This window comes from Pseudomonas sp. F-14 TE3482 (assembly GCF_053629455.1).
Genome location: NZ_JBRJII010000001.1, coordinates 3,523,372 through 3,635,656 on the forward strand (window position 1 = coordinate 3,523,372; position 112,285 = coordinate 3,635,656).

At 59.5% G+C, this 112,285-nt stretch carries 106 protein-coding genes (1 of these 106 cut by a window edge); 52 read left to right on the plus strand and 54 right to left on the minus strand.

Features of this window, described 5'->3' with window-relative positions:
• Positions 1 to 39: 39 nt before the first annotated feature.
• The 4 genes from glcF to AB7M26_RS15895 are packed head-to-tail and all read right to left on the minus strand — an operon-like array spanning position 40 to position 4,793.
• Entirely contained in the window at positions 40 to 1,257 is a 1,218-nt protein-coding gene (gene glcF / locus AB7M26_RS15880; RefSeq protein ID WP_429385152.1) for a glycolate oxidase subunit GlcF, read from the minus strand.
• Positions 1,258 to 1,265: 8 nt separating this feature from the next.
• On the minus strand, positions 1,266 to 2,315 hold the full coding sequence (gene glcE / locus AB7M26_RS15885; protein ID WP_429385154.1) for a glycolate oxidase subunit GlcE: 1,050 nt from the start codon (positions 2,313 to 2,315) through the stop codon (positions 1,266 to 1,268).
• Complete coding sequence (gene glcD / locus AB7M26_RS15890) at positions 2,315 to 3,814, minus strand: glycolate oxidase subunit GlcD (protein WP_429385156.1); 1,500 nt, start codon at positions 3,812 to 3,814, stop codon at positions 2,315 to 2,317. The genes glcE and glcD overlap by 1 nt, the downstream gene beginning before the upstream one ends.
• Positions 3,815 to 3,866: 52 nt before the next feature.
• Complete coding sequence (locus tag AB7M26_RS15895; RefSeq protein ID WP_123499695.1) at positions 3,867 to 4,793, minus strand: alpha/beta fold hydrolase; 927 nt, start codon at positions 4,791 to 4,793, stop codon at positions 3,867 to 3,869.
• 313 nt (positions 4,794 to 5,106) lie between these two features.
• Between AB7M26_RS15895 and AB7M26_RS15900 the strand changes: the two genes are divergently transcribed.
• Positions 5,107 to 6,180: a diguanylate cyclase gene (locus AB7M26_RS15900; RefSeq protein WP_123499693.1), complete on the plus strand. Its 1,074-nt coding sequence runs from the start codon at positions 5,107 to 5,109 to the stop codon at positions 6,178 to 6,180.
• A 287-nt stretch (positions 6,181 to 6,467) separates the two neighbouring features.
• On the plus strand, positions 6,468 to 7,709 hold the full coding sequence (locus AB7M26_RS15905; protein WP_429385159.1) for a M20/M25/M40 family metallo-hydrolase: 1,242 nt from the start codon (positions 6,468 to 6,470) through the stop codon (positions 7,707 to 7,709).
• Between the two features lie 224 nt (positions 7,710 to 7,933).
• Here AB7M26_RS15905 and AB7M26_RS15910 read toward each other — a convergent pair whose 3' ends face one another.
• From AB7M26_RS15910 to AB7M26_RS15945, 8 genes are all read right to left on the minus strand, one after another.
• Entirely contained in the window at positions 7,934 to 8,803 is an 870-nt protein-coding gene (locus AB7M26_RS15910; protein WP_123499689.1) for an isocitrate lyase/PEP mutase family protein, read from the minus strand.
• Between the two features lie 226 nt (positions 8,804 to 9,029).
• A complete protein-coding gene (gene astA, locus AB7M26_RS15915) occupies positions 9,030 to 10,064 on the minus strand; it encodes an arginine N-succinyltransferase (RefSeq protein ID WP_218396700.1) in 1,035 nt (344 codons plus the stop codon).
• A gap of 61 nt (positions 10,065 to 10,125) precedes the next feature.
• Complete coding sequence (locus AB7M26_RS15920) at positions 10,126 to 11,142, minus strand: arginine N-succinyltransferase (RefSeq protein WP_429385161.1); 1,017 nt, start codon at positions 11,140 to 11,142, stop codon at positions 10,126 to 10,128.
• A gap of 119 nt (positions 11,143 to 11,261) precedes the next feature.
• Entirely contained in the window at positions 11,262 to 12,623 is a 1,362-nt protein-coding gene (locus AB7M26_RS15925; RefSeq protein WP_429385163.1) for an APC family permease, read from the minus strand.
• 57 nt (positions 12,624 to 12,680) lie between these two features.
• Positions 12,681 to 13,433, minus strand: a complete 753-nt coding sequence (locus AB7M26_RS15930; RefSeq protein ID WP_429385165.1) for an N-formylglutamate amidohydrolase — start codon at positions 13,431 to 13,433, stop codon at positions 12,681 to 12,683.
• The gene (locus tag AB7M26_RS15935; RefSeq protein WP_429385166.1) at positions 13,417 to 14,748 is read right to left on the minus strand and encodes a type I glutamate--ammonia ligase; all 1,332 of its coding nucleotides are present in this window, start codon (positions 14,746 to 14,748) and stop codon (positions 13,417 to 13,419) included. Before AB7M26_RS15935 ends, AB7M26_RS15930 begins: the two co-directional genes overlap by 17 nt.
• Positions 14,745 to 15,389 (minus strand): isochorismatase family cysteine hydrolase, encoded by a 645-nt coding sequence (locus AB7M26_RS15940; RefSeq protein ID WP_429385167.1) that lies wholly within the window; start codon positions 15,387 to 15,389, stop codon positions 14,745 to 14,747. Before AB7M26_RS15940 ends, AB7M26_RS15935 begins: the two co-directional genes overlap by 4 nt.
• A gap of 2 nt (positions 15,390 to 15,391) precedes the next feature.
• Positions 15,392 to 16,246 carry a MurR/RpiR family transcriptional regulator gene (locus tag AB7M26_RS15945; RefSeq protein ID WP_429385169.1) on the minus strand — a complete coding sequence of 285 codons (855 nt, stop codon included), beginning with the start codon at positions 16,244 to 16,246 and terminating at the stop codon, positions 15,392 to 15,394.
• A 356-nt stretch (positions 16,247 to 16,602) separates the two neighbouring features.
• On the opposite strand from AB7M26_RS15945, the gene AB7M26_RS15950 reads away from it, so the two are divergent.
• Both AB7M26_RS15950 and cobF read left to right on the plus strand, forming a co-directional pair.
• Positions 16,603 to 17,175: a histidine phosphatase family protein gene (locus tag AB7M26_RS15950; protein ID WP_429385171.1), complete on the plus strand. Its 573-nt coding sequence runs from the start codon at positions 16,603 to 16,605 to the stop codon at positions 17,173 to 17,175.
• Positions 17,175 to 17,930, plus strand: a complete 756-nt coding sequence (gene cobF, locus AB7M26_RS15955; RefSeq protein WP_429385173.1) for a precorrin-6A synthase (deacetylating) — start codon at positions 17,175 to 17,177, stop codon at positions 17,928 to 17,930. The genes AB7M26_RS15950 and cobF overlap by 1 nt, the downstream gene beginning before the upstream one ends.
• Before the next feature lie 133 nt (positions 17,931 to 18,063).
• On the opposite strand, the gene ftrA is transcribed toward cobF, so the two are convergent.
• Positions 18,064 to 19,038, minus strand: a complete 975-nt coding sequence (ftrA, locus tag AB7M26_RS15960; protein ID WP_429385175.1) for a transcriptional regulator FtrA — start codon at positions 19,036 to 19,038, stop codon at positions 18,064 to 18,066.
• A 101-nt stretch (positions 19,039 to 19,139) separates the two neighbouring features.
• Between ftrA and AB7M26_RS15965 the strand changes: the two genes are divergently transcribed.
• A complete protein-coding gene (locus AB7M26_RS15965) occupies positions 19,140 to 19,574 on the plus strand; it encodes a rhodanese-like domain-containing protein (RefSeq protein WP_123499670.1) in 435 nt (144 codons plus the stop codon).
• Between the two features lie 190 nt (positions 19,575 to 19,764).
• On the opposite strand, the gene AB7M26_RS15970 is transcribed toward AB7M26_RS15965, so the two are convergent.
• Entirely contained in the window at positions 19,765 to 20,409 is a 645-nt protein-coding gene (locus AB7M26_RS15970) for a type 1 glutamine amidotransferase (RefSeq protein WP_429385177.1), read from the minus strand.
• Between the two features lie 308 nt (positions 20,410 to 20,717).
• Here AB7M26_RS15970 and AB7M26_RS15975 point away from each other — a divergent pair, with 308 nt between their 5' ends.
• Positions 20,718 to 21,497: an ABC transporter substrate-binding protein gene (locus AB7M26_RS15975; RefSeq protein ID WP_123499664.1), complete on the plus strand. Its 780-nt coding sequence runs from the start codon at positions 20,718 to 20,720 to the stop codon at positions 21,495 to 21,497.
• Positions 21,498 to 21,744: 247 nt separating this feature from the next.
• Complete coding sequence (locus tag AB7M26_RS15980) at positions 21,745 to 22,461, plus strand: alpha/beta hydrolase (RefSeq protein ID WP_123499663.1); 717 nt, start codon at positions 21,745 to 21,747, stop codon at positions 22,459 to 22,461.
• Positions 22,462 to 22,472: 11 nt separating this feature from the next.
• Here AB7M26_RS15980 and AB7M26_RS15985 read toward each other — a convergent pair whose 3' ends face one another.
• On the minus strand, positions 22,473 to 23,060 hold the full coding sequence (locus AB7M26_RS15985) for a DcrB/PsbP domain-containing protein (RefSeq protein ID WP_123499661.1): 588 nt from the start codon (positions 23,058 to 23,060) through the stop codon (positions 22,473 to 22,475).
• Positions 23,061 to 23,432: 372 nt separating this feature from the next.
• Here AB7M26_RS15985 and AB7M26_RS15990 point away from each other — a divergent pair, with 372 nt between their 5' ends.
• A complete protein-coding gene (locus AB7M26_RS15990; protein WP_123499659.1) occupies positions 23,433 to 23,690 on the plus strand; it encodes a hypothetical protein in 258 nt (85 codons plus the stop codon).
• A 90-nt stretch (positions 23,691 to 23,780) separates the two neighbouring features.
• Here AB7M26_RS15990 and AB7M26_RS15995 read toward each other — a convergent pair whose 3' ends face one another.
• Both AB7M26_RS15995 and AB7M26_RS16000 read right to left on the minus strand, forming a co-directional pair.
• Entirely contained in the window at positions 23,781 to 24,578 is a 798-nt protein-coding gene (locus AB7M26_RS15995) for a hypothetical protein (RefSeq protein WP_429385179.1), read from the minus strand.
• A gap of 105 nt (positions 24,579 to 24,683) precedes the next feature.
• A complete protein-coding gene (locus AB7M26_RS16000) occupies positions 24,684 to 25,580 on the minus strand; it encodes a LysR family transcriptional regulator (RefSeq protein ID WP_123499655.1) in 897 nt (298 codons plus the stop codon).
• Positions 25,581 to 25,690: 110 nt separating this feature from the next.
• Here AB7M26_RS16000 and AB7M26_RS16005 point away from each other — a divergent pair, with 110 nt between their 5' ends.
• The gene (locus AB7M26_RS16005; protein WP_007896017.1) at positions 25,691 to 26,293 is read left to right on the plus strand and encodes an NADPH-dependent F420 reductase; all 603 of its coding nucleotides are present in this window, start codon (positions 25,691 to 25,693) and stop codon (positions 26,291 to 26,293) included.
• Between the two features lie 160 nt (positions 26,294 to 26,453).
• Here AB7M26_RS16005 and AB7M26_RS16010 read toward each other — a convergent pair whose 3' ends face one another.
• The 3 genes from AB7M26_RS16010 to AB7M26_RS16020 are packed head-to-tail and all read right to left on the minus strand — an operon-like array spanning position 26,454 to position 29,047.
• The gene (locus AB7M26_RS16010; protein ID WP_123499653.1) at positions 26,454 to 27,635 is read right to left on the minus strand and encodes an acetyl-CoA C-acetyltransferase; all 1,182 of its coding nucleotides are present in this window, start codon (positions 27,633 to 27,635) and stop codon (positions 26,454 to 26,456) included.
• A gap of 11 nt (positions 27,636 to 27,646) precedes the next feature.
• Entirely contained in the window at positions 27,647 to 28,312 is a 666-nt protein-coding gene (locus AB7M26_RS16015; RefSeq protein ID WP_123499651.1) for a CoA transferase subunit B, read from the minus strand.
• 36 nt (positions 28,313 to 28,348) lie between these two features.
• Entirely contained in the window at positions 28,349 to 29,047 is a 699-nt protein-coding gene (locus AB7M26_RS16020) for a CoA transferase subunit A (RefSeq protein ID WP_007896014.1), read from the minus strand.
• Positions 29,048 to 29,227: 180 nt separating this feature from the next.
• On the opposite strand from AB7M26_RS16020, the gene AB7M26_RS16025 reads away from it, so the two are divergent.
• Positions 29,228 to 30,124, plus strand: coding sequence for a LysR family transcriptional regulator (locus AB7M26_RS16025; protein ID WP_123499649.1), 897 nt, complete (start codon positions 29,228 to 29,230; stop codon positions 30,122 to 30,124).
• A gap of 129 nt (positions 30,125 to 30,253) precedes the next feature.
• On the opposite strand, the gene AB7M26_RS16030 is transcribed toward AB7M26_RS16025, so the two are convergent.
• Positions 30,254 to 31,300 (minus strand): class I SAM-dependent methyltransferase, encoded by a 1,047-nt coding sequence (locus tag AB7M26_RS16030; protein ID WP_123499723.1) that lies wholly within the window; start codon positions 31,298 to 31,300, stop codon positions 30,254 to 30,256.
• Between the two features lie 297 nt (positions 31,301 to 31,597).
• Between AB7M26_RS16030 and AB7M26_RS16035 the strand changes: the two genes are divergently transcribed.
• Positions 31,598 to 32,437 (plus strand): HvfB family MNIO-type RiPP peptide maturase, encoded by an 840-nt coding sequence (locus tag AB7M26_RS16035; RefSeq protein ID WP_123499647.1) that lies wholly within the window; start codon positions 31,598 to 31,600, stop codon positions 32,435 to 32,437.
• Complete coding sequence (locus AB7M26_RS16040) at positions 32,430 to 33,182, plus strand: HvfC family RiPP maturation protein (protein WP_123499645.1); 753 nt, start codon at positions 32,430 to 32,432, stop codon at positions 33,180 to 33,182. The genes AB7M26_RS16035 and AB7M26_RS16040 overlap by 8 nt, the downstream gene beginning before the upstream one ends.
• 136 nt (positions 33,183 to 33,318) lie before the next feature.
• Here AB7M26_RS16040 and AB7M26_RS16045 read toward each other — a convergent pair whose 3' ends face one another.
• Positions 33,319 to 34,629 (minus strand): ATP-binding protein, encoded by a 1,311-nt coding sequence (locus AB7M26_RS16045; protein WP_429385182.1) that lies wholly within the window; start codon positions 34,627 to 34,629, stop codon positions 33,319 to 33,321.
• Positions 34,626 to 35,366, minus strand: a complete 741-nt coding sequence (locus tag AB7M26_RS16050) for a response regulator (protein ID WP_007896007.1) — start codon at positions 35,364 to 35,366, stop codon at positions 34,626 to 34,628. The genes AB7M26_RS16045 and AB7M26_RS16050 overlap by 4 nt, the downstream gene beginning before the upstream one ends.
• A 470-nt stretch (positions 35,367 to 35,836) precedes the next feature.
• On the opposite strand from AB7M26_RS16050, the gene AB7M26_RS16055 reads away from it, so the two are divergent.
• The 4 genes from AB7M26_RS16055 (at position 35,837) to AB7M26_RS16070 (ending at position 38,762) form a co-directional block, all read left to right on the plus strand.
• Entirely contained in the window at positions 35,837 to 36,100 is a 264-nt protein-coding gene (locus AB7M26_RS16055; protein ID WP_123499641.1) for a DUF2790 domain-containing protein, read from the plus strand.
• 140 nt (positions 36,101 to 36,240) lie between these two features.
• The gene (locus tag AB7M26_RS16060; RefSeq protein ID WP_429385184.1) at positions 36,241 to 37,452 is read left to right on the plus strand and encodes a cytochrome c biogenesis protein DipZ; all 1,212 of its coding nucleotides are present in this window, start codon (positions 36,241 to 36,243) and stop codon (positions 37,450 to 37,452) included.
• Between the two features lie 188 nt (positions 37,453 to 37,640).
• Positions 37,641 to 37,913, plus strand: coding sequence for a DUF4242 domain-containing protein (locus tag AB7M26_RS16065; RefSeq protein ID WP_123499640.1), 273 nt, complete (start codon positions 37,641 to 37,643; stop codon positions 37,911 to 37,913).
• Positions 37,914 to 37,949: 36 nt separating this feature from the next.
• Positions 37,950 to 38,762, plus strand: a complete 813-nt coding sequence (locus AB7M26_RS16070; RefSeq protein WP_429379578.1) for a class I SAM-dependent methyltransferase — start codon at positions 37,950 to 37,952, stop codon at positions 38,760 to 38,762.
• 117 nt (positions 38,763 to 38,879) lie between these two features.
• Here the strand turns inward: AB7M26_RS16070 and AB7M26_RS16075 are convergent, their stop codons facing one another.
• The 3 genes from AB7M26_RS16075 to pcsA all read right to left on the minus strand — a co-directional run bounded on the left by AB7M26_RS16075 (position 38,880) and on the right by pcsA (position 41,216).
• On the minus strand, positions 38,880 to 39,806 hold the full coding sequence (locus AB7M26_RS16075; RefSeq protein WP_008073210.1) for a universal stress protein: 927 nt from the start codon (positions 39,804 to 39,806) through the stop codon (positions 38,880 to 38,882).
• A 289-nt stretch (positions 39,807 to 40,095) separates the two neighbouring features.
• Positions 40,096 to 40,482: a DUF488 domain-containing protein gene (locus AB7M26_RS16080; RefSeq protein WP_429385187.1), complete on the minus strand. Its 387-nt coding sequence runs from the start codon at positions 40,480 to 40,482 to the stop codon at positions 40,096 to 40,098.
• Positions 40,483 to 40,493: 11 nt separating this feature from the next.
• The gene (pcsA, locus tag AB7M26_RS16085) at positions 40,494 to 41,216 is read right to left on the minus strand and encodes a phosphatidylcholine synthase (RefSeq protein ID WP_429385189.1); all 723 of its coding nucleotides are present in this window, start codon (positions 41,214 to 41,216) and stop codon (positions 40,494 to 40,496) included.
• A 618-nt stretch (positions 41,217 to 41,834) separates the two neighbouring features.
• On the opposite strand from pcsA, the gene AB7M26_RS16090 reads away from it, so the two are divergent.
• The 4 genes from AB7M26_RS16090 to ligD are packed head-to-tail and all read left to right on the plus strand — an operon-like array spanning position 41,835 to position 48,005.
• Positions 41,835 to 43,220 (plus strand): iron-containing redox enzyme family protein, encoded by a 1,386-nt coding sequence (locus tag AB7M26_RS16090; protein ID WP_429385191.1) that lies wholly within the window; start codon positions 41,835 to 41,837, stop codon positions 43,218 to 43,220.
• A gap of 27 nt (positions 43,221 to 43,247) precedes the next feature.
• Positions 43,248 to 44,249 carry a methyltransferase gene (locus AB7M26_RS16095; RefSeq protein WP_429385193.1) on the plus strand — a complete coding sequence of 334 codons (1,002 nt, stop codon included), beginning with the start codon at positions 43,248 to 43,250 and terminating at the stop codon, positions 44,247 to 44,249.
• A complete protein-coding gene (locus tag AB7M26_RS16100) occupies positions 44,221 to 45,387 on the plus strand; it encodes a carboxylate-amine ligase (RefSeq protein ID WP_429385195.1) in 1,167 nt (388 codons plus the stop codon). Before AB7M26_RS16095 ends, AB7M26_RS16100 begins: the two co-directional genes overlap by 29 nt.
• The gene (gene ligD / locus AB7M26_RS16105; RefSeq protein ID WP_429385197.1) at positions 45,384 to 48,005 is read left to right on the plus strand and encodes a DNA ligase D; all 2,622 of its coding nucleotides are present in this window, start codon (positions 45,384 to 45,386) and stop codon (positions 48,003 to 48,005) included. Before AB7M26_RS16100 ends, ligD begins: the two co-directional genes overlap by 4 nt.
• A gap of 159 nt (positions 48,006 to 48,164) precedes the next feature.
• Here the strand turns inward: ligD and AB7M26_RS16110 are convergent, their stop codons facing one another.
• Together AB7M26_RS16110 and AB7M26_RS16115 are read right to left on the minus strand one after the other, a co-directional pair.
• Positions 48,165 to 48,446 (minus strand): DUF3303 domain-containing protein, encoded by a 282-nt coding sequence (locus AB7M26_RS16110; RefSeq protein ID WP_429379591.1) that lies wholly within the window; start codon positions 48,444 to 48,446, stop codon positions 48,165 to 48,167.
• Between the two features lie 213 nt (positions 48,447 to 48,659).
• A complete protein-coding gene (locus AB7M26_RS16115; RefSeq protein ID WP_008073195.1) occupies positions 48,660 to 49,061 on the minus strand; it encodes a hypothetical protein in 402 nt (133 codons plus the stop codon).
• A gap of 313 nt (positions 49,062 to 49,374) precedes the next feature.
• Here AB7M26_RS16115 and AB7M26_RS16120 point away from each other — a divergent pair, with 313 nt between their 5' ends.
• Positions 49,375 to 50,247, plus strand: coding sequence for a DNA/RNA non-specific endonuclease (locus AB7M26_RS16120; protein WP_123499614.1), 873 nt, complete (start codon positions 49,375 to 49,377; stop codon positions 50,245 to 50,247).
• Positions 50,248 to 50,393: 146 nt separating this feature from the next.
• Here AB7M26_RS16120 and AB7M26_RS16125 read toward each other — a convergent pair whose 3' ends face one another.
• The 6 genes from AB7M26_RS16125 to AB7M26_RS16150 all read right to left on the minus strand — a co-directional run bounded on the left by AB7M26_RS16125 (position 50,394) and on the right by AB7M26_RS16150 (position 56,033).
• On the minus strand, positions 50,394 to 51,755 hold the full coding sequence (locus AB7M26_RS16125) for a hypothetical protein (protein WP_123499613.1): 1,362 nt from the start codon (positions 51,753 to 51,755) through the stop codon (positions 50,394 to 50,396).
• A 576-nt stretch (positions 51,756 to 52,331) separates the two neighbouring features.
• Entirely contained in the window at positions 52,332 to 53,099 is a 768-nt protein-coding gene (phnE, locus tag AB7M26_RS16130; RefSeq protein WP_123499611.1) for a phosphonate ABC transporter, permease protein PhnE, read from the minus strand.
• Positions 53,096 to 53,923: a PhnE/PtxC family ABC transporter permease gene (locus AB7M26_RS16135; protein WP_123499609.1), complete on the minus strand. Its 828-nt coding sequence runs from the start codon at positions 53,921 to 53,923 to the stop codon at positions 53,096 to 53,098. Before AB7M26_RS16135 ends, phnE begins: the two co-directional genes overlap by 4 nt.
• Positions 53,917 to 54,714, minus strand: a complete 798-nt coding sequence (locus tag AB7M26_RS16140) for a phosphonate ABC transporter ATP-binding protein (protein ID WP_123499607.1) — start codon at positions 54,712 to 54,714, stop codon at positions 53,917 to 53,919. The genes AB7M26_RS16135 and AB7M26_RS16140 overlap by 7 nt, the downstream gene beginning before the upstream one ends.
• On the minus strand, positions 54,711 to 55,562 hold the full coding sequence (locus tag AB7M26_RS16145) for a putative selenate ABC transporter substrate-binding protein (RefSeq protein WP_123499604.1): 852 nt from the start codon (positions 55,560 to 55,562) through the stop codon (positions 54,711 to 54,713). Before AB7M26_RS16145 ends, AB7M26_RS16140 begins: the two co-directional genes overlap by 4 nt.
• 237 nt (positions 55,563 to 55,799) lie before the next feature.
• The gene (locus AB7M26_RS16150) at positions 55,800 to 56,033 is read right to left on the minus strand and encodes a hypothetical protein (RefSeq protein WP_429379602.1); all 234 of its coding nucleotides are present in this window, start codon (positions 56,031 to 56,033) and stop codon (positions 55,800 to 55,802) included.
• Positions 56,034 to 56,358: 325 nt separating this feature from the next.
• Between AB7M26_RS16150 and AB7M26_RS16155 the strand changes: the two genes are divergently transcribed.
• Complete coding sequence (locus AB7M26_RS16155) at positions 56,359 to 57,372, plus strand: GlxA family transcriptional regulator (RefSeq protein ID WP_185022212.1); 1,014 nt, start codon at positions 56,359 to 56,361, stop codon at positions 57,370 to 57,372.
• Between the two features lie 112 nt (positions 57,373 to 57,484).
• Here the strand turns inward: AB7M26_RS16155 and AB7M26_RS16160 are convergent, their stop codons facing one another.
• From AB7M26_RS16160 to AB7M26_RS16170, 3 genes are all read right to left on the minus strand, one after another.
• A complete protein-coding gene (locus AB7M26_RS16160) occupies positions 57,485 to 57,865 on the minus strand; it encodes a RidA family protein (RefSeq protein WP_123499598.1) in 381 nt (126 codons plus the stop codon).
• 146 nt (positions 57,866 to 58,011) lie between these two features.
• Entirely contained in the window at positions 58,012 to 59,052 is a 1,041-nt protein-coding gene (locus tag AB7M26_RS16165) for an AraC family transcriptional regulator (protein ID WP_123499597.1), read from the minus strand.
• A gap of 9 nt (positions 59,053 to 59,061) precedes the next feature.
• Positions 59,062 to 59,976, minus strand: a complete 915-nt coding sequence (locus AB7M26_RS16170; RefSeq protein ID WP_123499595.1) for a GGDEF domain-containing protein — start codon at positions 59,974 to 59,976, stop codon at positions 59,062 to 59,064.
• Positions 59,977 to 60,414: 438 nt separating this feature from the next.
• Between AB7M26_RS16170 and AB7M26_RS16175 the strand changes: the two genes are divergently transcribed.
• From AB7M26_RS16175 to AB7M26_RS16215, 9 genes are all read left to right on the plus strand, one after another.
• The gene (locus tag AB7M26_RS16175; protein WP_123499593.1) at positions 60,415 to 62,943 is read left to right on the plus strand and encodes a TonB-dependent receptor; all 2,529 of its coding nucleotides are present in this window, start codon (positions 60,415 to 60,417) and stop codon (positions 62,941 to 62,943) included.
• A gap of 63 nt (positions 62,944 to 63,006) precedes the next feature.
• Positions 63,007 to 64,920, plus strand: coding sequence for a phytase (locus AB7M26_RS16180; protein ID WP_123499591.1), 1,914 nt, complete (start codon positions 63,007 to 63,009; stop codon positions 64,918 to 64,920).
• Between the two features lie 96 nt (positions 64,921 to 65,016).
• Positions 65,017 to 65,727, plus strand: coding sequence for a protein TolQ (gene tolQ / locus AB7M26_RS16185; protein ID WP_123499589.1), 711 nt, complete (start codon positions 65,017 to 65,019; stop codon positions 65,725 to 65,727).
• A gap of 13 nt (positions 65,728 to 65,740) precedes the next feature.
• On the plus strand, positions 65,741 to 66,187 hold the full coding sequence (tolR, locus tag AB7M26_RS16190; RefSeq protein WP_123499587.1) for a protein TolR: 447 nt from the start codon (positions 65,741 to 65,743) through the stop codon (positions 66,185 to 66,187).
• Entirely contained in the window at positions 66,184 to 66,987 is an 804-nt protein-coding gene (locus AB7M26_RS16195) for an energy transducer TonB (protein WP_123499585.1), read from the plus strand. Before tolR ends, AB7M26_RS16195 begins: the two co-directional genes overlap by 4 nt.
• A gap of 96 nt (positions 66,988 to 67,083) precedes the next feature.
• Positions 67,084 to 68,304: a helix-turn-helix domain-containing protein gene (locus AB7M26_RS16200; protein WP_429385204.1), complete on the plus strand. Its 1,221-nt coding sequence runs from the start codon at positions 67,084 to 67,086 to the stop codon at positions 68,302 to 68,304.
• 37 nt (positions 68,305 to 68,341) lie between these two features.
• A complete protein-coding gene (locus AB7M26_RS16205) occupies positions 68,342 to 68,971 on the plus strand; it encodes a Vgb family protein (RefSeq protein ID WP_123499581.1) in 630 nt (209 codons plus the stop codon).
• 103 nt (positions 68,972 to 69,074) lie between these two features.
• On the plus strand, positions 69,075 to 69,797 hold the full coding sequence (locus AB7M26_RS16210; protein WP_454238986.1) for a DUF2238 domain-containing protein: 723 nt from the start codon (positions 69,075 to 69,077) through the stop codon (positions 69,795 to 69,797).
• A 176-nt stretch (positions 69,798 to 69,973) separates the two neighbouring features.
• Entirely contained in the window at positions 69,974 to 73,174 is a 3,201-nt protein-coding gene (locus tag AB7M26_RS16215; protein WP_185022210.1) for a glycogen debranching N-terminal domain-containing protein, read from the plus strand.
• A 19-nt stretch (positions 73,175 to 73,193) separates the two neighbouring features.
• On the opposite strand, the gene AB7M26_RS16220 is transcribed toward AB7M26_RS16215, so the two are convergent.
• Positions 73,194 to 73,463: a hypothetical protein gene (locus AB7M26_RS16220; protein WP_123499575.1), complete on the minus strand. Its 270-nt coding sequence runs from the start codon at positions 73,461 to 73,463 to the stop codon at positions 73,194 to 73,196.
• Positions 73,464 to 73,930: 467 nt separating this feature from the next.
• On the opposite strand from AB7M26_RS16220, the gene AB7M26_RS16225 reads away from it, so the two are divergent.
• Positions 73,931 to 75,004 carry a hypothetical protein gene (locus AB7M26_RS16225; protein ID WP_123499573.1) on the plus strand — a complete coding sequence of 358 codons (1,074 nt, stop codon included), beginning with the start codon at positions 73,931 to 73,933 and terminating at the stop codon, positions 75,002 to 75,004.
• A 16-nt stretch (positions 75,005 to 75,020) separates the two neighbouring features.
• On the plus strand, positions 75,021 to 75,374 hold the full coding sequence (locus AB7M26_RS16230) for a DUF1428 domain-containing protein (RefSeq protein WP_123499571.1): 354 nt from the start codon (positions 75,021 to 75,023) through the stop codon (positions 75,372 to 75,374).
• Positions 75,375 to 75,388: 14 nt separating this feature from the next.
• On the opposite strand, the gene AB7M26_RS16235 is transcribed toward AB7M26_RS16230, so the two are convergent.
• Positions 75,389 to 75,583, minus strand: a complete 195-nt coding sequence (locus AB7M26_RS16235) for a hypothetical protein (RefSeq protein WP_123499569.1) — start codon at positions 75,581 to 75,583, stop codon at positions 75,389 to 75,391.
• Between the two features lie 126 nt (positions 75,584 to 75,709).
• On the opposite strand from AB7M26_RS16235, the gene thpR reads away from it, so the two are divergent.
• Positions 75,710 to 76,249 (plus strand): RNA 2',3'-cyclic phosphodiesterase, encoded by a 540-nt coding sequence (gene thpR, locus AB7M26_RS16240; RefSeq protein ID WP_429385209.1) that lies wholly within the window; start codon positions 75,710 to 75,712, stop codon positions 76,247 to 76,249.
• Positions 76,250 to 76,471: 222 nt separating this feature from the next.
• Here thpR and AB7M26_RS16245 read toward each other — a convergent pair whose 3' ends face one another.
• The 5 genes from AB7M26_RS16245 to AB7M26_RS16265 form a co-directional block, all read right to left on the minus strand.
• Complete coding sequence (locus AB7M26_RS16245; protein ID WP_123499565.1) at positions 76,472 to 77,569, minus strand: polyamine ABC transporter substrate-binding protein; 1,098 nt, start codon at positions 77,567 to 77,569, stop codon at positions 76,472 to 76,474.
• Positions 77,570 to 77,816: 247 nt separating this feature from the next.
• On the minus strand, positions 77,817 to 78,701 hold the full coding sequence (locus tag AB7M26_RS16250; protein WP_123499563.1) for an ABC transporter permease subunit: 885 nt from the start codon (positions 78,699 to 78,701) through the stop codon (positions 77,817 to 77,819).
• The gene (locus AB7M26_RS16255) at positions 78,698 to 79,579 is read right to left on the minus strand and encodes an ABC transporter permease subunit (RefSeq protein ID WP_176466902.1); all 882 of its coding nucleotides are present in this window, start codon (positions 79,577 to 79,579) and stop codon (positions 78,698 to 78,700) included. The genes AB7M26_RS16250 and AB7M26_RS16255 overlap by 4 nt, the downstream gene beginning before the upstream one ends.
• A 29-nt stretch (positions 79,580 to 79,608) precedes the next feature.
• Positions 79,609 to 80,751 carry a polyamine ABC transporter ATP-binding protein gene (gene potA / locus AB7M26_RS16260; protein ID WP_123499561.1) on the minus strand — a complete coding sequence of 381 codons (1,143 nt, stop codon included), beginning with the start codon at positions 80,749 to 80,751 and terminating at the stop codon, positions 79,609 to 79,611.
• Positions 80,752 to 81,080: 329 nt separating this feature from the next.
• Entirely contained in the window at positions 81,081 to 81,842 is a 762-nt protein-coding gene (locus AB7M26_RS16265) for a gamma-glutamyl-gamma-aminobutyrate hydrolase family protein (protein WP_123499560.1), read from the minus strand.
• A gap of 280 nt (positions 81,843 to 82,122) precedes the next feature.
• Here AB7M26_RS16265 and AB7M26_RS16270 point away from each other — a divergent pair, with 280 nt between their 5' ends.
• From AB7M26_RS16270 to AB7M26_RS16285, 4 genes are all read left to right on the plus strand, one after another.
• On the plus strand, positions 82,123 to 83,499 hold the full coding sequence (locus tag AB7M26_RS16270) for a glutamine synthetase family protein (protein WP_123499558.1): 1,377 nt from the start codon (positions 82,123 to 82,125) through the stop codon (positions 83,497 to 83,499).
• Between the two features lie 234 nt (positions 83,500 to 83,733).
• Positions 83,734 to 85,224: an aldehyde dehydrogenase gene (locus AB7M26_RS16275; RefSeq protein ID WP_123499556.1), complete on the plus strand. Its 1,491-nt coding sequence runs from the start codon at positions 83,734 to 83,736 to the stop codon at positions 85,222 to 85,224.
• A gap of 52 nt (positions 85,225 to 85,276) precedes the next feature.
• Entirely contained in the window at positions 85,277 to 86,575 is a 1,299-nt protein-coding gene (locus AB7M26_RS16280; protein WP_123499553.1) for an NAD(P)/FAD-dependent oxidoreductase, read from the plus strand.
• Positions 86,576 to 87,016: 441 nt separating this feature from the next.
• A complete protein-coding gene (locus tag AB7M26_RS16285; RefSeq protein WP_008068184.1) occupies positions 87,017 to 87,565 on the plus strand; it encodes a cupin domain-containing protein in 549 nt (182 codons plus the stop codon).
• 100 nt (positions 87,566 to 87,665) lie between these two features.
• Here AB7M26_RS16285 and AB7M26_RS16290 read toward each other — a convergent pair whose 3' ends face one another.
• On the minus strand, positions 87,666 to 89,489 hold the full coding sequence (locus AB7M26_RS16290) for a di-heme-cytochrome C peroxidase (protein ID WP_123495379.1): 1,824 nt from the start codon (positions 89,487 to 89,489) through the stop codon (positions 87,666 to 87,668).
• A gap of 270 nt (positions 89,490 to 89,759) precedes the next feature.
• Here AB7M26_RS16290 and AB7M26_RS16295 point away from each other — a divergent pair, with 270 nt between their 5' ends.
• The 3 genes from AB7M26_RS16295 to AB7M26_RS16305 are packed head-to-tail and all read left to right on the plus strand — an operon-like array spanning position 89,760 to position 93,259.
• On the plus strand, positions 89,760 to 90,755 hold the full coding sequence (locus tag AB7M26_RS16295) for an isocyanide synthase family protein (protein WP_123495377.1): 996 nt from the start codon (positions 89,760 to 89,762) through the stop codon (positions 90,753 to 90,755).
• Positions 90,755 to 91,471, plus strand: coding sequence for an HAD family hydrolase (locus AB7M26_RS16300; RefSeq protein WP_123495427.1), 717 nt, complete (start codon positions 90,755 to 90,757; stop codon positions 91,469 to 91,471). The genes AB7M26_RS16295 and AB7M26_RS16300 overlap by 1 nt, the downstream gene beginning before the upstream one ends.
• A 27-nt stretch (positions 91,472 to 91,498) precedes the next feature.
• Positions 91,499 to 93,259: an isocyanide synthase family protein gene (locus tag AB7M26_RS16305; protein ID WP_123495375.1), complete on the plus strand. Its 1,761-nt coding sequence runs from the start codon at positions 91,499 to 91,501 to the stop codon at positions 93,257 to 93,259.
• A gap of 279 nt (positions 93,260 to 93,538) precedes the next feature.
• Here the strand turns inward: AB7M26_RS16305 and AB7M26_RS16310 are convergent, their stop codons facing one another.
• The 4 genes from AB7M26_RS16310 to AB7M26_RS16325 all read right to left on the minus strand — a co-directional run bounded on the left by AB7M26_RS16310 (position 93,539) and on the right by AB7M26_RS16325 (position 97,667).
• Positions 93,539 to 93,832 carry a fructose-bisphosphate aldolase gene (locus tag AB7M26_RS16310; RefSeq protein WP_123495373.1) on the minus strand — a complete coding sequence of 98 codons (294 nt, stop codon included), beginning with the start codon at positions 93,830 to 93,832 and terminating at the stop codon, positions 93,539 to 93,541.
• A gap of 656 nt (positions 93,833 to 94,488) precedes the next feature.
• Positions 94,489 to 95,190, minus strand: a complete 702-nt coding sequence (locus tag AB7M26_RS16315; protein WP_123495371.1) for a hypothetical protein — start codon at positions 95,188 to 95,190, stop codon at positions 94,489 to 94,491.
• A 77-nt stretch (positions 95,191 to 95,267) separates the two neighbouring features.
• Positions 95,268 to 96,101, minus strand: coding sequence for a suppressor of fused domain protein (locus tag AB7M26_RS16320; protein WP_123495369.1), 834 nt, complete (start codon positions 96,099 to 96,101; stop codon positions 95,268 to 95,270).
• Positions 96,102 to 96,194: 93 nt separating this feature from the next.
• Entirely contained in the window at positions 96,195 to 97,667 is a 1,473-nt protein-coding gene (locus tag AB7M26_RS16325; RefSeq protein ID WP_429375995.1) for a hypothetical protein, read from the minus strand.
• A gap of 158 nt (positions 97,668 to 97,825) precedes the next feature.
• Between AB7M26_RS16325 and AB7M26_RS16330 the strand changes: the two genes are divergently transcribed.
• Positions 97,826 to 98,248 (plus strand): hypothetical protein, encoded by a 423-nt coding sequence (locus tag AB7M26_RS16330; RefSeq protein ID WP_123495365.1) that lies wholly within the window; start codon positions 97,826 to 97,828, stop codon positions 98,246 to 98,248.
• 53 nt (positions 98,249 to 98,301) lie between these two features.
• Here the strand turns inward: AB7M26_RS16330 and AB7M26_RS16335 are convergent, their stop codons facing one another.
• Positions 98,302 to 98,595 carry a fructose-bisphosphate aldolase gene (locus AB7M26_RS16335; protein ID WP_123495364.1) on the minus strand — a complete coding sequence of 98 codons (294 nt, stop codon included), beginning with the start codon at positions 98,593 to 98,595 and terminating at the stop codon, positions 98,302 to 98,304.
• Positions 98,596 to 99,185: 590 nt separating this feature from the next.
• Here AB7M26_RS16335 and AB7M26_RS16340 point away from each other — a divergent pair.
• Positions 99,186 to 99,575, plus strand: coding sequence for a hypothetical protein (locus tag AB7M26_RS16340; RefSeq protein ID WP_429385217.1), 390 nt, complete (start codon positions 99,186 to 99,188; stop codon positions 99,573 to 99,575).
• 15 nt (positions 99,576 to 99,590) lie between these two features.
• Complete coding sequence (locus AB7M26_RS16345) at positions 99,591 to 100,013, plus strand: HD domain-containing protein (RefSeq protein ID WP_429385219.1); 423 nt, start codon at positions 99,591 to 99,593, stop codon at positions 100,011 to 100,013.
• 213 nt (positions 100,014 to 100,226) lie between these two features.
• Here AB7M26_RS16345 and AB7M26_RS16350 read toward each other — a convergent pair whose 3' ends face one another.
• Both AB7M26_RS16350 and AB7M26_RS16355 read right to left on the minus strand, forming a co-directional pair.
• Entirely contained in the window at positions 100,227 to 100,748 is a 522-nt protein-coding gene (locus tag AB7M26_RS16350; RefSeq protein ID WP_429375998.1) for a hypothetical protein, read from the minus strand.
• Positions 100,749 to 101,355: 607 nt separating this feature from the next.
• Positions 101,356 to 102,189 (minus strand): NAD(P)H-dependent oxidoreductase, encoded by an 834-nt coding sequence (locus tag AB7M26_RS16355; RefSeq protein ID WP_429385221.1) that lies wholly within the window; start codon positions 102,187 to 102,189, stop codon positions 101,356 to 101,358.
• Between the two features lie 85 nt (positions 102,190 to 102,274).
• Here AB7M26_RS16355 and AB7M26_RS16360 point away from each other — a divergent pair, with 85 nt between their 5' ends.
• The 5 genes from AB7M26_RS16360 to AB7M26_RS16380 all read left to right on the plus strand — a co-directional run bounded on the left by AB7M26_RS16360 (position 102,275) and on the right by AB7M26_RS16380 (position 105,299).
• A complete protein-coding gene (locus AB7M26_RS16360) occupies positions 102,275 to 103,168 on the plus strand; it encodes a LysR family transcriptional regulator (protein ID WP_429376000.1) in 894 nt (297 codons plus the stop codon).
• A gap of 211 nt (positions 103,169 to 103,379) precedes the next feature.
• Positions 103,380 to 104,168 (plus strand): DeoR/GlpR family DNA-binding transcription regulator, encoded by a 789-nt coding sequence (locus AB7M26_RS16365; protein WP_429385223.1) that lies wholly within the window; start codon positions 103,380 to 103,382, stop codon positions 104,166 to 104,168.
• Between the two features lie 61 nt (positions 104,169 to 104,229).
• Entirely contained in the window at positions 104,230 to 104,466 is a 237-nt protein-coding gene (locus AB7M26_RS16370) for a hypothetical protein (protein WP_063343332.1), read from the plus strand.
• 128 nt (positions 104,467 to 104,594) lie between these two features.
• Positions 104,595 to 104,831: a hypothetical protein gene (locus tag AB7M26_RS16375; protein ID WP_429385225.1), complete on the plus strand. Its 237-nt coding sequence runs from the start codon at positions 104,595 to 104,597 to the stop codon at positions 104,829 to 104,831.
• Between the two features lie 69 nt (positions 104,832 to 104,900).
• Positions 104,901 to 105,299 (plus strand): YfeK family protein, encoded by a 399-nt coding sequence (locus AB7M26_RS16380; protein ID WP_429385227.1) that lies wholly within the window; start codon positions 104,901 to 104,903, stop codon positions 105,297 to 105,299.
• 14 nt (positions 105,300 to 105,313) lie between these two features.
• Here AB7M26_RS16380 and chrA read toward each other — a convergent pair whose 3' ends face one another.
• Together chrA and AB7M26_RS16390 are read right to left on the minus strand one after the other, a co-directional pair.
• A complete protein-coding gene (gene chrA, locus AB7M26_RS16385; RefSeq protein WP_429376003.1) occupies positions 105,314 to 106,672 on the minus strand; it encodes a chromate efflux transporter in 1,359 nt (452 codons plus the stop codon).
• Between the two features lie 35 nt (positions 106,673 to 106,707).
• Positions 106,708 to 107,559: a CAP domain-containing protein gene (locus tag AB7M26_RS16390; RefSeq protein WP_429385229.1), complete on the minus strand. Its 852-nt coding sequence runs from the start codon at positions 107,557 to 107,559 to the stop codon at positions 106,708 to 106,710.
• A gap of 190 nt (positions 107,560 to 107,749) precedes the next feature.
• Between AB7M26_RS16390 and AB7M26_RS16395 the strand changes: the two genes are divergently transcribed.
• From AB7M26_RS16395 to AB7M26_RS16405, 3 genes are all read left to right on the plus strand, one after another.
• Positions 107,750 to 108,370: a cell wall hydrolase gene (locus tag AB7M26_RS16395; RefSeq protein WP_123495344.1), complete on the plus strand. Its 621-nt coding sequence runs from the start codon at positions 107,750 to 107,752 to the stop codon at positions 108,368 to 108,370.
• Positions 108,371 to 108,534: 164 nt separating this feature from the next.
• The gene (locus AB7M26_RS16400) at positions 108,535 to 110,424 is read left to right on the plus strand and encodes a potassium transporter Kup (RefSeq protein WP_429388863.1); all 1,890 of its coding nucleotides are present in this window, start codon (positions 108,535 to 108,537) and stop codon (positions 110,422 to 110,424) included.
• A gap of 403 nt (positions 110,425 to 110,827) precedes the next feature.
• Positions 110,828 to 112,285, plus strand: the 5' portion of a protein-coding gene (locus AB7M26_RS16405) for an amidase (protein WP_429385231.1). The gene runs 258 nt beyond the window's last position; only the first 1,458 of its 1,716 coding nucleotides appear in the window; its start codon is at positions 110,828 to 110,830; its stop codon lies beyond the right edge, outside the window.

Here is a 112,285-nt window from a genome sequence, read left to right on the forward strand (position 1 = left end):
TTCTGCCAAGGACTGTTCTTGCATCGCAGGAGTGTTCGGTTATCGCAGCGCTTGATCCACCAATTCGATCCAGTGCCTGACCGGCGTTCGTCCGGCGCTGTTGAGGTGGCTCTGACAGCCGATGTTGGCGGTGGCAATGACCTCGGGGTGGCCGCTTTCCAGAGCGTTGAGTTTATTGTCGCGCAGTTGCCGCGCCAGTTCCGGTTGGGTGATCGAGTAGGTGCCGGCCGAGCCGCAACACAAATGACTGTCGGGCACCGCTGTGAGATTGAAACCCAATCGGGTCAGCACGGCTTCTACCGCACCGCCGAGTTTTTGGGCGTGCTGCAAGGTGCAGGGGCAGTGGAAGGCGATCCGCTGGTCAGTAGCAGCGCAGACCCGTTCCAACGGTTCCTCGGCCAGCACTTGCACCAGGTCCAGCGCCAGTTCGCTGACCCGCTGGGCTTTGGCTGCATAGACCGGGTCGCGCTCCAGCAGATGCCCGTAATCCTTGATGAAGGCGCCGCAGCCGCTGGCGGTTTGCACGATGGCTTCGGCGCCGTTTTCCAGGTGCGGCCACCAGGCGTCGATGTTGCGTCGGGCGCGGTCCAGGCCCATGGCTTGGGCGTCGAGGTGATAGTCCAGCGCACCGCAGCACCCAGCTTCGGGCGCCGGGATCACGCTGATCCCCAGCCGGTCCAGTACCCGCGCGGTCGCGGCATTGGTGTTCGGCGACAGACCAGGTTGCACGCAGCCTTCGAGCATCAGCACTCGGCGAGCATACCGAGGGGCAGGGCGCTCGCCTGCGGCGGGGAGGTCGTGGGGCAGCTTCGCCTCGATGCCCCGTGGCAGCAATGGCCGGAATGTGGCGCCGATCTGCAGCAAGGTCTTGAACAGATTCGGATTCGGCGCCAGCGCCCGCAACCCCTGACGCAACAACCGCTGACTGGCCGGGCGCGGCACCGCTTGATCGATCACGGCGCGGCCGATGTCCAGCAGGTTGTGATAATCCACCCCGGACGGGCAGGTGGTTTCGCAGTTGCGGCAGGTCAGGCAGCGATCCAGGTGCAACTGGGCTTTGGCCGTGGCGGGGGCGCCTTCGAGCACTTGCTTGATCAGGTAGATGCGCCCGCGCGGCCCGTCCAGTTCGTCGCCCAGCAGTTGATACGTCGGGCACGTGGCGTTGCAGAAGCCGCAATGCACACAGGTGCGCAGAATCTTGTCCGCTTCTTCGGCGCGGGGCAGTAGTTTGGACTGTTCGCTGAGGTTGGTTTGCATAACGCCCCCTAGAGCTCCGCGTACATCCGCCCAGGGTTGAACAGCCCTTGCGGGTCCAGCTGCGCCTTTAGTTGCCGGTGATAGCGCAGCAGCGCCGGGGCCAGCGGCTGGAAAGGCGTTTCGCTGACGCCATGGCTGAAACAGGTGGCATGGCCGCCGAGTTCGTGGGCTCGCGACTGAATGTTGTCGGCTGCGGATTTCAACCAGCGTTGCGCGCCGCCCCAGTCGATCAGTTGCTCACCGGGCAAGTCCAGAGGCCCGAGGTTGTTGGGCAATGACAAGCGCCACAGCGGCAGGCCCTCATTGAAAAAGTCTAGTCGTTGTTCGTTCAGGTCAGCCCAATAACCGGAGTCCAAGGGGTCGCCGCCGAGTCGTTGATGGGCGGCCGTCACCGAACCTTCGCCGCCTTCGAGCCGCAGATACAGACGCTGACCGTCGTGGCAGGCGGCGCTGATGGGCAGTGGTTGCTGGCCCCATTGCGCCAGATTGGCCAAGGCGCGGGCGCAGTCGATGTCCAGGCTGATGCTCAAGCATTGCCGGGGTTTGGGCAGCACTTTGAGCGAGACTTCGGTCAGCACGCCGAGGCAGCCATAACTGCCCACCATCAGGCGCGAGAGGTCGTAGCCGGCGACGTTTTTCATCACTTCGCCGCCGAAGCGCAGGTGGGTGCCGAGGCCGCTGATCACCCTCGTACCGAGGACAAAATCCCGCACCGAACCGGACCACGGGCGCCGCGGCCCGGACAGCCCTGCCGCGATCATCCCGCCAACAGTGGCGCCTTCGCCGAACGATGGTGGCTCGCAGGGCAGCATTTGCCCCTTTGCACCCAGTGCGGCAAACAGTTCGCTGAGCGGCGTGCCGGCGCGAACGCTGATCACCAACTCCGTCGGGTCGTAACCGACGATGCCGCAATGGGCGCGGATGTCGAGTATTTCTCCGGCCACTTCACGGCCGAGAAACGCCTTGGTGTTACCGCCCTGAATGCGCAGCGGCGTGGCGTTCTCCCGCGCCTGTTTGACCTGCTCCAGCAGGGCTTCACTGGCATCGAAGTCCGGCATCAGAAACGCTCCAGCTCAGGGAACGGCAGTTGCCCGGCGTGGATGTGCATCGCGCCGAATTCCGCGCAGCGGTGCAGGGTCGGGATGTTCTTGCCGGGATTGAGCAGGCCCTTTGGGTCGAACGCGGCTTTCACGGCGTGAAACAGGGTCAATTCATCACTGTTGAACTGCGCGCACATCTGATTGATTTTCTCCCGACCGACGCCATGTTCGCCGGTGATGCTGCCGCCGACTTTCACACAGAGTTCGAGGATCTTGCCGCCGAGGGCTTCGGCCCGCTCCAGCTCGCCGGGCTGGTTGGCGTCGAACAGGATCAGCGGGTGCATATTGCCGTCACCGGCATGGAAAACGTTGGCCACGCGCAAACCGTACTCTTGCGCCAGGCTGGCGATGCCCTTGAGTACACCGGGCAATTCGCGGCGGGGGATGGTGCCGTCCATGCAGTAGTAATCCGGCGAGAGACGGCCGATCGCCGGGAAGGCGTTTTTGCGTCCGGCCCAGAACCGCACACGTTCGGCTTCGTCCCGAGCCTGGCGCACGTCGCTGGCACCGGCCTGTTGCAGCACCTCTCGGACCCGCTCGCAATCGTCATGGACATCGGCTTCGACGCCGTCCAGTTCGCAGAGCAGGATTGCTTCGGCGTCCACTGGATAACCGGCGTGGATGAAATCCTCGGCGGCACGGATCGCCAGGTTGTCCATCATCTCCAGGCCTCCGGGGATGATCCCGGCGGCGATGATCTCGGCCACCGCGTGGCCGGCCTTTTCCACGGAATCGAAACTGGCCAGCAGGACTTTGGCGACCTGGGGTTTGGGCAGCAGTTTGACCGTGACTTCGGTGATGATCCCCAGCAAGCCTTCGGAGCCGGTGAACAGGGCCAGCAAGTCGAAGCCCGGCGCGTCCAGCGAATCGGCGCCGAGGGTCAGGTGTTCGCCTTCGAGGGTGAGCACTTCGAGTTTCAGCAGATTGTGTACGGTCAGGCCATATTTGAGGCAATGCACGCCACCGGCGTTTTCTGCGACGTTACCGCCGATGGAGCAGGCGATTTGCGAAGACGGGTCCGGCGCGTAATACAAACCGAAGGGCGCCGCTGCCTGGGATATCGCCAGGTTACGCACTCCCGGCTGGACTCGTGCAGTGCGGGCGGCAGGGTCGATGTGCAGAATGTTGTTGAACCGTACCATCACCAGCAGCACGCCTTTGTCCAACGGCAGCGCACCGCCGGACAACCCGGTGCCGGCTCCGCGCGCCACCACCGGCACGTTGCGGGCATGACAGAGCCTGAGCAGCGCTTGCACCTGTTCCAGCTGCCGGGGCAGGGCGACCAGCATCGGTGTGGTGCGATAGGCCGAGAGGCCGTCGCATTCGTAGGGTTTGAGTTCTTCTTCGCGCCAGAGAATGTCCAGGTCCGGCACCTCCTGCTGCAAGGCCTTGAGTAACGTAGCCTTGTCGACATTGGGCAGAACACCGTCGATGCGTTCGTCGTAAAGAATGTTCATCGTTCACCACCCAGAGCAAAGGGGCTTGCCCCCTTTGTCGCAAGGGATCTCATCAGGTTTTCCTTCCCAAAAACTCCCGATACAGCCGCGCTGTCTTGGCCGGTTGCTCAACCATCGGCATATGCCCGACACCGTCCCAGATCTCCACCTGCAAATCGGCGATGCCCTTGCTCCAGACCGGTACGCTGCTGACGTCGATCAAGCGGTCCTTGCGCCCCCACAGAAGCAGCGCCGGGCATTTGATGTCGGGCAGTTTTGGCTCCATCGGCGGGCTGGCGTGGAAGTCCCTGAAGATTTCTTCCAGCTCGTCGCGCTGCTGTTCATAACGCTGGGCGACAGCGTCCAGCACGATTCCCGGCACCCATGGCGGCGAGACCATGGTCATGGCATAAAAATGCTGGAACTCTTCACGGGAATGAATCAAAAACGGGTTATGCCCGCGAGCCAGGTGTCGCTCCATATCGCTGGGCTCCGGGGCGGTGACGCCTGCCGGGTCGAGCAGCGCCAGCGAGATAATGCGCTCCGGGTAGTTGGCCGCCAGCCATGCCGCGATGTAGCCGCCCATGGAGTTGCCGATCACGTGTACCTTTTCGACCCCACAGATATCGAGCAACTGGATCAACCGTTTGGCCTGGACCGGAATGTCATAGCCACCGCCGGCCTTGAAGCCGGTTTCGCCGTGCCCCGCGAGGTCAGGAATAATCACCCGGTAGTCGTCGACAAAATGCCGGGCGAAGCGCAGCCAGATGTTCTTGTCGGCACTGTAGCCATGCAGCATCAGCACACTGCTGGCGGCTTCGTAAGGGCCGCCTTGCCAGGTCGAAACGGTCATTTCGGGGATTGGCACGACGATCTTGTGCAACCGGTACAGCCGGGCCTCCAGCGCCATGTTCAAGTCATAGAGCCAGTAACCGATGGCCGGATAGCTCAACCAGCTCCAGGCCACGAAGACGGCGATAGTGACAACCAACAAAAGCATCAGGCTATTCCTTTGCAGTGATCAGGACAGCGTGTGGTCGGCGGGTTTGAGCGCTCGGGTCAATGGGTGATAACTGAAACTGAAATCCAGAAACCCCAATCAAGCCATTTCCGCTGCTACAAAGGCGTCCTCTTTATCGTTGTTATCGATCCCTCCCTTCATGTATAGACCAAACATTGGGTATTCAGCTCATGGGAGGTGATGCTATTCAGACCGCCAACCGGTGATGGCTATTTGCCGTTCCCCTGATAGACTTCAAACACACTTTCAACCCGTGTGTTGTCAGGCTCCGTTCAGCGGTACAGAGGCCTCTATGGAAAAAAAGGGAGGAAAGGGACTTTCACTGGCCAGGAGGCTTTATGGGTCGCGAATCCTGGGGCTGGCCCTGGGATTATTGTGCGTCGGCGCAGGGATGTACCCACTCGACCCGGCGCCATGGGTCTGGGGGGTAATGCTGTTCAACGGGCTGCTCTGGCCGCATGTGGCCTATCAATGGGCGCGCCGGGCGGAAATTCCTTTTCGTGCCGAACACCGCAATATCCTGGTGGACGCGTTTCTCGGCGGTTTCTGGGTGGCCGCCATGCAGTTCAATCCGCTGCCCAGCGCGGCGACCCTTTCGATGATGGCGATGCACAACGTGGCCATCGGCGGTTTGCGTTTTCTGTTGATGGGCACCGTCGCGCAGGTGCTTGGGATAGGCCTCGGGCTGCTGGTGTTCATGCCGGCTTTTGTCCCGCAAACCAGTCCGTTTCAGCTGTACGCCTGCTTGCCTTTGCTGTCGATTTATCCGCTGTCCTTTGGCTGGATCTGCTTCCGTCAGGCCGACACCCTCGGCCGGCACAAGCGCGAACTGCTGGCCCTGAGCCGCACCGACAGCCTGACCGGCCTGCTGAATCATGGTGCCTGGAAAGATCAGCTGGAAATCGAGTTTCAGCGTTGCCAACGCCAGCAGCAGGGCGGGGCGATTGCGCTGATCGACATCGACCATTTCAAAACCATCAACGATACCTACGGCCATGTCGCCGGGGACATCGTCCTGCGTCAGCTGAGCAAAATGCTCAAGCAGAACCTGCGCGCAGCGGATGTCGCCGGGCGTTATGGCGGCGACGAATTCTGTGTGCTGCTACCGGACCTGCCGCTGGACCGCGCTGCCGTGGCGATGGATGCGCTGCGTGATCGTTTCGCCACGTTGGGTTACGAGCAGAACCCGGCATTGAAAGTCAGTTTGAGCATCGGCCTGGCAGCCTTCAACCCGGCCCACGACGACGCGACCCTGTGGCTCAACGACGCCGACCAGGCGCTCTACGAAGCCAAGACCACCGGCCGCAACCGCGTCATTTGCCACAGTGATGGTAAACCGCATAAGGCGATGCTCAATTCGGTGTAAGCCAATCACCACAAATCCCTGTGTGCGAGCTTATGTGGCGAGGGGGCTTGCCCCCGTTGGGGAGCGAAGCCCCCCTAAAACCAGTCACCGCGATCTTGAATTAGACAGCGGTGACTGGTTTTACGACTGCTTCGCAGTCGAACGGGGGCAAGCCCCCTCGCCACATAAGTCCGCTCCCACAGGGGATGTGTGGTCATTCAGGTTTGTAGGTGTCGCATCCGGTGTAGAGCCTTGCGTCGTAGTCAGGTAGGGTATTTTCGACCCCGACACGAAACAAGGATCGATTCATGACGTTCAAACGCTCTCGCTCCCTCCTGGCCACCAGCCTTGGCCTGACCCTCGCCCTCGGCGCCTTCACCCCTACAGCCTTCGCCGAACCCCACAAACAAGTCCTCGCCAATGCCGAACAGTACAAAGGTGAAGCCCTGAAATTGCTGGAGCAGTTGGTGAACATCGACTCCGGCTCCGGTTATGAGCCGGGCCTGACCCAGGTGAGCGATATCGCCATCGAAGAGTTGAAGAAACTCGGTGCCACTATCGAACTCGTGCCCAACACTCCGGACAAGAGCAACCATGTGCTGGCCACGCTCAAAGGCACCGGCACGGCGAAAATCCTGCTGATGGCGCACATGGACACCGTGTTCAAGGAAGGCTCCGCCGCCGCGCGCCCGTTCCACATCAAGGACGGCCGCGCCTACGGGCCGGGCGTGATGGACGACAAGGGCGGCATCGTCGCCGGGATCTATGCACTGAAGGTCCTGAAAAACCTTGATTTCAAGGATTACGCGCAGATCACCTTCCTGCTCGACGCCAGCGAAGAAACCGGCTCGGACGTCGCCACCGATCTGATCAAGAAAACCGCCAAGGCCCACGACGTAACACTCAACCTCGAACCGGGCCGCCCGGCGGATGGTTTGGTGGTATGGCGCAAAGGCAGCGCCACCGCCGTGGTCGAGGTCAAGGGCAAGGCATCTCACGCTGGCGTCGCGCCGGAACTGGGGCGTAACGCGGCCATGGAAGCCGCGCACCAGATCCTGCAACTCGGCAAACTGGGCGATGCGCAGAAGAAAACCACCATCAACTTTACCGTGCTCAATGCTGGCGATCGCACCAACGTGATTCCGGATCAGGCCACCGCCAAGGCTGACGTGCGGGCAGCGGTGCCGGAAGAGTTCGACCGGATCGAGAAGGACCTGGCGCGAGTCTCCAAGGACAAACTGATTCCCGAGACTGAAGTGACCACTACCCTTAAACGCGGCTTGCCACCGATGCCGCAAACGGCGGAGTCTGATCGCTTGATGGCCATGGCCCAGGGGATTTACGGCGAAATTGGCCGCAAGCTGACGGAAGAAGGCAGCGGCGGGGCGGCGGATGCCAGCCTCTCGGCCGGAGTGGGTACGCCGACGCTGGACGGGTTCGGGATTGTCGGCGGCAATATCCATACCCCCGAGGAATACGCCGAGGTCGAGAGCGTGGCGCCACGGATTTATCTGCTGTCGCGGATGATTATGGAATTGACCAAGAAGTAATCGGCCAGATCATTCCTTGATGTGGGGCAGGTTCTGTTGTGAGGGGGAGTTGGCCCTGAGGAGGGTTGCGATTTAGTGGTGTCTCATCTGGCCCCTTCGCGAGCAAGCCCGCTCCCACATTTGATTGCGGGTGTGCACAAATAATGTGTCCACAGAAAATCCAGTGTGGGAGCGGGCTTGCTCGCGAAGGGGCCAGATGTCACACCATCATTTCCGCCGAACCCTCACTCCTTGACGCTCATATATTCCTTCGCCCAAACGATGTATTCCTCAGGCTGCGTGTACGTATGCGTCAGTTCAGTCGCGCTCAGATCCGATGCCTGGGTGAAGATCTGGCGTTGTTCGCGCAGGCTGTCATAAGTCGCCTTGATCGCCGCGAAGTACGCACCATGCCCGTCGATGGTGACGCGCACACCCAGTTCGGCCAGGCGATCGTCGTCGCGCAGCAACGGGTTGCCATAGGTGACCAGCATCAGCGGTACGCTCAGGTGCTCGGCGATTTGTTCAAGGTGGTCGAAGTCCCGCACGCCCACCATGCAAATCCCGTCCGCCCCGGCCTGTTGGTATTGCTTGGTGCGGCTGATGATCTCCTGAACCGGCAGGATCCCGGCATTGGTCCGCGCAATGATCGCCATTTCCGAGTCGACTCGGGCTTCCAGAGCCGCGCGAATCTTGCCGACGCCTTCCGCGACCCCGATCAGGTCAGTGGACTTGCGGCCGAATTGCGCCGGCAACAGGGTGTCTTCAATGGTTAGCGCGGCCACGCCGGCGCGTTCGAGTTCGACGATGGTGCGCATGACGTTGAGCGCGTTGCCATAGCCGTGGTCGGCGTCGGCGATCACCGGCAATTGGGCCACGCGGCCGATGCGGGTAGCCTGCTCGGCGAACTCGCTCAGGGTGATCAAGGCAAAGTCGGGGGCGCCCAGCACCTGCAACGACGCGACTGAACCGCCGAGAATCCCCACTTCAAAACCCAGGTCAGCGGCAATGCGTGCCGACATCGGGTCGAAGACCGACGCGGTGTGATAGCAGGCGTTGGAAGCGAACAGTTGGCGGAAATTACGGCGCAAATCTTGATGAGACAGCCTGGACATATGAGTTCCACCATACAAAGGAATGGAAGGGCTTGAGCAAAAGTGTCAACGCCGAAGGAACAAAAGGCTATCACGGGGGAGGGTGAAGAATGATGACGAATTTGCCGGCCAAGGGATGCAAGATCAAAAGATCGCAGCCTGCGGCAGCTCCTACAGGATGTTCAACGATTGATGCAGACGGGTAAAGAATGATGTAGGAGCTGTCGAAGGCTGAGATCTTTTCCGATCACGCCGCCACCGCCTGCTGCTGTTGATTGCGCAGCGGCACGGCACGCACCGAGTTGCCGGGTTGCAGTTGCAGGCGTTTGGCAGTGAGTCGGTCGACGATCAGGCTGTTGCCGACCAGCCGCGCCTGGGCAGTGGTGATGCGGCAGTTTTCCAGGCGGCGGTTGTGGATCAGCCATATTGGCGCCTGGTCGTCGGGCGTGCCGATGGCCAGCTCCAGGCGTTGGCTGTCACGCACCGTGCGGATTCTCGATACCGGGGCTTCGATCACCGGGCCGGCGTCGAAGATGTCGATGTAACCCTTATGAGCAAATCCCTCGGCGGTGAGGAGCTTCAGTGCAGGTTCGGTGTTCGGGTGCGGCTTGCCGATCACCGCCTGCGCCTGTTCGGTGAGCAGGCAGGTGTAGAGCGGCTGGCGCGGCATCAGTTCGGCGATGAATGCTTTGCTGCCAAGCCCCGACAAGTGATCGGCATGGCTGAAATCCATCTTGAAAAAGTGCCGACCCAGGCTGTCCCAGAACGGTGAGCAGCCTTGTTCGTCGGCACTGCCGCGCAGTTCGGCGATAAGCTTGTCGCCGAACAGATGGGGGAACTCGGCAACGAACAGCAGGCGCCCCAGCGACAGCAGTCGACCATTATTGCCATGACGTTGATCGTGTCGCAGAAACAGCGAACAGATTTCCGATTGGCCGGTCATTTCGTTGTTCAGGAACAACGTGGGGATCTGGCGCGCAATACCCAGGTCCGGCGAGGAGCTGACCGTGAGCCCCACCCGGTAGTTGTACCAGGGCTCCCGCAGGCCGACGGCTCCTGTCAGGGCGCTAACGCCGACCACTTGTTGATCGTCGTCTTCAAGCACGAACAGGTAATCGGCGTCCGCACGCTCGACCTGTTCGGCAAAGGTGCGCTGGGCCCAGCGTACACGGTGGGTCAGGCGCTCTTCACTGGCCGGCAGGGTGGTGAACCCGGGGCCGGCCCGTTGCACCAGATCAAGTAAGGCGGGCAGGTCGGTGACTTGAACCGGACGGACAATCATGATGCAGCTCCTTCTTCGCGCTTGTTCGGGCGCTGTCGTTGGGCACGGGGCCGGTGGCGGCTCACAGGGCGATCAACCGGATTGTGCTGGCGTCGGTCACATTCAGAGCCGCGCGCATCTCGGCGCTCAAGGCCACGGGTTGCCCGGCGTGGTAGTCCAGTTCGGCAACGATGGCGCGGTAACCCTTCAACGAATCGTTGCTCACCAAGTAACTGCCGCGGGCATCGATGGCCGGGCCTGGATGCACCGTGCCGGTCTGGCTCTGGGCGATGGAGCGAATGTTCGAGGTGCGTGCGTACAGCGTCGGGCCAGCGTCGAACAGGTCGATGTAGCTGTTGGTCTCGAAGCCTTCGCGTTCAAGAATGTCGAAGGCCTCTTGACCGTCAGGATGAATCCGGCCGATACAGGCCTGTGCCGCCGGCGGCAGCATCGGCACGTAAATCGGGTATTGCGGCATCAGTTCGGCGAGAAACGTCCGGCTCTGCAGACCGCAAAGCCGCTCGGCCTCAACGTACGGCAGGTCGAAGAAATGCTTGCCCAGCGCATCCCAGAACGGTGACTGGCCCTGTTCGTCGCTGTAGCCAACGATTTCGGTGATCACCGCTTCGGCAAAGCGCGCCGTGTGTGCGGCGATGAACAGCAGTCGCGCCCGGGACAGCAATTCGGAAAACCGCGTACGTTCCAGCGCTGCGTCGATATGGAAGCCGCGCAGCAACGTATGACCACTGAGGTCGTGGCACACCGATAGCGCCGGCACTCCGTGCTCGATGTTCAGCTCCCGTGAGGCGCTGGTGAAATGGCGGTTGCGCAAACTGTAGAACGGCTCGTTGAACCCTGCGGTGGCGAGGATTTCCGAGCAGCCGACCAGACGTCGAGTCGTGAGATTTTCCAGCACGAAGAAATAATTCTCCGGGCCAGGACCCTGCACGGCTTTTTCGAACGAAGCGCAGGAGGCGAGAATCTTCTCGCGCAGGCGTTCGGTGTCGTCCGGCAAGGACGTGACCCCCACCAGACTGTCGCGCGCCAGTTGCTGCAACTGGGGCAGGTCGGTTAACTCCACCGGGCGTAAGACCAGCATGGATGTACTCCTGTATCAAAGGGTTCGGCGATTTGCACCGAACCTGACTATCACTGTCGGTTTCCACGCTTGAAATCAGCAGTCGCCTGAATTCATGTCAGACGCTGCCCTTTTTCTTGTCAGCCATTGCTTGGGTCGGTGCTCGGATCAGGCAGCGCCGTGCTGGCACCCAGTTTGTTGAGGAAGAATAGATAGACCAGCCCCAGGGCAATCCAGATCAGGCCGAGTTTCTGTGCATCGACGCCCATGTTGTACATGATGGCCGCGACGATGATGAAGCCGATGACCGGGCAGATCAGGTGACGGATCACCTGGCCGGACTTCTGCCGACGCCAGTAATAGTTGATGACGGTCAGGTGCAGCAACATGAAGCCGCTCAGGGCGCCGAAGTTCACCAGGGAGGTGAGGGTGTCCACCGAGTTGATGAACAGGTAGCAGATCACCAGCGACAGCACCGCCACCAGATAGATGCTCAAGTACGGCGTGTTGTGTTTCGGGTGCACCTTGGCCAGCACTTTCGGCAGTTTGCCGTCCCGGGCCATGCCGAACAGCAGGCGCGAAACCGCCGCTTGCGAGGTAATCGCGACGGCGACGCCCCAAGCCAGGGCGGTGGCCACGGCGGTCAAGGTTGCCAGCCAGCTGCCGGCGGCGATTTCGGCAATTTCATAGAACGCAGTGTCGGCGCTCTTGAAGCCCAGGCCGGCGGCCAGATCCGTGGCAATCCAGGTCTGCACGACGAAGATCACGCCCATCACCAGCAATGTGATCAGCGCAGCCTTGCCGACGCTACGGCCCGGATCGCCCTTGATCTCTTCGGCGAGGGTGGAAATCGCATCGAAACCGAGGAACGACAGCACGGCAATCGACACCGCTTGCATCAGCAGGGCGAAGTTGAAGGTCTCGGGGTTGTACAGCGGCGCCAGGGTCAGTTGACCATTACCGCCGCCGCTGTGCAGGGCATTCCAGGCGTAGAACAGGAAGACCCCCAGCACCACCAGTTGCGCCAGTAGAAAGACGATGTTCATCCGCGCGGTGAAGGTGATACCCCGCAGGTTGACAAAGGTGGCGCTGACCAGAAAGGCCAGGATGAAGCCGACTTTCGGGATATCCGGGTACAAATGATTCAGCGCCATCGCCGCGTAGACGTAGAGCAGCGGCGGAATCAGCAAATAATCGAGCAGCATCAGCCAACCGGCGATAAACCCGACATGCGGGTTGAGGCCGCGTTGTGCGTAGGAATACACCGAGCCCGCAATCGGAAAGGCCCGGGCCATGCTGCCGTAACTGAGGGCGGTGAACAGCATCGCCACCATGCCGATGATGTAGGCCAGCGGCACCATCCCCGGGGCTTCGGCGTTGACGTAACCATAGACGCCGAACGGGGCGATGGGGATCATGAAGATCATCCCGTACACCACCAGGTCCGTCAGCGACAGGCTACGTTTCAACTCTTGCTTGTAGCCGAATTCTTCTATTTCCATGAAGCCCTTCTCCTTGATTTGAAAGCAGCTGAATGCTGCGAGTGTGAAGCTATTGCTCTACAGCAGTGGCGCCAGATAGTCGGTCCAGCGACCGATGTCCTCGGGCGTACGCAGCAGATCGTTGCGCACCTCGATCAACACCGACTCCAGCCCTCGTGCATCGCCGTGAACCGGCACGGTCATGTCGCACAGCGGATCGATTTTGTAAGGCTGATTGCCGGCGACTTTCAAGGGATGCCGACTCAACCCGTCGATCACTCGCTGGGCATACTCCTCGGCCTGTCCATACAACACGCCGACTTCCAGCACGCGTGGCTGACCGTGATATATCGGCGTGAAACTGTGAATCCCCACCACGCGAACCGGTCGACCTTGCGCCACTCGGGCGTCGATCAAGGTTCGCAGGCGTGCATGAAATGGCTTGAACAGGCAGTGCCGGCGATAGTCGCGGGTGATCTCGTCCAGATCCCGATTGCCCGGCACCTGATAAATTTCGCTCTGCACAGGAATGCTGTCCGGCGCATGACGTGGACGGTTGAGGTCGATTAGCAGCCGTGAATAGTTGGCTGCCAACAGGGTCGCGCCCAGTGCTTCGGACAAGCCCTCGGCCAGCGTCAGGGCGCCGATGTCCCAGGCGATGTGTTCGCGGGCGGCTTCATGGCTCAAGCCCAGGTCATTCAACCCGGCCGGGATAAAACGACTGGCGTGTTCACACACCAGAATCAGCGGGTGCCCGGAGGCTTCCCGGCTCAGGGTGTACGCAGGCTGGGTATAGAGCCCCAGCTCGGCAGACTCAGTACAGGCGCGCATAGTGCTGACACAGATCGGCGGGCGAGAGCTGTTCCGTCAGCTTCAGTTCCTCGGTTTTAAGGGCGAACCAGGTGTCCAGCAAGGCGCTCGGCAGGGCTTCGATCAGCGCCTCGCTGTTGCGCAGGCATTCCAGGGCCTGGGACAGGGTCGCGGGCAGGGCGACGATGCCGCGGGCCAGGCGTTGCTCTTCGTTCAGGGAATCGGGGACCTCATCGGTGATCGCGTTCAAGGCCAGGCGCTGCTCGATGCCCAGGCGCCCGGCGATCAGCAACGCGGCCATGGCCAGATGCGGCGAGGCGGTGGCGTCCATGGCGCGAAATTCCAGGTTGTACTGCGCCGCCACGGCTTTGCCGCCCAGGCTCACGGTCGGGCAAATCCGCAACGCCGCTTCGCGGTTGCGTTGGCCGAGGCAGGCGTAGGAAGCGCTCCAGTGATGAGGCTGCAAGCGTTCGTAGGAAACCGGTGTCGGCGCGGTAAAGGCGCAGAGCGCCGGTAGATAATGCAGAACGCCGGCGGCCCAATGCTGGCCGAGGGTCGACAGACAGTTGGTGGTGCCGGCGTCGTACATCACCGGGTGGCTGGCCAGATCCTGCAGGCTCACGTGCAAATGCACGCCATTGCACACCGCCTGCTCGGAGGTCTTGGGCGCGAAACTCAGGTCCAGGCCCATTTGCCGGGCGATCTCACGGGTGATCTCACGCACGTTCACCGCGCGGTCGGCGGCGGCGACGCCGAGGGCGGGGCGGCAGGTGATTTCGTATTGGTGCTTGCCGTATTCCGGCAGGAACATCTCCGGCTCCACACCGCCGGCACGCAGTGCACTGAGCAACCAACCGCCGAACTCGGCGCCCTGGCGCTGAGCCTCAAGAGAGAACGCCAGATGCTCAGCCGCGCCGCTGCCGAGGTTGAATTCATGTTCGAACGCGGCGTTGATCTGCAATCCCAATTCGCTGCGATAACGCTCCACCTCGTTGTGCAACAGCGTGCGCGGGCAGGCGCCCCACGGGCGGCCGTCGGTTTCGCGAATGTCGCCGTGAATGAAGTCCAGCGCCGGGGCATTGGCGTCCGGGCCATTGTTGACGGTCACGCGGCTGCTCATGTCGGGGATCAGCCGCAAGTCGCCATAAGCACCCCATGGATTGCTGGAGGCAATGATGTCTTGCGGGGTCAGGGCACTGTTGGCCGGCACCCAGCCGCAGCCCGTCACTTGATAGGCCTCGAGCTCGTCGGTGGGAAAGGAACGGCCGCGCGTCACGCCGATCAGGTCGGTGGTGACGATGGTGGTCATGGGTAATGGCGACAGGCGTTCGCTCATGGCTGCATCTCCTGCAACCGGCCGAGTACGGTCCGGGTGTCGGTGATCCAGCAGTAGCCCTTGATGGCATTCAGGCAGGCGTGATGCCGTTGTTCGGTGTAGGTGGCGCAGGCATCTTCGACCAGCGTCACCAGGTAACCGCGGTCGGCGGCGTCACGCACGGCCATGTCGACACACTGGTCGGTGACGATGCCGGCGATGATCAGGTGTCGGGTTTCCAGGTTGCGCAGCACGTAATCGATGTTGGTGGAGTTGAAGACCCCGGAAGAGGTCTTGGGCAGCACGATTTCGTTTTCGATCGGCGTCAGGTCATCGATGATTCGCGCTTGAGGGCTGCCCTTGGGCAGGTGCATGTCCGAGAGTTTGTGGTCCAGCGAACGATCGCGACCATCGGCGGTGAGGCTTTCGATGAGCGTGTGCAGCACGTTTTGTCGTGCATGACGAAAGGCACTGAGCAGCCGGCGTTGATTGGGCACCACTTGCATGTGGGCGCGGGTCAGAAAGTATTCGGCATCCGGCCCGTTGAGGTGCGCGTCGAACTGCGGCTCGAGCCAGGCACGCTGCATGTCCACCAGCAACAGTGCGGTGTGGTCGGTGGCAAACGGCAAATCCCGGGGCGAGTGGTGGGGGAGCGTGAACATCCTTATTTTTCCTCCAGCAGGTGAGTGTCGAAGTCATTCCGCAGGGCATCGATGCCTTCCAGGCGATCGGCCAGATCCGGGCTGCGCAGTGACAGGCAGGCTACCAGTGCTTCAACCTGAGCCAGCGCCGGAACCATCGAGTCGAAGGCCGACGCCGATTCCACCGGTGCGCTGATGATCAGGTCGGCCATTTCTCGCAGCGGTGATGCGTAGATGTCGGTGAACAGCACGACCCGCGCATGTCGGCTCTTCGCCGCATTGGCGACCCGCAGGGCCTGGGACTGGTAGCGGCGATAGTCGAACACCAGCACCACGTCCTGACGCTGCACGTCGAACAGCCGGTCCGGCAATTGCGCGTTGTCTTCCAGGGCAAAACAGCCGGGCCGCAGCAGGTGCAGATGGTTGAGCAAATAGTTGGCGAGGAAGCTGCTGAAGCGCCCGCCGAAGCAATGGACCTGATGGCGGGTGTCGAGCAGCCATTCGATGAGAATTCGTACATCTTCGGGTTGGGTCAGCGCCTGGGTGTCGACCAATGCCCGATGGCTGTTCGCCAGATAATGGCCCCAAGGGTCATCTTTAGTGAGATGGGCGCGGGGTTGCAACAGGGTACTGGGAGAGCGCAAGCGGTCATCCATGTCGCTGAGCAAGGCTTCCTGAAAGTCGGCATAACCGCTGAAACCAAGCTTCTTTACCAGCCGCACGATGGTCGGATCGCTGACACCGGCATGTTCGGCCAGACGTGACATCGGGCCCAGCCCGGTACGCGGGTATTGATCCAGCAACGCACGTATGACTTTGCGTTCCGACGGCGTAAGTTCCAGGCCGGGATCGGTGATCAGGTCTCTGAGAGAGGGCATCCGGGCTCCTGCTGGATGATTGTGTCTGTTTTGTTTCATAGATTGCTAAAACAGTATTTGTGTAACGTGTGCTACATGTCTAGTGAATTTTTCCGAGGATTTTCCAAGCCCCGGAATGGAGCGAAACTCCCGTGCGTCGGGGGCTACGCGGATGTCGACTGAGTTTGTAGGACATCGCTCATGGTTGTGTGAGACATCGCCATTTTCTTGGGGGAATTGGAGACAGGGCCGATCGCAGCCACGCGAGTTCGGCAGCTGCTACGAGGAATGCGTTCAGAGTGTGCTTCTTGGGGCACAATGACGCGATTGTTCGCGGCGTCGTGCCGTTTTCCATCCTATCGACAGAGTGATCTTCCGTGCAGGCGACCCGCTTGACCCTGATGTGCCACGCTCGAACCGTCGCACAAAAATTGGCGCGTTTTCCTGCGAATGAGCCGTTGGAAATGGATTGGCAATCGGCGAAGGGGTCGCGTTGCCGTCAATTCAAGGGCGCCCCCCGTTTGCTCTGTGGCCCGGAACTGCGGACTTGGCAAACCGCTGAGCTGTTTGGCGATGATGTGGAGATTGTCACGGCACTGGCAGATTGCGATTTCGGACGCTGGAAAGGCACGTCGATCGACGACCTGCAAACCTCCGAACCCGAGACGCTCCAGGCCTGGCTCAATGACCCGACCTCGGCACCCCACGGTGGAGAATCGGTGGCGCAACTCGGTGAGCGGGTGGCTGCGTGGTTGAATAGCCTTGAGGCGACGCCGGGGCATATCGTTGCCATCACCCATCCTTTTGTCATCCGCGCCGCATTGATGCAGGTGTTGCAGGGCGCGGCGTTCAACCAGATTGACGTCGAACCGTTATCGGCCATCGAATTGCGGTTCAACGGTCGCTGGCGACTACGCTTGATGGGCACGGACCCTGAGGGAACACATTGATGAAAAAACTTCTGGTCATCGGTGTCGGCGCCGGCAACCCCGACTACATCACGATGCAGGCGGTGAAGGCGCTGAACCGCGTGGATGTATTTTTCCTCATGGACAAGGGCCAGAGCAAAGACCAACTGATCGACCTGCGCCGCGAGCTCTGTGAGCGCTACATCACCGATCACGACTACCGCTTCGTTGAAGCCCACAGCCCTGAGCGGCAGCGCGGGGATGTGGACTACAAGGCCAGCGTCGAAGATCTGAACCGCGTCAAGCAGCAGACCTTCGAGCGGCTGATCAACGAGGAAATGACCGGCGATCAGTGCGGCGGTTTTCTGGTGTGGGGCGATCCCGCGTTGTACGACAGCACCATTCGGATCCTGCAGGCGATTCTGGCGTCAGGCCGGTGTGTGTTCGAGTTCGAAGTCATCCCCGGGATTACCAGCGTGCAGGCGCTGGCGGCGCAACATAAGGTGCCGCTGAATCGCATCGGGCGCTCGATTGAAATCACCACCGGCCGGCGATTGGCGGCGGGGCAGGTGAGTGACGCCGACAGCCTGGTGGTGATGCTGGATGCGCAAGATGCCTACCATCAGGTGGCCGATCAGGAGACGGAGATTTACTGGGGGGCTTACCTGGGGACGCCGGATGAAATTTTGATCAGCGGCAAACTCAAGGATGTCGCGGATGAGATTGAACGAGTGCGCAAGGCGGCGCGGCTGGCGCATGGGTGGATTATGGATACTTATCTGTTGCGCAAGTCTTGAGATAATGGGTGTACGGGGTGACGCTTCGCGGGCAAGCCCGCTCCCACAGTGGATCTCTATTGAGCACAAAACTTGTGTACGACGCAGATTTTGTGGGAGCGGGCTTGCCCGCGATGAGGCCCTCAAACACACCTCAAAAAATCGCCTTTACCTCACGCCCAAACCGCTCCCGATACACCGACGGCGGCACGCCGACCACACTGCGAAACGCCACCCGGAAACTCTCCACCGAACGATAACCGCAGTGCTGGGCAATCTGCTCGGTGTTCTGGCGGGTGCTCTCCAACAATTCGCGGGCTCGGGCCAGGCGCTCATGCTGCAACCATGCCTTGGGCGGCAAGCCGCTGGCTTCGGTGAACCGCCGCAGGAACGTGCGTTCACTCATGGCCGCTTCGCTGGCCAGGTCGCGAACTTCCAGCGGTTCGTGCAGACGTTCCCGCGCCCACTGCATGACCCGCGACAGATCGCTGCGTGGCGTGGGGCTGACCGGTGACGGAATGAACTGCGCCTGACCGCCGGTGCGTTGCGGTGACATCACCAAGCGCCGCGCCACCGAGTTGGCCACCTGAGTGCCGAAATCCCGCGCGACCAGGTGCAGGCAGGCATCAATGCCGGCGGCACTGCCGGCCGAGGTTATCAACAGGCCCGAATCGACATACAGCACGTCCGGGTCCACCTGAATCTCCGGAAAACGCTCGGCCAGTTCAGCGGTGTAGCGCCAATGCGTCGTGGCGCCGTGACCGTCCAGCAATCCGGTGGCCGCCAGTACAAATACCCCGGAACAGATCGACAGCAATCGCGCGCCCCGGGCATGGGCCTGGCGCAGGGCGGCGAGCAAGGGTTCAGGCACCGCCGCGCTGCGGTCGCGCCAGCCGGGGATGATGATAGTCCGCGCCTCTTCCAGCAGTTCCATCCCGCCGTCGGCCAGCACCTGAATGCCGCCCATGGCACGCATCGGCCCTTGGTCGACGGCAACGATTCGATGCTCATACCAAGGGAAATCGAACTCCGGTCGCGCCAGGCCGAAGACCTCCACGGCAATACCGAATTCGAAAGTGCAGAGGCCGTCATAGGCCAGAATCGCGACCAATCCAGGGGTGGGCTGCATTTGGCGGAAAATTCCCGGTGAGTGTCTTGTGCGCCACTGTAGCGACAAGCGTAGGGCAGATAAAGTCTTCCCACACCCACCGAGACTTTGGAGTACAGCCCATGCCCAGCCTGGTTCGCGAAATTCCCGCCGCCCCATCTGCCATCGCCCTGATGCATTTCAGCAACCGTCTGACCTTCGAGACCGATTGTTCCGACGTCTACGGCAGCCAACAGGCTGGCGAGGTGGATTTTGTCCTGGTCGACGTGCGCGGACCGTTGGCGTTCGAACGCGGACATGTGCCAGGCTCGATCAACATCCCGGGGCGGCTGATCACGGCTGACGGCTTGGCGGGTTACTCGACATCCACGCTGTTCGTGGTTTATTGCGCAGGGCCCCACTGCAACGGCGCCAACAAGGCCGCGGTGAAGCTGGCGGCGCTGGGTTACCCGGTCAAGGAGATGATCGGCGGGGTGACCGGGTGGCTGGATGAAGGGTTTGAATTGAGTGTTTCGGTTGCACGCACCGCAACGGCGGTCATTGGTTGCGAATGCTGACATTCAGGCACAGGTGTTCAACTGTGGCGAGGGGGCTTGCCCCCGTTGGGTTGCGAAGCGGCCCCAAACCCTGCCACCTCATTTTGTCGGGCACACCGCATTAACCGGTTTACGACTGCTTCGCAGCCGAACGGGGCGATGCGGCGTTCCGACAAGCCCCCTCGCCACAAAAGCTCATCAATTCTCAGATTCAGCGATTAGCTGATGAAGCCGCCCACCACTCATCCAGCGTCGCCTGCAACCACCCAAACACGGCTGCATAGGCAGCACTGTCCTGTGACTCCCGAGGCAGCGGCGATTCCTCGGCAAAATGCTCATTGAGGGTCGCCACCGATTCAGCATTCCACTCCGGATGGAACTGCAACCCCACCCGAGTCGCCCCGACGCGGTACATCTGCTGCTCACACACGTCACTGCTGGCCAGCAATTGCGCATCCGCTGGCAGATCGATCGCGTCTTCGTGCCATTCCAGCACCTTCAGCGTCTGGCCATCCGCAAAGGTCACGGTCGTCCAGCCAGTTTCGGTGCGAGCCATGCGCCGCACATTCCCACCCAGGCTCAACGCCAGCAATTGGGCGCCCAGACAAATCGCAAACACCGCCGCGCCCTGAGCCAGACTCCCCGCCAGCCACTGACGCTCCGCTTCCAGCCACGTCGGCCCGGCGTTGGATTCATAAGGCCCGCCCAACAGGATCGCGGGTGCCGCGCTCACCGGCGGCAACTGGCTGAGGTCGGCGCGAAACACGTTCAGCGTAATGCCACGGGCCCGAGCCCATTCGGCAATGGCGCCAGGACCTTCGGCAGGATGGTGCTGGATCAGGTTCAATGCGGGCATCACGCTTCTCTTCCGGGGATGGGGTGGCGGGATCAATGTGCCGCAAAAAAAGCTTCATCACCAGCGCGACTGTTCAATCGGATCACGCCCGAAACCTTGTAGGTTTTGTCTGAAACAAAGGATTGTCCTACAGCCCTTGCACCACCTTGGCGCACGCTTCAAGTGCCTTGAATTCCGTGGCTGTTTTTCTATAAGTATTTGTCGCTTAAACACAATTTGCCCTCCTGAAGCCGCTCTAGACTGCCGGCCACTTCGGTCTTCACTAACCGAAAGCTGCCAATAAAAGCCTCCGCACACAGGAGTTATAAATGAAGAAGCGAGTGATGTTCGGTGCCCTGGCACTGTCGATGTTGTCCCTGACCGCCATGGCCGATGACGCCAAGCCGATTCGCCTCGGTATCGAAGCCGGCTACCCGCCATTCTCGATGAAAACCCCGGACGGCAAACTCACCGGTTTCGATGTGGACATCGGCGATGCGTTGTGTGAGCAGATGAAAGTGAAGTGCACCTGGGTCGAACAAGAGTTCGATGGTTTGATCCCGGCCCTGAAGGTCAAGAAAATCGACGCGATCCTGTCGTCCATGACCATCACTGACGACCGCAAGAAGAACGTCGATTTCACCATCAAGTACTACCACACCCCGGCGCGCTTCGTGATGAAGGAAGGCACCGACGTCAAGGATCCGCTGACCGAGCTCAAAGGCAAGAAAGTCGGTGTGTTGCGCGCCAGCACCCACGACCGTTTCGCCACGGAAGTGCTGGTGCCGGCCGGCATCAACCTGGTGCGTTACGGTTCCCAGCAGGAAGCCAACCTGGACATGGTCGCCGGTCGCCTCGACGCGATGCTGGCTGACTCGGTCAACCTGGACGAAGGTTTCCTGAAAACCGACGCCGGTAAAGGCTTTGCCTTCGTAGGCCCGACCTATGAAGACGCCAAGTACTTCGGCGGCGGTGCCGGCATCGCCGTGCGCAAGGGTGATAAAGAGCTGGCGGACAAATTCAACACTGCCATCACCGAAATCCGCGCCAACGGCAAGTACAAGCAAGTGCAGGACAAGTACTTCAACTTTGACGTTTACGGCCATTAATACGCCGTAGAAAAAAGTGGCCACTGTTGACGCGGTGGCCACTTTTTTTATTACCCTGAGAAACACATTTCCCGTAGGAGCTGCCGCAGGCTGCGATCTTTTGATCTTGTTTCTAAAAGCAAAATCAAAAGATCGCAGCCTTCGGCAGCTCCTACCTGGGGGAACGGTGCATCGGAGGGAGACAGTGCATCGGCGGGAAGAGGTGTTAGGCTTTGCCCCGAATCCTGCGCGCTGTGAAGGAAGGTTTATGTTGAAGTTGCTCGCTCTGCTCACGCTCCTGGCGTCCACCGCCGTCCACGCTCAAACCCCACTGCACACCGATCTGCCGCTCAAGTACCTGGAGCAGGCCGACTCTGAATCCCGCAACCAACCCTTGGTGATTTTCCTGCACGGTTACGGCAGTAACGAGCTGGATCTGTTCGACATCAAGGATCAATTGCCGCCCCAGTACAACTACCTGTCGGTGCGGGCGCCGATGACGTTGGAGGAGGGCAGTTACCAGTGGTTTCGCCAGAAGGGCGAGGGCGCCTACGACGGTGAGACGGCCGACCTGAAGGCCAGCGGCCAGGTGTTGAGGGATTTTGTCGCACAAGCGGCGAAGAAATATCACACCGAAGCGGACAAGGTATTCCTGGTGGGTTTCAGCCAGGGCGCGATGATTTCCTACGAGGTCGCGTTGCGTCATCCCGACGCAGTGGGTGGAATTGCGGCACTGAGCGGGCGAATTCTGCCGGTACTCAAGTCCGAGCTCAAACCGGATGAAAAACGCCAGCAACTGGCAATTTTCATTGGTCATGGCACCGCCGACACACTCCTGCCCTACAACGACGGTACAGAGGCCGACAGCCTGTTGCAGCGCCTGTCACTCAAGCCCGAGTTTCATGCCTATCCGGGTGTCGGTCACAGCATCAGCGCCGTCGAGGTGAAGGATTTGAGCGCCTGGTTGCAGCGGCTCAATCCCTGAGTCGGTCGGGTTTATTTGCCGCTGACGATTTGTTTCACCAGCGTTTCGTGACCGGTTTTGTCGTTGGGGCGGGAAATGATCTGAACGATGGCCATGCGCGTGCCGGAAGCAGCCATCAACGTGCTGTCCAGCGTCATGCCGCCGCCCTGGGTGGCGGTGCTGTCGATCTGCCGAAGGCCCAGGCCCGTGCCTTTCTGGGTCAGGCTTTTTTCGCTGGTTTTGTTGAAATCCGGCAAGGCGTTGCGTTGCTCGGTGGCGAACGCGGACACGGTGGTGTCGAGGAATTCACCGTCGTTGTCCTTGACGTTGACGCCGCCGGGGATGGTGTTTTCAGCGGCGATCACCACGGTTTTGGTGGTCTGGTTGGTGTACATCGTACCCGTCGCCCCAGCAGTGCCGGTGGTCGCATCGCCAGCTGGCAGCGGGTTGGCGATGAAACCCTTGGGCAGGGTGAAGGTGAACTTGCCGCCGAGCATCGAGACCTTCTGGGCCGGCGCTTTGTCGCCGGCAGTGGCCTTGGCCGCCTGCGCATTCAAGGCACCCAGGCTGGTAGCCGCCATGAGCAGCAGAACAACGGCTTTTTTACTCAACAATGACATTCAAACTCTCCAGTGGATGATCCGCGCTTTGACGGCGATCATCCCATGGATTGCGATCTGTAGCAGCTGCCGCAACCCGCGTTTGTCGTAGCAGCTGTCGAGCCTGCGAGGCTGCGTTCGGCTGCGCAGCAGTCGCTAAACCTGTGCACACGATATTCCTTAAAGACCGCAGTGCCGGGTTTCACGACTGCTGCGCAGCCGAACGCAGGCTTCGCCAGCTGCTACACAGTGTGTGATCACACTGTGGCGAAATGCGGCGATCATCGTCGCCGTTCGTCGAAACTGTTATTTCTAACAGGTGTGCAACGCTTTGAGGCAGAGAAGAATGGGCTTGAAACTTATCGGTTGTCGATAAGTCAGGGAGTGATAGATATGAGCGCCAGTTTCCAAGAAAGGATTGCTGCCATACAGTTTAAAGGGACTGAAGACGGAAAGGGTAGTGCCACGCTTGTCGTCTGTTACAAAGAGGACGGCAAGTGGGTGGAGCTTGCTAGGGTGGAGTCCGATCGATATGAGATCCGGCCGCCTTATCCATTTAAAGGTTTGCTGCTCAATCCGCCGAAAGCGATTTTGAGTGACCTAGAGAAGATCGAGGTACATCACGCGGATCAGTACCCACCCCAGAGCTAAACCAGTTCTAACTCAAAGTTTCTGCACATTTGCCCGGAAGCCATTTCTGGGCAACCTTTTCATTAAAAATCCCGGACGGACAGCCAGGGCTTAGCCATCCATTCTCTGCAACTTTCGTGATCGTTCCTCATCGTTTTTTGATCGCAAGAGCAAGCGCTTCGTAATCATCAACATCCCCAGCGAAACCCCGACCCCCAACACAAAGCCCATCCAGCCAAATCTCGGCAACGCCAAAGCCAACACCAGACAAAACGCCGCAAACGAATACATCCCCGTCGCCGTCGCCCTGAGCAACACCGCAGTAAAAGCAGGCCCGCGAGTCTGCTGGGAAAACACCGCCATCACACTGCCCAGCACCGGGAATACCGCGAGCAGCCCGCTCCAGCGTTCGCCGACGGTGCTGGCCAGCAACGTCACAGCCAATGTGAGCAGGGCGCCGGCCATCATGCGCAGCAACAGTTTGTCGGACTTCGGCGTCGGGCCTGAAACGATAGGTTGCACCGAGGGAAACAGGTACGGCGCGGCCAGTAATGCGGTGGCGGCCGCGATTACCGAGAACACCAGAGACGGCGGAATCAGCGACAGCACAATAGCCGCCAAGGCCCAGACCAACAGCGAAATCGTCAGTGCCCACGGCCAGCTCAAGCGTTGTGCAACCTGAGCGTAGGTCACGCAGAAGGCAATCATGGCGAACATTGCCGACAGCGCCGCCGTCGCCGCCTGAGCAGCGAACAGCTGGCCCTGCTCAATGGCGAGGAAGAACAGAATCGGCCCCACCACCACCGGCAACCCCGACAGCCAACCGGCCACACTTGGGCCCCAGCGTTTACCGGCCAGGGAAATCAGCAAGAGAAACCCCGGAATCACCAGCAGTTTGAGCATCAGCACGCACCCGTCTCCATTCGGTGTGAGCCGGCCACGTTAGCATTGTGGAGGCGCGATGAGTGGAGCCAATAGCTGGATCCTGCAACTTATGGTGCGATCTTTTGATTTTCACCCCCGCCCAAACGCCTCGACCAGATAATCGATAAACACCCGGGTCTTGGCCGGCATCAACGTGCGGCTCGGGTAATACAACGAGATCGGCCCCGCGTCGGCATGCCAGCCCGGCAACAAGCGCACCAGTTCACCTCGCTCAATATTGACGGCGACATCGGGCAACACCAGCAGCGTTACTCCGAGGCCGAGCAGGGCCGCTTCACGCATGGCGGCCGGGTCATTGAGCACGATGTTTTCACTGAGCTCGGCACTTGCTTCATTGCCCGCGCCATCCTGCATGACCCAGTGACGCACTCGCCCGGTGCGCACGCCGCGCATCACAATCCCGTTGTATCGCGCCAGATCCGTCGGGTTGTCGGGCGGCGTGCGTCCGGCCATGTACGCCGGTGAAGCCACTGCCACCACATGCGCCGCCGCCAACGTCCGCGAGACGACCCCGGGCGTCAGTTCGAAACCACCACCGATGGCCGCGTCATAGCCTTCGGCGATCAGGTCCACCTGGCGGTTTTCGAAGTGCCACTCAGGGCGAATCAGCGGATAGCGCGCCAGAAATTCCGGCAACAATGGCAATACATGGCCGATGCCAAAAGTCGGCGCCAGGCTGACCTTGAGCACGCCCGCCGGCTCCCCGCGATCACTGGACACCGCACTGATCGCCGCCTGCAACGCGTGCAGATTGCCGCTGATACTCGCCAGAAAACGCTCCCCGGCTTCGGTCAGTGACAACTTGCGGGTCGAGCGCTGGAATAGCCGCACACCGATGTTGCGTTCGAGCATCGCCACGTTGCGGCTGACAGCGGCGGGTGTCAGTGCGAGCAACCGCGCGGCGGCGGAGAAGCTGCCGGTTTCGGCGCTGCGCACGAAAGATTCAAGGTTGGCGAGGGTTTCCATCTCAGACACCTGATAGTAATGCTTGAAGATAATTCAAGTCATTACCGTCTAATCAAGTCGTAATGGCAAGTGCAGTATTCACTCCATCAACCCACCACGGAGTGAACACCATGAGCACAATCGGAATCATCGGCGCTGGCGCCATCGGCACAGCCTTCGCCAAAGCACTGTCCCGTCAGGGTATCGAAGTCGTCATCGCCAACAGCCGTGGCCCGCAAACCCTGGCCTCACTGGTAGCAGAACTCGGGCCGACAGCGCGGGCCGGCACCCGTGAAGAAGCGGCTGCACAGCCGATTGTTTTGGTGGCGGTGAATTGGTCGAAGTTACCGACGGCACTGGCCGGGCTGCCAGATTTCGGCGGGCGGATTGTGATCGATGCGAACAATTCGATTGAAGCGCCATCGTTCAAAGCGGTGGATTTGCAGGGACGTCCGTCCAGCGAAGTGTTTGCTGAATGGGTGCCCGGTGCGCGGGTCGTCAAAGCGTTCAATCACCTACAGGCGCATCTGCTTGAGAGCGATCCGAAAGCGGAGGGCGGTCGGCGGGTGCTGTTTCTCTCTGGTGACGATGCCGAGGCCAAGGCACAGGTGGCAGCGCTGATTGAGCGGTTGGGGTTCTTTGGAATCGATCTGGGCGAACTGAGTGTCGGGGCGCGGCTGGTGCAGTTTCCGGGCGGACCTTTGCCAGTCTTGAACCTTGTGAAATTTGCCTGAGGGCCAGACAAAAAAAACGATTTGTGGCGAGGGAGCTTGCTCCCGCTTGAGTGCGTAGCACTCACAAAGTCTCCGCTTGTACGCAGAGTTTTGGGGCCGCTACGCAGCCCAGCGGGAGCAAGCTCCCTCGCCACAGGGTATTGGGTGTAGCTAAAAAGGATTACGCCCGTTCGATCGCCAATGCCACGCCCTGACCACCACCGATGCACAGGGTGGCGAGGCCTTTCTTGGCATCCTGCTTGATCATTTCATGCAACAACGTCACCAGCACCCGGCAACCTGACGCACCGATCGGGTGGCCCAAGGCAATCGCGCCGCCGTTGACGTTGACCTTGTTCAGATCCCATTCCAGGTCCTTGGCCACGGCCAGGGATTGCGCGGCGAAGGCTTCGTTGGCTTCGATCAGGTCCAGTTGACCGATGGACCAACCTGCCTTGTCCAGGCAACGGCGAGTGGCCGACACCGGGCCGATGCCCATGATCGCCGGGTCGACGCCCGCGTTGGCATAAGCGGCGATCTTCGCCAGCACTGGCAGCCCCAGCGCTTTGGCTTTCTCCGCACTCATCAAGATCACTGCCGCAGCACCGTCGTTCAGCGAAGAAGCGTTGCCGGCAGTCACCGAACCGTCCTTCTTGAAGGCCGCTTTCAGTTTGCCCAGTGAGTCGGCGGTGGTGCCGGCCCGAGGCTGTTCATCGGTGGCGAAGGACAGCGGATCGCCCTTGCGCTGGGGGATCAGGATCGGCGTGATCTCATCGGCAAACCGCCCGGCTTCGATGGCAGCCACGGCTTTTTGCTGGGAGGCGGCAGCGAAGGCGTCCTGCTGCTCACGGGTCAGGCTGTATTTCTCGGCCAGATTCTCGGCGGTGATGCCCATGTGGTAATCGTTGAACGCATCCCACAAACCGTCGCTGATCATCGTGTCGACGATCTGCGCGTGACCCATGCGCAAACCGGTGCGGGCGCCCGGCATGACGTAATTGGCCAGGCTCATGTTTTCCTGGCCACCGGCGATGATCACTTCGGCATCGCCGCAGCGAATCGCCTGAGCCGCCAGATGCAGCGCTTTCAGGCCCGAGCCGCAGACTTTGTTCAGGGTCATGGCCGGCACGGTGAAGGGCAGGCCGGCCTTGATCGCGGCCTGACGCGCAGGGTTCTGGCCGGCACCGGCAGTCAATACCTGGCCCATGATCACTTCATCGACCTGCGCCGGGTCCAGCCCGGTCTGCGCCAGCAACTGGCGGATCACCGCAGCACCAAGGTCAACGGCGGACACATTGGCCAGCGCCCCCTGGAAGCTGCCGATGGCAGTGCGAGTGGCGGCAACAATTACGACTTCTTGCATGGAAGGATTCCTCACTGGGCAGTGAACTGCATTTCCGGGACATGATCAGGCACGATCAGTTTACCAGCGGTCTTGGCGACGATTTCTTCGACGCTGACGCCCGGTGCGCGCTCTTTGAGAATGAACGCACCGTCCTTGATTTCCAGGTAAGCCAGGTCGGTGAGCACGCGTTTGATGCAACCGGCGCCGGTCAGCGGCAGGCTGCAACGCGACAGCAGTTTCGACTCGCCGTCTTTGGAGGCGTGGGTCATGGTGACAATGATGTTGTCCGCACCGGCCACCAGGTCCATCGCGCCGCCCATGCCCTTGACCAGTTTGCCGGGGATCATCCAGGAGGCGATGTTGCCTTCGACGTCCACTTCAAACGCGCCCAACACGGTCAGGTCGATGTGGCCGCCGCGGATCATCGCGAACGATTCGGCGGACGAGAAAATCGATGCGCCAATACGCGCGGTCACGGTTTGCTTGCCGGCGTTGATCATGTCGGCGTCGACTTCGGCGTCGGTCGGAAACGCGCCCATGCCGAGCAGGCCGTTTTCCGATTGCAGCATGACTTCCATGCCTTCAGGGATGTAGTTGGCGACCAGGGTCGGGATGCCGATGCCGAGGTTCACGTAGTAGCCGTCCTGCATTTCGCGGGCGACGCGTTGAGCCATTTGTTCGCGGGAAAGTGCCATTGTTGTTATTCCTTCATTCGGTCCGGGGGCAGGGGATCACTTACGCACAGTGCGCTGTTCGATGCGCTTCTCGAACGTGCCGCAAATGACCCGGTCGACGTAGATGCCAGGGGTATGGATCTGCGACGGGTCCAGCTCGCCGGGTTCTACGATTTCTTCGACTTCGACCACGGTGATCTTGCCGGCGGTGGCGGCCAGCGGGTTGAAGTTCTGGGCGGTATGGCGATAGACCACGTTACCGAAATGGTCGGCTTTCCAGCCTTTGACGATGGCGAAGTCACCGGTGATGGATTCTTCCATCAGGTACTGGCGGCCCTTGAATTCGCGGACTTCCTTGCCGTCGGCCACCGGAGTGCCGACGCCAGTGGCGGTGAAGAACGCCGGGATGCCGGCACCCCCTGCGCGCATTTTCTCGGCGAGGGTGCCTTGAGGGGTCAGGACCACTTCGATTTCGCCGCTCAGCAGTTGCTTTTCGAACAGCGCGTTTTCGCCGACGTAGGAGGCCACCACCTTGCGGATCTGCCGGTCCACCAGCAGCACACCGAGGCCGAAACCGTCGACGCCGCAGTTGTTGGAGACCACGGTGAGATCACGTGTGCCGCGGTGCTGGATCTCGGCGATGAGGTTTTCCGGAATCCCGCACAGGCCGAAGCCGCCGGAGATCACGGTCATGCCGTCTTCAAGACCTGCCATCGCTTCCTCGTAGGAATACACGCGCTTGTCGAACCCTGCCATATGCACCTCTTTTATTCTTTGTGGGCGGCTGGCTAGCCGGATGGGGAGGGAGTGTCTCGCCGGAGGATTTATTTGTTAAGTTGATTTTTAAGGTTGATTGATAGATAAAACTCACTAATGCGTAGGATCAGCCTTCGGCAGCTCCTACATTGGATGTGCTTACCGTTGGAGACCGTGGTCATGACCGTCAAACAGATCCGCGCCTTCCTGGCCGTGGCCCAGAGTTTGAGCTTTGCCGTGGCGTGCGAGCGAATGCACCTGTCCCAGTCGGCGTTGAGCCTGACCATCAAGGCGCTGGAGGAGGGTTTGGGCGGGCGCCTGTTCACGCGCAATACCCGTAACGTCGCACTGACCGCCGAAGGCGAATCGCTGCTGCCACTGGCCCGTCGATTGATCGCGGACTGGGACAATGCCGAGGATGAACTGCGCCAACGCTTCACCCTCCAGCGCGGCCGCGTGACCCTGGCGGCGATGCCGTCGTTTGCCGGCAACTTGCTGCCGCCGATCCTCAAGACCTTTCGCGCGCGTTACCCCAAGGTCAACGTCACGGTGAACGACGTGATCAACGAGCAGGTGCTGGAAATGGTTCGCGACCGTCAGGTGGAATTGGGCGTGGCGTTTGAACCGACCCAGAGCTCGTCGCTGGAATTTACCCCGTTGTACGTCGACCGGTTTGTGGCGGTGGTGCCCCTCGATTCACCGCTGGCGGAGCTGGCCGACATCGATTGGCAGACCTTGCTCAAGGAGCCGTTCATTACCTTGCAGCGACCATCGACGGTGCGGGTGATGCTCGAAGAACATTTACAGACGCGCGGCATGAAGTTGCCGGTGGAATTTGAAAGCCATCAGTTGGCAACGGTCGGGCGGATGGTCGCCAGCGGATTGGGCGTCAGTGCGGTGCCGGCCTTGTGCGCCGGGCAGATGCGCGAGCTTGGCGCGCGTTGCATTACTCTGCGCGACCCGGTGGTGGAACGGGCGATCGGGGTGCTGACGACAGGGCATGAACTGTCGGCGGCGGCGCAGGCGTTGTTCGATATTCTCAAGGCCGAAAACCTTGGTGAACGCCTCTCCCTCTGAAATCCAACACGGTCCCGTAGGAGCTGCCGAAGGCTGCGATCTTTTGATCTTCAGCGATTCCAACATCGCCAAATCAAGATCAAAAGATCGCAGCCTTCGGCAGCTCCTACGATCAGCAGTCAGCGGTGTTTATTTACGCGCCTCCAGTATCAGGTTGAACGGCGTTTCCGTGGCTCGCCGGAACTGGGTGAACCCCGCCTCGGTGAAGACCTTGCGCAACCGTGCCTCACCCGCCTGGGCGCCGAGCCCGAGGCCGACCTCCTGGGACAGTGAGTTGGGTGTGCAGACAAAGGTCGAGGCGGCGTAGAACAGTCGTCCCACCGGAGTGGTGTTGGCGTCGAGCGTGTCGTTGGCGAAAGGCTCTACCAGTAGCACCGAGCCGTCGGGTTTGAGCGATTCATAGGCGTGCTTTGCAGCGCCGACCGGGTCACCCATATCGTGCAGGCAGTCGAAATAGCAGACCAGGTCATAGTCGTCGCCCGGATAGCTTTTGGCGGTGCCCTGAAAGAACCGCGCCCGGCCGGACACGCCACCTTCTTCGGCGCGCTGGGTGGCGACGGTGACCGAAGGCGCGTGGTAATCGAAACCGACGAACCGTGAATTCGGAAACGCCTGGGCCATGATTACGGTCGAGGCGCCGTGGCCGCAGCCGATGTCCGCTACCTTGGCGCCGGCCTCCAGTTTGGCGACCACTCCATCCAGGGCCGGCAGCCATTCGCTGACCAAATGCGCTTTGTACCCAGGGCGGAAGAACCGTTCGGTGCCGCTGAACATGCACGGATGGTGATCGCCCCAAGGCAGGGCGCCGTTGCCGCGCATGGCATTGACCAGTTTGTCCTTGTCATGGAAAAACGATGCAACCACGCCGACACCGCCGGCCACATAGACCGGTGAATCTTCGATTGCCAGCGCCAGGGCTTGCTCTTCAGGCAGGCGGAACTGGCCGTCGTGGTGTTCCATGTAACCGGAAGCGGCGTGGGCGCTGAGCCATTCACGCAGCAGGCGGGTGTTGCAGCCGGTCTTTTCGGCGAGTGCTTCTGGGGTGACTGGCTGACTGTCGGCCATGGCCCGGTACAGGCCGAGCTCTTCGCCGAGGATGACGTTGGCGAGCATCGCCGCGCCACCCATGTCGTTCACCAGTTTGCCCATGAAATCATTGAGTCTGGCCTCGTCCATCATGTGTGCTCCTTCAGCAGGATCAGGGTCCAGAGGCATTGTTTGTCGAGGCATGCACCTTTGGGCGGTGATCGTGGGAATGAACAGGACGATAACGGCGTCCTGGCCCCCTGCGGGGGTAATCAATAAGTCTAGTTCGTGTATCCCACTGTATCTGACTGCCTGTCCGATACAGTGGCCTGAGAAGAGCGGCGTTGGTGAACACAGACCCGACACATTGCGGCGCTTGACTGGGCCTGCCGGCCGGCACTGAGTTTTCAGACGCTGGAGACCGGATCCCAGGATGAGATCGACACCATGCACACTCCCCTCACATCAGCGAAGACGAGCGTCGGGCTAGGCTTGCGCCGCGGTTTGATGAAGGACCTTCAAGCGGCCCCGGTGGGCGCTTTCGACTTTCTGGAAGTCGCGCCGGAAAACTGGATCGGCATCGGCGGCGCTCATGGCGCGACATTTCGCGCCTTGGCCGAGCGCTATCCGTTGTCCTGTCACGGCTTGTCCTTGTCGTTGGGCGGGCCGGCACCGTTGGACGTCGGGTTTCTGCAGGAGGTGCGGGTTTTCCTCGATCACCACAAAGTGCCGCTGTACAGCGAACACCTGAGCTACTGCAGCGATGACGGGCATCTTTACGATCTGCTGCCGTTGCCGTTTACCGAAGAAGCGGTGCACTACGTTGCCGCCCGAATTCGCCAGGCACAGGACATTCTCGGTCGGCGCCTGGCGGTGGAAAACGTCTCCTACTACGCCGCGCCGCAGCAAGACATGGATGAACTGACCTTCACCAATGCGGTGTTGCTTGAAGCCGATTGCGACCTGTTGCTGGACGTCAACAATGTCTACGTCAACTCGGTCAATCACGGCTTCGATCCGCAGGCGTTTCTGGCCGGCATCGACGCGGGGAGGGTGGTCGCCATGCATGTGGCGGGGCACTTTGATGAGTCCGACACGCTGAAGATCGACACCCATGGCGCCTCGGTCAAATCGGTGGTCTGGTCGCTGCTGGCCGAGGCGTATGCGCAGTTCGGTGTGCAACCGACGCTGCTGGAACGGGATTTCAACTTTCCGGCGTTCTCTGAGTTGGTGACTGAATTGCAGATCATTCGCCGCCTGCAAGGTGAGGGGGTGAACCGTGGATAAGCCGACGCTGTATCAGCAGCAAGACACATTGACCCGCTACCTGCGCGACCCCGACCACTGTGCACCGCCCGCCGGGATGGACGTGGCACGGGCGCAGGTTTATCGCGATCTGGTGTTTTCGAATCTGTCGTCGTTGCTCAGCGGCACTTTTCCGGTGCTGGTGAAGACATTGGGTGACGGTGAGTGGCGTTCTCTGGTGCGGATCTTCTTGCGGGACTACCGCGCGCGCACGCCAAAATTCGGCGAGATTGCCCAGGAGTTTGTCGAGTTTCTGGCCTCTGAGCCGCTGGCGCTGAGCGATGGACCGTGGCCGCCATTCATGGTTGAGCTGGCGCATTACGAGTGGGTCGAGATGGCACTGCAACAATCCGAAGCCGAGCCATTGCCGGCCAGCGAGTTGCTGCTGGATCGACCGTTGCAGGTTTCGCCGCTGGCCTGGCCGTTGGCGTATGCCTGGCCGGTGCAATTAGTGGGGCCGGATTACCGGCCTGACTCGCCGCCGGCTCAGCCGACGTTGCTGTTGGTTTGTCGGGATGAGGGCTGGAATGTGCGGTTTTCCGAACTGAACCCGTTGGCGTGGCGGTTGTTGCAGCGGATCGGGGAATTTCCTCAGCTCGATGGCCGGGCGCAGCTGGAAGGGTTGGCGGTGGAGGCGGGGATGGTTGGATCGCCGGAGTTTATCGACAACGGGTTGGCGTTATTGCAGCAGATGCACGGGGAAGGGGTGATCGGCATTGTCGCCTGACCGCACGCAATCCCCAAACACCCACGACCCCTGTGGGAGCGGGCTTGCCCGCGATGGCGGAGTGTCAGCCAACATCAATGTTGGATGTGCTGGCCTCATCGCGGGCAAGTCCGCTCCCACATTGGATTTGTGGTGTTTATTGGGTGGCTGGCAACCTGAGCTCCGCACACAACCCACCACCCTCGCGATTGCTCAATTTCAATGACCCGCCAATCGCGATGGCCAACTGCTGGGCAATCGCCAACCCCAACCCGGTTCCTCCCGTACTGCGATTACGCGAGTTCTCCACGCGGTAGAACGGTTCCATCACCTGTGCCAATTGCTCTTCGGCGATCCCCGGCCCACGGTCCATCACTTTCACCGACAAGCTGCCATCAGCCTGCGTTTCCACCGACAGCTCTGCGGTGCCGGCGAATTTCAGCGCGTTGTCTATCAGGTTCACCAGCACCCGTCGCAAGGCATGCGGCCGGGTGTTGATCACGGCTGCGCTTTTGCCGTCGAGCTGCACGTCTTTGCCCATGTCCTGATAGTCGAACACCAGGCTGTCGAGGAACGAATCCAGATCAGTGCGGCGACTTTCCTCGGTGGCCCCATGAACGCTGCGGGCATAGGCCACGCCTTCGCGCACCAGGTGTTCCATCTCGCCGAGGTCGTTCCACAGTTTGTCTTTCTCGCTGGAGTCATCCATGAACTCGGCGCGCAGTTTCATGCGGGTGATCGGGGTTTGCAGGTCGTGGGAAATCGCCGCCAACAACTGCATGCGTTCCTTGAGATAGGCCGCAATACGCGCCTGCATCGCATTGAAGGCCCGCGCAGCGTAGGCGACTTCGGTCGGGCCTTTTTCATCCAGGTGTACGGCGTGGGTGTTGGGGTCGAGGGTTTCCACCGCTTGGGCGAGGCGGGTGAGCGGGCGAATGGCGATTCTCACGGCCAGCCAGGTGCAGATAATCATCAGCGCCAGTTGCCCCAGCAACACCGCCGGCAACCACGGCGACAACGGCACCATCGACGGTCGCACGTCGATAGTGACGGGGCTGCCGTCCTTCAGTTTCAGGTGGGCCTGGAAGTGTTTTTTCGGACCGGGGATGTCGGTAAAGGTCAGCGGGTAATCATGACCGATGGCGTCCTGAATCGAGGTCACTGCAATCGACACATCGCGAGCCGCCATCGGCGTGCCCGGCGAGCCTTCATTCAACAGATAGTTGTAGTTGGCGCGTTCCAGACGCGGTAGCCAGTTCGGGCGTTCGTCGGCGGGCAAACGGTCGAGGATGGCCAGGGAGGTCGAAACGTCGGTTTCCAGGTTGCCCAACATGGTGTTTTTCGCACTTTCGTAACGCTCGTAGTACTGAGCTCCAAAGGACAGCACTTGGGCGAGGATCAGGCCGACCAGGAAAATCAGCGACAGCCGCGAAGCCAGCGTGCGGGGCCAGTGCAGCGCAAGGTTCATGACGGCGCACCGAGCACTTCCACCGGCAGGGAGAACACATAACCTTCACTGCGTACGGTCTTGATGTAAGCCGGCTCCCGGGCATCGTCCAGCAGACGCTGACGCAAGCGGCTCACCAGCAAATCGATGGAACGGTCGAACAGGTCGGCATCGCGGCCCTGGGTCAGGTTAAGCAACTGGTCGCGATTGAGCACCCGCTGAGGGTGATCGAGGAACACCCGCAGCAAACGATATTCCGCACCGCTGAGAGCGACCATGGTGCCGTCCTCATCCAGCAGATGCCGGGCCGAGGTGTCCAGGCGCCAGCGGCCGAATGCCAGCAGGCGCCCGCTTTCGGTGATCACCAGGTTCGGCGGCAGCATCCGCGTGCGTCGTAGCACGGCGTTGATGCGGGCGAGCAATTCACGGGCGGCGAACGGTTTGACCAGGTAATCGTCGGCGCCCATTTCCAGGCCGATGATGCGGTCGGTTTCATCGTTGCGAGCGGTGAGCATCAGCACCGGCGTGGCCTTGTGTTTACCGGCGCGAAGTTCGCGGCAGAGGACCAGGCCATCGTCCCCCGGCATCATGATGTCGAGCACGATCAAATCCACTGGCGTGGACTCCAGAAACGAGCGCATCTGCCGTCCATCCGCCACCACGGTGGTGCGCAGGCCGTTCTTTTTCAGGTAATTGCCTACCAGTTCCCGGATCTCGCGGTCATCGTCCACGATGAGAATGTGATCGACGTGTTCCATGGTGACCAAGCCTCTTGAATGGGAGTTGTCGTGCAGTCTATCGAGCCTTGGCCCGCTCGCCTGCCGTCGATTGTATTGCAGTGTATCTGGCGTATCAGCAGATACACAGGGACGCAAAAACAGCCGATTTCAGGGCAATGCTGTTCACTTAAGCGCGAGCTTGCTCGCGTCGGGCTGCGCAGCGGCCCCAAAAAATCTGACAACCCTTGCCGATTATTGTGAGTGCTACGCACTCAAGCGGGAGCAAGCTCCCTCGCCACAGGTTTCTCACGGACTCAAGACAGCATTGCGATTTCAGGGGTTTTGTATCGCTGTGTATCGCAGGCCTGCGCTGATACGTAGTGATTTACCCGCGCCTGTTCTCGACACAGACGGGATACCTCACGGGTTTCAAATAGGTTCCATCGAGGCAAACCCAACCGCCTCGGCTCAATCAACGATTGACCTATTGAAGCCTTGAGGAAATCACCATGAACACCAAAGCCGTGTACGCCGCCTGCCTGTTTGCTGCCCTGAACATCTGCACCTTGTCGGCCCGGGCCGAAGCCGATGTAACCCCTCAAACCTACACCTACGGCACGCACCTGGACATCCAGAAAGTGCTGTCGATGAAACAGGACGCCACCCCCGCCTGCGGGATTGTGAATGCCCGGATGACCTACCTGGATTCCCAAGGCAAAACCCGGGTACTGGATTACAGCAAATTCGCGGATGGCTGCAACGAAGGCAATTGAGGTCTGTAGAACCTCCACCGTTCTCATGTGGGAGCGAGCCTGCTCACGATGACGGCAGCACTTCAACATCCATGTGACTGCCAGAGCGCAATCGCGAGCAGGCTCGCTCCCACATGGAACTCGCATTTCAAGGTGATTCAATGTTCCTCATCGCATTCCTGGGCGGCATTTTGACCGTCCTCAGCCCCTGCATCCTCCCGGTCGTGCCGTTTCTGTTTGCCGGGGTTAAACGCACGCGTTCTTCGATCCTGCTCACCCTCGGCGGCATGGCCCTGACCTTCGCCCTGATCTCCAGCCTGGCTGTGATTAGCAGCGATTGGGTGATACAAGCCAACAACACCGGCCGCCATGTGGCGCTGATCGTGATGGTGCTGTTTGCCCTGTCGCTGATCTCCGCCCGCATCGGTGGCTGGCTGGCGCGCCCGTTCGTGCTGCTGGGCAATCGCCTTGATCCCAACACCCGCAAAATGTCTGGCCCGTTAGGCTCGGTGATGATCGGCATCGCCACCGGTCTGCTCTGGGCGCCGTGTGCCGGGCCGATCCTCGGGGTGATCCTCACCGGCGCCATGCTGCAAGGCGCCAACGCTCAGACCAGTCTGTTGCTGGTGGCGTACGGCCTGGGCAGCGCGTTGTCCCTGGGCACTTTGATCTTCGCTGGTCGCGGCCTGGTCAATCGCTTGAAACCGTCGATTCCGCTCACCGGTTGGCTGCGTCGCGGCACGGGGGCTGCGGTGTTGGTTGCCGCAGCGGTTATCTCCACGGGTGCCGACAACAAATTGCTCGCCAGCACCTCGTCCGAAGGCGTCACCACGGTTGAACAGCGCGTGCTGGAAACCGTACCGAAAGTGGTCGATTACTTCGTCAGCAAGGTCAAGGCCGACTCGACCCAGGACGCGGCCAAAGGCGCGATGCCGTCACTCTCTGGCGCGGTCGAATGGCTCAACTCGCCAGCGCTGAGCAACGATTCACTGCGCGGCAAAGTGGTGCTGGTGGACTTCTGGACGTACGACTGCATCAACTGCCAGCACACCTTGCCCTACGTGAAGGACTGGGCGAAGAAATATGAGAAAGATGGCTTGGTGGTGATAGGCGTACACACCCCGGAATACGGTTACGAACGCATCATCGACAACGTCCGCGAGCAGGTGAAAAAACTCGGCATTACCTACCCGGTGGCGATCGACAACAACTACACGATCTGGCGCGCCTTCAATAACCAGTACTGGCCCGCTCACTACCTGATCGATGCCAAGGGCCAAGTGCGTTACACCCACTTTGGCGAGGGCCGATATGAGACTCAGGAGCAGATGATTCGGCAACTGCTGGAAGAGGCCAAAACGCCTGCTGCATAACCCGTTTTCGGCGACGCAAGCCGATCTGTTAATGCGGCGTTACAGATAGGCGACCATGTATCGGAGAATGCCATATTTCGTGGGTTCTCCGGACGATCGGCAGGACGCCGGCGTATCCGGGAGCGATAGTTTGTGGACGACGGGATCATTGCCGACCCTGTCATCACCCTCAAGAAAAGGACGTTGCCATGCCTAAATACATTATTGAACGCGAGCTTCCGGGCGCCGGCGCACTGCCGCAACAGGAACTCAAAGCGATCTCGCAAAAATCCTGCGATGTGTTGCGCGAGATGGGACCAGAGGTGCAGTGGCTGGAGAGTTACATCACTGGCGACAAGATTTACTGCGTGTACATCGCGCCGAATGAGGGACTGATCAGGGAGCACGCCCAAAAAGGTGAATTTCCCATCAACAGCGTTTCCCGGGTCATGAACATCATCGATCCCACCACGGCGGAGTGAGCCGGACGAGTTCCAACCCGCAACGGAGCAGATTTCATGAGTACTCCCATTGACCTCACTGCCCTGAAAAACCGTCAAATGGCCTCGTGGGCCAGCGGCGACTACGCCGTGATCGGCACCACCTTACAGATCGTCGGCGAACAACTGGCCGAAGCCTGTGACTTGCTTTGTGATGAGCAGGTGCTGGACGTCGCCGCCGGCAACGGTAATGCAACGCTCGCCGCCGCGCGCCGGGGCTGCAAGGTCACGTCCACCGATTACGTGGCCAAGTTGCTTGAACGCGGCGAAGACCGCGCACGGGCGGAACACCTGGACGTGACCTTTCAGGTGGCCGATGCCGAGGACTTGCCGTTCGAGGACGCCAGTTTCGATGCCGTGCTTTCGACCTTTGGTGTGATGTTTACGCCGGATCAGCCCAAGGCCGCAGCGGAACTGGCGCGGGTGTGCCGTCATGGAGGGCGGATCGGCCTTGCCAACTGGACGCCTGAAGGCTTCATCGGCCAGATGTTCAAGACCCTGGGCCGCCACATGCCGCCACCGCCAGGCGCGCAACCACCTTCGAACTGGGGCACCGAAGCCTGGTTGCACTCGCAGTTCGATCAGCGCGACTTTCAGCTTCAGGTGACACGGCGGCTGTTCAACTTCCGCTATCGCTCGGCCGCACACTGGATCGACATCTTCCGTACCTGGTATGGACCGGTTCACAAGGCCTTTGCGACCCTGCCACCCGAAGAGGGCGCGGCCCTGGAAAACGACATGACTGAACTGCTGAATCGCCTGAACCGGGCGGGGGAGCGGTCGCTGGTGGTGCCCAGTGAATACCTGGAGGTGGTGATTACACGGCGTTGAGCCTTTGAGGAGGGCAATGTAGGAGCTGCCGAAGGCTGCGATCTTTTGATTTTGGTCTTGAAGATCCAAAAGATCGCAGCCTTCGGCAGCTCCTACAGGGGACCGCGTGCGGCGCAATTACTCATCCAGCCGCTCGGTGTACACCACCCACACACTGCACGGCATTTTGTACAGCAGATGTTCCACGGTGCTGCCAATCAACCGGCCCATGCCGCGATGGCCGACCCGGCCCATGACAATCACGTCGACGTCATAGGTATCGGCGTAGCGAGTCAGCACCTTGGTCGGGCTGCCCATGATCATGTGCCGTTGCTCCGGCGCGATGCCGTTGCGCGCGGCCAATTCGTTAAAGGCATCCTCCTGGAAGTCGAACAGGGTCTTGGCCTTGTCCGAGGCGAAAAAAGCCGAACCGTTTTCGAAGCTGAACTCGTCCGAGCTGATCGACGAAAGGTCATAGGCGTAGACCACGTCGAGCTCGGCATTGCAGGCACTCGCCAGTTTTGACGCTTCGTGCAGAATCCGGTCATTGAAGCTTTTGTAGTGGTCATCACGATGGAAGGGGTCCACCGCTGCAACGATCTTGCGCGGCAACGCATGCTTGGCATGGCTGACGAAGTGCAGCGGCACCGGGCATTCGCGCAGCAAATGCACGTCGAGAGGGGTAAAAACCAGCCGCGACAGCCGTGATTGGTGCTCCAGCGCCTTGATCAGCACGTCCATCGGCTGCTCTTTGAGGTGCGTCAGGATTTCCTCCAGCGGATTTTCGACCCAAGTCACCTCCGTGGTGACGTGCACTCCGATCTTGCGCAAAGGGCGAGCCTGTTCCTCAAGCCACTGGCGGTGGCGCTCGACATAGCCCAGACGCATCTGCTCCAGAGCCTTTTCGTTGACCAAGCCGGCGGTCGCCAGACCCTCCAGATAGTCGAAGGCCACGATATGCAGGGCCGCATCTTCGGCCTTGGCCAGCGCTGCGGCCCGGTCGAAGGCAGGGCTGTGTTCCATCAGGGGCGAGGCGACCAGCATGAAACGAGCTTGACCAGACATGACAAACCTCCCGTGGGTAAACGAGCAGACGACGGGCCCCCTGGATTGCGATGGGGAAGCGCCTGTGCGCCCGACGTGTGGTCATTCGATAGCCATTCAATCCTCTAAGTATTGACCATGATCAAAATCTCGTCCGCAAGCGGGCGATTAGCGTTGAGGTAGCGGTTGACTCGGTAAAAAGTGTGGGAGCGATCCTGCTCGCGATGGCGGAGTATCAGTCGACATCTACATTGACTGGAATGCAGTCATCGCGAGCAGGCTCCCACAAGGGAGATGGGGTTCGTGCGACCTATATAACCTTCGCGCCCCGTGCCTCCAGCAACTCCCGTAACACGGAACGGTGGCAGTGGGCCTCGTCTTCGCAATAACACCCTACCGCCAGCGACGTTTGATGGGAGAGGGCGGCCAGCAGGTCGAGCAGTTGACTGGGCGCGGGATGGTTCATCTCGGCCTTGAATTTGCGCTTGAAGGCTCCCCAGGCTTTGGCATCTTCCGCCGCTTTGGCTTCGGTCACCAATTCGGGGCTGGGGGACAGCAGCGGTTGCCACACGTCGTAAAAATCCCGGCTGGCAAATTCGGCCTTCGGTACACCACGGGGCGGGCGGCGTACCGTGCCCAGGCGCAGGCCTTCATTCGCGGTGCGGGGGGAGCCGAGTTGGACGATGTGGATGGGCATGATCGCAGTGCCTATTTGAGCCGCGAGCTGTCGAACCACTCCAGCGCCGTGCGCCAGAAGCAGATCCCCAGGAAGTACGCCGACATCAGCAGCCACAAACCCATCACCAGCGGATTGACGACCGGGTGGTTGACCACCAGCGACAAGCTGCACAGCAGCCAGATGGCCGTCACGGCAATGTTGATCGGCATGAACCGGCGCACGCGGAAGGGGTGCAGGAATTTCATTCGGGTCACGGTCAACAGCGCCAGGCCGATGACGGTGAGCAGAGTGATCCACGGCGATGGATCGATGATGTACAGGCACAGCGCAACCACGTTCCACGCGGCGGGGAAGCCCTGGAAGTAGTTGTCTTTGCTCTTCATGTTGACGTTGCAGAAGCAAAACAGCGACGACACCAGAATCAGCGACACGGTCAGCAGCAGGGTGTAGTCCGGCAACGGGATGTAACGGTAGATGAACAGGGCCGGGATAAATACATACGTCAGATAGTCGATCACCAGGTCCAGGATTGAACCGTCGAAACTTGGCAGCACCGACTGCACATTGACCTTGCGTGCCAGCGCGCCGTCCAGACCGTCGACGATCAGCGCCACGCCCAGCCACAGCAGGCAATTGGTCGGCTGGTTCTCCAGCAAGGCGAGGGTCGCGAGGAAGGCTGTGACCACGCCAGTGGCGGTAAAACCATGGGCGCCCCATGCTTTGAGCCTGGCAATGTGTACAGTGGATATCACGGGGGCGTTCTCCAGAAAGTGAAGCAAGCCAATGATCACCCTCTTGTTTAGGGCATCGGCAAACCGGGTCGGGTTGCAGGTATCGACCGGATTTGCAGGGATAAGGTTCACCACCCTTGAATCTTAGTCGCCGCGCAAAAAAATACCCCGGAAATATCCGGGGCAAGAATTAATGCGTTGTCCGCCTGTGCGCTCCATTCAAGGTGGGCGCAGCATAAAAGATGGCAGTGTCATTTCTGTCAGGAGTGGGAAGGGCAAGGGCGGCGCGGCATCCACCTGTAGGAGCTGGCGAAGCCTGCGATCTTTGATCTTCAGCGGTTTTGAAAATGGCCAGGATCAAAAGATCGCGGCCTGCGCCAGCTCCTACACAAATTGTGTACATCCCGGGATGCGGCCGGTGATTTCGGCAGCAGAAACGTAAGGCCGCAATTCTCGGCTGTCACCAGAGGCGTGAATCCCCCTGCGCTGAACTGCGCCGCGAGCCAGTGCCACGGCGCTGGCCCGTCTGTCCGGCCAATTTCAACGCCAATGGAATTTTTTTCAGGCACCGCTGCTCTGCTGATAGAGACGTGCTGATCCAGCGTCCTGCCACTGGCCGCAGAGCGAGAAAACCATTCCATGACTGCCCTGACACGACTTGAATCCCGGCCTGCCCACGAGCACGCGATAACTGTCGCTGGCGGCTTAAAGTCGCTCTATGAACAGTTGTTGCTGAACGACGATGGTGCGCAAAAACACGCGCTCGCCCGGGGCTTCCTGCAAGCACAATTGCAGCAAGCGGCGCAGCTGCCTGATGAGCTGCCACGGGACCTCTCGGCCCTGCAAAACTGGGTCGAACAGCACAGCGTCGATGTGGCCCGGCAATACGCCGATTACCTTCAGCAGCGCAAGGCGGGTGGGGCGCGACAGTTCTTCAGCAATAAAGCCCATGCGCTGTTTTTCCTGCAGGCAGTGGCCCCGACCAAACTGGTGGATGGTGCCTGGCTTTATGGGCTGTTGCCGCACTGGCAGGACCCGCGCTTTGACGGCCTGTTGTGCACCTATCTGGAGGAGTTGGGCGAGGGCAATCCGGCGCAGAATCATGTAGTGATCTACCGCAAACTGCTCGCCGAACATGGCTTGCCAGACACTGCCGCGATTACCGATGAGCGCTACCTGCAAGGCGCGATTCAACTGGCGCTCGGCTATTGCGCCGACGAGTATTTACCGCAAGTGATCGGCTACAACCTCGGCTATGAACAGCTGCCGCTGCACTTGTTGATCAGCGCTTATGAACTCAGCGAACTGGGCATCGATCCGCTTTATTTCACGCTCCACGTGACCATCGACAACGCCAGCATCGGCCATGCTCACAAGGCGGTGCAGTCGGTACTGCAATTGCTCCCGGTGGAGGGCGATCGCGATGACTTTTTGCGTCGGGTGGCGCTGGGTTATCGGCTCAACGACCTGGGGCAGGGCAGCCGGGCGATCATCGAGTCGTTCGACCTCGACAGTGAAGTCCTGAGCATGCTGGAACGCAAACGCCCGTTCGGCCAGCACATGCATTCCGACTACAGCCGCTTTGAAGGCAAGACCGTTAATCAGTGGCTGTCTTCACCGGAGCAATTGCCAGGATTGCTGGCGGCCATGGAAAACAGAGGCTGGATCAAGCGCCATCAGGACCCGCAGGCCAGTCGTTTCTGGCAATTGATCGATGGCGCCGGCGCGGCGATGTTCGGCGTATTCAGCCCTTACGAAAAACAATTGCTGCATGACTGGATTGCTGGCGACTGGAGCCCTGAACATCCGGCGGTTGCCGTACGACGTGGCAGCAGTGTGACGGCAGAAATGCCGGTGCCTGACAGCGATCCGGATATCCAGCGCCTGCACGCCGCGCTGAACGGTCTGAGCGGGCATGAGCAGATGCCGGTGTTGATGCCGTGGCTTTCGCCTCATCGGCATGCACATCCCGCGGGTCTGTTGGCAACGCGCCGGTTTGTCGAACTCAAATCCAGCCTTCTCTAGAACGCGTTTTATCAACGGGAGCGGTTTATGAGTCAGGAAGAACAGCTGTCTGTCGCCGACCTGGCGCTGGTGCGACTGGGACGGCGCCTGCAGGCTGACGGCTATCGCTTCATCACGCCGACGCCGCTGACCCATCAGCGCGTCAATAGCCGCGCCGAAGGCCGACGGGCCGAGACCCTGCGCGATGTTTTTGGCTGGTCGCGACCGTTCGAGCCAGGGCTATTGTCGGCGGATGAACAACGCCAGTTACAACAGGCGCAGGTGCTGGAGCCGTGCAACGGGCGGCTGAAAAGCAGGGTGCGCTGGTCCAGTCTCGATGACTTGCTGTTCGTGCATTCGGCCTTTCCGACGGAGGCCGCTGATTCGGTGTTCTTCGGGCCTGACACTTATCGGTTCGCCCAACTGATTCACGCCCATTTGCAGCAGAATTTCGCCCCGATCAGGCGCGCTGTGGACGTGGGTTGCGGTGCCGGTGTCGGTGCCATTCTGATTGCCCGCGCCCGTCGCGAAGCCGAGGTGTTGGCGCTGGACATCAACCCCGAGGCGCTGCGCATGACAGCCATCAACGCCGCGCTTGCCGAAGTGGCTAACGTCAGGGTCGAAGCCAGCGATCTGTTGCAGGATGTCGACGGATACTTTGACCTGATCGTCGCCAACCCACCCTACATGGCCGACCCGGCCGAGCGTGCTTACCGGCATGGCGGTGGCGCGTTGGGTGCGGAGTTGTCACTGCGGATTGTCGAGCAGGCACTCGGTCGATTGGCGCCCGGCGGCTCGTTGCTGCTGTACACCGGCGCGGCGATGGTCGATGGGCGCGATCCATTGCTGGAGGCCCTCACTCCGCGTCTGGAGGCTCCGGGGTTCGGCTGGACGTATCGCGAACTCGATCCCGATGTGTTCGGTGAGGAGTTGTCGACCCCCGGTTACAAACGGGTGGAACGGATTGCCGTCGTCGCGCTGACCGTGATGCGTCTCGGCCCAGGCATTGGGGAAAACGTTGATGAACAGGCGCCTGAACTTCGGCATTGAAGAAGAATACTTCCTCACCGACCTCGCTTCCCGGCGCATGCCGGGGCAGCCATCGGTCCAAGCGATCGAGGCGTGCAGGGCGGCGCTGGGCCAGTCGTTCGCCTATGAAATGTTCCAGGGGCAAATTGAAGTCGCCTCACCGGTATTCAGCAGTGTGCCGGAGGCTGCCGATTACCTGGCCACCACCCGCAGTGCCTTGCGACGTGCTCTGGAGCCGTTCGGCCTGGGCCTGCTCAGCGCCGGCAGCCACCCCTTGGCGGATTGGCGAATTCAGCAACCGACGGATCAGGTGCATTTCCATCAGTTGTTCGATGACTACCAGCGAGTGGCCCGGCGCAGCCTGTTGTCCGGGCTGCACGTGCACGTCGAAGTGCCCGGTCATCTGGATCGTATCCGCGTCATGAACGAAATCTTGCCGTGGGTGCCGCTGTTGTTGGCGCTCAGCACCTCGTCCCCGTTTTGGGAGGGCGTGGACAGCGGTTTCATGAGCTATCGCCAAGTCGCCTGCGACGAGTGGCCGCGCATGGGCATTCCGGAGTTCTTCGAGGATCAGGATGCGTTCGATGACTACGTCGCGCTGATGACCCGGACCGGCTCGATCCGCCAGCCCAGTGACTGTTGGTGGAGCGTGCGCCCGGCCGCACGGTTTCCCACGCTGGAGCTGCGCATCACCGACGCTTGCCCACGGTTGGACGATGCGCTGTGCATCGCTTCGCTGTTTCGCCTGATGGTCGCTGACGCCGTCGCGCAGCCGCTGCCCGGGGCGAACTTCAGCCGCGCGGCTTACTGGATCCTCAAGGAAAATCGCTGGCGTGCCAAGCGTTACGGCATTCACGGCACCTTCATCCGCCAGGACCACGAACCGACAATCTCGATCGAGCAATGGCTGGCCCTGGCGCAAGTGACATTTGCCGAGACCGCGCAGCAACTGGGTGTGCAAGACGTCTTCAAACAGGCCCGGCGCATGCTGATTGAGGGGACCAGCGCGGATCGGCAACGGTACGCGGTGGAACAGGCCTTGTGCGACGGACGTTCGATGCCCGAGGCGTTGGCGCAAGCTGTCGATCAACTGCTGATGGAAACCGGCGAACAACCTTGCGCCAGCCCGGCCTCGCAACGAGCGGTAGGTGAGCCATGAACAAGAACCTGGACGATTACAACCGCATGCGCGATTTCTCGGCGACCTCGGAACCGGCCGCCGTCAAACGCTCGGGCAAAAAAACAGCGAAGGATCATGCGTTGCAATTCTGCATTCAGAAACATGATGCCTCGCACCTGCACTATGACTTTCGCCTGGAACTCGACGGCGCGCTGAAAAGTTGGGCCGTGCCCAAAGGGCCGTCGCTGGACCCCAAGGTCAAGCGCCTGGCCATCCATGTCGAAGACCATCCGCTGGAATACGCTACGTTCGAGGGCACCATTCCCGAAGGGCATTACGGCGCCGGCGATGTGATCGTCTGGGACCGTGGGGTGTGGATTCCCCAGGACGATCCGGCCAAGGCGTACACCAAGGGCCGGCTGAAATTCGAGCTGCAGGGGGAAAAGCTTGGTGGTCTGTGGAACCTCGTGCGCACGCACATGCCGGGCAAGCAGGAACAATGGTTTCTGATCAAGCATCAAGACAGCGCCGCCAGACCCGACAGCGAATACGACGTGGTCGCTGCCGAGCCGGACAGCGTGCTCAGCGACCGCACCATTCTGGAAAAAAAGCACGGTACTGAAAAACCCAAACCGGTCAAAAAAGCCCCGGCCAAGGCGCGTAAGGAAAAGTCGGCACAACTGACGGGCGCGCGCAAAGCCAAACTGCCGGAGCTGCTCAAACCTGAACTGGCGACACTGGTCGAATCTGCGCCAGGCGGCGAATGGAGCTATGAGATCAAATTCGACGGCTACCGGGTCATGGCGCGCATCGACCACGACGAGGTCAAACTCTTCACCCGCAACGGTCACGACTGGACCCACAAATTGCCCCTGCAAGCCGAGGCACTGGCGGCGCTGGGGCTGGAGTCGGCCTGGCTCGACGGCGAAATGGTGGTGGCCAACGAGCAGGGCGTTCCGGATTTCCAGGCGCTGCAAAATGCGTTCGATTCCGGCCGAAGTGGCAGCATCGTTTACTACCTGTTCGACTTGCCCTATCTCAACGGCGTGGACCTGCGCGAAGTGCCTGTCGAGGAGCGCAGGGCGGCGCTGGCGACCGTGCTCAAGCCTAATGAAAATCCGCTGTTGCGATTCTCCGACGACTTTGGCGAATCCCCGGAGGCCTTGCTCAACAGTGCCTGCGAAATGAAGATGGAAGGGCTGATCGGCAAGCGCCTGGGCTCGCCTTACGTGTCTCGGCGCACCCGTGACTGGATCAAACTCAAGTGCAAGCATCGGCAGGAATTCGTCGTCGTCGGCTTCACTGACCCCAAAGGCGCACGCAGTGCTTTTGGCGCATTGTTGCTGGGATTGCACGACCGCGACAGCGGTGAATTGCGTTATGCCGGCAAGGTTGGCACCGGGTTCAACGAGGCGACTCTCAAGCGTATTTACGAACAATTGAAACCGCTGCAGACGAAAAAGCCGTCGGTGGTCAATCCGCCCAGCGGCTTCGAAGCCAAAGGTGTGCATTGGCTCAAGCCCACACTGCTGGCAGAAGTGGCCTTCGCCGAAATGACCAAGGACGGCTCGGTGCGCCACGCCGTGTTCCATGGTTTGCGTGATGACAAGCCTGCCAAAGAAATCACCGAGGAATTGCCGAAAACCGTGAACACTTCAGCCTCGAAAACATCAGCCTCGAAAACCGCCGCAGCAAAATCCACAGCGAAGAGGAAATCCTCCGCCGACCCAAAAACCGCCCAGTCGACTGTCGTGCCGTCGCAGATTGGCCTGGCCAGCGGCAAGGTGCGCATCACGCACCCGGACCGGGTGATCGATGCCAGCACTGGCACCACCAAGATGCAACTGGCGGAGTACTACGCCAGTGTCGCCGAATGGATTTTGCCGCAACTCAAGGACCGGCCGGTGGCGCTGGTGCGCGCGCCGGACGGCATCGCCGGCGAACTGTTCTTTCAGAAGAACGCCGAACGCCTGGCCATTCCGGGGATTGTTGCCCTGGACAAAGAACTGACGGGCCAACCGGTGATGATCATCAACAACGCCAAAGCGCTGATCGGCGCAGTGCAGATGAGCACGGTGGAACTGCACACGTGGAATGCCACGTCAGTCGATCTGGATAAACCCGATCGCTTTGTCCTCGATCTCGACCCGGATCCGGCGTTGCCCTGGAAAAGCATGATCGAAGCGACTCAGCTAACCCTCACGGTGCTGGATGAACTGGGGCTCAAGGCGTTTCTCAAAACCAGCGGCGGCAAGGGGATTCACCTGGTCGTACCGCTGACCCGCAAACACGGCTGGGACGAGGTCAAGGACTTCAGCCACGCGATCGTCAGCCACATGGCCAAATTACTGCCGGACCGCTTTTCTGCGGTGTCCGGACCGAAAAACCGCGTCGGGCGTATCTTCATCGACTACCTGCGCAACGGTCTGGGCGCCACCACTATTTGCGCGTATGCCGTGCGCACCCGCGAAGGGCTGCCGGTGTCGGTGCCGATCTTTCGCGAGGAGGTGGCCGAGCTCAAGGGTGGCAATCAATGGAACGTACATAACGTGCATGAGCGCCTGGCCGACATCGGTGACGAACCCTGGGCCGACCTGAAGAAAACCCGACAGACGATAACTGCCGACATGCGGCGGCGGGTGGGGATGAAAAAATAGTGAATCAGAAGGAAAGTGGCGAGGGGGCTTGTCGGAACGCCGCATCGCCCCGTTTGAGTGCGTAGCACTCACAAGATCTTTGGCACATCAGAGATTTTGGGGCCGCTTCGCAGCCCAACGGGGGCAAGCCCCCTCGCCACAGGCTCGCCGCCTCGACGCCTATTGCTTGCCGACTGCGGCAGCCAGCAGCGGCGCCACCTGTTCATCGGTCAGTGCGGCGTGGACTTCCATGCTCATGAGGTCGCTCCATTCCAGCACCCACTTCTGAATCGACACCGGATCACTGGCTTCTGCAATGCCAAAACCACTCGAGCCACCGACGGCATGCCAGCGCCCCAGCATCTTGACGTCTGCGGGTGGCGCGCCACCGGTCTTGAGAAAACGTTCGATTGCGCTATTACGCTGTTGCGGACTGATGGACCAACGGACCATGAATAACATCTGCCACCTCCTGCTACGGATTGGCACCTTTTATCTTCGCGCACATGGCTGGCGCCGGGGCCACGGCCACGCTTGTGTTTCCAGTTCCATCCTGGCTGGCCTGATACCCTTTCTCCCATCAGAAGGCATAGCAGCGGCCCGCGTTTCGCGTACGACCGCTGATCCTCTTTCAGGACATTTGAAACGAACATATCGAGATAACAGCGAGAACAATCAGGCATCACGCAACAAGTCGTTGGCATTGAGCAGCTCGTAGGCAATCTCCGGGCGCTTCTCCAGCCCTCGACGAATCGCCGCCGGAATCGACTGACGGGTTTTGCGGCACAGGCCCGGCAGTTCGCCGAGGGTGATGTTGATGCCGCGCATGGTGCGCACTTCATTGAAGCCCGGGACGATCTCGACGCGCAGACCCAATTGCTCGTACATCCGGCGTTGCAGCCGCTCCAGATCGCCGAGGCTCTGGAGATTCTCCAGGCGCTCGACCAAGCGCTTTTCCTCCGATCGGGTCAGGCTCAGGATGCGCAGATCCGCGCCGGGGGTTTCCAGCAACGGCTCACGCTCGCAGATGCAGGCTCCGGGCGGGCAGGGTTGGCGGATTGGAAGAGAGGTCGTCATGGGGTTCAATCATAGAGCGCTATGATCGGGTTTGCCCATGGGGTTGTTGTGCCGTTGAGCGCGATGTCTACATTCCTCTGCCGATCGCTTCTTCGAAGAGCATCGACGAGTCGAATGTAAACGCTGCTCAGCACTAAAGTGACTTGTGATGGTCAATAAATCCCGCGCGAACCGACCGGATCCGCATCGACATTTTGATCAAGGACAGTGAAAGCATGCTCGCCGCAATATAATCAGCAACCGCCTCCACCAGGTTCCGTGAATCGGGACTCGCCGTACGTTTACCCCTCAATCCAATTCGAAGATTTAAAGCATGCACCTACGCAAAATTGCAGTTGGGCTGTCGGCCCTTGTTTTGCTCTCGACCGGGGCAGAAGCCCGTAGTCTGCTGGATCTCATCAAGCCGCCCACCCAGCATCAGGAGCAAGTATCCCGCTCGGGCTCGATCAGCCAGAACGCGGCCCTGGGCCTCTATTCGAACAAACAGAAACAGGCATCGTTTGACGGCTGCGCAGAGCTGTTCCCGGCTGCGCAACCGATCAACACGGCCACTGTGCCTGCAACCATGAAACCCCTGGCCCTGTGTTCCGACAACTTTGCGGTGCTGTACTCGCAAACCAGCAAGACGCCATTGGTCGTGGTCGAACGCCTTAATGCCGCGCAGCTGCAGGATGCCAAAGGCGAGGAGCGCACCAACCAGTTCTACCCGGACCCACGCATCCCCAAGAGTGGGCGGGCAGAGTTGAGCGACTACCGTAGCCAACATCCGGCCGTGGACCGCGGCCATCAAGCCCCGGCAGCCGATGCTCCGAATCCCAATGCAATGGCTCAATCCTTTGCACTGTCGAACATGGTGCCGCAGGACCCAACCAATAATCGGAAGATCTGGAGTAAGGTCGAGTCCGATGTCAGAAAGTTTGCCAAGCGAGCCGATGGCAATGTTTTTGTCTTTACCGGCCCGCTCTTTGATTCAGGCCACACCACTATCGGCGACAACAAGGTCTGGGTGCCGACCCGTCTGTTCAAGCTGGTTTACGACGCATCGTCCAAGCGTGCCTGGGCCTACGTACTGCCCAACGCTGAAACTCGTATCGAGAGACCGATGGACTATGACGCTTTCGTGAAGAGTACCGGGCTCAAATTGCTGGGGAATCTACCGGTCACAGGTTCCGTAGGGCGCTCTTGATGGCTTGATGAATTGCACCCCAAAGGCTGGAGGCAACCGATGGGGTGTTTCATTCACGGATAAATAGCGGCGGTTCAAAAGTTGCTGCGATTTTCGGTTCGCACTCTTTGGCGTTGGCTGCGGAGTTTGCTTCATTGCCCTTTCGTTCATTCATCCATTGCTCTTTCTTGCGCTGCCTCTACCTTGTTTTGAGGTTGATAGAGTCGCGGTATGGTTGTGTACCCGGTACGTGAAGCGGCATTGCCAGTCGCCCCCTGTAACCTTGCTTTTTCCTCTTTCAACCATTCGTCCATTGCTCTTTCTTGCTCTTCCGATACCTTGATTTGAGGTTGATAGAGTCGTGGTATGGTTGTGTGCCCGGGAGGTGAAGTGGCATCGCGATTCGCTCCCTGTAACTTTGCGTTTTCCTCCTTGATCCATGCATCCATTGCTTTTTCTTGCTCCGCCGATACCTCGTTTTGAGGTTGATAGTGCCCCGGCGTGGCTATATATCCACTGCCGTCATAACTGGGCTCGTCGTTTTTAACGGTGCCATCCTTCAAACGCTCCGATGAACCAGCAATGCCTCCTAAACTTCTATCGTCCTTTTTAGTTTCAGTCGCAACCTGGCTTGAGTTTTGATTGGCAGAGTTTTCACTCGATTTAGCGGTGTTTGCGGTGGGTATATCACTAGCTGTGTTAGATTTCAGGGTGGGGGCAGCGGGAGCAGAGACGGTCTCTACTCTAACTTTTGATTTGTTTTTATTCGCCAATTTATTTCTGCTTTTTTGAACTTTCTTAGTCGTTGAAAAAGCGGAGTTCAGTTCTTTTTTGTTCTTTTGAATAAGATTGTCAATTGGAACGTAGCTAATAATTTGGTTGGATTTTCTTTTTATGTTCGAGTTGTAAAATTTCACTTGCTTCTGTGTTAGCTGAATATCAGCAATGGGCGGCAACCGAATGAGACCAATAATCGCCTCGCGAGCAATGGCGTATGTAAGTTGATCAAAGCTGTAAATAACACTATTACTTGGTTTTGGTAGGGTGGGGGAGAGTGTCATTACTTCAATGGCGCTATCATGCTTGGAGAGTGTTTTTCCTGCCACTAAATCTTTATATGTGTAAACAACGTTGCACTTCGTTCGGACTCCACCCCAAGTGTTGCTTACAGATACTGAAGATACTTCTGTGCTTATTTCAATGCGCCCACTGTAATGTCCAAATTCGATAAAGCGATCACTGTTATGAATTTCTTTCTGGGTCGCATTCTTGATAGCACTCCCCCAGTTTGAAATCTGTAATTCACCTGAAAAGCTATTGTCAATATTTACATTTTCTTTGTTTTTTATTTCTGCAGGAAGCACAATAACATCTACATTGTATGCAAAGTCATAATAGTCAATATCAGAAACAATGCTCTTGTCTCTTTCGCTTGAGATTTCTGAATAGTTTCTTATGTTGGCACAACTTGTAACTCCGAAAAAGCTAAAAGCCAGCAGGAGTAAAGCCGTTCTTTTTTTTATCGACATGTTACTCTCCTGGCTTTGTCGCTAACGTATAACAGTGATTAGGCCGGATTCGGCGATAACGAAATAATAGAAGTCTCTAGATAACTCTGCGCTACCGATTCCGACTTTTTTTAAAAGTCCCTGTAAATCATAGGCCTATATTTCACGCCCAACACCTCAGCACCACTAGCCGATGACAGACCGCGATCAATAGGTGGTCGGGGAAACTGAGTGCATCCCTTGGTTTTGGGAGGCCGCGTTTGGCCCAGGCTGTCGTGACTGGCCGAAATCCCCCGGGCTGACGTTCAGGGAAAACGAATCCGTTGTCCTTTTCCCCGGCGTCAAACCAAGGTTTCGGTGAGAGCGGGGCCTATGTGTGTTCCGAATGGAATTGCGCGCAAAGGTGCAGTATTTTGTATTTGTAGCACCCTCGTGTCGCAGTCCTGTCCAGGTTGAGAGGTGGCCTTCATGAACAACATCATCTACATCGTCGGGGCCGTTGTGATCGTCGTGGTTATCCTGTCGTTCCTCGGGTTTTCATAGCTTCGAAGACTCACTGAACGATTGCCGTGCGCCTTGCAGATGCATCTGAAGCAGTCAAGCCTTGACCCACCGTTGACGGCTCCAGCTGCTCAATGTATCGACCGCGAATACCAGTAACAGCATGGCCAGAATCACCGTGCTGGCTTGCGCTTCCTGGAACAGACTGAGGCTGACATAGAGCATTTGCCCCAAACCACCGGCGCCGACGAAGCCGAGCACGCTGGCCATGCGGATATTGTTTTCCCAGCGGTACAAGACGTAGGCCAGTAGCTGTGGCAACAGGTTGGGCAGGGTGCCGTAAAAGAAAGCCCACACGGCATTGCCGCCCTGCAAGCGGATGGCTTCGGCCGGTTCCGGCGGGGTGTTTTCCAGCGCTTCGGCGAACAGTCGGCCGAGCACGCCGGTGGTGTGCAGGGCTAGCGCCAGGGTGCCGGCATTCGGACCGAGGCCGGCGGCAAGGACCATCAGCGCGGCCCACACCAGTTCCGGAACCGCGCGCAAGGCGTTGAGCACCAGGCGCGATGCGCTCTGCAATGGCCAGCCGAAGCGCCCGGCCGCAGGCAATGCCAATAGCAGACCGAATACCACCGCGAGCAGGGTGCCCAGGGCAGACATGGCAATGGTTTCCAGGGCGCCGTGGCCGATGGCTTGCAGATGGCCGGAGCTCAGGTCCGGGCTGAGAAAACGCTGCGCATAAGCACCCATCTGCTTCAGGTTGCCGGTGCCGCCCAGCTCGCCGAGGTCGATGCCCAGGTAGATGAACGAGGCGATCACCGCTGCGCCGATGCAGAGCAGCAGTGCCAGATTGATCAGGCGATTCATGCCAGCCTCCAGCGCAGCAGGCGGCTGAGTTGATCGGCGAGCAGCACCAGCACGAGGAACGTCAGTAACAAACTGGCCACTTCACCGCCGGCGAACATGCGCAACGACAGATCTATTTGCTGGCCCAGACCGCCGGCACCGACAAAGCCCATCACCACCGAGGCGCGGATGGCGCATTCCCAGCGGTAAACCGTGTACGACAGCAGCTCCGCAGCGACATTGGGCAGGATCCCGTAGCAGAAGGCTGTGAGCCGACCGCTGCCCGATTGCAGTAGCGCGTGGGCCGGGCGCTGGTCGACCGACTCGAAAATTTCCGCATAGACCTTGCCCAACATGCCGCTGTAGGTAATGGCAATGGCCAGTACCCCGGCCGTCGGGCCGAGGCCGACGGCGCGCACGAACAGCAGGGCCCAGACGATTTCCGGCACGCTGCGCAGGAATATCAGCAAACCGCGTACCGGCCAACGCAGCAGTTGGCCCCAATAGCTCGGGTGGCCGGCACGGGAGGCCGCAGACAGCGACAGAGCGCGGCTGGCCAACAGGCTGGCGGGGACTGCCAACAGCAACGCCAGGGCCATGCCGGCCGTGGCGATGGCCAGGGTCTGCAGGGTGGCTTGCAACAACAGCTCAATGAACGCTTCGCCATGGGCCGGTGGCCAGAAGGCGGACACAAACCGGCCCATCTCGCTCTGACTGTCACTCGCCACCAGTACGCTGAGGTCCAATTCGCTGAAGTGGATGCCCGGCCACAGCAGGGCAAGGGCCAGTAATGTGAACAGCAGGCGGGACCGGGTGGCCGGATCTCGGGTATCACGGGTCAGCATCGGGGAATCTGCACACTCAAGGGCGCCGGAGCAATCGGTGGGGATAGCAGTTGTTCGTTGGCGTACAGCTTGTCGAGCAACTCACGGTCGACTTCGCTGGCCTGAAGGTCGAACAGGATCTGGCCATCACGCAAGCCGATGATGCGCGAAAAGTGCGCCAGGGCCAGCTCCACCGCATGCAGGCTGGCGACCAGGGTGACGTTGTGCTGCCGGGCATGGCTGCAGAGCACCGAAAGCGTGTGATGGGCCAACACGGGGTCCATGGCCGAAACCGGCTCATCGGCCAGCAACACCTCGGGCGCCTGGTATAACACGCGGGCAATGCCCACACGTTGCAGCTGTCCACCGGACAGTTGCTGGCATTGCGCGAACAACTTGTCACTCAGGTCCAGCCGGGCCAATGCCGCGCGTGCGCCCGGAATATCCAGTGGGTGCAGCAGGTTCAGCAGGCTCTTGCCCAGACCCCACTGACCCAGCTTACCGGCCAGAACCGCGGTGATCACACGCTGGCGCGGTGGCAGGGGAGGCGACTGATGGATCAGGCCGATGCGCGCGCGCAGACGCTGACGCTGACGGGCAGAAAGCTGCCAGGCTCGCTCGCCGAGCACCTGCAGCTCGCCATTGCCCGGCCGCAGGGCGGTGGCCAGTAGGTTGAGCAGGCTGGACTTGCCCGCGCCAGACGGGCCGATGATGGCGACCTGTTCGCTGGCACCGATGTGCAGGTCCACGCCACGCAGCGCCTGGACACCATTGGCGTGGGTAAGGCTGACTTGGGTTAGACGCAATGTCATTTGAGCAGGTCGGCGGCGCGTGCGGCTTCCTCGATGCCCTTATAGTTCTCGGGCTTGGTTTCGATGAATCGGCTGGCGGCCTGCAGATCCAGAATCTCCTTGTCCGCAGGCTTCGCCGGATCGAGGGCCAGGAAGGCAGCCTTAATCTTGGCCGTCAGCGCTGGATCGAGAGTCCCGCGCACCGTCCAGTTGTAGTCGAAGTAGGCCGGAGTAGTCGCAAACACTTTGACCTTGGTGGTGTCGACCTTGCCGGCGGCGACCAGTTTTTCCCACACGCTGGCGTTCAGTACCCCGGCGTCGACCTTGCCGGCCTGGACCCAGGCGGCAGTGGCATCATGAGCACCGGAGTAGCCGACGCGACTGAAGTAGGTTTCAGGCTTGATGCCGTCCTTGAGCATAAAGTAGCGCGGCATAAGACTGCCCGATGTGGAGGACACCGAGCCGAATGCAAAGGTCTTGCCCTTGAGATCGGCGAGGGACTTGACGGCAGGGTCGGCGGTGATGAATTTGCTGGTGAATTGGGCGTCCTGTTCGCGCTGTACCAGCGGAATGGCATTGCCGGTTTTCAGGCGTGCCTGCACGAACGTGAAGCCGCCCAGCCAGGCCAGATCGATGCGGTCGGTCGCCAGCGCCTCGACCACGGCCGGGTAGTCACTCACCGGCACGAACTCGACCTTCATGCCCAATTGTTGTTCCAGATAGGCGCCAAGCGGCTTGAACTTTCGCAGCAGTTCGGTCGGGGCTTCATCGGGAATCGCGCTGACTTTCAGCGTATCGGCGGCCTGCGCCAACAGGGTGCAAAAAGGCAGGATCAAGCTGACGGCCAATGCCAGGGTACGCTTGAACATGAAAAATCTCCGGTGTATTAACAAAAGAATGTCGAGGCGCCAAGCATGCCTGGCGCTTTGTGAGGGTAGACGAAAGGGAGCGATATTGACCGGTTTTGGCCCAATTGCAATCTGTTGCATCGGCGGGTTGAATCCAAAACGCAAAGCGGTCAATTTCCGGAACGCATAATACCGTTTGGGAGATCACCCCCCCACCAACGTCTGCATCATGATTTCTCTCGTTCCAGCGGCACCCTGCTAGTTACCGTCCGCCACCTTGCGTTCTATCTCCGCTATTTTTCGCCTGAGCTCTTCAGCCTCCAGCTCCCGGGCATGGGTTTGATTTATACCTTCGTTGTCGTTGTCGTTGTCGTTGTCGCTGTCCTCAAGCTCTGTTTCAACCACATCGTCGGGATTGCCAGAGGTATCGGCAGGCGGGATGTTCGAGGTCGTTTCTGATTCGTCGTCATTAACACGGTCATCATTGTTCATGTCGCTCACCTCCATTGGCCTATAAATTGGAGTCATCGGTGTGGAGGGAGTTCGGGTTTTTCAGCCTTTATGACGCGGTTCAATGCTTACTGTTTTCAATAACGCCTCTCCCTTGCCTCAATGGCATGTCGCAAACGCTCTCTCGCGTGTCGTCCCCGGCCACAACACCATTTTCGTCGATGATAAAGACCCGCTTCGTCACGGCTTTCAACTGGCCTGATCGGTCGCATAATTGCGCTAGGGCTTTTTGAGCTTCTGCAGGTAGCATTAGCTTTATTAGCGCACCTAATGACAGGTTGGTTAACGTAACCGAGTGGGTCGAACATTGATCGAACGACGTCAATTCAGCGGAGGCATGAAGGGGAAAAACCTCCGCTATCTAAATGAGAACCCTGGCGAGCCTGCTCGAATGACTCGGGCAGGCTTTTTGCTGCTCGAGCATTTCTCGCTGCCCGCGTTCACGCAAGCACTGGACACGATTGTTACGGCGAATCTTCTGCGCCCCGGCTTGTTCTCTTCCCGAACATTCGGCTTGAATGAGGGGGAGGTTGTCAGCGACCTGGGCCTGGTCATCCGGCCGGATGCACGTATCGATTCTTCAGCCATTCACAACCTGGACCTGCTGGTCATTTGCGGTGGCTACAGGACAGAACTGAAGGCGACTGATGAGTTCATCAGCCTGTTGCGAGCGGCGGCAGATCAGGGCGTCATTCTGGCCGGGTTGTGGAACGGTGCATGGTTCCTGGGCAGCGCAGGCTTGCTCGATGGATACCGTTGCGCCATTCACCCCGAACATCGCCCCGCACTCGCGGAAATCTCCAAGGCGACGCATGTCACCAGTGAACCCTATGTGATTGATCGAGACCGGCTCACCGCGTCCAGTCCCTCTGGGGCATTTCATATGGCGTTGGACTGGATCAAGGAACTGCACGATAAAGCCCTGGTCGAGGGTATCGAGGACATTCTTGCTTTCGAGGAGTCTCGCTACCGGCGCATCAAACCGGCTGAAAATATCTGTGTGAGCGCGCCGCTGCGAGAGGTGGTCAAGCTGATGGATGCCAACCTCGAAGAGCCTCTGGAGCTGGAGCAGCTGGCAGTCTACGCGGGCCGTTCCCGGCGACAACTCGAACGCTTGTTCAAGGAGCAGCTCGGGACCACACCGCAGCGGTATTACATGGAGCTGCGCATCACCGAAGCGCGTCGATTGCTTCAGCACACAGAACTGTCACAGGTAGACGTATTGGTTGCCTGTGGCTTTGTGTCGCCCAGTCATTTCAGCAAGTGCTATAGCTCGTACTTTGGCTACAGGCCTTCCAAGGAAAAACGGCTGGTCAAATAGCCGCTTTTTTTGAGTGCATCACTCATTCCCGACGGCGCAAACCTGCCGTTGGGAATGAGTGATGCCGTGGCGGCCGCTCGCTGGAGCAGGTGCACCGGACAAGTCCGCAGACTTAGCCCTTGGCCGCCATCGCGGTGACTTCCACGCGCATACCTTCGACCGCCAGGGACGCCACGCCAACGGCGGCGCGAACCGGCCAGGGCTTGGCGAAGAAGCGCCTGTAGACTTCGTTGAAAGCGGCGCGGTCGGCCATGTCAGTGAGGTAGATGGTCAGATGCAGCACCCGGTCCATCGAACTGCCGGCTAGCTCCAACGCTACCTTGAGCGCTTGCAGAGTGCATTCACTCTGCTCGGCGATGCCACCCAGCTCCAGACTGCCGTCGGCACGGGTGGGGATTTGAGTGGAGACCAACAGGCCGCCGAAACCGGCGACATCGGAGGAGATGGATTCCGGGTCCGGGTCGGGGAGAAAGGTGATGTCGCGATTTGCCATGAGGGTTCTCTTGCTTGAGGGGCGATGATGTATGGGGCAGCTGCTACGGGCGAATGCAGCTTTCTCATTACGACTTAACGTACGGCGGTCAGTTTATAGCATGAGACCATCTGCCAGCTTCATGGCCTGTTGAGTCGCGGCCGCGCCTACAGGCCGGCATTAAACAACTGACGGATCAAATTGGGTGTACTGCCGGTCCAGCGCTTGAACGAGCGGCGGAAGTTTGCTGCATCGTTGAAGCTCAGGTACTCGGCCACAGCTTCATTGCTGAACCCCTTGATCTGGTACAGGTACAGGGCCACGTGCTTGCGCACCAAATCTACCTGCTGCTGGAAACCGGTGTCGTGTTTTTGCAGTTTGCGCTTGAGGGTCGCGGGGCTCATGGCGAAGGTCTGGGCGGCTTGTTCCAGGCTTGGGGTGTGGCGCACGTGGCGCTGCAAATAGCGGTACAGGCAGTCGAGAAAGCTCGACGTGCAGCCCAACTGCTCCAGTTGCCCCTGAGCTTCCTGACGGGCGACCTGGCCAGCAGTGGCCGACGCATCGGGCCATCGCTGGGCGAGAAATTCCCGGGGGATGCGCATCAGGTCCAGAGGCCGGTTGAACTGAGTGTGCTCGCCCAAATGCACCCAATATTGCTCGACATAACGGGGCTCGGCATGGCTGAAACTGCATTCCCACGGCAGACGCTGGCCGCTCAGCGCGCGACTCATGGCCACCAGCGAGGTCATGCTTGCTTCCAGCAGAAAGCGCCATTGCTCGCCGGCCCCGCAACTGTCCAGCCAATAGAGATAGGCGTGTTTTTCATCCAGCACCAATCGCGGCGTCATTAACGGGCTGAGCAGCGCCTGTTGCTGCACCAGGGTGTTGAGTGCCTGGTGCAGGTTTTGGGCATGGCGCAGGGCGTGGCTGGCGGCGCCGTAGTGTCCGGGCAGCAGGCGCTGACCGAACAGAAAACTGCTGTCATCGGCATCCAGCAGACGTCGGCTATTACCGATCAGTGCGAAAAACTGCTGGGGGCTGAGGCGGGTCTGGCCAGCCAGAATGTCTTCATGAAACAGCCCGGTGCCGCGCAGCAGACGATGGCTGTCGATGTCCCGGGACAGCGCCAGATCAATCAGGGTTGCCGGCTGATAATGCCCGGGAATGAAGCGGCTATCGGTTTCGTACCACGTGGTTTTCAGGGTCATGGCCGGGCCTCAGGCCGTTCTTGCCAGAGGCTGCTTGGCCCGGGCCAGCGCCAGGTTAAGGCGCTTGAGCAGGGCGTCCGGCGACTCGTTCAGCGCCATCACCACCGCCGTGCTCGCCGACAGTTGCAAGCGTTCGCCATGCAGCCGGGTTTTGTGTGCCAGGCCCTGCACCGCTTGTTGCAGTTCCAGCGCCAGCAACCTTGCCTGGCTCTCGCCGGTATTGGGCAGCAGCACCACGAAACGGTCGCCGGCCAGTCGGCAGAGCAAGTCCTGGCGCCGCAGGTTGAGCAGCAGCAAATGACTGACCGCTTGCAACACGGCGTCGCCTTCAGCATGCCCGAAGGCCTGATTGATGGCCGAGAAGTTGTCCAGGTCCAGCGCCAACAACGACAGCGGCTGTTGTTGGCCGTGACTTTCCTCAAGGCTGCCGGCCAGTTGACGCTTGAGGTAATCGGCGCCGCCCAACGGCGTGAGTTTGTCGAATAACCGATGCTCGCGGAACAGCCGCTCGCGTTTCTCCATCTGCGCGCTGATCGCCAGTTGTTCGCGGTGCCAGTGATAGATGCCGATGGTCAGCAGGATCATGCCGACCGGCATCGGCCCGGACTCGAGCCAGTGATCCCAGGTGATGCTGTCAGGCAGGCGGATAAACTCGTCGAGACTGTCGATCCACCAGGAAAAAAAGATCCCGCTCAAACCCAGCACCAGGTAATGGGTGACGCGCCCGGCTGGCCGACTCTTGAGTACCAACCCCAACCAGACCAACGCCAGCAGCGCCGAACCGCCTTCACCGACGATGTCCAGCCAGACCCATTCGCTGACCGGTTTCAACTCGCCGCAGGCCAGATGCAGGAGCAACCCCAGGTTGGCGGCCAACAGCAGCAGGGCGAGTTTCCAACGGTGGGGTTTGAGCACTGAGAACATGGCCGCGATCCTTTGGCGAAGAAGCAATGCGCGCCAGCACAGCAGATGTTTGTGACAGTCGGGTGACTGGGGTGTGAGCCAGGCTGGAGGTCGAATCAGCTCACGGTCCTGCGAGATTTTCTGGCGAGTGAAGACCTGTGGCGAGGGAGCTTGCTCCCGCTGGAGTGCGCAGCGCTCCCCAACTTCAGTGGGTCAGGTAAAACTCATGCGGCCGCTGCGCGACCGAGCGGGAGCAAGCTCCCTCGCCACAGAGTCGGTGTCGATCGGATGCAAACAAGTCATTTCAGCTCACTTCCCGCCCCGAAACCCGGCAAAACCCCGGTTTACCGCACCTTCCGCCACCCCCTGTCACAGAACCGTCATCCCCCGTCCCTAGCGTGCCCTCCCAGTTGCCGGGCCTCTTGCCTGGCGTTAACGGACTCTTGGGGGAGGACATTCATGTACAAGCGCAGCAGCACCGCAGGAGTGGTCGGTTTCACGCTCACCGCCCTGGCCATGGCGATCGCCAGTGAACGCCTGTGCGCCGCCGAAACCGTGGCGAACACCGAACACGTCGAAGTGGTGGGCCAGGCGGCGAGCATCGATCAGGCGCTCAAGGAGCAGCGCAGTTCCGACAGCATCAAGAGCGTGGTGCATGCCGACGGCGTGGCGCAGTTGCCGGACGAAAACGTCGCCGAAGCGGTGCAGCGCCTGCCGGGCGTTAGCGTCGAGCGCGACCAGGGCGAAGGGCGGTTTGTCAGCGTGCGTGGCCTCGGACCGGATCTGAACAGCGTGACCATCAACGGCACGCTGGTGCCCTCGCCGGAAAGCGAACGCCGGGCCGTGGCCCTCGATGTGCTGCCCTCGGAATTGGTGCAGTCCTTGTCGGTGATCAAAACCCTGACCCCGGACATGGACGCCAACTCCCTGGGTGGCACCGTGGATGTGAAAAGCCTCTCGGCCTTCGATCACAAAGGGCTGTTCTACACCGGCAGCAGCGAAGCCAGTTATGACAAAAACACTCACCAGACCAGCCCGAAATTTTCCGGTGCCATCAGTGATCGCTTCAGCCTTGGCGACGGCATCGACAACTTCGGTGTTGCCGCCGCGCTGAGCTGGCAGAAGCGCGACTTCGGCTCGGACAACGTCGAAACCGGCGGCGCCTGGGACTTCGAGCAAGGCGCCAGATTGCAGGAGTTCGAGCAACGCGATTACGACATCAGCCGTGAACGCGCCGGTGGCGGCCTGAACTTCGATTACAAACCCGACGACGTCAGCAGCTATTACCTGCGTACCCTGTACAGCCGCTACAAGGACAGCGAGACGCGCAACTCCACCAACCTCGAATTCGGCGACCCGCTGGCGGCGGGGGAGTTGGGCGACGCCGAAGGCTCACGCAAACTCAAGCAGCGGGAAGAGACCCAGGAAATCCAGTCCTACGTATTGGGCGGTGAGCGCATGTTCGGCCTCTGGACCCTGAGCGGCCAGGCCGGCTACAGCCGCTCCAGCGAAGACAGCCCGGGCCACATCGCCAACGCCGCGTTCAACGGCACCGACGATTTCGCCGACAGCGGTTTCCACGACAACGACAAGCCGCGGCCTATCATCGGTCAGGGCTTCTACAATCCGGACAACTTCAGCCTCGACAAGGTCGATTGGGAAAAACAGAAAACCACCGACACCGAGAAAAACCTGCGCCTGGACCTGGCCCGCGACTACGACCTCAGCGGCTATGCGTCCCAGGTCAAATTCGGCGGCAAGGTCAGCCGCCGCAACAAAGACAACAACCTCGACGCCTGGGTCTATGAAGATTTCGACGATCTGGGTTTCAGCGATGAACAGCTCAACCTCAGCCGATTCAAGAAGGGTACCGTGGATTATCGTCTCGGCCAGTTCGGCCCGGGCATCAGCGGCAGCGCCATCAAGCAGTTGATCGGTGGCCTGAATCAGGCGGACTTCTACGACGAGACCGAATCGCGGGTCAACGACTTCAAGATCAGCGAAGACATCAACGCCGGCTACCTGATGAACACCATCGATATCGATGACTGGCGTTTCATTGCCGGCCTGCGCTACGAAGGCACCGAGTTCGAAGCCAAGGGCACCGGCGCCACCGACGGCGAGTTCCAGTCCACCGAGACCAAACGCCGCTATCACCACTGGTTACCGGGCCTGCATGCGCGTTATCAACTGGACAAGAACACTCAGGTGCGCGCGGCCTGGACCAAGTCCGTGGTGCGCCCGACGTTCGGCCAACTGGCGCCGGGTTTTGTCATCGATGATGACGAGGCGACCTTCGGCAACCCGGACCTCAAGCCGCTGGAATCCAGTAACCTCGACCTCGGCATCGAGCACTACATGGGCCATGCCGGCACGGTCTCGGCGTTCGTGTTCTACAAAGACATCAAGAACTTCGTCTACAACACTGACCTCGCCGGCACCGGCGCCTGGGCCGATTTCTCCGAGGCTCACACGTTTGCCAACGGCGACAGCGCCAAACTCTATGGCCTGGAACTGGCCTACTCGCAGAAATTCGACTGGCTGCCCGCACCCTGGAACGGCCTGCTGCTCGGCGCCAACACCACCTTCAGCCGCTCCGATGCAGAGATCGAAGGCTTCGACGCCGCCAGTGGTATCAACCGCAAGCGCAGCATCGATTTGCCCAATCAATCGGACACCGTCGGCAACCTGATGCTCGGTTGGGAAGACGACAAGTTGAGCCTGCGTCTGTCGGCCAACTACAAGTCCGATTACCTCTTTGAGTTGGCCTCGATCAACGACAAAGCCCATGACCTGCACGTCGATGCCCAGACCTTCGTCGATTTCAGCGCGCGCTATTCGCTGACCAAAAACCTGCAAGTCAGCTTCGAGGCACAGAACCTCACCGACGAGCCGTACTTCGTCTACACCGGCAACCGCTCCTACAACGGCCAATACGAAGAATACGGCCCGACCTACAAGCTCGGCCTGACCTTCACCCACTTCTAAGCCCCGGGGCGGCAGCCCGGTGCTGCCGCCGTGATGGATGCACGACAAGGACTTTGCCTGTTCATGAGTATTTCGTGGTTACCCAAACACGGTCTGCTGGCCACACTGATCAGCTTGACCATCGGTCAGGCCCTGGCGGCCGCGCCGAACCTGAGCCTCACACCCTGGGCGCCGAACCTGGCGGTCGACGCAGTGGCGCTTTTGCCCGCCGACCTCGGCCCCGAACGCCTGGCCGCCAGCGAGCGTGATGGCTTGCTGCTGCTCGACGCGCAGGGCAAAGAGCTGGCGCGCCTGAAAGGTTCGTTCAGTAGCCTGGACAGCCGCGCCGCCGGCCAACACGTCTTGGTGGCCAGCCTCGACAACGCCCGTCAACAAGCGGTGCTGGTCAGCCTCGATCCGGCCAAGCGCGACTGGGGGCAACCGGTGTACCTGCCGACGCGGAATTACCCGGTGAACGGTTTGTGCCTGTACCGCGACGAAGCCAGCAACCTGTTCCTGTTTCTGGTGGGCGAGGAGGGTAAGGGTGAGCAATGGCTGGTGGGCAACGGCGCCACTTTGAACCCGCAACCGCAACGGGTGCGCGGTCTGCCGCTGCCGCCGTCGGCACAGTTTTGCCAGGTCGACGATGCGGCCAATCAGTTGGTGGTCAATGAGGAGAATGTCGGCTGGTGGGCCTACCCGGCGCATGCCGAAGCCGATGTGACGCGCTCACCGGTGGCCATGCGCGAACCGTTCGGCGAGATCAAACAGGCCGCTGGCGTTATGGCCCTGGTGCCGGGTGGCATCGTTGCACTCGACCCGAAAGCCGCGCAGCTGCATCTCTATCAGCAGCAGGGCGAACGCTGGACGGCTCAGGCCACACTGGCGCTGCCAGGCTTGAAGGAACCGGAAAATTTCGCCCTGCGCCCGACGGCCAAAGGCTTGCAAGTACTGCTGCGCGACGATGACGACGGCCGTCTGTATCAGGGCGAACTCGACTGGCAAGCCACGCCGGTGCCCTTGGCGCCGGTGCTGGCGAACGTAAAAGCAATCAGCCAAAGCGACCCGGTGGGGCGCCAGGGCGATGCCGCGGATGATCCGGCGATCTGGGTTCATCCGCAGCAACCCGCCCTGAGTCGGGTGCTGGGCACCAATAAAAAGCAGGGGCTGATGGCGTACGACCTGCAAGGCAAGTTGCTGCAGGAATTGCCGGTGGGGCGGCTGAACAACGTCGATATACGGCCGAATTTCAAGCTCGGTCAGCAGACCGTCGACCTCGCGGTGGCGAGCAATCGCGATCACAACAGCCTCAGCCTGTTCAGCATCGACCGCACCAGCGGTGAGTTGCGCGAAGCCGGCGAGATTCCCACGCCGCTCAAGGACATCTACGGCATCTGCCTGTTTCAACCGGCCAGCGGCGAAATCTACGCGATCGTCAACGGCAAGGACGGCACCTTCCTGCAATACCGCCTGAGCGCGCCGAACGGCCGCGTACAGGGCGAGTTGGTGCGCCAGTTCAAGGTCGATAGCCAGCCCGAAGGCTGTGTTGCCGACGACCAGCGCCAGCGCCTGTTTCTCGGTGAAGAGGACGTCGGCGTCTGGGCGGTGGACGCCCGCGCCGATCAGCCGGCGACGCTCAGCAGCGTGATCAAAGTCGGTGCGCAGTTGCAGGCGGATGTGGAAGGGCTGGCGCTCTATCAAAGCGCGGCGCAGGACTATCTGGTGATCTCCAGCCAGGGCAACGACAGCTATGTGGTGCTCGATGCCGAACCGCCGTTCGCGTCTCGCGGCGCATTTCGCGTCGGGCTGAACGCGGCGGCGGGGATCGACGGCGCTTCGGAAACCGATGGCCTGGAAGTCACTTCGGCCAACCTCGGCGGGCCCTGGAGCCACGGCATGCTGGTGGTGCAGGACGGACGAAAACGCATGCCCGAGCAAACCCAGAACTTCAAATTCGTGCCCTGGGCCGAGGTCACCAAAGCGTTGAAATTGCCCTGACCCAGCCAGTCATCAACCTGTCATCACTATTTCATCGAATAGCTCAACGGCCATCGCGCATCGACGGCCCGGGAGTGCCAGACAAGGAGTTTCACCATGCAAGCGACACTGGAACACATGACCATCTGGGGCCTGATCAGTGACGCCAGCCTGCTGGTCAAAGCCGTCATGCTCATTCTGTTGCTGGCGTCGGTGCTCAGCTGGTACCTGATCATCCAGCGCAGCGGCGTGCTGCAACGTCGCGAGCGGCAGTTGAACGGCTTCATGCAGCGCTTTCGCAGCACGGCGGACCTGTTGCCGCTGTACCGCGAAACCGCGCAGAGCACTGACAGCGAAGCCGGTGTCGAGCCGATTTTTCACGCCGGGTTTCAGGAGTTCAGCCACCTCAAGCAGCACGCGGGCAACGCGGCCGATGTGGTGCTCGAAGGCGTTGAACGGGCGTTGTACGTGGCCATCAGCGAGCAAGAAGTTCGCCTGGAGAAGGGCTTGCAGTTCCTAGCCACGGTCGGTTCCGTCAGCCCTTATATCGGCCTGTTCGGCACGGTGTGGGGGATCATGAACTCCTTCCTCGGCCTGTCCCAGGTGCAGCAGGCGACGCTGTCCACCGTCGCCCCGGGCATTGCCGAAGCGCTGATCGCCACGGCCATCGGCCTGTTTGCCGCCATCCCGGCAGTGATCGCCTACAACCGCTTTTCGGCGCGCAGCCAAACCCTGCTGACTCGCTACTACGCCTTCGGCAATGAATTGCAGGTGCGCTTGCATCGCACCTTGCATGGCACGCCGATGAACCTGGCCGTCGCAGCCTGAGAGGAGAATGCAGATGCTCGTCAGACCGCAACGCAAGCACGGGCCCAAGGCCGAAATGAACGTGGTGCCCTACATCGACGTGATGCTGGTGCTGCTGGTGATTTTCATGGTCACCGCGCCGATGCTGACCCAGGGCGTAAAGATCGAACTGCCCAAGGTCGCCAGTGAAGCGTTGGCCACCGATACCCGCCAGCAAATCCTTACCCTGTCGGTGAAGGCCGAGGGTGGTTATTACTGGAACCTGGGCGGTGAACTGGATACGCAGCACCAGACCGACAGTGCAGTGGCGCTCGACGAGATGCGCGCCAAGGTCGCGCAGATTGTTGCCGAACGCCGTGACACTCAGGTTTACATTCGCGCCGACAAGAACGCCGGTTACGGCAGCGTGGTCGCGGCCATGGCGGCACTGCAGCAGGGTGGTGTGAGCAACCTCGGGCTGGTGACCGAGGCCCCGCAATGACGGCGATGATCATGCCCAGTCCATCCATGACGCTGCGGGACGCTGCTCGCAGCGGTTTCTGGAAAAACAGTCTGGCGGCGAGCCTGGCGGTAGGGCTGCATGCCATTGTGCTGGCATTGTTGGTGCACGGCTGGTCGCTGGAGAAACCACCGGTCGAACAGCCTGCGGTGTTGAGGACGCAACTGGTGATGCTGCCACCGGCGCCGCAGCCTCAGGCGCCCGAACCGGTAGCGACGCCGACGCCGGAGCCGGTTGTCGAGGCGCCCATCCAACCCGTCAAACCTGCTGTCGATCCACAGATCCAGGCGCAAAAACTTGAACAGGCCGTTCTTGCGCGCAAACGCGTCGAAGACAAAAAACGCGAGCTCCAGGCCGAGCAACAACGCCAGCGTCAGGAGACAGAAAAGCGCACTCATGACCTCGAGCAGCAACGCCAAGCCCAAGAGCAGGCGCAACAGGCACATCGCGCCGAACAATCGCGCCTGGCCGCCGACCGCGCGCGTCAGCAGGCCGCCCAAGTCGCTGCCGACAGCCGCCAATACCTGCCCCTGAGCAAGGAAGCGCCGGACTATCCGCAACGGGCGCTGGATAAAAACATCGAAGGCGATTGCACCGTGGAATACACCGTCAATCCCCAAGGCAACATCGAGAACCCCAAGGTGCTGGACGGCTGCCATCCGTTGTTCATGCGTCCGTCGCTGGCCGCCGCCAACACCTTCCGTTACCAGCCGAGAATCGTCGACGGCCACGCGGTTGCGGTGCCGGCCGTGCGCAATACCTTTCACTACCGGATCAAGTAAGCGGCTCCCATAGCGGATCGGCATGCGGCCGGGCGGTCGTGAGATAGACTGATCAGCGGGCATCGGACGGTGGGGGTGACAGGTGGCGCGCTTCAGATGGATTCGCTGATCACGGCGGCAGCGCGTGCGCTCGCGGCGGGTGATCCCCTCGGCGCGCTGAACCGCATCGCCTTGCGCGACGATGCGCCTGCGCTCGCGCTTCGCGGCATCGCGATGGCACAGCTGGGCGACCTTGTGCGCGCGAAGGCGCTGGTGCGCAGCGCCGCACGTGCTTTCGGGCCGAAAGAGGCGTTGCCCCGCGCGCGATGTGTCGTCGCCGAGGCCGAGATCGCGCTCGCCTCGCGGAACCTGAACTGGCCAACCAAGGCACTCGACGCCGCGCGGGCAACGCTTCAGGCGCACGGCGACTGGGTCAACGCCGCCCATGCGCGGTACCTCGAGATCCGCCGCTTGCTGCTGATCGGGCACCTCGACGAGGCCGAACATCGGCTCACAGAACTCGATCCAACACCGTTACCCCCCGCATCGAGGGCAGCCTACGAACTGGTCGTGGCAGGCGTTGCGATGCGTCGCCTGCAAACAAAAGCGGCGCGCGCTGCACTTGAACGGGCCGAGCGTGCCGCACAACATGCCGCAATCCCCGCGTTGACGGCCGAGGTCGAAAGCGCCGCCCGCATCCTCGATACACCGGCGGCGCGGCTGATTGTCGGCGGCCAGGAACAGCCGCTGCTGCTCGATGAGATTGAAGCGTTATTGGCATCCCCTAAGCTGGTCGTGGACGCCTGCCGGTATGTCGTGCGCGATGCAGGCTCGGCGGTTTCACTCGCCCGGCGGCCGGTGCTCTTCGCGCTCGCCCGGGCGTTGGGCGAAGCGTGGCCCGCCGACGTGCCGAGGGAGACGCTGATTGCGCAAGCTTTTCGTATGAAAGTCGCGGATGACTCCCATCGCGCGCGGTTGCGCGTCGAGCTCGGGCGCCTGCGCGCGGCGCTGCACCTGATCGCCGATGTCGTCGCGACCCCGCGCGGGTTTGCGTTGGTGCCGCACGTTGCGCGTGACGTCGTGGTGCTGGCGCGGCCTGTCGAAGAGCAGCATGCGACGTTGCTCGCCTTCCTCGCTGACGGCGAATCTTGGTCGAGTTCGGCCCTGGCGTTGGTGCTTGGCGCCAGTCAGCGCACCGTGCAACGAGCCCTCGACACGTTGGCGGCGGCCGGCAAGGTGCAGTCGTTCGGTCATGGCCGGGCCCGTCGCTGGATGACCCCGCCGGTTCCAGGATTCGCGACGGTATTGTTACTCACAGGGTTGCTGCCCAATGACTAGCATCCACTTCACCAGCCCAGTGAACGAGGAGCAAGGCATGAAACATTCAACAGCCGAAATCATCCGCGAATACGGCCCTTTTCCAGGTGTCGAAAGCGTGCACGGCGTCACCCATGACGGCCAGCAGGTCTGGTTTGCCTCCGGCGACAAACTCAACGCCCTCGATCCTGCGAGTGGCAAGACGCTGCGCTCGATCGATGTCGCCGCCCATGCCGGTACAGCCTTCGACGGTCAGCATCTGTTTCAGATCGCCGAGGATCGTATCCAGAAAATCGACCCACAGACCGGGCGTGTGCTCTCCACCATCCCCGCGCCCGGCGGCGGTGGCGACTCGGGGCTCGCCTGGGCCGAAGGGACGCTTTGGGTGGGTGAATATCGCGAGCGCAAGATTCATCAGCTCGACCCCCAGACCGGGGCAGTGCTGCGCACGCTCGAATCCAACCGCTTCGTCACCGGGGTGACCTGGGTCGAGGGCGACCTGTGGCACGGCACCTGGGAGGGTGACGAGAGTGAGCTGCGGCGAGTCGACCCGGCCACGGGCGAGGTGTTGGAGAGTGTCCAGATGCCAGCTGGCGTCGGGGTCTCGGGACTTGAGTTCGATGGTCACGACCGGTTTTTCTGTGGCGGCGGCAGCAGCGGGAAGGTGAGGGCGGTGCGCCGGCCTTGATAAACGTTGGGGGCGGGTATCGGGCCGCAATACCCGCCCAGAAAAAACGAACTTGCGAAGCGGCCGCGTCTCGAATTTAAAAGACTCGAGAAGAAGGCGCCCAATGAGCAAGTCGATAGGCGCAAAAGACCTGAGTAGTCACAGCAGACCTCTGCCGGTCATGATGCCCAAGGAGCACCCGCGATACGACCTGGCGCTGTTGATTGCATTTCTTCTCATCGTCGCAGCGCTGGGTGTTTCACCCCATAGCCGAGTGGATTGGGTCCTGGAAAACCTGCTGGCCCTGTTGCTGGTGATGGTCCTGGTGGGCGTCTCCCGACGGTTCCGTCTGTCTGCCATTTCCATCAGTCTGGTGTTCGTTTTTCTCTGTATCCATGAGCTGGGTTCGCACTACACCTACGCGCTGGTGCCCTACGACCGCTGGTGCTCAGCCTTGACCGGGATCAGCCTGAATAAAACCCTTGGGTTTGAACGCAATCATTACGATCGGCTGGTCCATCTGACCTATGGCCTCTTGATGGTGTATCCGATTCGGGAAGTGCTGGTGCGAATCACGCCGCTGCGCGGTTTCTGGGTTGGGTTTATCGCGTTGAACATCGTGCTGTCGACTTCGGCTGTCTATGAAATCGTCGAATGGATAGGGGGGCAGTACCTGGGAAAAGACACGGCGAAGGCGTTTGTCGCTGCACAAAATGACCCATGGGACTCTCAAGCCGACATGGCGCTGGCCGTGGCAGGTGCGTTCTTCACGCTATGGGTCGTGTGGTTACGGCGACGGTTGTTTCATCGAAATGCTCAATTAAATGCTTTCGAAGAGAATTCATAATATTTATTGAGTGTTCCACGAGGAGGCGACCGCTGAGGCCCCGGGGCGTATTACCGGATGGAACTGTTGAAGCAGGCGTACCGTCAATCGAGGACAGGGGCCACCAGACCTGATGATGTGAGAAGTAGAGGCACTGGAGGCCTTAATTCTTCGACCGAATGACGGAGGGCCTCTCCATGAGGATCGCTCAGATCGCGCCGCTCACCGAACGTTGTCCGCCCCGTTTGTACGGTGGCACTGAGCGGATTGTGTCTTACCTGACCGAAGAACTGGTGCGACAGGGACACGATGTCACGCTCTTCGCCAGCGGCGATTCGCAAACCTCGGCACGCCTGGAAGCGGGCGCGCACCAAGCCCTGCGGTTCGATCCACGCATCAAGGACGGGGCGCCTCATCACATTCTGATGCTCGATCAAGTCCTGCGGCAGGCGGATCAATTCGACGTGATGCATTTTCATGTCGATATCTTCCATTTTCCATTGATTCGACACCTGGCCGGGCGCAGCGTGACCACGCTTCACGGGCGTCTGGACATTGCGGATTACCAATCCTTTTACCCTCACTTTCCCGAGGTGCCGCTGGTCTCGGTATCCAAGGCGCAACGCAGTCCGGTGAAGGGCGACGTCAATTGGGTGGGCAACGTCTATCACGGCATTCCGGGTGATCTGCTGACCTTCAACCCTGAACCGAGCGGCGACTATCTGGTGTTTCTGGGGCGTATCTCTCCCGAAAAGCGCCCGGACCGCGCCATCGAGATTGCCTCGAAGGCCGGGCTGCCATTGAAAATCGCCGCCAAGGTCGACAAGGCCGATCTGGTGTATTGGGAAGAAATCATCGCACCGATGATCGCCACCCATCCGAATGTCGAATTTCTCGGCGAGATCGATGAATCGCAAAAGGCAGATTTGCTGGGCAATGCCCGCGCCTTGATCTTTCCCATCGACTGGCCTGAGCCGTTCGGCCTGGTCATGATCGAAGCCATGGCGTGCGGCACGCCGGTGATTGCGTTTGGTCAGGGCTCGGTGCCGGAAGTGATCGATGAGGGGGTATCCGGTTACATCGTCGATGGTGTCGCAGGAGCGGTAGCGGCGGTGCAGCGGTTGGGAGAGCTGGATCGGCGCAAGGTGAGGGCCAGGTTCGAGGAGCGGTTCACGGTCGAGCGCATGACCAATCACTATCTGGAGTTGTACCGCCATCTGACGGCGGGCAACACCTATGGCCATCCCTCCACGCCCTTCGATATTCCCGCCACCGCGTCGTTGCAAGAGCTGCGTTTGCGCAACCTGAAAAACAACGACACCTTCGCGGTGTTCGATCCCAATGGCGATGTGCTGTTTGCGGACGACAGCCCGCAAGGGATTTTCCATACCGATACCCGCCACCTTTCCGGGCTCTACCTGACGCTTAACGGCGCGCGGCCGCTGTTGCTCAGTTCGACGCTGCGTGACGATAACGCGATGCTCACGTGCGACCTGACCAACCCGGATCTGTTCGACAGCCATGGCGAAAAAATCCTGCACCACGATTTGATCCATCTGCGCCGTTCACGGTTCTTGTGGAACGGCTCCTGCTATGAACGCCTGACCCTGCGCAATTTCGATGATTCGCCCCAGCATCTGCAATTGAGAATTCAGTTCGCAGCCGACTTCAAAGACCTGTTCGAAGTTCGCGGCGCCCGGCGTCCGCAACGCGGCGAAGGGCACCGGGCAGAGATTACCGATGAAGAGGTGGTGCTTTCTTACACCGGTCTGGATCACAAACGGCGCATGACCCGCCTGCGTTTCGCCCCGGTGCCGGCCAGCCTGACCTGCGATTCGGCGTTGTTCGAGGTTCGGCTGGCCCCTGGGGAAAGCCAGTCGCTGTTCATGGACATCAACTGCGGCGTACAAAACCCGCCGTTTACGGTGCGCCACGGGTTCTTTATTTCATTGCGCGATTCCCGGCGCGAGTTACGCACATTCTCTTCGCGGGCGGCCTCGGTGGTGAGCTCCCACGATGTGTTCAACGAGGCGGTCAGCCGCAGCGTTTCCGACCTTTACATGCTCATGACCAAAACCCGCGAGGGGCTCTATCCCTATGCCGGCATTCCATGGTTCAGCACCGTTTTCGGACGAGATGCGCTGATCACGGCATGGGAGATGCTGTGGTTTGATCCCGGTATTGCCAAAGGCGTGCTCGGGCATCTGGCCGCCAACCAGGCAACCATCGTTGACCCCCATGCCGATTCCGAGCCCGGTAAAATCCTGCACGAGATAAGGCTGGGGGAAATGGCCGAATTGGGCGAGGTGCCGTTCCGGCGTTACTACGGCAGCATCGATTCCACGCCGCTGTTCGTCATGCTGGCCGCCGCGTATCTGGAGCGCACCAATGACCTGGGCACACTGCGTCAGCTTTGGCCGAATATCGAAGCAGCGCTGAGCTGGATCGAGGAGTACGGCGACCGTGATGGTGACGGTTTTGTCGAGTATGGCCGGCAGTCCGCCGAGGGGCTGATTAACCAGGGTTGGAAAGACAGTCACGATTCGGTTTTCCATGCCGATGGGCAACTGGCCGTGGGTCCGATTGCGATTGTCGAAGTTCAGGCCTACGTGTATGGCGCCTGGACTGGTGCCGCTAAAATCGCTCGTCGGCTGGGTAATCCAGACCGGGCTCAACGCCTCAAATACAAGGCTCAACGCTTGCGCGAAGAATTCGATAACCGCTTCTTCGACGAAGAGCTGGGCACCTATGTATTAGCTTTGGACGGCAACAAGAAACCCTGTCGAATCCGTACCTCCAATGCCGGCCATGCCCTGTTCGCCGGCATCGCTTACCCGGAACGCGCGGCATCGGTCGTCAGCGTCCTGATGGACCGCTCATCCTTTTCCGGCTGGGGCGTGCGCACCGTCGCGTCTTCCCAGACTCGCTATAACCCGATGAGTTATCACAACGGCTCCGTCTGGCCCCACGACAATGCGCTGATCGCGGCCGGCTTCGCCCGCTACGGTTACCGTCGGGACGCGGCGCGGATTTTCGAAGGTCTGTTCGCCGCGTCGACCTACATCGATCTGAGGCGCCTGCCCGAGCTGTTCTGCGGCTTTGCCCGGCAACGCACCCAAGGGCCGACGTTCTATCCAGTCGCCTGCATGCCCCAGGCCTGGGCCGCTGCTGCGCCGTTATCGATGATTCAGTCGTGCCTGGGGCTGAGCTTCAGGCCGAGGAAGCTCAATATCCTGTTCGACGAACCGGTGCTCCCGGCATTTCTGGACACCATCGCCTTGCGGCGTTTGGCAGTGGGTGCTGAATGTGTGGACTTGATGCTCCGGCGCTCGGGGGAAAACGTCATGATCGAGGTTCTCAATCGCCAGGGGCCGGTGCGGATCTTGAGCACCAGTTAGCAAGATGGGCGCGAGCGTGTCAGAAGGTGAATGCTTGTCGCGCCCGTGACGGATGCTGAGCCATTTCAGTCTCCAGCAGATGCTCAACCAGCACATCATTCAAAAAGCGGAACTGATCGTTGAACCCGACCACTTCGTTACTGAAGTGGTTGGCCGCTGCGGGCATCAGCAAGGCCTCGAAGTGCTCGTCGAACACCAGCGCGACTGCTTTGCGAGACACGACCTGCTGTGAATAATAGTTGCTGCCGAATACCGGAAAGCTCACGGCGAGGCTGACGGAATGAATCATGATTTCGGCTCCTCGGTTTGACCGATATCCAGCACCAAGCGGGAAAACAGGGTCAGGGTAACGGTCGTCAGGGCCAGGCAGGTCAGGAGATGGATCAACATGGTTTGCCCCTCCGGTGCGGGGTTGAAATAGGGATGAGATTGATCCTGCACCTGATGGTTTTTTTGCGGAAGGCATTCGCGGCGATGGTGAATATTGATGTGAATGATGGTGGCGATCTGCGCAGGGATCAGGGACCCAAGTGATCCATTGTGGCGAGGGAGCTTGCTCCCGCTCGGCTGCGAAGCAGTCGCAATAAAAGACGCCTGCGTTATATCTGAACCACCGCGGTGGCAGGTTTCAGGGCCGTTCCGCGCCCCAGCGGGAGCAAGCTCCCTCGCCACACCCCGCCCCCGACCTATACTCAAATCAGCACGCTGTTTAGCGTTGGACACTCCGTTCGGCGCAGTCTGTAGGACCCCGCGATCTTGAACCTGCGTTCGCTGATCGTCGCTGTGCTGGTGATCTTGGCGGGATGCGCCACGCCTACGCCTGCCCCGGTAATCGTGGTGCCGGTGGTCGTGTCCCAGAGCACCTGGCAGCAGGTGGACCGGGAGATTGTCGCCGCTTCGCAACAGGCCACCGAACAGGCCAGGGTCTATGCCCGCGGGTCCATGGAGCACTGGCGCACGCGGGTTTATCAGCAAACCGAAGAAGTCTTCATTCCGTGGTTCAGCAGCTACTGGACCCAGGAATGGCTGTCGATGAAAGTCAGCTGGTACGCCATCAATGCCGGAGACGAGCAGGATGCGGCGACCAAGCGCCTGGCGGCCTATCTGCTGGAGCAATATCACCGGCGCGTGCTGGAACCGGTGGCGGTGGAGATCGATCCCGACGCGATCCTCGGCCAGGCGACAGAGTTTTATGTGCAATTGATGGGACAGCAGCTCGAAGTTATTTCCAAACGTCATGGCGTGCCAATGGCGCAGCTCAACGGTCGCATCCAGAAAATTCCGGCTATTTCACTGGGCCCGCCGCCTGCCCGTGACGCTTCGCTGTATCAGGTGGTGCATGCCGAACTGAGCAAATTGCCGGCTTATCTGGCACTGATCGACACGATCCACACGGCGGGCGGCGAGAAGGGCATCGCCTCGACGGACGCCGGCATGGCGCCGGTGGCCAAGCGTGCCAGCAAGCGAATACAAGCCGAAATGGCCCCGCGAGGGGCGGCCAGTGCAGTGGCGGCTGTGGCAGGGAAGGCGGCCGGGGCGTTGATTTCCGTGGGGGTGGCAGGAGTGCGCGCGATCATTCAGGCCAACGACCGGCCCGACAGCGAAGCGCTGATCCGCAGCAGCCTGGGAAACTCGTTCGACAAGGCATGGGTGAAGCTGGTGAATAACCCCGCCACCGGCGTCATGGCCGGAACGCTGTACATGGCCAGGCAGATCGAGGGCAACCTGGCCCTCACCCTCGAACAGACAGCCGAGCCGTCGGTCGGTCTGGATGCAGGCACTGTCGATTTTAGCCACGTTGAATCGACTACCCAGCAGATCACCCCATAACCCGAGGAGAACGATCATGGCTTACGTAGATGGCTTCGTCGCTGCAGTACCCACCGCCAACCGCGAAAAATTCAAGCAACACGCACAATCCGCTGCCGAAATTTTCAAGGAAAGCGGCGCACTCAGCCTCGCCGAATGCTGGGGCGATGACGTGCCTGATGGCAAAGTGACCTCGTTCCCCATGGCAGTAAAACTCAAGGAAGACGAAACCGTGGTGTTTTCCTGGATCGTCTGGCCGGACAAGGCCACCCGTGACGCCGGGATGGCGAAACTCATGAGCGATCCGCGGATGCAGCCGGACGTTAATCCGATGCCGTTCGACGGCCAGCGGGCGATTTTTGGCGGTTTCGATATGATCGTGAAAGCCTGAACATCGTCGCAGGATCACTCCGGCGTCGGGGTGGTCCTGCAACTCTTGCGGTTACGAATCTGGCTGTCCGACGGCCGCTCCTTGATGAATTCGAAGCGCGGCTCGCCTTCGTTGTAGTGAACCAGCCAGCCCCATTCCAGCTCGGACTCATCCTGGCCGGGTTTCGGTGGCACGGCCCACCATGGCTCTTTGCTGATGATCTGACGCATGGCGCCCTCCCGTCGATTCGGTTGCTTCAACTATAACGCGCCTGCCGGTAGGTGCCAGAAATGCACTTGCTGGCGTGGTATCCCTTTGTAAAATCAAAGGGACTCCGAAGCCTTGAGGTGCCAGACATGAGCGATGAATCCCGTGAGCCGTTCAAGCGGCTGTTCTTCGCCCTCAACTGCGCCCCCGAACAACGCCGGGCCATCGCCCAATGGCGCAACGCGCTTGAGCTCAATATCGGGCGCCCGGTGCCGGCGGAAAACTTTCATCTGACGCTGCTTTTTCTCGGCACGGTGGGGATGGCGCAGATAGCGGGCGTCTGCGAGGCCGCCGCCAATGTCCAGATGCCCGGCGTGCCGTTGACGGTTGTGCTTGATCGTCTGGAAGTCTGGCGTCGCTCCGGGGTTTTGTTGCTGGCGCCCGAGCAGGCAGCACCTGAGTTGCTGCGGTTGGTGTATGCGCTGGAGCAGGCCATGTTGCCCTTTGGTTTCGAAGACACTCGGCGGGAATTTCGCCCGCATCTGACCCTGATGCGCGACTACCGGGCGCCAGTCCCCGAATCTGCGACGCCGCCAGAGTTTTTCCTGCGTGCTGACCGCTTCACCTTATTCGAATCCCATAAAGGCCGGTACCGGGCGCTGGCCGAATGGCCGTTGGTCTCTGCATAAACCCACAAAAAAGGCGCCCGAGGGCGCCCGAAATTCACCTTAACCGAGGAAGCCAGGTGAAGCCGTTCTTCTTCAGAGGAGTGCAGCGGTGGTAAGGCGCTGCGTGAACGGAAAACAAGAAAGCTGTCATTGATGCTGGATTTGATCGTTCCACCACGGACTACTGTGGGAGCGAGCCTGCTCGCGATAGCGATGTCAGGTTCAACAGTGATGCCGAGTGAATCACTTACCCAGCTTCACCCGCGTCCAGCCCCGGGTCATCACCCGCTGAATACCAATCGGCAAATCTGGAATGGCATACAACGTCGCCATCACCGCTTGCGGCGGATAGGACCCCGGGTCGTTTCGAATGGCTTCATCCACCAATGGCGTGGCCGCCGCATTGGCGTTGCTGTAGCCGACACTGTTGGTGACTTCGGCGATGATGTCCGGCCGCATCAGAAAATTCATGAACAGGTAGGCATTGTCGACGTTGGCCGCGTCCCGTGGGATGGCAACCATGTCGTAAAAGCTGCCGGCGCCTTCTTTCGGGATGCTGTATTCGATCTTCACCTTGTCGCCGGCTTCCTTGGCGCGGGCCTTGGCTTGCAGCACGTCGCCGGAGTAACCGACCGCTACGCAGATGTTGCCGTTGGCTAGGTCGGAGATGTACTTCGACGAATGGAAATAAGCCACCGACGGGCGAATCTTCATGAACAGCGCTTCAGCTTCGGCGATCTGCGCCTTGTCCTGAGAATTCACCGGGTAACCCAGATAGTGCAGGGCGGCCGGGAGCATTTCTGTCGGTGAATCAAGGAAACTGATGCCGCAGGCTTTGAGCCTCGCAGCGTTTTCCGGTTTGAACAGCAAGTCCCAGGAATTCACCGGCGCATCAGTGCCCAGCACTTCCTTGACCTTGGCCGGGTTGTAACCGATGCCGATCGAACCCCACATGTACGGGAAAGCGTGGCCATTGTCAGGATCGCTGGCAGAGGCATTTTTCAGCAGCACCGGGTTGAGGTTTTTCCAGTTTGGCAGCTTCGATTTGTCCAGCGGCTGATAGACGCCAGCCTTGATCTGCTTGGCCAGGAAACTGTTGGAGGGCACCACAATGTCGTAGCCGGATTTACCGGCCAGCAAACGTGCCTCAAGGGTTTCATTACTGTCGAACACATCGTAGGTCACGCGAATGCCGGTCTCGTCTTCGAACTTCTTGACGGTGTCCGGGGCGATGTAATCCGACCAGTTGTAGACGCGCAATACCTTGTCATTGGCCTGGGCACCGGTAGCCATCGCGCCCAATAAGGACAGTGTCAGCAGAGTCCTGCCAAACATTTTCATTGGTACAACTCCATTTTCTTTTTATTCAAATCACATAGAACAACGGTGCAGGTGGACACAAACCCTGTGGCAAGGGAGTTTCTGTGGCGAGGGAGCTTGCTCCCGTTCGGCTGCGAAGCAGTCGTAAAACCAGCGAATTCGGTGTGTCTGATACTCCTCGGTTGCCGGTTTTGGGGTCGCTTCGCAACCCAGCGCGAGCAAGCTCGCTCGCCACAGTTTTGTGTTCACTTCATTTAACTCAACAGCACTAAGCCGTCGCTTCGATCCGCTGGTTTTTCGGTTGCTGCCAGGACTCGCTGGCGGTCTGGTCCATGGCTTCCTGGATCGCCCGCTTGCGCGTGGCTTCGGCCTTGCGGCTGAAGTACCAGACCATGAACGTGACGAACGACACCGCCAACAGAATCAGGCTGGCTACGGCATTGATCTCAGGCTTCACGCCCAGACGCACCGCCGAGAACACTTCCATCGGCAAGGTCGTCGAGCCTGGGCCAGAGACGAAACTCGCCAACACCAGATCATCCAGCGACAAGGCAAACGACATCATCCCGCCCGCTGCCAGTGACGGTGCGATCATCGGAATGGTGATCAGAAAGAACACCTTGAACGGCCGCGCACCCAAGTCCATGGCTGCCTCTTCGATTGACAGGTCCAGTTCACGCAAACGCGCCGAAACAACCACCGCCACATACGCTGCACAGAACGTGGTGTGAGCGATCCAGATCGTGACGAGGCCACGTTCCTGCGGCCAGCCGATCAGCTGCGCCATGGCCACGAACAGCAGCAACAGCGACAGACCGGTGATCACTTCCGGCATCACCAGCGGTGCCGTCACCAGACCACCAAACAGCGTACGACCCTTGAAGCGCGTCACGCGGGTCAGCACGAAAGCGGCGAGGGTGCCCAATGCCACGGCGGCAATCGCGGTATAGCAGGCGATTTCCAGGGAGCGCACCACCGAGCCCATCAGTTGCGAGTTGTCGAGCAGGCCGACGTACCACTTCACCGACCAGCCGCCCCACACCGTCACCAGCTTCGAGGCGTTGAACGAGTAGATCACCAGAATCAGCATCGGCAGGTAGATAAACGACAGGCCGAAAATCAGCATGAACTTTGAAAACCCGAAGCGTTTCATCCCCGTCCCTCCATCTCTTTAGCCTGGCTGCGGTTGAACAGCAGAATCGGCACAATCAGAATCGCCAGCATCACCACCGCCAAGGCGGATGCCACCGGCCAGTCGCGATTGTTGAAGAACTCCTGCCACAGCACCCGGCCGATCATCAGGGTTTCCGGGCCGCCCAACAGTTCCGGAATCACGAACTCACCCACCACTGGAATGAACACCAGCATGCACCCGGCAATGATCCCGTTCTTGGCCAGCGGCACGGTGATTTTCCAGAAGTTGTTGAAGTTGCTCGAACCCAGGTCCGACGCGGCTTCCAGCAAGCTGTGATCGTGCTTGACGAGGTTGGCGTACAGCGGCAACACCATGAATGGCAAGTAGGCATAGACCACGCCGATGTATACCGCGGTGTTGGTGTTGAGGATCTCGATCGGCTGCGACGTGAGCCCGGTCCACATCAGGAACCCATTGAGCAAACCGTTGTTGCTGAGTATGCCCATCCACGCATAGACGCGAATCAGGATCGCGGTCCAGGTCGGCATCATGATCAACAACAGCAGAACGTTCTGCGTTTCCTTGTTGGCCTTGGTGATCGCATAGGCCATCGGGAAACCGATCACCAAGCACATCAGCGTGCTTAAAAACGCGACCTTCAACGAGCCAAAGTAGGCCGAGATGTACAACTCATCTTCGGTCAGCAGCGAGTAGTTGCCGATGTTCAGCAGCAGCTGGAATTTCTGTTCGGCGAAGGTGTAAATCTCAGAGTAGGGAGGTATGGCCAGGGCCGCTTCCGAGAAGCTGATCTTCATCACCAGGAAGAACGGCAGCAGGAAAAACAGGCACAGCCACAGGAACGGGATGCCGATAACCAGTTTGCGGCCGCTGGGCACCAGGCGCAGGAACTGCTGATTGAAGGTTCTCATGAGCGCAGTACCACGCCGCTGTCGTCTTCCCACCACACGTAGACCTGATCGTCCCATGTCGGGCGTGCGCCACGGCGTTCGGCGTTGGCCATGAACGACTGGACGATCTTGCCGCCGGGCAGCTCCACGTAGAACACCGAGTGGCCGCCGAGGTAGGCAATGTCATGCACCTTGCCTTCGGACCAGTTGTAGCGAGTCTCGGGCTTGAGGGTGCTGACCAGCATTTTTTCCGGGCGGATGGCGTAGGTGATCGACTTGTCTTGTACCGACGTGCTCACGCCGTGGCCGACGTAAATCTTCTGCTCAAGGTCCGGACTGTGAATAATCGCGTGACCTTCCAGATCCTCGACCACCGTGCCGTCGAAAGCATTCACGTTGCCGATGAATTCGCAGACCATGCGGCTGACCGGCGCTTCATAGATATCGACCGGGCTGCCGATCTGGGCGATCCAGCCCAGGTGCATGATCGCGATGCGCTCGGCCATGGTCATGGCTTCTTCCTGATCGTGGGTCACCATCACGCAGGTCACGCCGACGCGCTCGATGATTTCCACCAACTCCAGTTGCATCTGCGAGCGCAGCTTTTTATCCAGTGCACCCATCGGTTCGTCGAGCAACAACAGCTTCGGTCGCTTGGCCAGAGAGCGGGCCAACGCCACACGCTGACGTTGGCCACCAGACAACTGATGCGGCTTGCGTTTGGCGTATTGGGTCATGTGCACCAGCCGCAGCATCTCTTCGACACGGGCGTCGATTTCGCTGGTGGGCAAACGGTCCTGCTTGAGGCCGAAGGCGATGTTCTGCGCCACCGTCATGTGCGGGAACAGCGCGTAGGACTGGAACATCATGTTGATCGGCCGTTCGTACGGCGGCATGTCGGTGATGTCGACCCCGTCGAGCAGAATCCGCCCTTCGGTCGGGCGCTCGAAGCCGGCGAGCATGCGCAGCAGCGTCGATTTGCCCGAGCCGGAACCGCCGAGCAGGGCGAAGATCTCGCCTTGATGGATCTCCAGGGACACATCGTCCACGGCGGTGGTTTCGTCGAATTTCTTGGTGACGCGGTCGACTTTCACCAACACCTTTTTCGGTGCCTGGTGACCTTCAAGAGCCTTCCTATAAATGCTGGAGGCGTTTGCCATATGAAACTCCCAACAGGTTTCAGTCGTCGGGCCAACGCGGCCTGACTTAAGAGTGGATTGCAACCCGGGCCGGACGATGCCCCCTGTAGGAACTGGCGAAGCCTGCGATCTTTTGACTTTGCTCTTCAAAATCAAGATCAAAAGATCGCAGGCTTCGCCAGCTCCTACGGGGGGACTGCGCTGGCGCTCGGGCTTATTCGGCACCGCCATCCTGGCTGCCTGGTCGTACTTGTTGTTATTGCGGTTCATCTATTACGTGAGCGACCGGCGCGCAAAGGCACGCCCGCCAGACTCACGGGGGCAGTTAAATCGTTGAATGCTTTTTGAAGTCAGCGCGTATTACGCAGCGCCGCCCGTTGCCGGCATGCGTCGCCAAACGCCCGGAAAATACTCAAGTAGGGGGGATTCGAAAGCACCTGCCATTCCGGGTGCCATTGCACGCCGACAGCGAAGGCCTTGCTGTGCTCGACGGAGATCGCCTCGATCAAACCATCCGGCGCGACAGCCTCAGCGCGCAGGCCGGGAGCGAGCCGGTCGATGCCCTGGCTGTGAATCGAATTCACCTGAAACACCTGCGGCAGGTCCAGCGCTTCGAACACGCCGCCCGGTTGCACATTCACCGCATGGGCCGGTGCGTACTGCACGGCCAAATCCGGATGATCCGCTTCCCGGTGATCGAGCATGCCGGGCAGTTCGTGCACCTTCTGATGCAGGCTGCCGCCGAACGCCACGTTCATTTCCTGAAAGCCCCGGCAGATGCCAAGCACCGGCACGCCAGCCGCGATAGCTGCACGCAATAAGGGCAGGGTGGTGGCGTCCCGTTGCGGATCGTGATCCGTGCCGGGAGAACTGGCCGGGCCTTGATAGTGGAAGGGCTCCACATTCGACGGCGAGCCGGTCAGCAGCAGACCGTCGAGCTGCGCGAGCAAGTCATCGATTTCGGTCAGATCGCCTAAGGAAGGAATGACCACTGGCAACCCCAAAGCCGCGACGCTGACAGCACGCAAATACTTGTCGCCGCTGACGTGGTAGGGGTGCAGGCCAATCTGTTTGACGCACGCAGTAACGCCGATCAATGGCTTGAATGCCATTTTTATCACCTCGAAGTTTCACACTTGAACGAGCTTTTCCGGAGCTTAGCCTTGTTGATTTTAATTAACAACTCTCATGTAAAAAATTCTAAACGCCGCGCATCCGATCTTCAGAATTTACGCGGTGCGCAAGGCTGATCGGGCACTCTCTCGCCCAAAAAAGGCCAGAAAATAAAGGTTGGAAGGCCAAGTGTTCGCTATTGACTTCACTTTGCCTTTCGGATTGACTGGGCTCGTGAAAGGGTAGTGAACATAATAATTAACAGCTAATAGGTGCATCATGTCGGTCCCTCTGCGTGCCGTTCAACTCAACGAAGCAAACGCATTCCTTAAGAAATATCCTGAGGTTTTGTACGTCGACCTTCTGATTGCGGATATGAACGGTGTGGTGCGCGGCAAGCGCATCGAACGCACCAGTCTTCATAAGGTTTACGAAAAAGGCATTAACCTCCCGGCGTCACTGTTTGCTCTGGACATCAACGGCTCTACGGTGGAAAGCACCGGCCTGGGTCTGGACATCGGCGACTCGGATCGAATCTGTTTTCCCATCCCCAATACCCTGAGTATCGAGCCTTGGCAGAAGCGCCCGACCGCGCAGCTGTTAATGACCATGCACGAACTCGAAGGCCAGCCGTTCTTCGCTGACCCTCGCGAAGTGCTGCGTCAAGTGGTGAGCAAGTTCGACGCCATGGGCCTGACCATTTGCGCGGCGTTCGAACTGGAGTTCTACCTGATCGACCAGGACAACGTGAACGGTCGTCCGCAGTCGCCACGCTCGCCGGTGTCCGGCAAACGTCCGCACTCGACTCAGGTGTATCTGATCGACGATCTGGACGAGTACGTCGACTGTCTGCAAGACATCCTCGAAGGCGCGAAAGAGCAGGGCATTCCTGCCGACGCCATCGTCAAGGAAAGCGCCCCGGCGCAATTCGAAGTGAACCTGCATCACGTCAACGACCCTATAAAGGCCTGCGACTACGCGGTGTTGCTCAAGCGTCTGGTGAAGAACATCGCCTACGACCATGAGATGGACACCACGTTTATGGCCAAGCCGTATCCGGGCCAGGCGGGCAATGGTTTGCACGTGCACATCTCGATTCTTGATAAAGATGGCAACAACATCTTTGCCAGCGAGGATCCCGAGCAGAACGCCGCACTGCGTCACGCGATCGGCGGTGTGCTCGAGACCCTGCCGGCGCAGATGGCGTTCCTCTGCCCGAACGTCAACTCGTACCGCCGTTTCGGTGCGCAGTTCTACGTACCGAACTCGCCAAGCTGGGGCATCGACAACCGTACCGTTGCGGTACGCGTGCCCACCGGTTCGGCGGATGCCGTGCGCATCGAACACCGCGTTGCCGGCGCCGATGCCAACCCGTACCTGCTGATGGCGTCGGTGCTGGCCGGTATTCACCACGGCTTGACCAACGAAATCGAACCGGGCGCCCCGGTCGAAGGCAACAGCTACGAGCAGAACGAGCAAAGCCTGCCGAACAACCTGCGCGATGCACTGCGCGAGCTGGACGACAGCGAAGTCATGGCGCGCTACATCGACCCGCTGTACATCGACGTGTTCGTGGCGTGCAAGGAAAGCGAACTGGCCGAGTTCGAAAACTCCATCTCCGACCTTGAGTACAACTGGTACTTGCATACGGTTTGATGGGGCCATAACCCGTCAATTAAGGATAAGGGGGTGAACACAAAACCTGTGTGCACCACCAATCCCTGTGGGAGCGGGCTTGCCCGCGATGACGGCAGCACATTCAACATTGATGTCGCCTGACATACCGCCATCGCGGGCAAGCCCGCTCCCACAGGGAATTGCGGTGTTTTGATCCTTTGCTGGTTGGCTTCAATCCAGCAACTACATATTCCTCTGCGTAGAGTCACAACCATGACAAACACTCGCAGCGACTGGGAACAACGCTTCCAGTCCCTCACACTAGAAGGCCGCGCATTCATCGACGGCCAATACCGCCCGGCACTCAGCGGCGATACTTTTGAATGCATCAGCCCGGTCGACGGCCGCTTCCTGGCGAACATCGCCAGCACCGACGAAGCCGACGCCAATGCCGCCGTGCAGGTTGCACGCCGCACATTCGAATCCGGCATCTGGGCGCGGTTGGCGCCCGCAGAACGCAAGCGCATCCTGATCCGCTTCGCCGACCTCATCCTGGCCAACCAGGAAGAACTCGCCCTGCTCGAAACCCTCGACATGGGCAAACCGATCAGCGACTCCATGAGCATCGACATCCCTGCGACCGCCAACGCGATCCGCTGGAGCGCCGAAGCGATCGACAAAATCTACGACGAAGTCGCCGCCACACCGCACGACCAACTCGGCCTCATCACCCGTGAACCGACAGGCGTGGTCGCCGCCATCGTGCCGTGGAATTTCCCGTTGATCATGGCCAGCTGGAAGTTCGCCCCGGCCCTGGCGGCAGGCAATTCGTTCATCCTCAAGCCTTCGGAAAAGTCACCACTGACGGCGATTCGCATCGCGCAACTGGCCCTCGACGCCGGCATCCCCAAAGGCGTGTTCAACGTCCTGCCAGGCTTCGGTCACACCGTCGGCAAAGCGTTGGCGTTGCACATGGACGTCGACGTGCTGGCCTTCACCGGCTCCACCGCGATTGCCAAGCAACTGCTGATCTACGCCGGGCAAAGCAACATGAAACGCGTCTGGCTGGAGGCGGGCGGGAAGAGCCCGAACGTGGTGTTCGCCGATGCACCGGACTTGCGTGCAGCCGCTCAGGCAGCGGTCAGTGCGATTGCCTTCAACCAGGGCGAAGTCTGCACCGCTGGCTCACGTCTGCTGGTGGAACGCTCGATTCGCGAGCAATTCATTCCGCTGCTGGTGGAAGCACTGCAAGCCTGGAAACCAGGCCACGCCCTCGATCCTGAAACCACCGTCGGCGCGGTCGTCGATCAGCGCCAACTGGACAACGTGCTGCGCTACATCCAGATCGGCAAAGACCAGGGCGCGCAACTGATCGCTGGCGGCAATCGTACCCTCGCAGACACCGGTGGCCTGTACGTGGAACCGGCGATTTTCGACGGCGTGACCAACACCATGACCATCGCCCGGGAAGAAATCTTCGGCCCGGTGCTGTCGCTGATCACCTTCGACACCGCGGAAGAAGCGCTGCAGATCGCCAACGACAGCATCTTCGGTCTGGCGGCCGGCGTATGGACCAGCAACCTGAGCAAGGCCCACACCTTCGCCCGTGGTTTGCGCGCCGGCAGCGTCTGGGTCAACCAGTACGACGGCGGCGACATGACTGCGCCGTTCGGCGGGTTCAAGCAGTCGGGTAATGGTCGGGACAAATCGCTGCACGCGTTCGACAAATACACCGAACTCAAAGCGACCTGGATCAAGCTCTAACACTTTTACAGCGGCGGTCGCAGGCGAGCGTTTGCGGTCATCGGAGAAACCTATGAAACAAGACTCTGTTAAACAAAAGCATGTAAACAGCTACTACGCCGCCACCCGCAATCAGACGGGGGATTACCCAACTCTGGAAGAGCTGGTGGAATGCGACGTCTGCGTGATCGGCGCCGGCTACACCGGATTGTCCTCGGCGCTGTTCCTCAGCGAAGCGGGCTACAGCGTGACCGTACTCGAAGCCGCCAAAGTCGGCTTCGGCGCCAGCGGTCGCAACGGCGGTCAACTGGTCAATTCCTACAGCCGCGACGTCGATGTGATTGAAGAGCGTTACGGCGACAAAACCGCCGAAGTGCTCGGCAGCATGATCTTTGAAGGCGCCGATATCATCCGTTCGCGCATCAAAGAGTACGACATCCAATGCGACTACCGCCCCGGCGGTATCTTCGCAGCGCTGAACAAAAAGCAACTCAACGGCCTGGCCGAGCAAAAGAGCAGTTGGGAGCGCTATGGCAACAAGAACCTGAGAATGCTCGACGCGGCTGACATCAAGCGCGAAGTGGGTTGCGACAACTACGTCGGCGGTCTGCTCGACATGCAGGGGGGCCACATTCATCCGCTGAACCTGGCCCTCGGCGAAGCCGCCGCGATCATCCGCCTGGGCGGCAAAATCTACGAACAATCCGCCGCCGTGGAAATCACCTACGGCGAGCCGATCACCGTGCGCACCGCCAAAGGCGTGGTGCGGGCCAAGTACCTGCTGATCGCCGGCAACGCCTACTTGCCTCAAGACCTCGACAACCGCGTCACGCGCAAAAGCATGCCGTGCGGCTCGCAAATCGTCGTCACCGAACCGCTGTCCGAAAAAGTCGCCCGCAGCCTGATCGCCAACAACTACTGCGTCGAAGACTGCAACTACCTGCTCGACTACTACCGCCTCACCGCCGACAACCGCTTGCTGTACGGTGGCGGGGTGGTCTACGGCGCCCGTGAGCCGGACGACATTGAGCAACTGATCAAACCAAAAATCCTCAAGACTTTCCCGCAACTCAAGGACGTTAAAATCGACTACCGCTGGACCGGCAACTTCCTGCTGACCATGTCACGCATGCCGCAATTCGGTCGCATCGAAAAGAACGCCTACTACATGCAAGGCTACAGCGGTCACGGAGTCACCTGCTCGCACCTGGCCGGCAAACTCATCTCGGAAATGATCCGCGGCGACGCCGAACGCTTCGACGCCTTCGCCTCCCTGCCGCACATGCCCATGCTCGGCGGCCGCACCTTCCAGGCCCCGCTCACCGCCATGGGCGCAGCGTATTACGCACTGCGGGACCGGTTCGGTATCTAACCTGACGCAATTCCTGTAGGAGCCGAGCTTGCTCGCGAAGGCGGTCGCACAGTCAGCATCTCTGTCGACTGACACATCGCCGTCGCGAGCAGGCTCGCTCCCACAAGGGAACTGGCGACATGCACAAATTTTGCGAACAACACCGACCACTGTGGGAGCGGGCTTGCCCGCGATGAGGGCGGCACAGTCAAAATTGATGGCGCCTGACACACCGCCATCGCGGGCAAGCCCGCTCCCACAGGTTTCGTGCATGGACGGACGGCTATCGTGCGCCTGTTCAATTTATCCAGCCGTTTATCGAACCTGCTGAGCAACACCAACAAACGTGATTTAATACCCGCCTTTCACGGTTCCGGGACGGGAAACGGCGTGATCCGCGGCCACCAGTCGCCCGCCACCCACCCCCCATTACCCCTTAAGTATTCTTCGCATAAGGCTGTCATGGACACGGGCTCACGACTCAAATTAGTACGCGAAAGCTACAAACTGTCCCAGCGCGAGCTGGCCCGGCGTAGCGGCGTCACCAATGCCACCATCTCCCTGATCGAACAGAATCGCGTCAGTCCCTCCGTCAGCTCCCTGAAAAAACTGCTCGAAGGCATCCCCATGTCTTTGGCGGACTTCTTCACCTTCGACCAACCGCCGCGTGAGCATCAATACGTGTTTCGCGCCAATGAACAGCCAGATCTGGGGCGTCATGGGCTGCGGTTGCTGCTGATTGGCGCTTCGGTGCCGAGCCGGCAAATGCGGCTTTTGCGCGAGCAATACGCGCCGGGAGCGAGTTCGGGTGAAGAGCCCATCGTGCATGCTGAAGGGGAGGAGTGTGGGCTCGTTACCCGTGGCACGGTTGAGCTGACCGTGGATGGGCAGATCAGTGTGCTGAATGCCGGGGATGGGTATTACTTTCCGACGACGTTGCCGCATCGGTTTCGCAATATTGGGCAGGATGAGGCTGAAATCATCAGCGCCAACACCCCGGCGAACTTCTGATTCCTCAAGCAAACATCAAACCTGTAACGGACTTCGCAGGGGCGACCACTACTTGTGGTCGCCCCTCCATGCCATCAGCTGATGGTATCGGCGACGCCGTTCAAAGTGATTTCAAGTAGTCGAGAAGCTGTGACCTTTGGACATCACTGAGGCGGCTCACGCCATAGTCATGGCCGGCGTTGCTGTTGCCCTCAAGCCTGGTGTCGAAAAGAAACCAATTCTTGTCCGATTTCTCGGTCTTGAATCCCACCCTTTGGTTATCGAATTCATTGGTCCCTGTATAAAAAGTCGAGGGGCGCTGACGGGGTGGCAGGAGAAGGTCGTTCAGGGTCGGCACAGAGCCGTTATGCAAATAGGGAGCTGTGGCCCAGATGCCATTCAGGGGTCTTGCTTTATAGGCGAGAAGAGGAACCGTCGGGCTGGCAAGGTAGCAGTTGATTAGCCGTAGGGCTTTCTCATCAGCGTTACTGAACAAGGCACGGTTCCTGAATCCAGGGACTTTTTCAGGTTTGGTCTCTATTCCAAGCAATCCATCGAAAGCCAGCTCGGCGACATCGCGTCCTTTGCCAAGTAATGTCTCCAGGACGGTCACACCCAGCATGTTGTAAAGAAGGTCATTTGGCTGAATGGTCTCTTTTGGATTACTAACCTTGGAATAACCCGCTAACACTCCAGCATCCGCTTTGAATTGATAGGCATTGCACGCCATCCAGGGGTCCGTGCTAATGGTCCTGTCATTTGGGCCCCGAGGATTTAAATTTTCATTCGCAGAGATTGGAACCATGACCGCTTCGATTGGCGTGGCGAGATCGTTTCTTTTAAGGGAGGCATGGCAGCTGACACAATTTTCCGTAAATAATTTGGCGCCTGACGTGAGGTCTTCTGGCAGCGATCCAGGCCACCGCGGAGGTTTCAGGCTATAAAGAGAACGTTCTAAAACGTCCAGATTTTTCATGTTCACACTGGAGACAAATCCTGGCTTGGCCGGATTTTCTTTAACCGGTCGAATATCGGCGTACACGCCGATAGCCTCTCCAGCATTACGCCCCAGACCTCCAACATCGAGACCGCCGTCTTTTTTTATCGAGGGGAGTGTTTTTTTGCCGACCATCCCGTTCCATTGGAGAACGTTGTGTTGAGGTGTGTTCCAGAGAAATGGATAGCTCACCGGCGCATCAGAGGGGTTAGGGGTAGGCGGTGTCGCTTGGGTGACTTGACTGATTTTATTGAGAATGTGCCCCACTGCATCCAGGCGACCTGGGCCATATTGCAGATCTGTGGCATTGAGCGTTGCGTTTTGTGCATAAAACGCATTCAAGCTATCCAGCGATTTCTTCAGCCGCTGGCGATTCCCGTTTGACAGGTCATCACCCAGGACACTCTTTGCAAAGCGTTCGAATTTTTCAGGGTCAGCAGCCGTTGTGTTTAAAGCCGCGTTCAACGCCTTGAAGAAATTCTGAAAGTCGGCGTTCGTTGGCCCGCCATTGATGACAAGATTCTGCCCTTCAAAGTTGATTTGAGCCGTGTGACAAGCAGAGCAGTTCATCCCCACCCACGGCTCTTGCGACCCTTGGCCAAAAAACCAACGCAGTTTGGTGAAAGACAGTTTGCTGTCATGACTGTCATCCAGAACGAAACCCATCGGCAACGTAAAACGCTTACCGTTATAAGACGGATAGTAAGGCGTGTAACCGTAGGCCGAGATCGTTTTGTCACTCATGAACTTCTCTTCTGAATCAGGCTCTTCCAATGCCAGCGCCCAGGAGAAAGGGAGAATTCGTGATCCTTGTGAAAGGTTTTGCCAGTTAGACAGGGTGGCCTCACTCCATCCCTGATCCAGACTGTCGGTAGCCTGAGCTATTGAGTGACCGCCGAAAAACATCAATGCAGCGCAAGCAAACGGGGAGACTTTTGATTTGCTCATGAGATTCCCTTCTATTTTTAATTTCCTGTTGGGACTAATCACCTTGGTAGCCGAAGCTACTCGCGATGAGTGTAGCCAGAAAAAAAACAAGGCTTTGATTTTGTTCCAGGGCACTTATGTGGCTGCGGGATGGCTTTGCCGGTCTGGCCGCAATATTCCTGATTGCCACGATTGACAGTCGTAACGACTTGTAGGAATTTAGCCGCCCGCAGGTAAGGAATATCTGCTGACGACCAAAAATGGCCGTTATTCACCACACAGGGATTGTCTATGCAGGGTTCAAACACCGTTGCTCAACAGGTGTGCGGTCAGCTGGTGCACGAGCATCAGCACAACGCGCACATGAATATTGCCCAGCAAATTCTCGAATGCCTGTTTCGACGTCGTAGCCTTGCCCCGGGGCAGGATCACGAGCTTTCGTTGCAGGTGCTGGAACCCCATCTGGCGAAGGTCATGCAAGCGGTCGAAAGCGGCCGCAAGGTCGAAATGGTCTTGCCAGCCTTTCCCGGCAAATCGCCCAGCCGCAAGAAAACCCTCAGTCATCTGCCTGACCTTGCCGAACATCATGCCATCGACGAGTTGCATCGCCTGTGCAATGAGATCCAGCAGATCTACGCACCGGGGGCGCTGATTCATATCTGCTCCGATGGCTATGTGTTCTCTGACCTGGTGCATGTTCCCGATGCAGACGTCAAAGCCTACACCGACGCTATTCAGGACTACGCCGAACAGCACTATCCCGGCACGTTCGCCCATTTCGATCTGCGGGATGCCTATCCTCCGCTTGATTGTCTGGACGCCATGCGTGAGGAGATGATGATCGAGCACGGCCAGTCCTTGGTCTTGTTGCAGCAGCGTTTCAAGGATGAGCCGCACATGATGTTGATGTACTGCGGTATCCATCGCTTCCTGTCCGAGGATTACTCGGGGCTCAAGGTGTTCGCCGGCATGAGCCTTAATGCGGTGAAAAAAATCGCCAAGCCTGCCTCGCAGCGGGTGATCCAGCGCAGTGAAGCCTGGAGTGCGCTGTTACAGGCGCGCTACCCGCATTGCCTGCGCCTGTCGATTCACCCGCAACTGGCGGTGTCGACGAAGATCGGTATCCGGTTGGTGCCAACCAGTGACCTGTGGCGTACGCCCTGGCATTCGGTGGCGATCAAGCGACGGGGTGTAGTCACCCTCGAAAAACGCAGCAATGTCGATGAGCGCTACCACCGCTTGGTATTCCGCAAGGGGCGTCCTTGTCACTACGCCAGTGCTCAATGATGGCGTCTCGGTTGCGGGTCGAAGCCGTACTCTTCGATTTGGATGGGACCCTGGTCGACACCCTGCCTGACATCACCTGGTGCCTGAACCAGGTGTTGCTCGAACACGGTTGCCCGGCGCAGACAGCGGAAACGGTGCGGGGTTATATCGGCGGTGGGGTCACAGCGATGATCGAGCAGGTCGCCACGGGGTTTGGCATTGCCGATGCGGCCGCGCTGCACCAGCGTTATGTGGCGCTCTACCAAAACAACCTGGTTCAATTTTCCCGGCCGTTCAGCGGTGTGCTTGCCTTGCTCGAAGGCTGTCGCCAGTTACAAGCGCCGCTGGCTATCGTCACCAACAAGACCGAGGAAATGGCCCTGCAAGTAGCCGATGCGCTGCTTCCGCAGAATGCCTTCGGGACGATTCTGGGGCATCGCGCGGGCAGGGCGCTCAAACCTCAGCCGGAGGTGGCATGGGAAGCTGCCCGGCGATTGTCGGTTGATCCGCAATGCTGTTTGTTCGTCGGTGACACCGAGATCGATTTGAAGACCGCCCATGCTGCAGGCATGTACTCGGCGGCGGTCACCTGGGGCTATGGCATGACACCTGACTTGCAGGCCCTGGCCCCGAACTTCTGCTGCGAACAGCCGGCCGGATTGCTGCGCATTCTGCAGCAAGTCTGCGGTACGGCGCATGCATTCACCGAGCATGGCAACACCGTTCAATCCTATTGATACACACACTCTCAAGGAAGTTGTTCTATGGAACATAGAGACGCCTGGATCGCTGCCGTCAGCGATTTGCTCGCGGGTTATCTGCTCAAAGGCACGGATGATTGTTTCGACACACAAGGCAGAGCGCATCTCGCGTTACGTTTGGGGCACTGCTTCGATCAGGGCCTGCCGGTGCGTCTGGTGCTGCCAGGTTTTCCCTGCAAGTCGCCAAACGCCACTGACCAGACATTCGGCGTGCTGCCGGACTACGGCGAGGTCATCGCCATCGAGCGCCTCGACCAACTCGGCCAGGCCATCGCCGCGCTGCACGCACCGGGTTGTGTGGTGTCGATCCTCAGTGACGGAACGACCTTCAACGACATCGTCGGCGTGGCCGACGACGTTCGCGAGACCTACAACCGGGCTTTGCGTGACCTGTGCACCACCCATACGATTCAGTGGGTCAGTATGGAAGACCTGTTTCCTCAGGCCCAAAGTGCTGAGTCGGTTCGCGCCAGCCTGATCAAACAGGCCCGTTTGCCCTGGAAAAACCTTGGGGATCTGATCGAGCAGAGCCGGCACGATGAATCCCTCAGCCAGGCCCATGACCACCTCTGCAGTCACCTCTACAACGACCTGCGGCTGTGCCGTGAAGAGGGGCAGAGCGAGGACGAGTACCTGCAGCAAATCAACTTCAAAGCCTACCAAATGATGTATCGAGGGCAGGCATTGAATGCGGCAGTGGATCGTTTCTTCGGTGATGACATTCGCTTGTCGGTCCATCAATACAGCAATGCCGGGCCCAAATTCACCTTCGGCCTGGCCGAAGGGCTGACCCGTGTCGACAGCCCCTGGCATGCCGTGCCAGTGCGCAACCTCGACGGCAGTCAAACCCTTCGCGCCCGCGCCCAGGTCGATCTCGATCATCATGTGCTGGTCACCTGGCAAGGTCGCCCGTGGCTCTACCACCAAACAGAAAACCCGCAGGCCCAAGGTTTCGAATACGAACTGCAAAAACTGCCGCTGTTTGGCCTGGTGGTGCGAGACCCGTTAGGGCTGGGTTTCGAACGACTGTCCACGGGCCTGCTGGAAGCACTGGTGGAAACCTTCGGTTTCGTCTGCCTCAAGGGCTGCCGCTTCGATGACCAGGACAGTTTTGCTCGCAGCTGCGAACGCTTCGGCACGCTGTACGAATGGGCCTTCGGCGCCGTGCACGTGGTCAAACCTGCGGACAAACCCCAAGGCGTGGTGCACTCGCTGGAGAAAACGCCGTTGCACTGGGACCTGAACATGCTGCCCGACAGCGACGCACAGGTTCAGCGCAACCCGAAATTCTGCGCCAGCAAATTCATGCTGTATTGCAAGACCGCGCCGCAGCCGGGCGAGGGGCAGACCACCATCGTCGACAGCCGAAACGTACTGCGCAAAGTCGGCCAGCAAGTCGCCCGACAATGGCAGGACGTGAACATCACCTACTACACCAAAATGACCTACTTCGGTGGCTCCCCGCGCATGTACAGCCTGGTGGATCATCACCCCCGCAGCGGCGAACTGATCCTGCGTTACCAAGAGGGCACCGACTCGACATTGCAGACCCTGAGCCAGGCTGTGCAGGACCATGATGAGGAAGCTCAACAGGCGCTGCTCGAACAGGTCAACTCGCTGGTTTATGACCCGGAGTGCCTGATTGCCCATCAATGGAGCGAGGGTGATCTGGTGCTGATTGATAACTATCGGACGCTGCATGGCCGGTTGCCGATGTCGGCGGGTTCTTCGTCGCGGGAGTTGTGGCGGGTGCAGGTTTACTGACCGCTATCGTCTGGGAGGCCCTGGAGGCAGGGCCTTCTTCGAGACCTTTTCCCATCACTGTGCGATGAAGTTGCGAATCGAGAAAAATCGCTGGCATTGCATCAGCATCACACCAAGTTGGCCCAATACTCACATCTACCTCGACGCAGATGGCAACATTGATATGCGAAAAGGAAGTGGCACTGACACTGATCGCTTGAGGCCGTGCGAATGGGATCTAGCGAAGCCATAGTCGTAAAAAACCCGCAATAATACGGTTTTTTTACGGCTCAAAGAGGGTCACTGCCCCTTAGGCGCATCAAACCCCCGCTGCTCAATCACCCGAAACACATCACTCACATCCTGAACCATGATCCGAGCAATGTTGGTAACGGTGTTGATGTCGTGCTCGGCGTAGTCGGGGAGGCTGGTGCAGGCCATGAGGTTGAGGTATTTGAGGACGGCGCTGAGGCGTTCGCTGAGGCAGTTGTGGAGTTCGCGTAGCGGGGCGTCGGCGTCAATGAGGAGGACGGGGTGATCGGTGGCGAAGTGGGACATGGGGGTGTAGTGGCGGAGCGGGTTGTTCGTACTCATAAGTAAATCTTCCTCGTATCTGTAAGAAGAGCTACTGCCGTTCGCTGCGAATCGAAAGGGTGGTAGCTATGTGCGGGTTCGCAGACCGAGGATACGAGGAACCCGGCAGACCCGAAGATCTCCCACACACAGCCACCATAAAACGGAGTACGGGCGCGTTTGTGCGGCCGTTGCTGGTTATGGTGTGCAAGGTTACTACACGTATCGTCAGGGCTGCGAAACCCTATCGCTGAATTCGCTCAGCGACAGACCCACTCTAGGCAGCGATTTCGGTAGCCGCAACCGGGCTGTAGGACCACACGCGCTCACTGTGGCGAGGGGGCTTGCCCCCGTTCGGTGGCGCAGCCGCCGCAAAACCGGGCATTGCGGTGTGTCTGAGGAAACGGGCTAGCAGGGTTTTGGGCTGCTTCGCGGCCCAACGGGGGCAAGCCCCCTCGCCACAAAGGGCAGATTCCTACGTGTTTTGCAGACTTTAAAATCTTGGGCGCTCCTACAATCAAGCGATCAAACGCGGGATTTCCCGTGGGGAGGCTCGGCAGGGTTCATTAAATTTTGGGGAGTTGTGGGGGGCATAAGCGGGATTGCTCGCGATAGTGAGGGGTCGGGGCGCTTTGAGGAGTCTGTCACTCGACTGCGTCTGAAGTCACACCGTCGCGTTACTCCGCAAGGTAAGCAGCCTGTGTGTCATGAAGTGGCTGCGCGATGTTGAGTGCATGTTTGACTGCCCGCCGTTCCTCGCCTGTGAGGCTCTTTCTACCAAAATCATAGGAGTCACCACCCGGATTCATGTGCAGCGAAAAGAGCCCAATGATCTCGTCGTCAGCCACTTTGAGGATCAATTCCATGTAAGTCTCGCTTGAGGTGCTCGCCGTTAAATAGGTGAGGCCTTCAACCACTGCGCTGCCGCACCAATGCAACTCATCCCAAGCCAGGAAGTTCCCGTTCGCGGTTCCAATCTCTTGTAGATACCAAGACGTCGAATCTTCTTGGAGTGCTTGCAGTGCTGGCAGAAATCTCTCGCAGGAGAGGATGTCGAGTGGGTACTTGAGCTTGCCGTGGTGAACGTTATGCAAGCGTTCTGCTGACTGCTCTGGTGCTTGAGCCGCGCCGACAACTTTCGCCTTCAGCAGGTGGCTTTGGGCAATTTCTGAAGGTTGTTCACTCCAGCCATTCAAGTCGGAAACTGGCGGGCACCAGATAAGCAGAAGGATCTCACCAACGTCTAAACGGTCATGGCTATCAAAGAACGCGAAGGTTCTTTTGCCAACGCTCGGCACGATGTCTTTGAGGTGGAGTATCGGCGCGCTGTAGTCGATGCCCTGATCCAGAGACCAGAACATCGGGCAGTAGGTTTTCATCTGTGAACGCTCCTGGGAGGACAGCGCACTGTACGGTGTCTTTCCTGATTGCTCACATGAAAGCGGCCGCTCGGTTTTCACACAACGCTAGCACGATTCAGGTTGCTCATATGTCCGATGCCGGCGGCCTTCAAACGGCTGACCAGATCTTCGCGTGCTGCTCGCCCACCCGATCGGACATATTCAAGCTCCGATGCGGTGATCAATACCATCGAAACCAACCTGACTGGAGATAACGGCATGTCATCCAGTCGGGTCGGGAAATCCGGTTCCAGGGCTCCCAGCAGGACGCCGGTACAATCGTCCTCGGTCACGAAGCTTTTGGGGAGTTGATCGCTCATTTGGTGCGACAGGCTGAACCCGGGAATTTCGAGAGATAGCGTACCGTACTGATCGAGCCGTTCGGTGACTCCTCCAGCGTCGGCCACCGTTTTGGCAACGTGCTCCAACAGTTCGAATGCCCAGCTGTTTTTTAATGGATCGACCTCACCAAGTGAACCACGTGCGTGCTCGGGTATATCAGCTGTTTCCATGAACAACTCCATCTCGAAACCATTGCCCATTCCTTCAACTCCATCGAATGGATCCGACAGGCCGTCGGTGGCAAGGAGTATCGAGTCACCACGGCGGACCACCCGGTAGGCCTGACGAGTCGAGGGCCAGTCAGGGCCACCCCTGAAACTCGGACTGATCATATAGGCAATGACATCCCGTTCGACGGTGCCGACAGAGTGCCAATGACGATCCAGGCACGCTTCGCCGGCGAGTCGCGCCGCCAGATTGGCCGCTTCTGCCTCGTTCAACTCACCGATATCAACCAGCTTCTGGAATGCCTGGATTTGCGGCTCGACCCGGAGGGATTGGATGGCAGGGCTTTTCAGTGAGTCGAGAAGCTTTTTAAAGAAATTCATGTGCGTTCCTTGCCGGGTTTTGGCATTGATGTGAAAACGCGGAAGCAGTTTGTGCTTCCACTTCAAGGTTTTTTTTGCTGATGGCCAGGCAACTCAAGATTCCACCACCTCAATCGTCCATTCGCCCTGCACGTTCCGTGTGACGTATTGGATCGGCACAAACATTCCATACGCTTCGAGGTAGACGTAAATGTCGGTGCTGTATTGGTAGGCATCTCTTGTGCAACTGAGTACCTTGGCAGTCCCGGTCAAACTCGGGTGATACGTGCTGGCGGGTTTCTGCGACTGCACCTCACAGCTGTATCTGTCGTCGACCGGCACCAAGGCTCTGGGACCTTTCCCGCCGTTGGTATAAAGAAGCTGCATATCCTGCGTCGTGTATCGCAGGAGTGCGCCGACCGGCATGTTCGCCCAATCGCCCTCGAAGCTGAGTTTCGTCAGCGCCTTATTCTCGATCGTTATCTCACCTGCATGATTGTTGAATTCACTTTCAGCCAGGTCAATCAGACCCCGGAAAGTAACTTTGGCCCACTGACTTCCTCTGCCTTTAAAACGCTCCGTCAGTTGTTTACTCGTCTCGTCAGAAAGGTATTTCGAGTCACGCCCGTTAAGCCGTACGCCTTCATCTGAATACTGCCTTGGCTCGGACTTATCCGTGAACACCCGACGTAAGTGCCGAATGCTTTTCTCCGGTTTGGGCATGTTCAATGCCTCGATGGCTCTCAACACGGGGACGGCAACGGCGGGGACCGGCAATTCGAAGGGAGACTGCTCGCGTCCTTCAAAAGGTTTGTATTGATCCAGCGATTGCGGCTTGCCACAGGCCACCTGAAAAAGCTGACGTTCATCGGCGCCGAGGCTTTGCAGGCCGACGGTTTTAAGATCTGGCTGCATGTTTCCAGCGAGCACATGACTGTGAGCATCAAGGTAGAAATGGCTTAACGCGGTCAGTTGTTGCAGGGCACAGTTGGCCGTCCACCGCTGGCGTACCTGCCCATACAAGACGTTTTTGCCGGGCATCAACATCTCGCCGGGTAGTACCCGAGCCGTCCAGAAAGTCACCTCATCACCTTTTACTTTCAGGCTGGCGCGGTCGATCATCTGCCAATCCTGAAGCTCGGGTGCCGAGAACACGCGCCATTGAGGAGGTGTTGTCTGGGCACACACTTGCTTCAACTGCGCACTTTGCAGGTACTGGCTCTTTTGTTCCGCAGGCAACTGCCAGGACTCCTCCGAATCCCCCCGCGGTTTAACGGCGAATAGAGACATCCCCGCTTTGCTGCGGTAAGCCATTTGCGCATCGGGTTGGCCGCAGTTGGCATCGAAGCGTGCCAGATAGTGGAGTTCCGGGCTGGGGGACGAAGTCACTAAATAGGTGATCCTGTCTCCCTCTCGCACAATCGAACTCGGCTCGGGGGGCTCCAACATCACACTGTTGAAAACCGCAAGGCCTGGCTGGGCCTCGGGTGTTGTGATTTGAGCGGGTTTTGTTGCTTGGCATCCAGAGAGGATCACGGCAACGGTAAGCAGTGAAAAGAAGCTGGAAGGGCGGGACGTGGCATCCATGCGGGTGTACTTCATTGAAAGAGTGATGGCATATTAACATGAGCTGGTTGCCAAGTAGGACGGCGCTTATAGCGACGATATTGTGTTCGTGCAGCGCGCCCCGGACAAAACAGGCATCTGAGTTTCAGGGCTGCTACTCAAATTATGGAGAGGAAAAGATGACTGGACAGATTTTAAAGTCGAAGTGGGTCAATTTTCTGGTGGCCGATGCCGAGGTGAAATACGACAACGTTGACGATTTATATTCCGTAGCCGGAGCTGGCAATGTGAATGCGTTGGGCTGGGTGCTGGGGGCCTTCAAGAAAGCATACGGAGGGCTGTGGGTCGGCGGGAAAATGGTGCTGACTCAAACCGCAGTTCGCTTGAGCGCAAATGCCATGAACCGCCTAATTCAGGATGGGACGCTGGATATTGAACTCCCACTGGAGTTGGTCAGAAAGGTCAGCGTTGAGGGTTGGTTCGGGATGAAGATCGTCCGTCTTGATACCGACGCTGGCAGCGTTAAATTTCGATGTTACGGCGCGAAGGACGTCGCCGCGCTGATAGAGAAGACAATCCTCTCGACAACTCGACAGGCCTGAACAAAACAAAAAACCCGCAACTCAGTGCGGGTTTTTTTACGACTCAACTCTGATCACTGACCCTTAGGAGCATCAAACCCCCGCTGCTCAATCACCCGAAACACATCGCTCACATCCTGGACCATGATCCGGGCGATGTTGGTAACGGTGTTGATGTCGTGCTCGGCGTAGTCCGGCAGGCTGGTGCAGGCCATGAGGTTGAGGTATTTGAGGACGGCGTTGAGGCGTTCGCTGAGGCAGTTGTGGAGTTCGCGTAGTGGGGCGTCGGCGTCGATGAGGAGGACGGGGTGGTCGGTGGCGAAGTGGGACATGGGGCTGTAGTGGCGGAGCGGCTTTTGAGTCGTCATGGTGTTAATCCTAATAAAAGTAGAATTGCCACCGTTCTGCTGCGAAACAAAATGGGTGGCAGCTATGCGCGGGTTCGCAGACCGGAGGATTAACACCAGGACCCGGCAGACCCGAAGGTCTCCCACGCACAACCGCCATAAAACGATACGCAGCCGGGAGTCGGCCGTGCCTGACGGAACAAGGTGTCAATCTTAAGGGCTGCGAAACCCTATCGCCAACTGCGGTCAGCGACAGACCCACTCTAGGCAGCGATTTCGGTAGCCGCAATCGGGCTGTAGGACGCCAAGATTGTCATTTTGGCGAGGTGGCTCTTCCCCGTTCTATGTCGTAACGCAGTAAAACCGGGCGTTACGGTTTGTCTGAGGAAATGGGCTAGCAGGGTTTGGGGCTGCTTCGCAGTCCAGCGGGAGCAAGCTCCCTCGCCACAATCGGTTATTTCCTACGAGATTTTCGGACTTCAAAATCCTCGCCGTGCCTTCATCGAACGTTCAGGCGCGGGATTTTCGGCGGTGAGTGACGCTTGCTTCCGTTCAGCATCACCACCGTCGTAGACTGAACGCCAACGGGAATTCAAGGATGGAACGCGCCCATGATCGAAATCGGCAGCCGCAACAACGCCCCCACGCCACAGCACCAAACCCAGGACATTTACCTCTTCCACATCGACCTTTCTCGCCCCGACACGCCTTTTTGTTTCGAGCAGTCCATCGGTGGCGGTCATTGCGAGCAGGGCGGGGCGGTGTGGTTGGCGGTGTCGGCGCTTGAAGCCTGGCCGGGTGAGTGGCGTCAGCATGTGCAGAAGTCCGGTTGTGGCTGGGTCGCTGAACTGGTGGAGAGGCATCCTGGCGTCGATCAGGCGACGCTGGTGTCGATGATTCTCGAACGCCACGCTGAGAGCGCCAAGCCTGTGGGGCGGTGGCAAGCGATTGCCGGCTGGTTCAAGCGCAACATTCATTTCAGCGGCCGTTACGGCGTTTAACCCGAGGAGAATCCCATGAGTCAGACACTGGAACGCGCCATTGCCATCGCCGCGGCGGCGCATGAGGGGCAGGTGGACAAGGGCGGCGCGCCTTACATCCTGCATCCGCTGAAAGTCATGTTGCGGGTGAACACGCTGGAAGAGCGCATCGTCGCGGTGCTGCATGATGTGGTCGAAGACTGCGGCATCAGCTTCGACGATCTGCGCAAGGAAGGCTTCAGCGAAACGGTGCTGATGGCGATTGCGTCGGTGACCAAGGTGCCGGATGAGTCGTACGAAGAGTTTATCGAGCGCGTGGCGCAGAACCCGATCGGGCGGGTGGTGAAACTGGCGGATCTGGAAGAGAACAGCGACTTGTCGCGGATTGCCCAGCCGTCCTGGGAGGATCTGGAGCGCGTTGAGAAGTATCGGCGGGCGATCGGGGTGTTGCGTTCGTAGCGGGTGGGTGTGGGTTCGGAGTCCATCAATCCGTGATGGCCGCCGGGTTGTTGGCGAGTTCTGATCATTACGGGATTTGCGGGCATCAGGATCAAAAGATCGCAGCCTTCGGCAGCTCCTACGCTGATCGGGTCGGCGTTTGGATTTGGGGCAGTCCACGGTTTTTCCATTCAACGGTTTTTGAGAACGTGGTCTGTCCCGGGTTTTCGCTCTCTATTTAACGAGCCTGAGGCAAGTTAAACCTGTCTTGTAGTGCAGCTGTTGAATGGGTTCGACGCTCTCCTGAGTCCCGATTTTTTTGACTACGTTAATTCCGCAGTGATTTTGGTCGTAGTTGAAGATGGGCAGGATGCCTGGCTTGGACTCACTCCAGGAGCCCGACTTCACGGTGTAAATAGCCCCTGCCTGAGGTGTGAAGGAAAAAGGTATCCGACATATAGTCCCTGCGACGACATGCTCGTACGTCAATACCAGCTCTTTGCCCACTGCAACCTGCGATTCGATAAAGTCATCGGCCAGGTAGTTCAATGACGTGGCCCCCCCGTAGCAACCCTTTTCATTGAAGGTCACGGCGTCCAGGCTGGTACCGCGTGTGTATTTAAGGCGAACCGTCGCCGAGGGTTCATCCGGTTGGGGAAAGACGTACGGCTTGCCCTGAAAAAATGAAGTGCAACCACTGAGCATCACTGCTCCAGCCAGTAGCGCGTACAGACCTGACTTGTTATTCCCGTACATCAACCGATTCCTTGATTCCTGCGACTGCACTGAGAAAACCTCAGAGGCCGAACGTTATTGAATGATGGCTTTATGATACTGGATATTGTGAAGGTCCAGTCAGCAGGGCAAAAAACGGACAGCGTTTGAACAGGAAATACCGGGACAGACCACAATTTTTCCGTTCAACGAATCGTGGACTGTCATGTGCTGAAGATCAAAAGATCGCAGCCTTCGGCAGCTCCACAAAGGCGTAATCAAGTCCGTCTTGCGGCGTTAGTATTTTTCCATTCTGCAGTCATTCCCCTAGAAAAGAATCGGTCTAAAAACTCCGACCCAGCCTTCGAACGATTTGCTATTCTGAAGCTGTAGGTGAAGACGCAGACTGATGCGCAAAGGGATAGCGAGGAGGCGTGGGGCGCGCTCCCAAGGGTACACGGTTAGAAAGATCTCCGCGCTGAGATCCAGCCCTTATGCCGTGTGAGGCAGAACAGCCTAAAGTTAAAAATCCTGTTCTGTGAGAGGCCCGATAAACCTTGTAAGCCAGAGACCAGCGCTGGCCACCTACATCGATTTCCAAAGCCCGCCTTGTGCGGGCTTTTTCGTATTTGCGGGTAGCCAGTTTGTTCTACACGGCGCGCGCTTTTGCGGATGCGGCTCGCACGTCTTGTTCATCGCGTTCTGCCTGTCTGACGTGAGCTGCAAACCCAGTCTGATCCGAAGCAATCTCCGCACGCAACGTGAGTTGCGGGATGTCATACGCCCCGGCATTCTGCGGCCGGAAAGGAATCGGTGCGGTCCTCCCGAGGTCATCAAGCCGTTGACCGAGCGCGTCGCAGGTCGTCGAAAATTTCGCTTCGTCCATTCGGCTGGTGCGATAGATCACGAACGGTGGCAGCACGTCGAAACCGGGGTAAAACAGTACGCCATGCTGAATGGGGAATAACAGGTCATCGATGGGCCCATTGATGCCCCGAGGGCTGTAATGAGACTCCCATCCACCCGCGGTGACGATCAGCATCGCCCGTTTGCCCGCCAGCGTACCTTCTCCATAGCGGTTGCCCCAGCGCGCATCGGAATGCTCTCCTACGCCATAGGCAAAACCATAGGCATAGACGCGTTCCACCCAGCCCTTGAGGATCGCCGGCATCGAAAACCACCACAGTGGAAACTGCAGAATGACGGCATCGGCCCAGAGCAGTTTTTCCTGTTCGAGGACGATGTCCTGGCTTTGCCGGCCTTCTTCGAAGGCAAGTTTGGAGTCCAGCGAAGGATTGAACCGCGATTCGGCTGGCCGGCCGGGACTGTCATCGGCATCCAGCGAGGCTTTCCAGTCCATCGCGTATAGATCGGAGACTTGCACCTGGTGGCCGTTAGCTTCCAGGCGTTTGACGGCAAAGTCTTTGAGCGAGCCGTTCAATGATTTTGGTTCGGGATGGGCATAAACGAGCAGAACTTTCATGGCTGAGTCTCCGGTGTCAGGAGTCAGCAGAATCGGACGTTACTAGGTATATTGGAAATGAATAACCAATATGCCAGGTATTACCATGAATAATCTGCGACGCCTGGACATCAATCTGTTGCTGACCCTTGATGTCTTGCTCTCGGAACACAACGTGACCCGTGCGGCGCAACGCCTGAGTTTGTCTCAACCGTCGGTGAGTGTTCATCTTGCCAAATTGAGGGACATTTTCGGTGATCCGCTGTTGCTGCCAGGACCACGGGGCATGCGGCCCACGGCCAGGGCCGATGAGTTGCGCGAGCCGTTGCGTCAGGCCCTGGAAGCCCTGGAGCGCGCCGTGTCGCCCGCCAGCCCTTTCAACCCGGTTGAGGCACGGCAGACGTGGAATGTCATGGCGTCCGACTACGGTGAGACGACTATCGTTTTGCCTGCGTTAGCCGGGCTGCGTTCGGCAGCACCGGGTACGCGTATGGCGGTGTTTGATCTGGTTCCGTCTCAGATCGCCAGGCAAGCGGAGCAGGGAGCAATCGATCTGGCTTTCCACACCAGCGAGGACGCTCCCCCCGGCTTGCGGCGTCGAGCGTTGTTTACCGAACGATATGTTTTGGTAGGGCGTGCCGGCCATCCGCAGTTGAAAAAACGGCCGACACTGGCGCAATTTTGTGAACTCGACCACGTGATCGTGTCACGGGATGGTGGGGCGTTTCAGGGTGTCACCGACCAGGCGCTTTCGGCGGTGGGCATGACGCGCCGGGTGGTGCTTTCCGTCCCGCATTTCCTGTTTGTGCGGTCGGTGGTGGAGAGTACCGACATGGTGGCGATGCTGCCGTCGCGGCTGGTTCGCGATGCGGGGGCGTTGGAAGTGGTCGAGCCACCGCTTGATGTCCCGGGTTACGAGATGTCGATGCTCTGGCCCGAGCGTGTTCATCGCGACCCTGCGCATCAATGGTTGCGCGAGTTCATTGTGAATGCGTTGTGAGGGCATCAGTTGACCACAATCCTGTGGGAGCGGGCTTGCCCGCGAAGGCGGCGTGTCAGGCGACATTAATGCTGTAAGTGCCGCCGCCATTGCGGGCAAGCCCGCTCCCACAGGTTCTGCGCCTGGCATGAGCCAGCATTCTCCTGCTGCCGGTTGTGTTCATTCCGCTGTTTGGCTAATCTCGCATAAACACGCAAAAACAGGCATAACCATGCAAGCTGAGCATTCCATAACCGAACTCCCGCAGTTGCGCCGTCAGAAAATCCTTTTGATTCTGGAACGCGACGGTAAGGTCATGGCCTCCGAGCTGAGCCAGCATTTCACGGTGTCCGAAGACACTATTCGTCGGGATCTGTCGGAGCTGGCCAGCGCCGGGCTGGTGCAGCGGGTGCATGGCGGAGCGCTGCCGCGGCCCAAGGATACGGGCAAGGATTACTTCACCCGGGTTGGCGAAACCGATGAGGTGAAAACCCGTCTGGCCCAACTCGCCGCACGCCGGGTCAAAAACGGCCAGATTGTGATTTTCGATTCCGGCAGCACCACGCTGCAGATCGCGCGCTCGCTGCCCGCTGACATCTCCATCACGGCCATTACCGCGTCGCCGATGATCGCGATCACACTGGCCGAATACAAAGGCATCACGGTGATTGTTGCCGGTGGTCAGCTCAATCCCGCGACGATGTCTTCCGGCGGCCATGAAACCCTGCGGTTGATCGAAGGCATCAAGGCCGATCTGCTGTTCACCGGGGTCTGCGCCATTCATCCGGAAGTCGGCATCAGCTCACTGCATTTCGATGAGGTGCCGGTGAAGCAGGCGATGCTCGCCAGCGCTTCCCATGTGATTGCCGTCACCACCGCGGACAAGCTGGGGGCGGTGGAGCCTTTCGTTGTTGCGCCTTGCAACCGCGTGCATACCCTGATCACCGAGCGTCACGTGGCCTCGGGCAATGTCGAGGATTATCAACAGCTGGGGATCGAGGTGGTGCAGATAGACGCTTGAGCGTCATCGCGCTCAGTGCTGCATGGGTTACGCTGATAGCAACGACGGGAGGAATGCAGCCATGACTGAGCGCCATATGATCCACTCGGAAACACTATCGAACGGATGCAGCATTGAGGTTAAAGCCGAGATATTGAGAGACGGCTCGCTGAAGATGTTCATGGGTGTCTATTGGCCGGACGGTTCGGCCATCGTTGAGGACAACCACCCGTCGCCGCATCTGCTGGACATGGAAGCGGCGATGGACTGGGCCATCGAAAAAGCCAAAACCATCGGTAACAGCCAAAGAACGCTGTAAGGCCTGGCGATAACTGAATCATTGAGCATCTGGAAGGTCGTACCTGCGGTTTGCACGCACTTCGATTGAATTCGTGGATAGCGTCAACTCATCCCCGCATCTCTGACCTTTGCTTTTAGGATGTTCAAATGAAGCGCACCGCGATAATGACCCTGGCCATTGCAGCTACTCTCTTGTTGGGAGGCTGCTTTCCTCACTGGGAAGATGATGACAGGTACGATCGGGATCACCGCCGTGAATACCGTCGCGACCATGACCGAGGCTATGACCAACGTGATGATCGAGGGTTTGACCGGGATTACGACCGGCGTGATGATCGCCGTCGTTACCGTGACCGGGACCGCGACGACCGCGACGACGATTGATACTTGCTCGCCAGCCTTCAGAGCGGGCACCACCGCTCTGATCTGCCGTCAGTCATGCGAGGTGTCACCATGGGAGTTCTGCCTGGACGTTTCACTCGGCATGTCAGCCACTGGTTGATCGCGGCGGGTATCGGCCTGACCGCAGTGGTGCTCAATGCACAGGCGCAAACACAACCTCAAGCCACTCAGGAAATAAACAGCTTGCTGGACTTTGTCGAGCACAGTGAGTGCCGGTTTGTGCGCAACGGGAGCGAATACCCAGGCGCTCAGGCCCGGGCGCATCTGGAAAAGAAGCTTGAGTATCTCGAAGAGAGGGACAAGATCACTAGCGCAGAAAACTTCATCGACCTGGCGGCCACCCAAAGCAGTGTGAGTGGTCGCGCCTATGAAGTGCGCTGTCCGGCGGGCGTACAACCAGCAGATACCTGGCTGAAGACTGAGCTGCAGCGGCAGCGACAACTTCATTGATCACGTTCGCTGCGCTAGCGCAGCAGATGAACCACCAACCCGATCAGCCCGCATCCCATCAGTACTTCGATCACACCCCGCTTGAAGCGGAACAAGGCGATGGCCGCCGCAATGGCGATCAGCGCCGAAGGCCAGTCGAGTTGGCCGCTGAAGCCGTTGGGCCAGAGCACGTGGTAGCCGAAAAAACACGCCAGATTAAGGATCACGCCGACCACCGCCGCAGTAATCGCGGTCAGCGGCGCGGTGAGCCTGAGTTCGTTGTGCGTCGACTCCACCAGCGGACCGCCGGCGAGGATGAACAGGAACGATGGCAGAAAGGTGAACCAGGTCACCAGCGTGGCGGCGAGGGCGCCGGCCAGGAACACATGATCGGGACCGAACACCTGCTGAACATAGGCGCCGACGAAACCGACGAAGGCCACCACCATGATCAGCGGCCCGGGGGTGGTTTCGCCGAGTGCCAGACCGTCGATCATCTGCGTGGGTGTCAGCCAGCCATAATGGCCGACCGCGCCCTGATACACATAAGGCAATACGGCGTACGCGCCGCCGAATGTCAGCAATGCCGCTTTGGTAAAGAACCAGGCCATCTGGGTCAGGGTGCCTTCCCAGCCGAACAGCGTGGTGAGAATGCCCATCGGCAATACCCACAACGCCGCACCCACCAGCAACAGACGCAGCAATTTAAAACGGTTGAAACGGGCATGTTCGGGAGGCGGAGTATCGTCATCGATCAAGGCCGGGCCGAAGGATTTTTTCGCAGCACCATGGCCCCCGGTCTGGAACCTTTCAGGCGCCAGACGTCCGCCGACATAACCGATGATGGCGGCGCCCAGCACAATCAACGGGAACGGCACATTGAACACGAAGATGGCCGTGAATGAAGCCGCGGCGATGCCCCACAGCCAATTGTTCTTCAATGCCCGCGAGCCGATCCGGTGGGCCGCCTGCACCACAATGGCGGTCACCGCAGGCTTGATGCCATAGAAAAGACCGGCCACCACCGGCACTTCGCCAAAGGCGATGTACACCCAGGACAACGCGATCAGGATGAACAGCGAAGGCAGCACAAACAGCACGCCGGCAATCAGGCCGCCCCACGTGCGGTGCATCAGCCAGCCGATGTAGGTCGCCAACTGCTGAGCCTCAGGCCCAGGCAACAACATGCAGTAGTTGAGGGCATGCAGAAAGCGTCGTTCCGAGATCCAGCGTCGGCGCTCCACCAACTCCTGGTGCATGATCGAGATCTGTCCGGCCGGCCCGCCGAAACTGATGAAACCCAGCTTCAGCCAGAACAGAAAGGCTTCTCGCAGGCTGATCGCCTCAGGCTTCGACAGGTCCTGTTCGACGGTGGAAGAGGGGGCTTTATTCAAATCACGATTCCTTTTTCAACTGTCGATTCAAGCCTTCACGGCGTCCCGAACATCGCCGTCCAGTAAATGCCTGCGTCACTCTTCGGGTCCACCGCATAGGCCGCGCCCAGCTCGCGAAATTGAGGGTTCATCAGGTTGGCGCAATGGCCCGGGCTGGCCAGCCAGCCATCGACCACTTTGCGCACGGTGTCTTGCCCGGCGGCGATGTTCTCGCCGACCTGTTGGCCCGCATAACCGGCCAGTTCAGCCCGATCACCCGGCGTGCGTCCGTCGCGGTCCTTGTGATCGAAATAGTTATTGTTGGCCATGGCCCGGCTGTGGGTCTCGGCCGCGGAGCCCAGTGTGGCGTTCCAGGCCAGCGGCGTCGTGGCGGCAAAGGCTTGGGGGCCGCACTGGCGCGTCTGAGCGCGGGCGCTGTTCATCGCTTCAAGCAGTTTCTGTCCCTCCGCCTGCCAATCACCCAAACGCCCGGTCAACAGCGGACGCGCCAGCACAATACGCCATTCACGGCCATCGCGGCTGACGCCGATGTCGACGAATTGCGGGTCCAGCACCACTTGGCAGAAGCTCTCCTGAATCGCCTTCATGGCGGACGGCGCATCACGCGGGCCGGACAGGCTGATCGCCTGGACATTGACCATCGGATACGCCGCGCGGGCCAGTGCCTGTTGCAAGTCACCGATGCTGTTGGCGGACAGGACCAGACGCGGATCGCTCGCCAGCGGCGGCAACTCCGAAGACGCCTGGCCGCCGCAGCGCTGCGCCTGGCTGCGGTAAACGTTGATCGACTCGACCAGCTGCGTTTCATCGGCCGCCGACGCGGTGACGCTGAACATCAGCCCGAATGACAACACGGCGAGATGCAAAATGGATGACAGGCTGCGCATGAAAATCTCCCTTGAACGGACTGCACTCATGATGCGCGATTTCCCCCCTGCGCACGCAATGCCTTTTTTGCGCCGACATGCATTTATTGTCAGACGGCTGGAATGACGTGCGACGACTACAATCACAGCAGGTCAGCGCTGCAACATCGCCGTTTCATTGCCCAAGCCAGTGTCATCGGAAGGATCGATCATGCGATTAAAATGGGTACTCACCTGCTTCGCAATCATCCTTCTGTGCAGCCAGGTGTTGGCGACTGAGCAAGAGCAAAAACAGGAAGTGGCCGAAGACAAGGCGCAGGTCCTGGAGCAGAAAGCCGCCGAGAAGGACAGCGAACTCCCGGTGCCTAAGTCCGCAGTCATCACCCCCTCCGAAGCGCAGGCGGTCGATCCGGCAGGCGCAGCCCCTCTGGACGATGCAATCACCTGCTTTGCACGCAGTATCTATTGGGAAGCCAAAGGTGTTGCACCTGCCAACATGGAAGCCGTCGCCAGCGTGGTCATGAACCGGCTCGGCCATGGTGGGTTTCCCGATACGGTGTGCGCCGTGGTCAAGCAAGGCTCTGAAACGGGCTCCTGCCAGTTTTCATGGTGGTGCGACGGACGTGCAGATCAGGTAAAGGAAGACGACGAATATGCCCTCGCCAAGGAAATCGCGCGCAAGGCGCTCAACAAGCAACTCACGGACCGAACCCATGGTGCCTTGTATTTCCACGACAGAACGGTGAAACCCGCCTGGGCGAAGAAATACACCAAGACGGCCGAGACCGGGAAGTTCCTGTTTTATAAACCTCGTGGCGGGACGGCGCAGTAAGCGCTTGATTGGGGGAGAGTGCTGCCGGTAAGAATTTACGGTTTTTTTACGGTGGTTACTTTTCCCCGAAATGATACTGATCGCGTTTTTTTATCATTGAGATGCCTGCAATTCTTCATTGCACTCCTTCCTCCTTATCGAGAAGCCACCCCGTGAGCGAAACAATGATCCATGCCCATGAAGAATCCCATTCCAAAACCTCGGGAGTGGGCTTGCTCATCGCCGCGGTGGGCGTGGTTTATGGGGATATCGGCACCAGCCCTCTTTACACCCTCAAGGAAGTGTTCGCCGGTCATTACGGAGTCCAGGCCAATCACGACGGTGTACTGGGCGTTCTGTCGTTGATCTTCTGGTCACTGATCTGGGTCGTCTCGATCAAGTACGTGCTGTTTATCCTTCGCGCCGATAACCAGGGCGAGGGGGGCATCATGGCCTTGACGGCACTGGCACGTCGGGCTGCGGCGCCGTATCCCAAAATGAGCAGGGTGCTGGTGTTGCTTGGCCTGTTTGGCGCGGCACTTTTTTACGGCGACAGCATGATCACCCCCGCCATCTCGGTGCTCTCTGCGGTTGAAGGGTTAGAGCTTGCGTTTGATGGCATTGAGCATTGGGTGGTTCCGCTGTCCCTTGTCGTCCTGGTAGTGCTTTTCTTGATACAGAAACATGGCACGGCTCGTATCGGCATCTTGTTTGGCCCGGTCATGGTGCTGTGGTTTGTGGTGTTGGGGGTACTTGGCATTTACGGCATCTTGCAACGGCCGGAAGTTCTGCAAGCGCTGAATCCTGCGTGGGCGGTGAAATTTTTCGTGGTCCATCCGGGCATCGGCATCGCCATTCTGGGCGCCGTCGTGTTGGCATTGACTGGTGCTGAAGCACTGTATGCCGATATGGGGCATTTTGGTCGCAAACCCATTGCTCGTGCCTGGTTCATCCTGGTGCTCCCCGGCCTGGTACTTAACTACTTTGGCCAAGGCGCGCTGATCCTCGGGAACCCTGAAGCGGTACGTAATCCGTTCTATCTATTGGCACCTGACTGGGCGCTGCTGCCGATGGTTGCGCTCTCGACACTGGCCACCATCATCGCCTCCCAAGCCGTGATTTCCGGGGCATTCTCACTGACTCACCAGGCCATCCAGCTGGGTTACGTGCCTCGGATGTTTATCCAGCACACCTCCAGTCAGGAGCAGGGGCAGATTTACATCGGCATGGTGAACTGGGCGCTGATGGTCGGCGTCGTGTTGCTGGTCATCGGTTTTGAATCGTCCAGTGCACTGGCGGCGGCTTATGGTGTGGCGGTGACGGGCACCATGCTGATTACCACCATTCTGTCCTCGGCTGTTGCATTGCTGCTTTGGAAAATACCTCGTTGGCTGGCTATTCCGATGCTCTTGGGTTTTCTCTTGGTGGACAGCCTGTACTTCGCTGCCAACGCTCCGAAGATCTTCCAGGGCGGTGCGTTCCCGGTGATTGCCGGTATTGCCCTGTTCATATTGATGACCACCTGGAAACGGGGTCGAAAGATCATTGTCGAGCGGCTGGACGAAACCTCGCTGCCGCTGCCGTTGTTCATCAGCAGCATTGGCTCGCACCCCCCCCATCGTGTGCAGGGTACCGCGGTATTTCTGACGGCCAGGGCGGATGCGGTCCCTCATGCCCTCTTGCACAACCTGTTGCATAACCAGGTGCTGCACGAGCAGGTGGTGTTGCTTACCGTGGTGTCTGAAGACAGTCCGCGTGTACCGGCGGATCGGCGATTCGAGGTCGAGGCTTATGGTGAAGGGTTCTTTCGAGTGAGTCTGCACTTTGGTTTTATCGAGGAGCCCGACGTCCCTCTGGCGTTGAGCCTGTGCCACTTGAAAGAGCTGGATTTCAGCCCGATGCGCACCACGTATTTCCTCAGCCGGGAGACTGTCATCCCGACCAAGCGTATCGGCATGGCCCGTTGGCGCGAAAGCCTGTTCGCGTTCTTGCTGAAGAACGCCAACAGCAACCTCAAATACTTCAAGTTGCCGCTCAATCGCGTGATCGAGCTGGGCACGCAGGTTGAGATGTAGACGGCAACAGTCAGTCAAACGCACATCCCTGTGGGAGCGGGCTTGCTCGCGAAGAGGGAGTGTCAGCCGACATTAATGTTGCCTGGCACACCGCTTTCGCGAGCAAGTCGAATCGTCGCACCGCCGCTCCCACAGGTTTTGCGTTCCTCGGTGAGCCTCCACCATCGCCACACGACCCTCACCGAGACGCCGGGCCGTTCATGGAGTGGGCTCTTGCACTAATCTCATGCAAAATCACGGGTACAACGTGCTCACCACGTATTGATCGCAGGTTAAGCACGTATTGTGAGTAATCGATCGCGCTAATGCAGTGCAACGAGAGCCACTATGAAAACCCTTTTTGAGATAAGTGATGTCTTTGAGCCCAACATCCAGTCACCCATCACCCGCCGGCGGTAACAGCATGATCGAGGTCACCGAGGTTTCCATTGCCCAACTGCGTGCCGCACTCGAATCGGGCCAGACGACGGCGGTTGAACTGGTTCAGGCCTATCTCGCCAGAATCGACGCCTACGACGGCCCTGACACGCCCACCGCCCTCAACGCAGTGGTGGTTCGCAACCCCGATGCGCTCAAGGAAGCGCAGGCATCCGATGCCCGTCGGGCCAAGGGACAGACGCTGGGGCCGCTCGATGGCATTCCCTATACGGCCAAGGACAGTTATCTGGTCAAAGGGCTTACCGCAGCCTCTGGAAGTCCCGCCTTCGCGAACCTGATTGCTTATCGCGATGCGTTCACCATCGAACGGCTTCGTGCCGCTGGCGCGATTTGCCTGGGCAAGACCAATATGCCGCCCATGGCCAACGGCGGCATGCAGCGTGGGGTGTATGGCCGGGCCGAGAGCCCGTACAACGCTGGCTATCTCACCGCACCCTTCGCCTCGGGCTCATCGAACGGTGCCGGTACTGCAACCGCTGCCAGTTTCGCGGCATTCGGCCTCGCCGAAGAAACCTGGTCGAGCGGACGTGGCCCGGCGTCGAACAATGGTTTGTGTGCCTATACGCCTTCGCGCGGAGTGATCTCGGTGCGCGGGAACTGGCCGTTGACGCCGACCATGGACGTTGTCGTGCCGTTTGCCAGAACCATGGCCGACCTGCTCGAAGTGCTCGACGTGGTGGTGGCGGACGATCCCGACACACGAGGCGATCTGTGGCGGATGCAACCCTGGGTGCCCATTCCTAGTGTCGCCTCGGTGCGTCCCGCTTCCTATGGGGCGCTTGCCGCCAATACCGATGCCCTCGCAGGCAAACGCTTCGGCGTTCCTCGTATGTACATCAACGCGGATCCCGAAGCGGGCACGAGCGATGCGCCGGGTATCGGTGGTCCGACGGGGCAGCGAATCAACACCCGTTCTTCCGTGATCGGGCTCTGGGAAGAGGCTCGCAAGGCACTCGAAGCCTTTGGGGCCGAAGTGATCGAGGTCGACTTCCCGCTGGTCTCCAATTGCGAGGGTGATCGTCCTGGTGCACCGACGGTGTTCAACCGTGGCCTGGTTTCCAAAGAGTTCCTTCACCATGAGTTGTGGGATCTGACAGCCTGGGCGTTCGACGATTTTCTGCAGGCCAATGGCGATCCAGAACTCAATCGCCTGGTCGATGTGAACGGGCCGCTGATTTTCCCGCACGACCCGGGAACGCTGCCCAACCGTGAGGGCGACCTTGCCGCTGGCATGGATGAATATGTGCGGATGGCCGAGCGCGGCATCACGCCTTGGGACCAGATCCCCACGGTGCCGGACGGGCTACGCGGCCTTGAGCAGACGCGCCGTATCGATCTTGAGGACTGGATGGATCGGTTGGGGCTCGACGCAGTGATCTTCCCGACGGTGGCCGACGTCGGGCCGGCGAACGCCGATGTCGAT

Excerpts from the sequence above, each read along its gene's own strand:
- AB7M26_RS16125 (WP_123499613.1), bottom strand. The coding sequence starts at position 51,755 with ATGTCGATAAAAAAAAGAACGGCTTTACTCCTGCTGGCTTTTAGCTTT.
- AB7M26_RS15985 (WP_123499661.1), bottom strand. The coding sequence starts at position 23,060 with ATGTCATTGTTGAGTAAAAAAGCCGTTGTTCTGCTGCTCATGGCGGCT.
- AB7M26_RS16170 (WP_123499595.1), bottom strand. The coding sequence starts at position 59,976 with ATGTTCTCAGTGCTCAAACCCCACCGTTGGAAACTCGCCCTGCTGCTG.
- AB7M26_RS15920 (WP_429385161.1), bottom strand. The coding sequence starts at position 11,142 with ATGCTGGTCTTACGCCCGGTGGAGTTAACCGACCTGCCCCAGTTGCAG.
- AB7M26_RS16250 (WP_123499563.1), bottom strand. The coding sequence starts at position 78,701 with ATGAAACGCTTCGGGTTTTCAAAGTTCATGCTGATTTTCGGCCTGTCG.
- AB7M26_RS16010 (WP_123499653.1), bottom strand. The coding sequence starts at position 27,635 with ATGCAAGAAGTCGTAATTGTTGCCGCCACTCGCACTGCCATCGGCAGC.
- AB7M26_RS16075 (WP_008073210.1), bottom strand. The coding sequence starts at position 39,806 with ATGTCTGGTCAAGCTCGTTTCATGCTGGTCGCCTCGCCCCTGATGGAA.
- AB7M26_RS16360 (WP_429376000.1), top strand. The coding sequence starts at position 102,275 with ATGAATAATCTGCGACGCCTGGACATCAATCTGTTGCTGACCCTTGAT.
- AB7M26_RS16375 (WP_429385225.1), top strand. The coding sequence starts at position 104,595 with ATGAAGCGCACCGCGATAATGACCCTGGCCATTGCAGCTACTCTCTTG.
- AB7M26_RS16005 (WP_007896017.1), top strand. The coding sequence starts at position 25,691 with ATGAGCACAATCGGAATCATCGGCGCTGGCGCCATCGGCACAGCCTTC.
- AB7M26_RS16245 (WP_123499565.1), bottom strand. The coding sequence starts at position 77,569 with ATGAAAATGTTTGGCAGGACTCTGCTGACACTGTCCTTATTGGGCGCG.
- AB7M26_RS16345 (WP_429385219.1), top strand. The coding sequence starts at position 99,591 with ATGAGTCAGACACTGGAACGCGCCATTGCCATCGCCGCGGCGGCGCAT.
- AB7M26_RS16315 (WP_123495371.1), bottom strand. The coding sequence starts at position 95,190 with ATGAAAACCTACTGCCCGATGTTCTGGTCTCTGGATCAGGGCATCGAC.
- AB7M26_RS16320 (WP_123495369.1), bottom strand. The coding sequence starts at position 96,101 with ATGAATTTCTTTAAAAAGCTTCTCGACTCACTGAAAAGCCCTGCCATC.
- AB7M26_RS16390 (WP_429385229.1), bottom strand. The coding sequence starts at position 107,559 with ATGCGCAGCCTGTCATCCATTTTGCATCTCGCCGTGTTGTCATTCGGG.
- AB7M26_RS16090 (WP_429385191.1), top strand. The coding sequence starts at position 41,835 with ATGACTGCCCTGACACGACTTGAATCCCGGCCTGCCCACGAGCACGCG.
- AB7M26_RS16205 (WP_123499581.1), top strand. The coding sequence starts at position 68,342 with ATGAAACATTCAACAGCCGAAATCATCCGCGAATACGGCCCTTTTCCA.
- AB7M26_RS16235 (WP_123499569.1), bottom strand. The coding sequence starts at position 75,583 with ATGCGTCAGATCATCAGCAAAGAGCCATGGTGGGCCGTGCCACCGAAA.
- AB7M26_RS15895 (WP_123499695.1), bottom strand. The coding sequence starts at position 4,793 with ATGCTTTTGTTGGTTGTCACTATCGCCGTCTTCGTGGCCTGGAGCTGG.
- AB7M26_RS16355 (WP_429385221.1), bottom strand. The coding sequence starts at position 102,189 with ATGAAAGTTCTGCTCGTTTATGCCCATCCCGAACCAAAATCATTGAAC.
- AB7M26_RS15975 (WP_123499664.1), top strand. The coding sequence starts at position 20,718 with ATGAAGAAGCGAGTGATGTTCGGTGCCCTGGCACTGTCGATGTTGTCC.
- cobF (WP_429385173.1), top strand. The coding sequence starts at position 17,175 with ATGAAAAAACTTCTGGTCATCGGTGTCGGCGCCGGCAACCCCGACTAC.
- AB7M26_RS16200 (WP_429385204.1), top strand. The coding sequence starts at position 67,084 with ATGGATTCGCTGATCACGGCGGCAGCGCGTGCGCTCGCGGCGGGTGAT.
- AB7M26_RS16310 (WP_123495373.1), bottom strand. The coding sequence starts at position 93,832 with ATGAGTACGAACAACCCGCTCCGCCACTACACCCCCATGTCCCACTTC.
- AB7M26_RS16220 (WP_123499575.1), bottom strand. The coding sequence starts at position 73,463 with ATGATTCATTCCGTCAGCCTCGCCGTGAGCTTTCCGGTATTCGGCAGC.
- tolQ (WP_123499589.1), top strand. The coding sequence starts at position 65,017 with ATGCAAGCGACACTGGAACACATGACCATCTGGGGCCTGATCAGTGAC.
- AB7M26_RS16300 (WP_123495427.1), top strand. The coding sequence starts at position 90,755 with ATGGCGTCTCGGTTGCGGGTCGAAGCCGTACTCTTCGATTTGGATGGG.
- AB7M26_RS15945 (WP_429385169.1), bottom strand. The coding sequence starts at position 16,246 with ATGCCCTCTCTCAGAGACCTGATCACCGATCCCGGCCTGGAACTTACG.
- AB7M26_RS15990 (WP_123499659.1), top strand. The coding sequence starts at position 23,433 with ATGAGCGCCAGTTTCCAAGAAAGGATTGCTGCCATACAGTTTAAAGGG.
- AB7M26_RS16295 (WP_123495377.1), top strand. The coding sequence starts at position 89,760 with ATGCAGGGTTCAAACACCGTTGCTCAACAGGTGTGCGGTCAGCTGGTG.
- AB7M26_RS16115 (WP_008073195.1), bottom strand. The coding sequence starts at position 49,061 with ATGACGACCTCTCTTCCAATCCGCCAACCCTGCCCGCCCGGAGCCTGC.
- AB7M26_RS16265 (WP_123499560.1), bottom strand. The coding sequence starts at position 81,842 with ATGGCATTCAAGCCATTGATCGGCGTTACTGCGTGCGTCAAACAGATT.
- AB7M26_RS16400 (WP_429388863.1), top strand. The coding sequence starts at position 108,535 with ATGATCCATGCCCATGAAGAATCCCATTCCAAAACCTCGGGAGTGGGC.
- AB7M26_RS16230 (WP_123499571.1), top strand. The coding sequence starts at position 75,021 with ATGGCTTACGTAGATGGCTTCGTCGCTGCAGTACCCACCGCCAACCGC.
- AB7M26_RS16195 (WP_123499585.1), top strand. The coding sequence starts at position 66,184 with ATGACGGCGATGATCATGCCCAGTCCATCCATGACGCTGCGGGACGCT.
- AB7M26_RS16340 (WP_429385217.1), top strand. The coding sequence starts at position 99,186 with ATGATCGAAATCGGCAGCCGCAACAACGCCCCCACGCCACAGCACCAA.
- AB7M26_RS16350 (WP_429375998.1), bottom strand. The coding sequence starts at position 100,748 with ATGTACGGGAATAACAAGTCAGGTCTGTACGCGCTACTGGCTGGAGCA.
- AB7M26_RS16080 (WP_429385187.1), bottom strand. The coding sequence starts at position 40,482 with ATGCCCATCCACATCGTCCAACTCGGCTCCCCCCGCACCGCGAATGAA.
- AB7M26_RS16020 (WP_007896014.1), bottom strand. The coding sequence starts at position 29,047 with ATGGCAGGGTTCGACAAGCGCGTGTATTCCTACGAGGAAGCGATGGCA.
- tolR (WP_123499587.1), top strand. The coding sequence starts at position 65,741 with ATGCTCGTCAGACCGCAACGCAAGCACGGGCCCAAGGCCGAAATGAAC.
- AB7M26_RS16060 (WP_429385184.1), top strand. The coding sequence starts at position 36,241 with ATGTTCCTCATCGCATTCCTGGGCGGCATTTTGACCGTCCTCAGCCCC.
- phnE (WP_123499611.1), bottom strand. The coding sequence starts at position 53,099 with ATGAATCGCCTGATCAATCTGGCACTGCTGCTCTGCATCGGCGCAGCG.
- AB7M26_RS16095 (WP_429385193.1), top strand. The coding sequence starts at position 43,248 with ATGAGTCAGGAAGAACAGCTGTCTGTCGCCGACCTGGCGCTGGTGCGA.
- AB7M26_RS16110 (WP_429379591.1), bottom strand. The coding sequence starts at position 48,446 with ATGTTATTCATGGTCCGTTGGTCCATCAGTCCGCAACAGCGTAATAGC.
- AB7M26_RS16135 (WP_123499609.1), bottom strand. The coding sequence starts at position 53,923 with ATGCTGACCCGTGATACCCGAGATCCGGCCACCCGGTCCCGCCTGCTG.
- AB7M26_RS16100 (WP_429385195.1), top strand. The coding sequence starts at position 44,221 with ATGAACAGGCGCCTGAACTTCGGCATTGAAGAAGAATACTTCCTCACC.
- AB7M26_RS16165 (WP_123499597.1), bottom strand. The coding sequence starts at position 59,052 with ATGACCCTGAAAACCACGTGGTACGAAACCGATAGCCGCTTCATTCCC.
- AB7M26_RS16215 (WP_185022210.1), top strand. The coding sequence starts at position 69,974 with ATGAGGATCGCTCAGATCGCGCCGCTCACCGAACGTTGTCCGCCCCGT.
- AB7M26_RS16210 (WP_454238986.1), top strand. The coding sequence starts at position 69,075 with ATGAGCAAGTCGATAGGCGCAAAAGACCTGAGTAGTCACAGCAGACCT.
- AB7M26_RS16280 (WP_123499553.1), top strand. The coding sequence starts at position 85,277 with ATGAAACAAGACTCTGTTAAACAAAAGCATGTAAACAGCTACTACGCC.
- AB7M26_RS16395 (WP_123495344.1), top strand. The coding sequence starts at position 107,750 with ATGCGATTAAAATGGGTACTCACCTGCTTCGCAATCATCCTTCTGTGC.
- AB7M26_RS16145 (WP_123499604.1), bottom strand. The coding sequence starts at position 55,562 with ATGTTCAAGCGTACCCTGGCATTGGCCGTCAGCTTGATCCTGCCTTTT.
- AB7M26_RS16035 (WP_123499647.1), top strand. The coding sequence starts at position 31,598 with ATGCACACTCCCCTCACATCAGCGAAGACGAGCGTCGGGCTAGGCTTG.
- AB7M26_RS16305 (WP_123495375.1), top strand. The coding sequence starts at position 91,499 with ATGGAACATAGAGACGCCTGGATCGCTGCCGTCAGCGATTTGCTCGCG.
- AB7M26_RS16000 (WP_123499655.1), bottom strand. The coding sequence starts at position 25,580 with ATGGAAACCCTCGCCAACCTTGAATCTTTCGTGCGCAGCGCCGAAACC.
- AB7M26_RS16070 (WP_429379578.1), top strand. The coding sequence starts at position 37,950 with ATGAGTACTCCCATTGACCTCACTGCCCTGAAAAACCGTCAAATGGCC.
- AB7M26_RS16380 (WP_429385227.1), top strand. The coding sequence starts at position 104,901 with ATGGGAGTTCTGCCTGGACGTTTCACTCGGCATGTCAGCCACTGGTTG.
- AB7M26_RS15930 (WP_429385165.1), bottom strand. The coding sequence starts at position 13,433 with ATGCGCGCCTGTACTGAGTCTGCCGAGCTGGGGCTCTATACCCAGCCT.
- AB7M26_RS15910 (WP_123499689.1), bottom strand. The coding sequence starts at position 8,803 with ATGTCCAGGCTGTCTCATCAAGATTTGCGCCGTAATTTCCGCCAACTG.
- AB7M26_RS16365 (WP_429385223.1), top strand. The coding sequence starts at position 103,380 with ATGCAAGCTGAGCATTCCATAACCGAACTCCCGCAGTTGCGCCGTCAG.
- thpR (WP_429385209.1), top strand. The coding sequence starts at position 75,710 with ATGAGCGATGAATCCCGTGAGCCGTTCAAGCGGCTGTTCTTCGCCCTC.
- AB7M26_RS15905 (WP_429385159.1), top strand. The coding sequence starts at position 6,468 with ATGACGTTCAAACGCTCTCGCTCCCTCCTGGCCACCAGCCTTGGCCTG.
- potA (WP_123499561.1), bottom strand. The coding sequence starts at position 80,751 with ATGGCAAACGCCTCCAGCATTTATAGGAAGGCTCTTGAAGGTCACCAG.
- AB7M26_RS16290 (WP_123495379.1), bottom strand. The coding sequence starts at position 89,489 with ATGAGCAAATCAAAAGTCTCCCCGTTTGCTTGCGCTGCATTGATGTTT.
- AB7M26_RS16285 (WP_008068184.1), top strand. The coding sequence starts at position 87,017 with ATGGACACGGGCTCACGACTCAAATTAGTACGCGAAAGCTACAAACTG.
- AB7M26_RS15965 (WP_123499670.1), top strand. The coding sequence starts at position 19,140 with ATGCCCAGCCTGGTTCGCGAAATTCCCGCCGCCCCATCTGCCATCGCC.
- AB7M26_RS16045 (WP_429385182.1), bottom strand. The coding sequence starts at position 34,629 with ATGAACCTTGCGCTGCACTGGCCCCGCACGCTGGCTTCGCGGCTGTCG.
- AB7M26_RS16140 (WP_123499607.1), bottom strand. The coding sequence starts at position 54,714 with ATGACATTGCGTCTAACCCAAGTCAGCCTTACCCACGCCAATGGTGTC.
- AB7M26_RS16325 (WP_429375995.1), bottom strand. The coding sequence starts at position 97,667 with ATGGATGCCACGTCCCGCCCTTCCAGCTTCTTTTCACTGCTTACCGTT.
- AB7M26_RS16160 (WP_123499598.1), bottom strand. The coding sequence starts at position 57,865 with ATGGCAAATCGCGACATCACCTTTCTCCCCGACCCGGACCCGGAATCC.
- AB7M26_RS15940 (WP_429385167.1), bottom strand. The coding sequence starts at position 15,389 with ATGTTCACGCTCCCCCACCACTCGCCCCGGGATTTGCCGTTTGCCACC.
- AB7M26_RS16015 (WP_123499651.1), bottom strand. The coding sequence starts at position 28,312 with ATGGCACTTTCCCGCGAACAAATGGCTCAACGCGTCGCCCGCGAAATG.
- AB7M26_RS15970 (WP_429385177.1), bottom strand. The coding sequence starts at position 20,409 with ATGCCCGCATTGAACCTGATCCAGCACCATCCTGCCGAAGGTCCTGGC.
- AB7M26_RS15935 (WP_429385166.1), bottom strand. The coding sequence starts at position 14,748 with ATGAGCGAACGCCTGTCGCCATTACCCATGACCACCATCGTCACCACC.
- AB7M26_RS15900 (WP_123499693.1), top strand. The coding sequence starts at position 5,107 with ATGGAAAAAAAGGGAGGAAAGGGACTTTCACTGGCCAGGAGGCTTTAT.
- AB7M26_RS16150 (WP_429379602.1), bottom strand. The coding sequence starts at position 56,033 with ATGAACAATGATGACCGTGTTAATGACGACGAATCAGAAACGACCTCG.
- AB7M26_RS16270 (WP_123499558.1), top strand. The coding sequence starts at position 82,123 with ATGTCGGTCCCTCTGCGTGCCGTTCAACTCAACGAAGCAAACGCATTC.
- AB7M26_RS15925 (WP_429385163.1), bottom strand. The coding sequence starts at position 12,623 with ATGGAAATAGAAGAATTCGGCTACAAGCAAGAGTTGAAACGTAGCCTG.
- glcF (WP_429385152.1), bottom strand. The coding sequence starts at position 1,257 with ATGCAAACCAACCTCAGCGAACAGTCCAAACTACTGCCCCGCGCCGAA.
- AB7M26_RS15980 (WP_123499663.1), top strand. The coding sequence starts at position 21,745 with ATGTTGAAGTTGCTCGCTCTGCTCACGCTCCTGGCGTCCACCGCCGTC.
- AB7M26_RS16370 (WP_063343332.1), top strand. The coding sequence starts at position 104,230 with ATGACTGAGCGCCATATGATCCACTCGGAAACACTATCGAACGGATGC.
- glcD (WP_429385156.1), bottom strand. The coding sequence starts at position 3,814 with ATGAACATTCTTTACGACGAACGCATCGACGGTGTTCTGCCCAATGTC.
- AB7M26_RS16175 (WP_123499593.1), top strand. The coding sequence starts at position 60,415 with ATGTACAAGCGCAGCAGCACCGCAGGAGTGGTCGGTTTCACGCTCACC.
- AB7M26_RS16030 (WP_123499723.1), bottom strand. The coding sequence starts at position 31,300 with ATGGACGAGGCCAGACTCAATGATTTCATGGGCAAACTGGTGAACGAC.
- AB7M26_RS16275 (WP_123499556.1), top strand. The coding sequence starts at position 83,734 with ATGACAAACACTCGCAGCGACTGGGAACAACGCTTCCAGTCCCTCACA.
- AB7M26_RS16050 (WP_007896007.1), bottom strand. The coding sequence starts at position 35,366 with ATGGAACACGTCGATCACATTCTCATCGTGGACGATGACCGCGAGATC.
- astA (WP_218396700.1), bottom strand. The coding sequence starts at position 10,064 with ATGATTGTCCGTCCGGTTCAAGTCACCGACCTGCCCGCCTTACTTGAT.
- AB7M26_RS16180 (WP_123499591.1), top strand. The coding sequence starts at position 63,007 with ATGAGTATTTCGTGGTTACCCAAACACGGTCTGCTGGCCACACTGATC.
- AB7M26_RS16330 (WP_123495365.1), top strand. The coding sequence starts at position 97,826 with ATGACTGGACAGATTTTAAAGTCGAAGTGGGTCAATTTTCTGGTGGCC.
- glcE (WP_429385154.1), bottom strand. The coding sequence starts at position 2,315 with ATGCCGGACTTCGATGCCAGTGAAGCCCTGCTGGAGCAGGTCAAACAG.
- AB7M26_RS16335 (WP_123495364.1), bottom strand. The coding sequence starts at position 98,595 with ATGACGACTCAAAAGCCGCTCCGCCACTACAGCCCCATGTCCCACTTC.
- AB7M26_RS16065 (WP_123499640.1), top strand. The coding sequence starts at position 37,641 with ATGCCTAAATACATTATTGAACGCGAGCTTCCGGGCGCCGGCGCACTG.
- AB7M26_RS16055 (WP_123499641.1), top strand. The coding sequence starts at position 35,837 with ATGAACACCAAAGCCGTGTACGCCGCCTGCCTGTTTGCTGCCCTGAAC.
- AB7M26_RS16120 (WP_123499614.1), top strand. The coding sequence starts at position 49,375 with ATGCACCTACGCAAAATTGCAGTTGGGCTGTCGGCCCTTGTTTTGCTC.
- AB7M26_RS16025 (WP_123499649.1), top strand. The coding sequence starts at position 29,228 with ATGACCGTCAAACAGATCCGCGCCTTCCTGGCCGTGGCCCAGAGTTTG.
- ligD (WP_429385197.1), top strand. The coding sequence starts at position 45,384 with ATGAACAAGAACCTGGACGATTACAACCGCATGCGCGATTTCTCGGCG.
- ftrA (WP_429385175.1), bottom strand. The coding sequence starts at position 19,038 with ATGCAGCCCACCCCTGGATTGGTCGCGATTCTGGCCTATGACGGCCTC.